Annotated in this window: 102 protein-coding genes, 2 pseudogenes and 1 riboswitch (1 of these 105 only partly in view); of the genes and pseudogenes, 68 read left to right on the top strand and 36 right to left on the bottom strand. The window is 72.4% G+C overall.

From position 1 onward, the window contains the following. A protein-coding gene (gene pcrA, locus AB0924_RS13265) for a DNA helicase PcrA (protein ID WP_366911427.1) crosses the window boundary here: on the top strand, positions 1 to 223 show its 3' end. Its footprint begins 2,264 nt before the window's first position; the window shows 223 of its 2,487 coding nt (coding positions 2,265–2,487); its start codon lies beyond the left edge, outside the window; its stop codon occupies positions 221 to 223. Between the two features lie 93 nt (positions 224 to 316). On the opposite strand, the gene AB0924_RS13260 is transcribed toward pcrA, so the two are convergent. Beyond that, positions 317 to 1,876, bottom strand: coding sequence for a M23 family metallopeptidase (locus tag AB0924_RS13260; RefSeq protein ID WP_366911426.1), 1,560 nt, complete (start codon positions 1,874 to 1,876; stop codon positions 317 to 319). Positions 1,877 to 2,132: 256 nt separating this feature from the next. Continuing rightward, entirely contained in the window at positions 2,133 to 2,990 is an 858-nt protein-coding gene (locus tag AB0924_RS13255; RefSeq protein WP_358935324.1) for an alpha/beta fold hydrolase, read from the bottom strand. Positions 2,991 to 3,214: 224 nt separating this feature from the next. Between AB0924_RS13255 and AB0924_RS13250 the strand changes: the two genes are divergently transcribed. After that, positions 3,215 to 3,631: a cobalamin B12-binding domain-containing protein gene (locus AB0924_RS13250; protein WP_358935494.1), complete on the top strand. Its 417-nt coding sequence runs from the start codon at positions 3,215 to 3,217 to the stop codon at positions 3,629 to 3,631. 82 nt (positions 3,632 to 3,713) lie between these two features. Here AB0924_RS13250 and AB0924_RS13245 read toward each other — a convergent pair whose 3' ends face one another. After that, positions 3,714 to 5,351 carry a DUF5691 domain-containing protein gene (locus tag AB0924_RS13245; protein ID WP_358935322.1) on the bottom strand — a complete coding sequence of 546 codons (1,638 nt, stop codon included), beginning with the start codon at positions 5,349 to 5,351 and terminating at the stop codon, positions 3,714 to 3,716. A 65-nt stretch (positions 5,352 to 5,416) separates the two neighbouring features. Further along, positions 5,417 to 6,781: an SWIM zinc finger family protein gene (locus AB0924_RS13240; RefSeq protein ID WP_366911425.1), complete on the bottom strand. Its 1,365-nt coding sequence runs from the start codon at positions 6,779 to 6,781 to the stop codon at positions 5,417 to 5,419. 132 nt (positions 6,782 to 6,913) lie between these two features. Here AB0924_RS13240 and AB0924_RS13235 point away from each other — a divergent pair, with 132 nt between their 5' ends. The 7 genes from AB0924_RS13235 (at position 6,914) to sucD (ending at position 17,277) form a co-directional block, all read left to right on the top strand. After that, the gene (locus tag AB0924_RS13235) at positions 6,914 to 8,044 is read left to right on the top strand and encodes an AAA family ATPase (RefSeq protein WP_358935318.1); all 1,131 of its coding nucleotides are present in this window, start codon (positions 6,914 to 6,916) and stop codon (positions 8,042 to 8,044) included. Then, positions 8,041 to 10,413 carry a DUF5682 family protein gene (locus AB0924_RS13230; protein ID WP_366911424.1) on the top strand — a complete coding sequence of 791 codons (2,373 nt, stop codon included), beginning with the start codon at positions 8,041 to 8,043 and terminating at the stop codon, positions 10,411 to 10,413. The genes AB0924_RS13235 and AB0924_RS13230 overlap by 4 nt, the downstream gene beginning before the upstream one ends. Beyond that, positions 10,410 to 11,588 carry a VWA domain-containing protein gene (locus AB0924_RS13225; protein WP_358935314.1) on the top strand — a complete coding sequence of 393 codons (1,179 nt, stop codon included), beginning with the start codon at positions 10,410 to 10,412 and terminating at the stop codon, positions 11,586 to 11,588. The genes AB0924_RS13230 and AB0924_RS13225 overlap by 4 nt, the downstream gene beginning before the upstream one ends. Positions 11,589 to 11,708: 120 nt before the next feature. Continuing rightward, positions 11,709 to 12,761 carry a hypothetical protein gene (locus AB0924_RS13220; RefSeq protein ID WP_366911423.1) on the top strand — a complete coding sequence of 351 codons (1,053 nt, stop codon included), beginning with the start codon at positions 11,709 to 11,711 and terminating at the stop codon, positions 12,759 to 12,761. Between the two features lie 140 nt (positions 12,762 to 12,901). Continuing rightward, positions 12,902 to 14,761, top strand: a complete 1,860-nt coding sequence (locus AB0924_RS13215; protein WP_366911422.1) for a hypothetical protein — start codon at positions 12,902 to 12,904, stop codon at positions 14,759 to 14,761. 422 nt (positions 14,762 to 15,183) lie between these two features. Continuing rightward, positions 15,184 to 16,365 (top strand): ADP-forming succinate--CoA ligase subunit beta, encoded by a 1,182-nt coding sequence (sucC, locus tag AB0924_RS13210; RefSeq protein ID WP_358935308.1) that lies wholly within the window; start codon positions 15,184 to 15,186, stop codon positions 16,363 to 16,365. A gap of 27 nt (positions 16,366 to 16,392) precedes the next feature. Further along, a complete protein-coding gene (gene sucD / locus AB0924_RS13205; RefSeq protein WP_358935306.1) occupies positions 16,393 to 17,277 on the top strand; it encodes a succinate--CoA ligase subunit alpha in 885 nt (294 codons plus the stop codon). An 89-nt stretch (positions 17,278 to 17,366) separates the two neighbouring features. Here sucD and AB0924_RS13200 read toward each other — a convergent pair whose 3' ends face one another. Next, a complete protein-coding gene (locus tag AB0924_RS13200) occupies positions 17,367 to 18,410 on the bottom strand; it encodes a helix-turn-helix domain-containing protein (protein ID WP_366911421.1) in 1,044 nt (347 codons plus the stop codon). Positions 18,411 to 18,524: 114 nt separating this feature from the next. On the opposite strand from AB0924_RS13200, the gene AB0924_RS13195 reads away from it, so the two are divergent. Next, complete coding sequence (locus tag AB0924_RS13195; RefSeq protein WP_366911481.1) at positions 18,525 to 20,345, top strand: DUF6350 family protein; 1,821 nt, start codon at positions 18,525 to 18,527, stop codon at positions 20,343 to 20,345. A 34-nt stretch (positions 20,346 to 20,379) separates the two neighbouring features. Here the strand turns inward: AB0924_RS13195 and AB0924_RS13190 are convergent, their stop codons facing one another. Next, on the bottom strand, positions 20,380 to 21,168 hold the full coding sequence (locus AB0924_RS13190; RefSeq protein WP_358935300.1) for a hypothetical protein: 789 nt from the start codon (positions 21,166 to 21,168) through the stop codon (positions 20,380 to 20,382). A 282-nt stretch (positions 21,169 to 21,450) separates the two neighbouring features. Between AB0924_RS13190 and purN the strand changes: the two genes are divergently transcribed. Both purN and purH read left to right on the top strand, forming a co-directional pair. Then, positions 21,451 to 22,089, top strand: coding sequence for a phosphoribosylglycinamide formyltransferase (gene purN, locus AB0924_RS13185; protein ID WP_358935298.1), 639 nt, complete (start codon positions 21,451 to 21,453; stop codon positions 22,087 to 22,089). Beyond that, positions 22,086 to 23,657 (top strand): bifunctional phosphoribosylaminoimidazolecarboxamide formyltransferase/IMP cyclohydrolase, encoded by a 1,572-nt coding sequence (purH, locus tag AB0924_RS13180; protein WP_366911420.1) that lies wholly within the window; start codon positions 22,086 to 22,088, stop codon positions 23,655 to 23,657. Before purN ends, purH begins: the two co-directional genes overlap by 4 nt. 78 nt (positions 23,658 to 23,735) lie before the next feature. On the opposite strand, the gene AB0924_RS13175 is transcribed toward purH, so the two are convergent. Beyond that, positions 23,736 to 24,374, bottom strand: coding sequence for an RDD family protein (locus AB0924_RS13175; protein ID WP_358938062.1), 639 nt, complete (start codon positions 24,372 to 24,374; stop codon positions 23,736 to 23,738). 275 nt (positions 24,375 to 24,649) lie between these two features. Between AB0924_RS13175 and AB0924_RS13170 the strand changes: the two genes are divergently transcribed. The 12 genes from AB0924_RS13170 (at position 24,650) to AB0924_RS13115 (ending at position 39,851) form a co-directional block, all read left to right on the top strand. Continuing rightward, complete coding sequence (locus AB0924_RS13170) at positions 24,650 to 25,504, top strand: bifunctional methylenetetrahydrofolate dehydrogenase/methenyltetrahydrofolate cyclohydrolase (protein WP_358938060.1); 855 nt, start codon at positions 24,650 to 24,652, stop codon at positions 25,502 to 25,504. Then, positions 25,494 to 25,967, top strand: coding sequence for a DUF3017 domain-containing protein (locus tag AB0924_RS13165; RefSeq protein WP_358938058.1), 474 nt, complete (start codon positions 25,494 to 25,496; stop codon positions 25,965 to 25,967). Before AB0924_RS13170 ends, AB0924_RS13165 begins: the two co-directional genes overlap by 11 nt. A gap of 446 nt (positions 25,968 to 26,413) precedes the next feature. Continuing rightward, positions 26,414 to 27,595 (top strand): DUF2690 domain-containing protein, encoded by a 1,182-nt coding sequence (locus AB0924_RS13160; RefSeq protein ID WP_366911419.1) that lies wholly within the window; start codon positions 26,414 to 26,416, stop codon positions 27,593 to 27,595. Positions 27,596 to 28,041: 446 nt separating this feature from the next. Next, on the top strand, positions 28,042 to 29,031 hold the full coding sequence (locus tag AB0924_RS13155; RefSeq protein WP_358938054.1) for a malate dehydrogenase: 990 nt from the start codon (positions 28,042 to 28,044) through the stop codon (positions 29,029 to 29,031). 173 nt (positions 29,032 to 29,204) lie between these two features. Further along, complete coding sequence (locus AB0924_RS13150; protein ID WP_358938052.1) at positions 29,205 to 30,980, top strand: hypothetical protein; 1,776 nt, start codon at positions 29,205 to 29,207, stop codon at positions 30,978 to 30,980. Continuing rightward, positions 30,967 to 31,320, top strand: coding sequence for a hypothetical protein (locus AB0924_RS13145; RefSeq protein WP_358938050.1), 354 nt, complete (start codon positions 30,967 to 30,969; stop codon positions 31,318 to 31,320). The genes AB0924_RS13150 and AB0924_RS13145 overlap by 14 nt, the downstream gene beginning before the upstream one ends. Before the next feature lie 499 nt (positions 31,321 to 31,819). Continuing rightward, on the top strand, positions 31,820 to 32,482 hold the full coding sequence (locus AB0924_RS13140) for a hypothetical protein (RefSeq protein ID WP_366911418.1): 663 nt from the start codon (positions 31,820 to 31,822) through the stop codon (positions 32,480 to 32,482). Between the two features lie 180 nt (positions 32,483 to 32,662). Further along, positions 32,663 to 34,183, top strand: coding sequence for an aldehyde dehydrogenase family protein (locus AB0924_RS13135; RefSeq protein WP_366911417.1), 1,521 nt, complete (start codon positions 32,663 to 32,665; stop codon positions 34,181 to 34,183). Positions 34,184 to 34,257: 74 nt separating this feature from the next. Next, the gene (locus AB0924_RS13130; protein ID WP_366911416.1) at positions 34,258 to 35,790 is read left to right on the top strand and encodes a GMC oxidoreductase; all 1,533 of its coding nucleotides are present in this window, start codon (positions 34,258 to 34,260) and stop codon (positions 35,788 to 35,790) included. Continuing rightward, positions 35,787 to 36,944, top strand: a complete 1,158-nt coding sequence (locus AB0924_RS13125; RefSeq protein WP_358938042.1) for a glycine betaine/L-proline ABC transporter ATP-binding protein — start codon at positions 35,787 to 35,789, stop codon at positions 36,942 to 36,944. The genes AB0924_RS13130 and AB0924_RS13125 overlap by 4 nt, the downstream gene beginning before the upstream one ends. Further along, positions 36,944 to 38,890: an ABC transporter permease subunit gene (locus tag AB0924_RS13120; protein ID WP_358938040.1), complete on the top strand. Its 1,947-nt coding sequence runs from the start codon at positions 36,944 to 36,946 to the stop codon at positions 38,888 to 38,890. The genes AB0924_RS13125 and AB0924_RS13120 overlap by 1 nt, the downstream gene beginning before the upstream one ends. Before the next feature lies 1 nt (position 38,891). Next, positions 38,892 to 39,851, top strand: a complete 960-nt coding sequence (locus AB0924_RS13115; protein ID WP_358938038.1) for an ABC transporter substrate-binding protein — start codon at positions 38,892 to 38,894, stop codon at positions 39,849 to 39,851. A 6-nt stretch (positions 39,852 to 39,857) separates the two neighbouring features. Here the strand turns inward: AB0924_RS13115 and AB0924_RS13110 are convergent, their stop codons facing one another. Both AB0924_RS13110 and AB0924_RS13105 read right to left on the bottom strand, forming a co-directional pair. After that, complete coding sequence (locus tag AB0924_RS13110; RefSeq protein WP_366911415.1) at positions 39,858 to 40,580, bottom strand: isocitrate lyase/phosphoenolpyruvate mutase family protein; 723 nt, start codon at positions 40,578 to 40,580, stop codon at positions 39,858 to 39,860. Between the two features lie 26 nt (positions 40,581 to 40,606). Further along, entirely contained in the window at positions 40,607 to 41,107 is a 501-nt protein-coding gene (locus tag AB0924_RS13105) for a carboxymuconolactone decarboxylase family protein (RefSeq protein WP_358938033.1), read from the bottom strand. A gap of 46 nt (positions 41,108 to 41,153) precedes the next feature. Between AB0924_RS13105 and AB0924_RS13100 the strand changes: the two genes are divergently transcribed. Next, on the top strand, positions 41,154 to 42,542 hold the full coding sequence (locus AB0924_RS13100) for a PLP-dependent aminotransferase family protein (RefSeq protein WP_366911414.1): 1,389 nt from the start codon (positions 41,154 to 41,156) through the stop codon (positions 42,540 to 42,542). 68 nt (positions 42,543 to 42,610) lie between these two features. Here the strand turns inward: AB0924_RS13100 and AB0924_RS13095 are convergent, their stop codons facing one another. Continuing rightward, positions 42,611 to 43,474 (bottom strand): DMT family transporter, encoded by an 864-nt coding sequence (locus tag AB0924_RS13095; RefSeq protein ID WP_366911480.1) that lies wholly within the window; start codon positions 43,472 to 43,474, stop codon positions 42,611 to 42,613. Between the two features lie 126 nt (positions 43,475 to 43,600). Here AB0924_RS13095 and AB0924_RS13090 point away from each other — a divergent pair, with 126 nt between their 5' ends. Further along, positions 43,601 to 43,942, top strand: a complete 342-nt coding sequence (locus AB0924_RS13090) for a hypothetical protein (protein ID WP_358938029.1) — start codon at positions 43,601 to 43,603, stop codon at positions 43,940 to 43,942. Between the two features lie 12 nt (positions 43,943 to 43,954). After that, complete coding sequence (locus AB0924_RS13085; RefSeq protein WP_366911413.1) at positions 43,955 to 45,190, top strand: glutathionylspermidine synthase family protein; 1,236 nt, start codon at positions 43,955 to 43,957, stop codon at positions 45,188 to 45,190. Here the strand turns inward: AB0924_RS13085 and rocD are convergent. After that, entirely contained in the window at positions 45,187 to 46,392 is a 1,206-nt protein-coding gene (rocD, locus tag AB0924_RS13080; protein WP_358938025.1) for an ornithine--oxo-acid transaminase, read from the bottom strand. The genes AB0924_RS13085 and rocD overlap by 4 nt on opposite strands. Positions 46,393 to 46,506: 114 nt before the next feature. Next, positions 46,507 to 46,595: riboswitch (ZMP/ZTP riboswitch) on the top strand. Between the two features lie 32 nt (positions 46,596 to 46,627). Between rocD and AB0924_RS13075 the strand changes: the two genes are divergently transcribed. After that, the gene (locus AB0924_RS13075; protein WP_366911412.1) at positions 46,628 to 48,079 is read left to right on the top strand and encodes a glycine hydroxymethyltransferase; all 1,452 of its coding nucleotides are present in this window, start codon (positions 46,628 to 46,630) and stop codon (positions 48,077 to 48,079) included. 3 nt (positions 48,080 to 48,082) lie between these two features. On the opposite strand, the gene AB0924_RS13070 is transcribed toward AB0924_RS13075, so the two are convergent. Then, positions 48,083 to 48,637 (bottom strand): hypothetical protein, encoded by a 555-nt coding sequence (locus tag AB0924_RS13070; RefSeq protein ID WP_366911411.1) that lies wholly within the window; start codon positions 48,635 to 48,637, stop codon positions 48,083 to 48,085. Positions 48,638 to 48,877: 240 nt separating this feature from the next. Between AB0924_RS13070 and trpS the strand changes: the two genes are divergently transcribed. Together trpS and AB0924_RS13060 are read left to right on the top strand one after the other, a co-directional pair. Continuing rightward, positions 48,878 to 49,891, top strand: coding sequence for a tryptophan--tRNA ligase (trpS, locus tag AB0924_RS13065; RefSeq protein ID WP_358938019.1), 1,014 nt, complete (start codon positions 48,878 to 48,880; stop codon positions 49,889 to 49,891). 146 nt (positions 49,892 to 50,037) lie between these two features. Beyond that, a complete protein-coding gene (locus AB0924_RS13060; RefSeq protein ID WP_358938017.1) occupies positions 50,038 to 50,616 on the top strand; it encodes a 2'-5' RNA ligase family protein in 579 nt (192 codons plus the stop codon). An 11-nt stretch (positions 50,617 to 50,627) separates the two neighbouring features. Here AB0924_RS13060 and AB0924_RS13055 read toward each other — a convergent pair whose 3' ends face one another. Further along, a complete protein-coding gene (locus AB0924_RS13055) occupies positions 50,628 to 51,383 on the bottom strand; it encodes a decaprenylphospho-beta-D-erythro-pentofuranosid-2-ulose 2-reductase (RefSeq protein ID WP_366911410.1) in 756 nt (251 codons plus the stop codon). Between the two features lie 142 nt (positions 51,384 to 51,525). On the opposite strand from AB0924_RS13055, the gene AB0924_RS13050 reads away from it, so the two are divergent. Next, positions 51,526 to 52,434 (top strand): YihY/virulence factor BrkB family protein, encoded by a 909-nt coding sequence (locus AB0924_RS13050; protein ID WP_366911409.1) that lies wholly within the window; start codon positions 51,526 to 51,528, stop codon positions 52,432 to 52,434. Here AB0924_RS13050 and AB0924_RS13045 read toward each other — a convergent pair. Continuing rightward, entirely contained in the window at positions 52,382 to 53,614 is a 1,233-nt protein-coding gene (locus tag AB0924_RS13045) for a D-alanyl-D-alanine carboxypeptidase (protein ID WP_366911408.1), read from the bottom strand. The two genes, AB0924_RS13050 and AB0924_RS13045, sit on opposite strands and share 53 nt — an antisense overlap. 172 nt (positions 53,615 to 53,786) lie before the next feature. On the opposite strand from AB0924_RS13045, the gene AB0924_RS13040 reads away from it, so the two are divergent. The 3 genes and pseudogenes from AB0924_RS13040 to AB0924_RS13030 all read left to right on the top strand — a co-directional run. Next, the gene (locus AB0924_RS13040; protein ID WP_358938009.1) at positions 53,787 to 54,026 is read left to right on the top strand and encodes a hypothetical protein; all 240 of its coding nucleotides are present in this window, start codon (positions 53,787 to 53,789) and stop codon (positions 54,024 to 54,026) included. 16 nt (positions 54,027 to 54,042) lie between these two features. After that, a complete protein-coding gene (locus tag AB0924_RS13035; protein ID WP_366911407.1) occupies positions 54,043 to 55,323 on the top strand; it encodes a metallophosphoesterase in 1,281 nt (426 codons plus the stop codon). 124 nt (positions 55,324 to 55,447) lie between these two features. Next, positions 55,448 to 56,062, top strand: a pseudogene (locus AB0924_RS13030) (ABC transporter substrate-binding protein); the annotation flags it as partial. An 18-nt stretch (positions 56,063 to 56,080) separates the two neighbouring features. Here the strand turns inward: AB0924_RS13030 and AB0924_RS13025 are convergent. The 9 genes from AB0924_RS13025 to AB0924_RS12985 form a co-directional block, all read right to left on the bottom strand. Further along, positions 56,081 to 56,854, bottom strand: a complete 774-nt coding sequence (locus AB0924_RS13025) for a TetR family transcriptional regulator (RefSeq protein ID WP_366911406.1) — start codon at positions 56,852 to 56,854, stop codon at positions 56,081 to 56,083. A 9-nt stretch (positions 56,855 to 56,863) separates the two neighbouring features. Beyond that, the gene (locus tag AB0924_RS13020; protein ID WP_358938005.1) at positions 56,864 to 57,358 is read right to left on the bottom strand and encodes a DCC1-like thiol-disulfide oxidoreductase family protein; all 495 of its coding nucleotides are present in this window, start codon (positions 57,356 to 57,358) and stop codon (positions 56,864 to 56,866) included. Next, positions 57,355 to 57,762, bottom strand: a complete 408-nt coding sequence (locus AB0924_RS13015; RefSeq protein WP_358938003.1) for a hypothetical protein — start codon at positions 57,760 to 57,762, stop codon at positions 57,355 to 57,357. The genes AB0924_RS13020 and AB0924_RS13015 overlap by 4 nt, the downstream gene beginning before the upstream one ends. Positions 57,763 to 57,869: 107 nt before the next feature. Beyond that, positions 57,870 to 58,280, bottom strand: coding sequence for a VOC family protein (locus tag AB0924_RS13010; protein WP_358938001.1), 411 nt, complete (start codon positions 58,278 to 58,280; stop codon positions 57,870 to 57,872). 137 nt (positions 58,281 to 58,417) lie between these two features. Next, on the bottom strand, positions 58,418 to 59,197 hold the full coding sequence (locus tag AB0924_RS13005) for a succinate dehydrogenase iron-sulfur subunit (RefSeq protein WP_358937999.1): 780 nt from the start codon (positions 59,195 to 59,197) through the stop codon (positions 58,418 to 58,420). After that, positions 59,197 to 60,951 (bottom strand): succinate dehydrogenase flavoprotein subunit, encoded by a 1,755-nt coding sequence (gene sdhA / locus AB0924_RS13000; protein WP_358937997.1) that lies wholly within the window; start codon positions 60,949 to 60,951, stop codon positions 59,197 to 59,199. The genes AB0924_RS13005 and sdhA overlap by 1 nt, the downstream gene beginning before the upstream one ends. A 19-nt stretch (positions 60,952 to 60,970) precedes the next feature. Beyond that, on the bottom strand, positions 60,971 to 61,453 hold the full coding sequence (locus tag AB0924_RS12995; protein ID WP_358937995.1) for a succinate dehydrogenase hydrophobic membrane anchor subunit: 483 nt from the start codon (positions 61,451 to 61,453) through the stop codon (positions 60,971 to 60,973). 5 nt (positions 61,454 to 61,458) lie between these two features. Beyond that, positions 61,459 to 61,839, bottom strand: coding sequence for a succinate dehydrogenase, cytochrome b556 subunit (gene sdhC, locus AB0924_RS12990; protein ID WP_358937993.1), 381 nt, complete (start codon positions 61,837 to 61,839; stop codon positions 61,459 to 61,461). 188 nt (positions 61,840 to 62,027) lie between these two features. Beyond that, the gene (locus AB0924_RS12985) at positions 62,028 to 62,588 is read right to left on the bottom strand and encodes a 2-oxo-4-hydroxy-4-carboxy-5-ureidoimidazoline decarboxylase (protein ID WP_366911405.1); all 561 of its coding nucleotides are present in this window, start codon (positions 62,586 to 62,588) and stop codon (positions 62,028 to 62,030) included. A 154-nt stretch (positions 62,589 to 62,742) separates the two neighbouring features. Here AB0924_RS12985 and AB0924_RS12980 point away from each other — a divergent pair, with 154 nt between their 5' ends. From AB0924_RS12980 to AB0924_RS12965, 4 genes are all read left to right on the top strand, one after another. Continuing rightward, the gene (locus AB0924_RS12980; protein ID WP_366911404.1) at positions 62,743 to 64,368 is read left to right on the top strand and encodes a glycoside hydrolase family 20 protein; all 1,626 of its coding nucleotides are present in this window, start codon (positions 62,743 to 62,745) and stop codon (positions 64,366 to 64,368) included. Positions 64,369 to 64,430: 62 nt separating this feature from the next. After that, positions 64,431 to 65,099 (top strand): DUF4328 domain-containing protein, encoded by a 669-nt coding sequence (locus tag AB0924_RS12975; protein WP_366911403.1) that lies wholly within the window; start codon positions 64,431 to 64,433, stop codon positions 65,097 to 65,099. Between the two features lie 91 nt (positions 65,100 to 65,190). After that, positions 65,191 to 65,748, top strand: coding sequence for a hypothetical protein (locus AB0924_RS12970; RefSeq protein ID WP_366911402.1), 558 nt, complete (start codon positions 65,191 to 65,193; stop codon positions 65,746 to 65,748). A gap of 204 nt (positions 65,749 to 65,952) precedes the next feature. Further along, positions 65,953 to 66,345 (top strand): hypothetical protein, encoded by a 393-nt coding sequence (locus AB0924_RS12965; protein WP_366911401.1) that lies wholly within the window; start codon positions 65,953 to 65,955, stop codon positions 66,343 to 66,345. A 91-nt stretch (positions 66,346 to 66,436) separates the two neighbouring features. On the opposite strand, the gene AB0924_RS12960 is transcribed toward AB0924_RS12965, so the two are convergent. Then, a complete protein-coding gene (locus tag AB0924_RS12960; protein ID WP_366911479.1) occupies positions 66,437 to 69,043 on the bottom strand; it encodes an FG-GAP-like repeat-containing protein in 2,607 nt (868 codons plus the stop codon). A 311-nt stretch (positions 69,044 to 69,354) separates the two neighbouring features. Here AB0924_RS12960 and AB0924_RS12955 point away from each other — a divergent pair, with 311 nt between their 5' ends. From AB0924_RS12955 to AB0924_RS12930, 6 genes are all read left to right on the top strand, one after another. Next, positions 69,355 to 69,849, top strand: a complete 495-nt coding sequence (locus tag AB0924_RS12955; protein WP_358937981.1) for a hypothetical protein — start codon at positions 69,355 to 69,357, stop codon at positions 69,847 to 69,849. A gap of 186 nt (positions 69,850 to 70,035) precedes the next feature. After that, positions 70,036 to 70,467, top strand: coding sequence for a hypothetical protein (locus tag AB0924_RS12950; protein WP_358937979.1), 432 nt, complete (start codon positions 70,036 to 70,038; stop codon positions 70,465 to 70,467). A 107-nt stretch (positions 70,468 to 70,574) separates the two neighbouring features. After that, entirely contained in the window at positions 70,575 to 71,210 is a 636-nt protein-coding gene (locus tag AB0924_RS12945; protein ID WP_366911400.1) for an RNA polymerase sigma factor, read from the top strand. 121 nt (positions 71,211 to 71,331) lie between these two features. Beyond that, positions 71,332 to 72,156, top strand: a complete 825-nt coding sequence (locus AB0924_RS12940; protein ID WP_366911399.1) for a hypothetical protein — start codon at positions 71,332 to 71,334, stop codon at positions 72,154 to 72,156. Positions 72,157 to 72,417: 261 nt separating this feature from the next. Further along, positions 72,418 to 73,080 (top strand): RNA polymerase sigma factor, encoded by a 663-nt coding sequence (locus AB0924_RS12935; RefSeq protein WP_358937973.1) that lies wholly within the window; start codon positions 72,418 to 72,420, stop codon positions 73,078 to 73,080. Next, entirely contained in the window at positions 73,080 to 74,225 is a 1,146-nt protein-coding gene (locus tag AB0924_RS12930; RefSeq protein ID WP_366911398.1) for a hypothetical protein, read from the top strand. The genes AB0924_RS12935 and AB0924_RS12930 overlap by 1 nt, the downstream gene beginning before the upstream one ends. 222 nt (positions 74,226 to 74,447) lie before the next feature. Here AB0924_RS12930 and AB0924_RS12925 read toward each other — a convergent pair whose 3' ends face one another. After that, a complete protein-coding gene (locus AB0924_RS12925; RefSeq protein ID WP_366911397.1) occupies positions 74,448 to 75,323 on the bottom strand; it encodes a L,D-transpeptidase family protein in 876 nt (291 codons plus the stop codon). Positions 75,324 to 75,404: 81 nt separating this feature from the next. On the opposite strand from AB0924_RS12925, the gene AB0924_RS12920 reads away from it, so the two are divergent. Continuing rightward, a complete protein-coding gene (locus AB0924_RS12920; protein WP_366911396.1) occupies positions 75,405 to 76,985 on the top strand; it encodes a methylmalonyl-CoA mutase family protein in 1,581 nt (526 codons plus the stop codon). Between the two features lie 68 nt (positions 76,986 to 77,053). Continuing rightward, positions 77,054 to 77,704 (top strand): leucine efflux protein LeuE, encoded by a 651-nt coding sequence (gene leuE / locus AB0924_RS12915; protein ID WP_358937965.1) that lies wholly within the window; start codon positions 77,054 to 77,056, stop codon positions 77,702 to 77,704. Between the two features lie 63 nt (positions 77,705 to 77,767). Here leuE and AB0924_RS12910 read toward each other — a convergent pair whose 3' ends face one another. Together AB0924_RS12910 and AB0924_RS12905 are read right to left on the bottom strand one after the other, a co-directional pair. Beyond that, positions 77,768 to 78,679, bottom strand: coding sequence for a class I SAM-dependent methyltransferase (locus AB0924_RS12910; RefSeq protein WP_366911395.1), 912 nt, complete (start codon positions 78,677 to 78,679; stop codon positions 77,768 to 77,770). A 166-nt stretch (positions 78,680 to 78,845) separates the two neighbouring features. Further along, positions 78,846 to 80,018 carry an acyltransferase gene (locus AB0924_RS12905; RefSeq protein WP_358937961.1) on the bottom strand — a complete coding sequence of 391 codons (1,173 nt, stop codon included), beginning with the start codon at positions 80,016 to 80,018 and terminating at the stop codon, positions 78,846 to 78,848. A 264-nt stretch (positions 80,019 to 80,282) separates the two neighbouring features. On the opposite strand from AB0924_RS12905, the gene AB0924_RS12900 reads away from it, so the two are divergent. After that, positions 80,283 to 81,740, top strand: a complete 1,458-nt coding sequence (locus tag AB0924_RS12900; RefSeq protein WP_358937959.1) for a hypothetical protein — start codon at positions 80,283 to 80,285, stop codon at positions 81,738 to 81,740. After that, positions 81,737 to 84,052: a glycosyltransferase gene (locus AB0924_RS12895; RefSeq protein ID WP_366911394.1), complete on the top strand. Its 2,316-nt coding sequence runs from the start codon at positions 81,737 to 81,739 to the stop codon at positions 84,050 to 84,052. The genes AB0924_RS12900 and AB0924_RS12895 overlap by 4 nt, the downstream gene beginning before the upstream one ends. A 53-nt stretch (positions 84,053 to 84,105) precedes the next feature. Here AB0924_RS12895 and AB0924_RS12890 read toward each other — a convergent pair whose 3' ends face one another. After that, on the bottom strand, positions 84,106 to 85,440 hold the full coding sequence (locus AB0924_RS12890) for a polysialyltransferase family glycosyltransferase (protein ID WP_366911393.1): 1,335 nt from the start codon (positions 85,438 to 85,440) through the stop codon (positions 84,106 to 84,108). Beyond that, positions 85,437 to 86,414: a glycosyltransferase family 2 protein gene (locus tag AB0924_RS12885; protein WP_359545871.1), complete on the bottom strand. Its 978-nt coding sequence runs from the start codon at positions 86,412 to 86,414 to the stop codon at positions 85,437 to 85,439. Before AB0924_RS12885 ends, AB0924_RS12890 begins: the two co-directional genes overlap by 4 nt. Positions 86,415 to 86,612: 198 nt before the next feature. Here AB0924_RS12885 and AB0924_RS12880 point away from each other — a divergent pair, with 198 nt between their 5' ends. From AB0924_RS12880 to AB0924_RS12855, 6 genes are all read left to right on the top strand, one after another. Further along, complete coding sequence (locus tag AB0924_RS12880) at positions 86,613 to 87,932, top strand: DUF6716 putative glycosyltransferase (protein ID WP_366911392.1); 1,320 nt, start codon at positions 86,613 to 86,615, stop codon at positions 87,930 to 87,932. A gap of 32 nt (positions 87,933 to 87,964) precedes the next feature. Next, positions 87,965 to 89,281 carry an N-acylneuraminate cytidylyltransferase gene (locus AB0924_RS12875; protein WP_366911391.1) on the top strand — a complete coding sequence of 439 codons (1,317 nt, stop codon included), beginning with the start codon at positions 87,965 to 87,967 and terminating at the stop codon, positions 89,279 to 89,281. Between the two features lie 14 nt (positions 89,282 to 89,295). Beyond that, a complete protein-coding gene (locus AB0924_RS12870) occupies positions 89,296 to 90,234 on the top strand; it encodes an N-acetylneuraminate synthase family protein (protein ID WP_366911390.1) in 939 nt (312 codons plus the stop codon). Between the two features lie 49 nt (positions 90,235 to 90,283). Then, positions 90,284 to 91,432, top strand: coding sequence for a hypothetical protein (locus tag AB0924_RS12865; protein WP_358937945.1), 1,149 nt, complete (start codon positions 90,284 to 90,286; stop codon positions 91,430 to 91,432). Between the two features lie 162 nt (positions 91,433 to 91,594). After that, on the top strand, positions 91,595 to 93,655 hold the full coding sequence (locus AB0924_RS12860; RefSeq protein ID WP_366911389.1) for a restriction endonuclease: 2,061 nt from the start codon (positions 91,595 to 91,597) through the stop codon (positions 93,653 to 93,655). Positions 93,656 to 93,773: 118 nt separating this feature from the next. Continuing rightward, positions 93,774 to 94,556 carry a hypothetical protein gene (locus AB0924_RS12855; protein WP_366911388.1) on the top strand — a complete coding sequence of 261 codons (783 nt, stop codon included), beginning with the start codon at positions 93,774 to 93,776 and terminating at the stop codon, positions 94,554 to 94,556. Here AB0924_RS12855 and AB0924_RS12850 read toward each other — a convergent pair. After that, positions 94,553 to 94,747 (bottom strand): DUF397 domain-containing protein, encoded by a 195-nt coding sequence (locus AB0924_RS12850; protein WP_366911387.1) that lies wholly within the window; start codon positions 94,745 to 94,747, stop codon positions 94,553 to 94,555. The two genes, AB0924_RS12855 and AB0924_RS12850, sit on opposite strands and share 4 nt — an antisense overlap. 8 nt (positions 94,748 to 94,755) lie before the next feature. After that, positions 94,756 to 95,598, bottom strand: a complete 843-nt coding sequence (locus AB0924_RS12845; RefSeq protein ID WP_358937937.1) for a helix-turn-helix transcriptional regulator — start codon at positions 95,596 to 95,598, stop codon at positions 94,756 to 94,758. Between the two features lie 204 nt (positions 95,599 to 95,802). Here AB0924_RS12845 and AB0924_RS12840 point away from each other — a divergent pair, with 204 nt between their 5' ends. From AB0924_RS12840 to AB0924_RS12830, 3 genes and pseudogenes are all read left to right on the top strand, one after another. Beyond that, entirely contained in the window at positions 95,803 to 96,210 is a 408-nt protein-coding gene (locus AB0924_RS12840; RefSeq protein WP_366911386.1) for an ATP-binding protein, read from the top strand. Between the two features lie 4 nt (positions 96,211 to 96,214). Then, positions 96,215 to 96,440, top strand: a pseudogene (locus AB0924_RS12835) (hypothetical protein); the annotation flags it as partial. A gap of 33 nt (positions 96,441 to 96,473) precedes the next feature. Continuing rightward, complete coding sequence (locus tag AB0924_RS12830) at positions 96,474 to 96,800, top strand: antibiotic biosynthesis monooxygenase (protein ID WP_358936267.1); 327 nt, start codon at positions 96,474 to 96,476, stop codon at positions 96,798 to 96,800. A 13-nt stretch (positions 96,801 to 96,813) separates the two neighbouring features. Here AB0924_RS12830 and AB0924_RS12825 read toward each other — a convergent pair whose 3' ends face one another. Then, complete coding sequence (locus AB0924_RS12825) at positions 96,814 to 97,326, bottom strand: hypothetical protein (protein WP_366911385.1); 513 nt, start codon at positions 97,324 to 97,326, stop codon at positions 96,814 to 96,816. Between the two features lie 596 nt (positions 97,327 to 97,922). Here AB0924_RS12825 and AB0924_RS12820 point away from each other — a divergent pair. The 7 genes from AB0924_RS12820 to AB0924_RS12790 all read left to right on the top strand — a co-directional run bounded on the left by AB0924_RS12820 (position 97,923) and on the right by AB0924_RS12790 (position 106,390). Beyond that, positions 97,923 to 99,146 (top strand): amidohydrolase, encoded by a 1,224-nt coding sequence (locus AB0924_RS12820; protein WP_366911384.1) that lies wholly within the window; start codon positions 97,923 to 97,925, stop codon positions 99,144 to 99,146. Between the two features lie 289 nt (positions 99,147 to 99,435). Then, entirely contained in the window at positions 99,436 to 100,491 is a 1,056-nt protein-coding gene (locus AB0924_RS12815) for a BMP family ABC transporter substrate-binding protein (RefSeq protein WP_358936273.1), read from the top strand. Between the two features lie 199 nt (positions 100,492 to 100,690). Further along, a complete protein-coding gene (locus AB0924_RS12810) occupies positions 100,691 to 102,217 on the top strand; it encodes an ABC transporter ATP-binding protein (protein ID WP_358936442.1) in 1,527 nt (508 codons plus the stop codon). Continuing rightward, complete coding sequence (locus AB0924_RS12805) at positions 102,214 to 103,341, top strand: ABC transporter permease (RefSeq protein ID WP_359545269.1); 1,128 nt, start codon at positions 102,214 to 102,216, stop codon at positions 103,339 to 103,341. The genes AB0924_RS12810 and AB0924_RS12805 overlap by 4 nt, the downstream gene beginning before the upstream one ends. Beyond that, the gene (locus AB0924_RS12800; protein WP_358936277.1) at positions 103,341 to 104,630 is read left to right on the top strand and encodes an ABC transporter permease; all 1,290 of its coding nucleotides are present in this window, start codon (positions 103,341 to 103,343) and stop codon (positions 104,628 to 104,630) included. The genes AB0924_RS12805 and AB0924_RS12800 overlap by 1 nt, the downstream gene beginning before the upstream one ends. Then, positions 104,627 to 105,034: a cytidine deaminase gene (locus AB0924_RS12795; protein ID WP_358936279.1), complete on the top strand. Its 408-nt coding sequence runs from the start codon at positions 104,627 to 104,629 to the stop codon at positions 105,032 to 105,034. Before AB0924_RS12800 ends, AB0924_RS12795 begins: the two co-directional genes overlap by 4 nt. 72 nt (positions 105,035 to 105,106) lie before the next feature. After that, positions 105,107 to 106,390 carry a thymidine phosphorylase gene (locus tag AB0924_RS12790; protein ID WP_358936281.1) on the top strand — a complete coding sequence of 428 codons (1,284 nt, stop codon included), beginning with the start codon at positions 105,107 to 105,109 and terminating at the stop codon, positions 106,388 to 106,390. Between the two features lie 60 nt (positions 106,391 to 106,450). Here AB0924_RS12790 and AB0924_RS12785 read toward each other — a convergent pair whose 3' ends face one another. Continuing rightward, positions 106,451 to 107,371, bottom strand: a complete 921-nt coding sequence (locus AB0924_RS12785) for an AEC family transporter (RefSeq protein WP_358936283.1) — start codon at positions 107,369 to 107,371, stop codon at positions 106,451 to 106,453. A gap of 76 nt (positions 107,372 to 107,447) precedes the next feature. Between AB0924_RS12785 and AB0924_RS12780 the strand changes: the two genes are divergently transcribed. Further along, a complete protein-coding gene (locus AB0924_RS12780) occupies positions 107,448 to 107,834 on the top strand; it encodes an STAS domain-containing protein (RefSeq protein WP_358936285.1) in 387 nt (128 codons plus the stop codon). Here the strand turns inward: AB0924_RS12780 and AB0924_RS12775 are convergent. Together AB0924_RS12775 and AB0924_RS12770 are read right to left on the bottom strand one after the other, a co-directional pair. Next, positions 107,718 to 108,731 (bottom strand): sigma-70 family RNA polymerase sigma factor, encoded by a 1,014-nt coding sequence (locus tag AB0924_RS12775; protein ID WP_358936287.1) that lies wholly within the window; start codon positions 108,729 to 108,731, stop codon positions 107,718 to 107,720. The two genes, AB0924_RS12780 and AB0924_RS12775, sit on opposite strands and share 117 nt — an antisense overlap. A gap of 178 nt (positions 108,732 to 108,909) precedes the next feature. Beyond that, positions 108,910 to 110,199: an MFS transporter gene (locus tag AB0924_RS12770; protein WP_366911383.1), complete on the bottom strand. Its 1,290-nt coding sequence runs from the start codon at positions 110,197 to 110,199 to the stop codon at positions 108,910 to 108,912. Positions 110,200 to 110,318: 119 nt separating this feature from the next. Here AB0924_RS12770 and AB0924_RS12765 point away from each other — a divergent pair, with 119 nt between their 5' ends. Beyond that, on the top strand, positions 110,319 to 111,212 hold the full coding sequence (locus tag AB0924_RS12765) for a LysR family transcriptional regulator (RefSeq protein WP_366911478.1): 894 nt from the start codon (positions 110,319 to 110,321) through the stop codon (positions 111,210 to 111,212). 83 nt (positions 111,213 to 111,295) lie between these two features. Here AB0924_RS12765 and AB0924_RS12760 read toward each other — a convergent pair whose 3' ends face one another. Further along, positions 111,296 to 112,057, bottom strand: a complete 762-nt coding sequence (locus tag AB0924_RS12760) for an alpha/beta hydrolase (RefSeq protein ID WP_358936291.1) — start codon at positions 112,055 to 112,057, stop codon at positions 111,296 to 111,298. A gap of 131 nt (positions 112,058 to 112,188) precedes the next feature. Here AB0924_RS12760 and AB0924_RS12755 point away from each other — a divergent pair, with 131 nt between their 5' ends. Both AB0924_RS12755 and AB0924_RS12750 read left to right on the top strand, forming a co-directional pair. Continuing rightward, positions 112,189 to 113,364, top strand: a complete 1,176-nt coding sequence (locus AB0924_RS12755) for an adenosine deaminase (protein WP_366911382.1) — start codon at positions 112,189 to 112,191, stop codon at positions 113,362 to 113,364. A 150-nt stretch (positions 113,365 to 113,514) separates the two neighbouring features. Then, positions 113,515 to 113,847: an ATP-binding protein gene (locus AB0924_RS12750; RefSeq protein ID WP_358936295.1), complete on the top strand. Its 333-nt coding sequence runs from the start codon at positions 113,515 to 113,517 to the stop codon at positions 113,845 to 113,847. Positions 113,848 to 113,985: the final 138 nt, after the last annotated feature.

The raw sequence follows: 113,985 nt of genomic DNA, 5'->3' as shown, positions 1-113,985 counted from the left end.
CCGCTCCGCGGCGTCGGGCGCGTCCGGGTTCGCCACCCGGCGCTCGGCCGAGAAGCCGGTGGTCGCACTGGCCGTCGGGGACCGGGTCACGCACGATCAGTTCGGTCTCGGCACGGTCGTCGCGGTCAAGGGCACCGGCGGCAACGCCGAGGCGACGATCGACTTCGGGGACACCAAGCCGAAGCGGCTGCTGCTGCGGTACGCGCCCGTCGAGAAGCTCTAGACGCAGCTCTGGACGACCCGCCGGGCAGCCCCCGGACGACAGGAGCCCCGCCGGTCGGGCGGGGCTCCTGTCGTTCGTCCGTCTCTTCGAGTCTCAGCTCGGGTCCAGCCCGTGGCTTCGCAGCCACGGCAGTGGGTCTATGGCCGCCCCGCCGGCCGGCCGGACCTCGAAGTGCAGGTGCGGGCCGGTTGAGTTGCCGGAGTTGCCGGAGTAGGCGACCGGCTGGCCGGCCTTGACGGCCGTACCGGAGGCGACGCGGTAGCTGGAGAGGTGGCAGTACCAGGTCTCCGTGCCGTCCTTCGCCGTCACGATCATCATGTTGCCGTAGGCGCTGTTCCACTTGGTGGAGACGACGCCGTCGGTCGCGGCCACCACCGTGGTGCCGTACGAGACCGGGAAGTCGATGCCCGTGTGCACGGACATCCAGTTCACACCGGCCTGACCGAAGTAGGCGCTGAGCCCTTTCTGCATGACCGGGATCGCGAACTTGGGCCGCAGCCGCTCCTTGAGCGCGGCCTCGGCGGCGGCCTTCTTCTTCTGCAGTTCCTGCTGGTTCTTGAGGTCGATGCGTTCCTGCGTACGGCTGGCCCGGTCGGCGAAGTCGTCGGCGCCGGCGGAGAGGGTCCGGAGCTGGGAGTCCAGCTTGCTGTTGGCGACGGACGGCTTCACCGACTGCGCGTCCGACGCGGTGGCGGAGGTCTCCTTGCCGTCGTCGGTCAGGCCGCCGACGGAGGCGGCGGCGATGCCGGCGACCCCCATCACACAGGCCGACGGCACGGCGATGGTCAGCAGCGCGGAGCGCTTGGGGGGAGTACGACGCCGGGAACGCGCCGCGCCGCGGGAGCCCGAGCGGGGGGCCGGGACCGGAACGGACTCCTCCTGGTCGTCGAGCAGAACCCCTACGGCGGGCAGCTCGCCCGTGTCGCCGGTCCCGTGCTCCTCGGCGGCGGCGTCCCCGGTCTCGCCGGGATCGGCGTACTCACCGAAGTCGGCGGCACCGCCGTATTCGCCGGTGTCCGCGTACTCGCCGGCCTCGGTGTAGTCGACGCCCTCGCTGTACTCGCCGAACTCGCTCGTCCCGGAGACCTGGTCGAAGGACTCGGCCGGCTGGTCGTGCGGTGCCGCGAGCGGGTCGTGCCGCACGGGCGTGCCGTCGGAGTTCCACTGCGTGGCGTCGTACACGCCGGTGTCGTAGGTCTGGGTGCCCCACTGCCACTGCTGGGTGGGGTCGGCGCCGGCGGACTGGTCGTGCTGCAGCCAGGTGGTCGCGTCCCACTGACCGCTGACGTCGTTGCCCGTGGCCTGCGCCGGGACCGTCCAGGCCGTGGTGTCGTACCCGCCCGTGTCGTAGGCCGTGTGGTGCTGGGCCGCGTACGGGTCGTACTGCGTGAACTGGCCCGTACCGGTCTGCCACTGCGTGCTGTCGTAGGCGCCGGTGTGCTGCTCGTCGCCCGGGAGGCTGCCGAAGAGCGGGTCGGCGGCGAAGGCGCCGGTCTCGCCGGTACCGACCGTGAAACCGGTGGCGTCGTAGCCGCCGTACGTGGTGAGGTCGTCGTACTGGGCTTCCTGCGTTCCGTACGCGTAGTGCCCGGTGGAGGCGCCGGAAGCCGGGGCCGGGGTGGTCATGGTCCCCGACGGGTGACGGTCGTTCACCAACTTCTCTTTCGCCTCGACAACGGTGGCTGCCAGAGCAGTGCGGTGACTGTACCCGGCGGTACGCGGGCGCGACAATCGTCGGCCGGTTTCGCGTGGGCCGGAAACGGGCATTCGGCCGTGATTCGGGGGACCGTGGACGCGAGTTTGGCTTTGTGTTCGAGAAATGTTCGATGTCGGATGACGCTGCGTCACCTGTGGAGCGGCTGTGTCACGCCCGTGCGCGGCCCCGGACCGCCCCTCCGGGCGGCCTCCCTCACGCCACCGTCACGCCGTCGGTGAGCGGGTTCCCGACGGGCGTGGCCTCGAGGGCCTCGCGTATCCCGGACGCCACGGCGGGGTGCACCGGCAGCGCGAGATGCCCGATGCCCGTCACCCGGACATTACGGACCTCCAGGTCGGGGTGGTCGATACAGGCGGATTCCAGGGGGTCCATCACGGAGTCCAGGTCGCTCCAGAAGCTGACGAACCGGGTGCGGCAGCCGGGTGCCGGCCTGGTCAGCTCCTCGATCACCTCGGAGCCGGGCCGCATCTGCCGCACGATCGGGTGCGCGCTCGCCAGGGGTACGGCCCGGGTCCCGGAGTGCGGGGTGCCGAGGGTGACGAGCGTTCGCACCCTGATGTCACCACCCAGGCACTGGGCGTAGTAGCGCGCGATGAGGCCGCCGAGGCTGTGGCCCACGATGTCGACCTGGGTGCTGCCGGTGCGCTCGCAGATCTCCTCGACATGCCGGCCCAGCAGTTCGGCGGCGATGCGTATGTCGCAGGTCAACGGAGAGTAGTTGAGTGACTCCACGCGCTGCCGGCCGCTGCGTGCGAGGCTGCGGCGCAGCAGGACGAAGACGGAGCGGTTGTCGATGAAGCCGTGCAGCAGCACGACCGGCGGTCCGGGCCTGCCCGGCAGCCGGGCGGTGCCGTCCTGGTCGTGGGCGGAGGGTGCGGGGCCGCGGCGCTCCTGGGTGAGGCCGGTCGGGTACAGCAGCAGATGCCCGGCCAGGATGGCCGCTTCCAGCGCGGTCGCCTTGAGCAAGGTTATGGAGAGATCGACCAGTCTGCCGGGCCACAGGCGCCGGTAGAGCGGGAGGACGAGCGGCAGTACCCCGGTGACCTTCATTGGCCGACCTCCAGTCGGCACGTGGGGGGCGGCTCGGTCCCCCGCGTGCCCTCATGTCCCACCATGTGATTTCCCCCTCCCCGCGCGCCGTGAAACTGCCGGTTGCGGGATGCTGGGGATAACGTTCGTTCACTTCGCGACGGGTGGCGGAACGCGCCAAAAGTGCGGTACTTGTCGTTACGGACGGAAGCGATCGCTTCCGGGGTCGTCTGATGGAGGCAGTGATGGGTGTGGCAGCCGGTCCGATCCGCGTGGTTGTGGCCAAGCCGGGGCTCGACGGCCACGATCGCGGGGCCAAGGTCATCGCGCGTGCGCTGCGCGACGCCGGCATGGAGGTCATCTACACCGGACTCCACCAGACGCCGGAGCAGATCGTCGACACCGCGATCCAGGAGGACGCCGACGCGATCGGCCTGTCGATCCTCTCGGGTGCCCACAACACCCTCTTCGCCGCCGTCATCGATCTCCTCAAGGAGCGCGACGCCGAGGACATCCTCGTCTTCGGCGGCGGCATCATCCCGGAGGAGGACATCGCGCCGCTGAAGGAGAAGGGCGTCGCGGGGATCTTCACGCCGGGAGCGACGACCGGGGCGATCGTGGAGTGGGTGCGGGAGAACGTGCGACAGCCGGCCGCTTCCTGAGCCGGAGCTGCCGCGGACGCGGGTGCCATACGGCTCCGGGGTGTCGCCCCCGGAGCCTTTCGCATGTGAACGGCTCCTGGTCTCAGACCCCGGGCGGGCCCGGCGTTCCGGCCGGCGCCAGTTCCCCGGCCATCGCCGCCCGCAGCCGCAGTGTGGTGACGAGCCGCTGGAACGCCTCCGCCCAGTACCCGCCGGCCCCCGGTGCGGCGTCCTCCCGCTCGTCGGGTATCGCCAGCAGGCCGTCGAGGCGGGCGGCCTCCGCCGGATCCAGGCACCGCTCGGCCAGTCCCATCACCCCGCTGAAGCTCCAGGGATAGCTGCCCGCGTCCCGCGCGATATCGAGGGCGTCCACCACGGCCCGGCCGAGCGGGGCGGCCCAGGGCACCGCACACACCCCGAGCAACTGGAACGCCTCCGACAGGCCGTGTGTCGCGATGAATCCCGCCACCCACTCGGCCCGTTCAGCGGCGTCGAGCGCGGCCAGCAGCTTCGCCCGCTCGGCGAGGGACACCGCCCCGGGCCCGCCGGCCTCGGGCGCCGACGGTGAGCCGAGCAGCACCCTCGACCACTCGGCGTCCCGCTGCCGTACCGCAGCCCGGCACCACGCGGCGTGCAGCTCGCCCTGCCAGCCGTCGGCCACCGGCAGCGCCACGATCTGCTCCGGAGTGCGGCCGCCGAGCCGCCCCGGCCAGGTCCCCAGCGGGGCCGCCTCCACCAACTGGGCCAGCCACCAGGACCGCTCCCCCCTACCGGTGGGGGGCTTGGCCGCCACACCGTCCCGCTCCATGCCCGGGTCGCACTCGTGCGGCGCCTCCACGACGAGCGTGGGCGAGTCAGCCGTGCGGTCCACGGCCACACATGCCGCGGCCCGCCCCGCCATGCGCCCGGCGAGCGCCGAACCGGGCAGCGACGACAGCAGTTCCGCCGCCGTCGCCCGGACATTGCGGCTGCGGTCGCCCAGCGCCCGCTCGAGGAACGGCTCGTCCTCGGCCGACAGGCCCGCGCGCAGCGAGTCGAGGAACATCAGACGGTCCTCGGCCCGCTCCGTCGACCAGGTCCCCTCCAGCAGTTCCCGTGCGACGGCGGGCTTACCGGCCCGCAGCGCGCCCAGCAGCGCGACCCGCTCGGCGAACAGACCCTCCTGCCAGAGCCGTCGCACCGCCTCACCGTCCCCGGCGTCGGGCAGCGCCGCCCCGCCGCCCGGCGCCGCGCGCAGGGCGAACCGCCAGTCGGGGTTGAACCGGGCCAGCCACAGCGCCCGCGGCCCGGCGAACGCCAGCGCCGCCGGACGCAGGTCGGTGCGGCCCCGGGCGGCGTCCAGCAGCGCGGGCAGCGCATGGGCCGGGGCCGCGTAGCCGTGGGCGCCCGCCGCCGCCAGCCACTGCGGGAGCAGTTCCATGAGGTCCGGCGAGCTGCCCCGCCGGCCGCCGCCCGCGCCGCCGGAGCGGTCGGCCAGCAGCGTGGCGAGCCTGCGGGCCGCGGCCGCCGGCAGCGCCGGACGCGGGTCGTCGGGGGCGGGCTCCGGCCGCCGCGCGGCCCGCCCGGGCCGCAGACCCGCCCGGCGCCGCACGGTCGCCACGGCGGCGGCGTCCAGCAGTGCCATCGGGGCCTCCCGTCCGGCGGCGGCCGCCGGGGGCCGCCGGTCGGTGCCCAGCAGGGCGGTGGTGACCAGTTCCTCCCAGGGCAGCTCGGCGTTCCGCGTGGTCGGTGTTCCGTCCATGACGTCCCCTTCCCCTTCCATCACTGAGGGCGCCGCCCCGGTCTTTCCTGGACCGTCGGGTCCGGTCAGCACAGCGTCACCGGCTCGCCCGGGCCCTCGGGCCACGCCGTCAGCGGGGTGAAGCCGCGGTGGCCGCACTCGCCGAAGACCCGCACGGGGGCGCCGCCGGACAGGGCGACCAGGCGCCACAGGCCCGGGCGGGTGCGGAACGCCTCGGTGAGCGGCAGCGCCGAGTCGTCCTCCGCGTCGGCCAGTTGCCAGGCGCCGCCCGACTCCGGGTCCTGGACGGGTACGACCCGGTCCAGCGTGACCGGGACCGAATCCAGCCAGGGGTCCCCGCGCAGGGCCTCGCCGTAGTGCGCCGCGGCCTCGGCGGTGGTCCCACCGGGCGGGCGCAGCGCTGTGGGGGCGGGCGGGGCGTACTGCTCGCCCAGGGCCGCCCGTACCTGACCGGCGCCGGGGAATCGGGACAGGTCCGCGTCCAGCGCGAGACCGACCGGCAGCGACAGCTCCGGTGCCCGGCCGGCCGCGCCGTAGGAGAGCAACAGCCGGGTCAGGCCCGAGTCGGCGCCGTGCAGCCATATCCGGCGCGTCGTCAGTTTCGCGTCGGAGGTGTCGTACTGCGCCAGAACCAGCCAGCGGTCGCGCAGCGGCGGCCCGTCCGGTGCCGCGGGCAGACCGAGCCGGGCACGGACCGTGGCCGCGAGGGCGTCCGGCAGCCGGTCACGGCGCAGCCAGCCCTGGTCGAGGAGGTGCAGCAGGGCACTCTCCTCCAGCAACCGCGCCGGCCAGCCCGGACCGGAGGCCGGTATCGCCCCCAACTCCCGTACACGCGCCGCGAGTCCCGGCGCCTGTGCGTCGACCATGCGGGCCGCCGTCTCGTCCCACAGGCCGTACCCCGCCTGCTCGGCCGCGGCCAGACCGCCGCGCAGCAGGTCCGCCAGGCGCTGTTCCAGCTCCGTCGCGCCCGCCGTGACCCGCTCGGCGCGGCGCTCCGCCCGCCGCCGCGCCGCCTCGGGATCGGCGGACCCGGACGCGGCACCGCCGTCGCCCCCGGCGCGTCTGTCCTCCGCGCGCTCGCGCCGGCCCGAGAGCCACTGCCCGGCCCAGTCCGGCGGCTCGGTCGCCACCGGTACCGAGCCGTCCCCCTCCGCCCACAGCAGGAGCAGGCCGAGGGCGTGCTTGCACGGGAACTTACGGCTCGGGCAACTGCACTTGTATCCGGGGCCGGTGGCGTCCGCGAGGTCCACCACCGTCTGGTACGGCCTGCTGCCACTGCCTTTGCACAGCCCCCACACCGTCCCCTCTCCGCTCCCCGCACCGGACCACGGTCCGGCCGTGCCCAGTCTGCTTCCCGCCTTGCGTGACGCGGCGTCAGGCGCCAGAGCCAGCACCTGGTCCGCGGTCCAGCGCACCCCCTGCTCAGTCATGGAAACGACGGTAGGTCCCCCCACTGACAATCAGTCCCGCGAGCACGTTCGTGCAGGTCAGAGCGATTGTCAGTGGCGTGGTGCACGGTTGGTTCCAGATCCGAACCGGCCGAGCTGGAGGGGGCCTCAGCCATGTCTGTGTCCGTGGAACCGATGTCCGTCGACGCGAGCGGAGACCAGGACGAGCAGGCGTTGCGACCGCATGCCGAGCACGCCTTCGCCGCCGAACTCGCCGCGCTCGCCGCCCAGGACGACCGCCCGCGCCCGGCCCGCTGGAAACTGTCGCCGTGGGCGGTGGCGACCTACCTGCTCGGCGGCACCCTGCCGGACGGCACCGTGATCACGCCGAAGTACGTGGGCCCGCGCCGCATCGTCGAGGTCGCCGTCACCACCCTCGCCACCGACCGCGCCCTGCTCCTGCTCGGCGTGCCCGGCACGGCCAAGACCTGGGTGTCGGAGCATCTGGCGGCGGCCGTGAGCGGCGACTCGACCCTGCTGGTGCAGGGCACGGCGGGCACGCCCGAGGAGGCCATCCGCTACGGCTGGAACTACGCGCGGCTCCTGGCCCACGGCCCCAGCCGGGACGCCCTCGTGCCCAGCCCCGTCATGCGGGCGATGGCCGAGGGGACGACGGCCCGGGTGGAGGAGCTGACCCGTATCCCGGCCGACGTCCAGGACACCCTGATCACGATCCTGTCCGAGAAGACGCTGCCGATCCCGGAGCTGGGCCAGGAGGTGCAGGCGGTCCGCGGCTTCAACCTCATCGCCACCGCCAACGACCGCGACCGCGGCGTCAACGACCTCTCCAGCGCCCTGCGCCGCCGCTTCAACACCGTGGTGCTGCCGCTGCCGGAGAGCGCCGACGCCGAGGTCGACATCGTCAGCCGGCGCGTGGACCAGATCGGCCGCTCCCTCGACCTGCCCGCCGCGCCCGACGGCATCGACGAGATCCGCCGGGTGGTGACCGTCTTCCGTGAGCTGCGCGACGGCGTGACCGCCGACGGCCGCACGAAACTGAAGTCGCCGAGCGGCACGCTGTCCACGGCCGAGGCGATCTCCGTCGTGACCAACGGCCTGGCTCTTGCGGCCCATTTCGGTGACGGTGTGCTGCGCGCGGGCGATGTCGCCGCCGGCATCCTCGGCGCCGTCGTCCGCGACCCGGCGGCCGACCGGGTGATCTGGCAGGAGTACCTGGAGACGGTCGTGCGCGAGCGCGACGGCTGGAAGGACTTCTACCGGGCCTGCCGGGAGGTGAGCGCGTGAGCGACACCGCCGACCGGGACGGCGCGTACGGCTCCGGGCCGCTGCTGCTGGGCGTGCGGCACCACGGGCCCGGCTCGGCGCGCGCGGTGCGGGCCGCCCTGGACGCCGCCCGGCCCGGCGCGGTACTCGTCGAGGGGCCGCCCGAGGCCGACCCGCTGATCGAGCTGGCCGCCGATCCGGACCTGCGGCCCCCGGTCGCCCTGCTCGCCCACGCCGTGGACGAGCCCGGCCGCTCGGCGTTCTGGCCCATGGCGGAGTTCAGCCCCGAGTGGGTGGCGATCCGCTGGGCCCTCGAGCACGACGTCCCGGCCCGCTTCATCGACCTGCCGGCCGCGCACACGCTGGCCTGGGACACCGAGGCGGACGCCCTGGCCGGCGCCGGGGGCGTGGAGGGCGCGGAGCCCGACCCGCGCGTCGACCCGCTCGCGGCGCTCGCCGGGGCCGCCGGTCACGACGATCCCGAGCGCTGGTGGGAGGACGTCGTCGAGCACCGGGGCGCCGGGCCCCGCGACCCCTTCGCGCCGTTCGCCGCACTGGAGGAGGCCATGGCCGCGCTGCGGGAGCGGTACGGCGTCGGGGGCAGACCGCGTGACGTGGTGCGGGAGGCCCACATGCGGCTTCGGATGCGGGCCGCGCGCAAGGAGTTCGGCCCCGCGGTGGCCGTCGTGTGCGGCGCGTGGCACGTGCCCGCGCTACGGGAGCGGACCACCGTCGCTGCCGACCGGGCACTGCTCAAAGGCCTGCCCAAGGTCAGGGCCGACCTGACCTGGGTGCCGTGGACGCACCGCCGGCTGGCCCGGTCGAGCGGCTATGGCGCCGGAATCGACTCGCCGGGCTGGTACGGGCATCTGTTCCGGGCACCGGACCGGCCGGTCGAGCGCTGGCTGACCAAGGTGGCGGGGCTGCTGCGCGAGGAGGACCGGATGGTGTCCTCCGCGCACGTCATCGAGGCGGTACGGCTGGCCGGCGCCCTCGCGGCGATGCGCGGCCGCCCGCTGCCCGGCCTGAGCGAGACCACCGACGCCGTCCGCGCGGTGATGTGCGACGGGTCCGACGTACCGCTGGCGCTGGTGCACGACCGGCTGGTGGTCGGCGACCTGCTGGGCGAGGTGCCGGATGCGGCGCCCGCGGTGCCCCTGCAGCGCGACCTCGCCCGGGAGCAGCGCAGGCTGCGGCTGAAGCCGGAGGCGCTGGAGCGGGAGCTGGAGCTCGACCTGCGCAAGGACACCGACGCCGACCGCGGCAGGCTGCTGCACCGGTTGCGCCTGCTCGGGGTCGGCTGGGGCGAGCCGGCCGAGTCCCGGGGCAGCACCGGAACCTTCCGGGAGACCTGGCGGCTGCGCTGGGAGCCGGAGCTGTCGGTCCGGGTTGCCGAGGCGGGGGTGTGGGGCACGACCGTGCTCGCCGCGGCCACGGCGAAGGCGGAGGCCGACGCGCTCGCCGCCCGGGCCCTCGCCGACGTCACCGCCCTCGCCGGGCACTGCCTGCTCGCCGGACTGCCGGACGCGCTGCCCGTGGTGATGCGGGCGCTCGCCGACCGCGCGGCCCTCGACACGGACGTCGGCCACCTCGCCCAGGCCCTGCCCGCCCTGGTCCGCTCCCTGCGCTACGGCGACGTGCGCGGCACCGACACCGGAGCCCTGGCCGGCGTCGCCGCGGGCCTCGCGGAGCGGGTGTTCGTCGGGCTGCCGCCGGCCTGCACCGCCCTGGACGCGGACGCGGCTCAGGAGATGCGCGGCCATGTGGACGCCGTGCACACGGCCGTGGGCCTCCTCGTGGAGACCCTGGCCGGCACCCCGGACGCCGGACACGGGGACCTGCGCGGCCGGTGGCGCGCCGTGCTGCGGACGCTGGCCACGCGGGACACCGTGCCCGGCGTCGTCCGCGGGCGGGCCGTGCGGCTGCTGCTGGACGACGGCGAGCTTGAGCCCGGGGAGGCGGCCCGGCTGATGGGCCTGGTGCTCTCCCCGGGCACCCCGCCCGCCGACGCGGCGGCCTGGATCGAGGGCTTCGCCGGGGGCGGCGGAGGCATGCTGCTGGTCCACGACGAACGGCTGCTCGGCCTGGTCGACACCTGGCTGACCGGGGTCCCCGCGGACGCCTTCACCGACGTACTCCCGCTGCTGCGGCGCACGTTCTCGGCGTACGAGCCCGGCGTGCGCAGAACCCTCGGGGAACTGGTGCGCCGTGGACCCGGAGCGGACACCGCCCGCACTGCCCGGACCGCGGCCGTCCCCGGCTTCACCGCCGAGCCGGACACCGCGCGTGCCGACGCCGTGCTGCCGGTGCTGCGGCTGCTGCTCGGCCCGGACCCGGACAGCGGCACCACGAGGACCGACGACGACTGCCTGACGGGAGTGGGCGCATGACCGGCGAACCCCTGCTGACGGAATCCGCCGACCCGGCGCGGGAGCGGCTGCGGCGCTGGCGGCTGGTGCTCGGCGGCGACCAGGCCGACGGCACCGGGTGCGCGCTGTCCGGCCGGGACGCGGCGATGGACGGGGCGCTCGCCGCGCTGTACGGCAAGGGCGACAGACCGCGGGGAGGGCGGGACCGTTCGGCGGGCCTGGGTGCCTCGGCGCCGTCCGTGGCCCGCTGGCTCGGCGACATCCGCACCTACTTCCCCTCCTCCGTCGTCCAGGTCATGCAGCGCGACGCCATCGACCGGCTGGGGCTCGCGTCGCTGCTGCTGGAGCCGGAGATGCTGGAGGCGGTCGAGGCCGACGTGCATCTGGTCGGCACCCTGCTCTCGCTCAACAAGGCCATGCCGGAGACGACGAAGGAGACAGCGCGGGCGGTGGTGCGCAAGGTGGTCGAGGACCTGGAGAAGCGGCTCGCCGCCCGCACCCGGGCCACCCTCACCGGCGCGCTCGACCGCAGCGCGCGCGTCAGCCGGCCGCGCCACCACGACATCGACTGGAACCGCACCATCGCGGCCAACCTCAAGCACTACCTGCCCGAGTACCGCACGATCGTGCCGGAACGGCTCATCGGATACGGGCGGGCCGCGCAGTCCGTGAAGAAGGAGGTCGTCCTCTGCATCGACCAGTCGGGCTCGATGGCGGCGTCCGTGGTCTACGCGTCCGTCTTCGGGGCGGTGCTGGCCTCGATGCGGTCGATCGACACCCGGCTGGTCGTCTTCGACACGGCGGTCGTGGACCTCACCGACCAGCTGGACGACCCGGTCGACGTGCTCTTCGGCACCCAGCTCGGCGGCGGCACGGACATCAACCGGGCGCTCGCCTACTGCCAGGAGCGGATCACCCGGCCCGCCGAGACGGTGGTCGTGCTGATCAGCGACCTGTACGAGGGCGGCATACGCGACGAGATGCTCAAGCGGGTCGCCGCGATGAAGGCGTCCGGGGTCCAGTTCGTCACCCTGCTCGCACTGTCGGACGAAGGAGCACCGGCGTACGACCGGGACCACGCGGCGGCGCTCGCGGCGCTCGGCGCACCGGCGTTCGCCTGCACACCCGATCTGTTCCCGGAGGTGATGGCGGCGGCGATCGAGAAGCGGCCGCTGCCGATACCGGACACCGCCTGATGTGGCGCGACAAAAGGGACTTGGCTACTCATTGGTAACAGGGGGCTTGCGCTACCTCGGGCCGCGCGTGCGAGTATCTACGCCGCCTTCACCCCGCCGACCCGAGGAAGCTCTCGCCTCTTGACCCTGACAGCAGCTCCGTTCGGGATCGCTGTGCGCACGCTGCGTACCGCGGCCGGGCGGCGTGCGCTCCAACTGGTGCTGCTGCTGGGCGGACTGCTCGTACTCGGCTTCCTCTGCGGGGAGCAGGCCCACGCGGCCGAGGGCACGCCCGCGACCCCGGTGAGTTCGGTACTGCCGCGGACCGGGCACGAGGGCGCGCCGACCGCCGAGGCGGGGGCCGTCGCCGCACCGACCGCGACGGCAAAGCACCTCACGGCAGCGACCGCCACGGCAGCGACCGCCACGGCACCGACCGCCAAGGCGGCGACCGCCACGGCAGGAACCGTCACGGCACCGACTGCCGAGGCGAGTTCCGTCACGGCGAGGTCCCTCACGGCGGGAAGCGTCACCGAACGGGTCGTCACCTCCGTGCGAGGGGTCACCGACGGGACCGTCGTCGGACAGGCCGTCACCTCGGTGGAGGCGGTCACCGAACGCGTCGTCGCGCCCGTGCGCACCGTCGTGCGCGAGACGGCGGGCACCCTCGACGAGGCGCGGGCCACGGCGCTGCCCGGATCGTCCTCGCTGCCCGTGCCCGAAATCCCCGGAGTCTCCGAGCGGCTGCCCGTGCACCAGCCGCCCGCGCCGGTCACCCCCGAACCCGGGCCGGACCGGCACGGCGGCGCGGCACCGGCCGCCGGACAGGCCGACCGGCCCGGCGCCGAGAGCGCCAAGAGCCCCGGCCACCGCGCCGCGGCCCCCGCGCGCCCTGAGGCCGCAACCCACGGACCGGACGCCGGGCCCGCCACCGCGCAGGCCCCGGCGCACACTCCGGCCCGCCATGCCACCGCCCCGTCCGGCGCCCCGGCCCAGCAGCCCACGGCGCCCGGAGACCCGGACGGCGCCCTCGGCAAGCAGGCGGCCGACGGCACCGCGTCCCGGCACGGCGACGCGCACGCCATCGCCCTCGACGGCCGGGCGCCCCTGCGGCTCCTGCCCGGCGCCACCGCGCGCGTCGACGCGCCTGGGACCCGGGAACGGCGCCGGGACATCCCTCTCTTCCCCGGCTAGGCCCCAGGGCCGACCTCCCCGCCACCGACCTGTCGCGCGGGGCGCGACAGGTCTGCCCGCCCGTCCGGGCCCCCTTTCCCGATCCTTTCGGCGATCCCCGGACGGAAACCCCTAGCCGTTTCCGAAGGACTGACGCACGCATGAACAAGAACATCCGCCGCTCCATCGTGATCGCCGCCGGTGTCACCGGCGCCTGGGCGCTGGGCTCGGCCGCCGCCAGTGCCGACGAGCTGTCCTCCCCGTCGGTCTCCGTACCGGACACCGACGGCGGCACCGGCATCCTGACCGGCACGCTCACCGACACGGTCGACGGAGTCCTCACCGACGTCACCGATGTCGCCGGCGCCACCGGTGTCACCGGCACCGTCTCCCGGCTGACGAACACGGCCACCGACACCGTTACCGACACCGTTACCGACACCGTCACCGACACGGCGGCCGGGGCGCGCGAGACGGTCGGGGCCGCCACCGGCACGGCCGACCGGGCCCGCCACCAGGCCGGCACCGGCCCCAGCACCCCGGCCGCCAAGCGGATCAGGGGCGACCAGGCCGTCAGGGGCGCGCAGGCCGCCCGCGCCGGCCAGGACCGGGCCGAGGCGCACGCACGGACCGAACAGCACGCCCAGAACCTCCGGGAGGCGGGCGACGGGCTCCTCGGCGGGACCACCGCCAGGGCCGCCCGGACGGCCGAGGTGGTCACCCCGCTCTCGGCCCCCACCCCCCAGGGCGGGATCGACTACCTCTTCGGCCCGCTCTCCTCCTTCGCCCCCGAGCTGGAGGAGGCGCTGGCCGCCGCGCAGACCGGGCTCCGGACCACCACGACGGACGCCCGCCTCAGGGCCGGGACCACCGCCTCCGGCGTACGGGCGCACGTCACCGGCACGGTCGCCGGTGCCCAGCGCCGTGTCGTGGGCACCGTGCGGGCGGTGCCGGGCACGGCCGCGCCGGTCGTGGACGAGACGACCGCCGCCGCGGTCCCGCCGGTGGCCTCCGCCGCGGTGGACGGCGTGCTGCCGGTCGCCGGGCAGGCCGTGGCGGGACTCGTACCGGCCGCCGGGCACGCGGTCGGGGGCGTGCACGGCACCGCCGCGGGCGCGGTGACGGGCGTCCAGGGCACCGCGACGGGCGCCGTGTCGGGCGTACTGCCCACCGCCGGCTACGCGGTCGCGGGCGTCGGCGGCACCGCCGCGGACGCCGTGGCACATGTGCGCGGGCTCGCCGCGGACGCCACGGCCGACGTGCGCGGCGTCACGGGCGGAGCCGTGACCGGCGTCGACGGCACCGCGACGGGCGCGGTGGGCGGCGTGCACGGTGCCGCCGGGTCCGCCGTGGCCGGAGTGGACGGCACCGCCGGCGGTGCCCTGGCCGACGTGCTTCCCGTCGCCGGCGGGGCCGTCGCCGGCGTGCCGCCGTACGCCACCGGGCTTGCCGGCCAGGTCGTCCACGGCACCACGGACGCCGTGCTGCCGCCGGTCGCCGGGGCCGTCGTGCACGAGATCGTGCCGGTCGCCGGGCAGGCCGTCACGGACGCGGGGACGCTCGCGTACGGCGTGACCGGTGCCGTGGCGCCCTTCGCGGCCGGTGTCGTGGGCGCCGTGCCGCCGGCCGTCCAGGAGGTGACCGGTCAGGCCGGCGCCTTCGCGCAGGGCGTGACCGGGCAGGTGCCGCCGTTCGCGGCCGGTGTCACCGGTGCCGTGCGGCCGGTCGTGGACCAGGTCACCGGGACGGTGCGGCCGGTCGTGGACGGCGCCGGCGGCAGCGCGAGCGGGCTGGCGTACGGCGTGGCCGGTGAGGCGGTGCCGTTCGCGGACGGCGTCGTCGGCGCGACCGGGCCCGTCACGCGGCAGGTGGGCCCGTTCGCCCAGGACCTCGGGTGGACCGCGCGGGTCACCGCCGGGCCCCTGGCCGCCCATGCCGTGGACGGCGCCACGCGGGCCGCTGAGACCGCCGCTCCGGGGTATGCGCACGGCCTGACGGAGCACTACGAGGTGCGGGCCTGACGGTCCGCGACCGACTCCGTGGGGGGACCGGACCCGGACGGCCGAATCCCGTCGGCCCGTCCGGCCGGACCTCCGCGGCACGGGGCGGGTGGTTCCCATTGGGGTGGGGGCCACCCGTCCAGGGCCACAACGGCCCGTTCGGGGGCCTCACCGGGCCCACCCCAGCCCGGTGAGGCCGCGCACATCCCTCCATGGTCGGCACGCCGTGCCAGCAAAACCGGCATCATGTGACAGGTATCACCGCTCAGGTGTGACCCTCGATTTAGGGACCCCCGGCAAGCGGCGATAACCTGCGAGACGGACATGCCGCGCGCTCGGCCACCGTGTGCGCTTCCCTTGTGACACAGCGGACGTCACGTTGCCCTTCGCGGCACGCCCACGCATCCAACGAACCGCGAGATCACTGATAGGGACGGAAGCGCGTGGACCTGTTCGAGTACCAGGCGAGGGACCTCTTCGCCAAGCACGATGTACCGGTGCTGGCCGGTGAAGTCATCGACACGCCTGAGGCGGCGCGCGAGATCACCGAGCGGCTGGGCGGCAAGTCCGTCGTCAAGGCGCAGGTGAAGGTCGGTGGTCGTGGCAAGGCCGGTGGCGTCAAGCTGGCCGCCTCCGCGGACGAGGCCGTCGCCCGGGCGACGGACATTCTCGGCATGGACATCAAGGGCCACACGGTCCACAAGGTCATGATCGCCGAGACCGCTCCGGAGATCGTCGAGGAGTACTACGTCTCCTTCCTCCTCGACCGTGCCAACCGCACCTTCCTCTCCATCGCCTCCGTCGAGGGCGGCATGGAGATCGAGGAGGTCGCGGCCACCCGCCCGGAGGCCGTCGCCAAGATCGCGATCGACGCGATCGACGGCGTGGACGAGGCCAAGGCCCGCGAGATCGTCGAGGCCGCCAAGTTCCCGGCCGAGGTCGCGGACAAGGTCGTCAACGTCCTGATCAAGCTGTGGGACACCTTCATCAAGTCGGACGCCCTCCTGGTCGAGGTCAACCCGCTGGCGAAGGTCGCCTCCGGCGAGGTCATCGCCCTCGACGGCAAGGTGTCGCTCGACGAGAACGCCGAGTTCCGTCACCCCGAGTACGAGGAGCTCCACGACAAGGCCGCGGCCAACCCGCTGGAGGCCGCCGCCAAGGAGAAGAACCTCAACTACGTCAAGCTCGACGGCGAGGTCGGCATCATCGGCAACGGCGCGGGTCTCGTCATGAGCACCCTGGACGTCGTCGCGTACGCCGGTGAGAAGCACGGCAACGTCAAGCCCGCCAACTTCCTGGACATCGGCGGTGGCGCCTCCGCCCAGGTGATGGCGAACGGCCTGGAGATCATCCTCGGCGACCCCGACGTCAAGTCGGTCTTCGTCAACGTCTTCGGCGGCATCACCGCCTGCGACGAGGTCGCCAACGGCATCGTGCAGGCCCTGAAGCTCCTCGAGGACCGCGGCGAGAACGTCAGCAAGCCGCTGGTCGTCCGTCTGGACGGCAACAACGCCGAGCTGGGCCGACAGATCCTCACCGACGCCAACCACCCGCTGGTCCAGCGCGTCGACACCATGGACGGCGCGGCCGACAAGGCCGCCGAGCTGGCCCACGCCGCCAAGTAAGCACTCAGGACGAGGACACAACACACCATGGCTATCTGGCTCAACAAGGACAGCAAGGTCATCGTCCAGGGCATGACCGGCTCCACGGGCATGAAGCACACCAAGCTCATGCTCGGTGACGGCACCAACGTCGTGGGCGGCGTGAACCCGCGCAAGGCGGGTCAGACCGTGGACTTCGAAGGCACCGAGGTACCGGTCTTCGGCACCGTCAAGGAGGCCATCGAGAAGACCGGCGCCAACGTCTCCGTCATCTTCGTGCCGGAGAAGTTCACCAAGGACGCGGTCGTCGAGGCCATCGACGCCGAGATCCCGCTGGCCGTCGTGATCACCGAGGGCATCGCCGTGCACGACACGGCCGCCTTCTGGGCGTACGCCGGCAAGAAGGGCAACAAGACCCGGATCATCGGCCCGAACTGCCCCGGCATCATCACCCCGGGCCAGTCGAACGTCGGCATCATCCCGGGCGACATCACCAAGCCGGGCCGCATCGGCCTGGTCTCCAAGTCCGGCACGCTGACGTACCAGATGATGTACGAGCTGCGTGACATCGGCTTCTCGACGGCCGTCGGCATCGGTGGCGACCCGATCATCGGTACCACCCACATCGACGCCCTGGCCGCGTTCCAGGACGACCCCGACACCGACCTGATCGTGATGATCGGTGAGATCGGTGGCGACGCCGAGGAGCGCGCGGCCGCGTTCATCGCGGAGAACGTGACCAAGCCGGTCGTCGGCTACGTCGCGGGCTTCACCGCGCCCGAGGGCAAGACCATGGGCCACGCCGGCGCCATCGTCTCCGGTTCGTCCGGCACCGCCCAGGCGAAGAAGGAGGCCCTCGAGGCCGCCGGCGTCAAGGTCGGCAAGACGCCGACCGAGACGGCGAAGCTGGCGCGGGAGATCCTGAGCGCCTGATTTTCCCAGCTGAGCGCCGGCAGGCCCGTCCCCGCAGGGGGACGGGCCTGCCGGCTTTTCCGCCCGCCGCGCCGGTGGGCGCGGCGGTGTCACCCGGCCACGGGCGTCAGACGTTCAGGGCCGCTCGTCTGCGAGTGGCGGAGTTTGTCGCGCAGTGCCTGTTCCCCGCGGGACAGGGGGCCCATGGCGGCCGGTGGCGGCACCCCCTGCACCGCCCGGGCCGGGGCGATGGGTGGTTCGTAGTGGGTCGGCGCCGTGCGCAGGGTCAGTGCCGTGGAGCCGATGATCGCGACCGTGAAGGCGATGGCCGCGCGCGTCCAGAACACGTTCCGGCGTTCGCCGGTCGTCCGTACCGTCGTCGGTCCGGGCGGCTGCAGCCGTTCCGTGGAGGCGAGCTCGACCAGCCGCCGGTGCAGTTCTGCGGGGTCGGCGAGGTGCGGGACCTGCGCGGCCACGGCCTCCCGGGCGCGGGTCAGCCTGCCGGCCGCCGCGGGTGTGCTGGCCTCCGTCTCCGCCGCCGTCTCGGGCAGGTCGAGGCCGACGCCGTCGTACAGCACGAGGGTGCGCCGGTAGGAGGGCGGCAGTTCGAGCAGGGCGTTCAGCAGCGCGCGGTCGGCGGGGTCGGCCGGCGGGGGCTCGGGGGAGCGGTGGCGGGGGCGGAAGCGGTGCCAGGGGGAGAGGGCCCACTCGTACGCCACCGCCCGCACCCAGCCCGCCGGGTCCCGGTCCTGGGCCACCTCCGGCCAGCGCTGCCAGGCGAGCTGGAAGGCGTGCTCCACGGCCTCCCGGGCCAGCTCGCGGCGCCCGGTGAGCAGGTAGGTCTGCCGGGCGAGGGCGGGGGCGCAGAACGCGTACAGCGCGTCGAAGGCCTGAGCGGGCGTCAGCGCGGACGACCCCGTCCGGCCGTTCGCGTCCGTTCGGCCGGCCGAGGGTTCGGCGAGGGCGGCCAGCAGGCGGGCGTACGCCTCGCCCTCCTGGCCGCTCGGAGTGCTGTGGCCGCGCTCCCAGGCGCGGACCGTGGCACGGCCGACGCCGACGCGCGCGGCGACCTGAGCCTGTGTCAGCGACCCGGACTCCCGCAGGCGTCGGCGTTCCTTCGGTGGTGGCAACTGGCTGGCCGGGCTTTCCGTCACAGAACACTCCTTCAGCCGAAAAAGTACATAAACATATATTGAGCGACACATCGGGAGTTCTGCTGTTACGACGGGAAAGCGCGTGTCGTTGGGAGCATGGCGGGCGTGACGCTGATGACCGATCGCCGACCGTCGTTGCCGCCGCTGCTGCACGGAATGCGCGACCGATCGCCCGGACTGGGCGCCGGCCTGCTGGGCGGCGCGGTCGCCGCCGCGCTCGGGCTCGGCTCGCTCGCCGTCCTCGTGCTGGCGCTGTGGATCAGCTCGCCGTACCCCGACAGCGGACCCGACGGCGCACTCCACGTCGCCGCCGCGCTGTGGCTGCTGGGACACGGCGTCGAACTGGTCCGCACCGAGACGCTGTCCGGCGCGCCCCAGCCGGTGGGCGTGACCCCGCTGCTCCTCCTCGCGCTGCCGGTGTGGCTGGTGTACCGGGCGGCGCGGGACGCCACGGACGCCTCCCCCGAGCCCGACGGCCCGCCCCCCGTCCCGGCGCGTACGGCGTGGACGGGCGTGGTCCTCGGCTACCTCGGCGTCGGCGTCGCCGCCGCGCTGTACTGCTCCGGCGGCGCCCTGCGGCCCCAGTGGGGCTGGGTGGCGGTGTGCCTGCCGCTGGTCGCCGCGGTGCCCGCGGCAGCCGGGGTGTGGACGGCGCACGGCTGCCCGCGCGGGCCTCTGCGCGCCCTGCTGCCGCTGCTGCCCGGGCCGGTGCGACGGCTGCTGACCGGGGCGGACGCCTGGGCCCGGCTGGACGCGGCGGTACGGGCCGCCGCGGGCGGGACGGCGGTGCTCGTCGGGGGCGGGGCGCTGCTGGTCGGGGTGTCGCTGGTGCTGCACGGCGATGTGGCGCGCGCGTCGTTCCTCCAGCTCACGGCGGGCTGGACCGGCCGGTTCGCCGTGCTGCTGCTCGGCGTCGCGCTCGTCCCGAACGCGGCGGTGTGGTCGGCGTCCTACGCCCTCGGGCCCGGTTTCGTCCTCGGCACCGGACATCTGGTGCACCCCTTCGTGTCCGACCCCGCCCCGCTGCTGCCCCCGTTCCCGCTGCTCGCGGCGGTGCCGGACGCGGGGCCCGGGACCCGGCTGAGCTGGGGCGCGGGTCTGGTGCCGGTGGCGGCCGGGGTGACGGTGGCCTGGTTCCTGGCGCGCGCGGCCGCGGGCCTGCGGGGACGGACGGGGGCCGGGGAGGCCGGGCAGCGGGCGGCGCCCTGGTCCGCCGTGCGGACGGCCGGGGCGCTGGTCGTGGCGGCGCTGCTGTGCGGGGCGGCCGTGGCGCTCCTCGCCGCGCTGTCCGGCGGCCGCCTGGGCGCGGCCGCGCTGGCGGACTTCGGCCCGGTGTGGTGGCAGGGCGGTCCGGTGGCCGCGCTGTGGATCACGGTGACCGGTCTGCCGGTGACGCTGACCTCACGGGCCTGGCGGCTGTGGAGAGGCCGGGCCCGGGACGCCGAGCCGGCCGGGCCGGCGGCGAAGGACACGGGGGCCGGGCAGGCCGCACCCAGGGCCGCCGCCGAGGAGCCCGCGAGGGACGCGGCGCCGAAGCCGGCGAAGACCGGGAAGGCCGGGCAGACGACCAAGACGCCGGATGAGGGACAGCTCGAGGACGAGCTGTACGACTTCCTGCCCACCGACGGCCCCTACCCCCCGGCCTGGCAGCACGACGAGCTCGCCCGGGCCTCCCGCTGGGAAGCCCTGCGCGCGGCCGCCACGCCCCCGCGGAACCCGGAATGGCCACCCCTGCAGCCCCCGTCCCCGGCGACGGACGCGCCTCGGCCCGCCGGTGGTCCAACTCCCGGCGACCCACCCGGTCAGGTCGACGGACCCGGCGCGTCATCGGCACCGGCCGTGGAGACACCCTCCCAGCCCGCCCGGCCGCCCCTGCCGCACCCGGCGAGCCCGACGGACACACCCGGTCCGCCCGAGCCGGCGGCCGACGAGTAGCCGCGTGGCCGCTCACCGGCCCGCGACGGACGCCTCAGCCGTCGCCGACCCCCAGCACCCCGCGCAGCTCCTTCGGCAGGTGCTGGTCGCAGGACTGTTTGGCCTGCTGGGTCAGGGCGTCGCTGACGCAGGTGTAGTAGTCGCTGTAGACGAGCTGGACCGTGAAGGTCATGCCCACCAGCAGCAGGGCCAGGCCGGCCGTGACCAGGCCGCTGATCGCCGCCGTGGTCTGCGGGCGGGCGCCCGGCGCCGGAGCGGGGGCCTGGGCGGCGGCGGGGGCGTCCGGGCCGGGATCGCGGGGCTTGGCGCGCAGGGCGCTGATGCCCCAGTACAGGGCCAGCGCGCCCAGCAGCAGCGCCACGTACGGCCAGCTGAACAGGGCGAAGAAGACGGCCCACATGCCGGACAGCAGGGCGTAGCGCGCGCGGCGCTGGGCCGGGTCCGTCGGGTCCCACCGCATGCCGGGGCCGGACGGGCCGCCCGGTCCGGGGCCTTCGGGCCGGCTGCCGGGACGCTCACCGAAGCCGCCGGGGGAGCGGCCGGGCTGGCGGTCGCTCCACTGGCTGCCCCACGGGGCCCCGCCCTCGGGGCCCGCGGACCCCTCGGGACGGCGGGGCCGCCACGGCTGGTCCGGGGTGCCCTCCGGCGGTGGCGCGAACGGGTTGTCGTCCTGCCGCTCGCCACTGTGCCCGTCGCCGTCCCGGCCGTCCGACGGCGCCTCGGGCGGCGAGGCCGGACGCTCCCGGAGCAGCACGCCGGCACGCTCGCCTCGCTGGGCCCGAAGCGGCGGGAACGTGAGGAGTCGCAGGCTGCGATCGGGCATCAAAAGAGCGTCTTCCCCTAGGTGAGCGCGGATGTCCGCGTTGAGCTTCCACCCCGTGAACGCACCGCACGGCGACCGCGTTCCCGGGGTTGCTCCTTCGTGATTCCCTCCGAACGCTACCTTCCGGCCACGCCCCCGTCCCGAGGGGGCCTTCCGGAGTGCCGGTATCGTTGCTGACGGTCGGCCGCTTCGTAGACTTCCCCGTATCCCGGGGCGCGAAGCATTGGTGCGAACGCACAAACCGCCGGCCGGACATGTCGCTCACCGAGAAAGGGCCCCGCCGTGGCCGCCACCCCCGCTGGCCGAGCGGTCAAGCGACTCGTCGTGCTGGTCTCCGGATCCGGCACCAATCTCCAGGCGCTCCTGGACGAGATCGAGCGCACCGGCGCGGAGGAGTACGGCGCGCGGATCGTGGCCGTCGGGGCCGACCGCGCCGGTGTCGAGGGGCTCGCCCGCGCCGAACGGGCCGGACTGCCGACCTTCGTGTGCCGGGTGAAGGACCACGGGACCAGGGAGGAGTGGGACGCGGCCCTCGCCGGGGCCGTGGCCGCGCACCAGCCCGACCTCGTGGTCTCCGCCGGCTTCATGAAGATCGTCGGCAAGGAGTTCCTCGCGCGGTTCGGCGGGCGGTTCGTCAACACCCACCCGGCCCTGCTGCCCAGTTTTCCCGGGGCCCACGGCGTGCGCGACGCGCTCGCCTACGGCGCCAGGGTCACCGGCTGCACCGTCCACTTCGTCGACGACGGCGTCGACACCGGGCCGATCATCGCCCAGGGCGTGGTCGAGGTCCGGGACGAGGACGACGAGAACGCGCTGCACGAGCGCATCAAGGAAGTCGAGCGAAGGCTGCTCGTCGAGGTCGTGGGGCGGCTCGCCCGCAACGGCTATCGCATTGAGGGACGAAAGGTAGTTATCCAGTGACCGCCACCGCCGAGAGCACCAAGCGGCCCATTCGCCGGGCGCTCGTCAGCGTCTACGACAAGACCGGCCTGGAAGACCTCGCGCGCGGCCTGCACGAGGCCGGCGTCGAGCTGGTCTCCACCGGTTCCACGGCCGGCCGTATCGCCGCCGCCGGTGTCCCCGTCACCAAGGTCGAGGAGCTGACCGGCTTCCCCGAGTGCCTGGACGGCCGGGTCAAGACGCTGCACCCCAAGGTGCACGCGGGCATCCTCGCCGACCTGCGTCTCGACAGCCACCGCGAGCAGCTCGCCGAGCTGGGCGTGGAGCCGTTCGACCTGGTCGTCGTCAACCTCTACCCGTTCCGCGAGACCGTCGCCTCCGGCGCCTCCGAGGACGAGTGCGTGGAGCAGATCGACATCGGCGGCCCGTCGATGGTCCGCGCCGCCGCCAAGAACCACCCGTCGGTGGCCGTGGTGACCAGCCCGGAGCGGTACGCCGACGTCCTCGCCGCCGCGGCGGCCGGCGGCTTCGACCTCGCCACCCGCAAGCGGCTCGCCGCCGAGGCCTTCCAGCACACGGCCGCCTACGACGTGGCCGTCGCCTCCTGGTTCGCCTCCTTCTACGCCCCCGTCGACGAGTCGTCGTTCCCCGACTTCCTCGGCGCCACCTGGGAGCGCGCGCACACCCTGCGCTACGGCGAGAACCCGCACCAGCCGGCCGCCCTCTACGTCGAGGCCGGCGGCGCCGGCCTCGCGCAGGCCGAGCAGCTGCACGGCAAGGAGATGTCGTACAACAACTACACGGACACGGACGCCGCCCGCCGTGCCGCGTACGACCACGACGAGCCCTGCGTCGCGATCATCAAGCACGCCAACCCCTGCGGCATCGCGGTCGGCGCGGACGTCGCCGAGGCGCACCGCAAGGCGCACGCCTGCGACCCGGTCTCCGCGTACGGCGGCGTCATCGCCGTGAACCGGCCGGTCAGCAAGGAGATGGCCGAGCAGGTCGCGGAGATCTTCACCGAGGTCATCGTCGCGCCCGGCTACGAGGAGGGGGCCCTGGAGGCCCTCGCCAAGAAGAAGAACATCCGGGTCCTGAAGGCCCCGAACGGCCCGGCCGGCCCGGTCGAGGTCAAGGCGGTCGACGGCGGTGTGCTGCTGCAGGTGACCGACCGGCTGCAGGCCGAGGGCGACGACCCGGCCAACTGGACGCTCGCCAGCGGCGAGGCCCTGGGCGAGACCGAGCTGGCCGAGCTCGCCTTCGCCTGGAAGGCCTGCCGCGCGGTGAAGTCCAACGCGATCCTGCTCGCCAAGGGCGGCGCCTCGGTCGGCGTCGGCATGGGCCAGGTCAACCGCGTCGACTCCTGCAAGCTGGCCGTCGAGCGGGCCGGGGAGGAGCGCGCCCGTGGCGCCTACGCGGCCTCCGACGCCTTCTTCCCCTTCCCCGACGGCCCCGAGATCCTCATCGGCGCCGGGGTCCGGGCGATTGTCCAGCCGGGCGGCTCGATCCGTGACGAGCAGGTCGTGGAGGCGGCCAAGAAGGCGGGCGTGACCATGTACTTCACCGGTACGCGCCACTTCTTCCACTGAGCCCGCGGGGCGACGAGAAGCGGCCTCCGGCCCCCCTTCGCGGGGGCCGGAGGCCGCTTCGTCGTGCGGGTGCTCAGCTCACGGGTTGCGGATCACGATCGAGCCGCAGATCTTGTCGGCGAACGTCTGGCGCTTGGAGTCCCACGCGGGCCAGAGGTAACCGAGGTAGCAGGGCAGCCCGTCGATGATGTGGGCGAGCTGGCGCACGAACGCCATGCCGCCGCCGAGCGGCTGACCGGTGTCCTCCTTGAGCGTGCGGATGCCGAGCGCCTTCTTGCCGACGGTCTGGCCGGTCTTGCCCTCCTGGACCACCTGCCAGACGAGGACGCCGATGCCGAGCAGGAAACCGACCAGCGTCAGCAGCGGGGTGCCCGCCTTGGCGCCGATGACGGCGAGGGGGACGTAGGCGACCATGTAGATGATCGTGTCGATCAGCTTGCTGAGGAACCGCTGACCCCAGTTCGCGTACTGCGGCTGCATCCCGTACCCGCCCTGCTGCGGGTAACCCGGGTAACCCGGCTGCTGGGGGTAGCCGTAGCCCTGCTGCGGCGGCACGCCCTGCGGGGCCTGCGGGTAGCCGGGCTGCTGGGGGTAGCCGTAGCCCTGCTGCGGCGGCACGCCCTGCGGAGCCTGCGGGTAACCCGGCTGCTGCGGTTGACCGTAACCCTGCTGCGGCTCCTGCGGCTGACCATAGGGGTTGGGCGAGCCGAAACTCATGGCGGAATTCCTCCGTTTGATCTGCGGGGACGACGCGGAAGGAACGGAGGTACGTCAGGATCTGAGCGGTTTGCCCCCCAACCGGACCGCGATACTGCGCCGTTCATCGTCGTCGGGGAGGCGAGTTCTTGTCCAGCCGGATTCGCGATGCGTTGTGCAAGTGCAACATCGTCGATCATGTCCGGACATCCAGGCCCACCGCCGGGGCGTCCCAGGTGCTGGACGGCGGGGACCCGGATTGGAACCGGGGGCCGGTCATCCGCGAGGATGGGGGCATGACCGCCCAGATTCTCGATGGCAAGGCCACCGCAGCCGCGATCAAGTCCGATCTGACCGCCCGCGTGGCGGCGCTGAAGGAGAGGGGCGTCACGCCCGGCCTCGGCACGATCCTGGTCGGGGAGGACCCCGGCAGCCAGAAGTACGTCGCCGGCAAGCACCGTGACTGCGCCCAGGTCGGCATCGCCTCCATCCAGCGCGAGCTGCCCGCCACCGCCACCCAGGAGGAGATCGAGGCGGTCGTCCGGGAGCTGAACGACGACCCGGCCTGCACCGGCTACATCGTGCAGCTCCCGCTGCCCAAGGGCATCGACGAGAACCGCATCCTGGAGCTGATGGACCCGGCCAAGGACGCCGACGGCCTGCACCCGATGAACCTCGGCCGGCTCGTGCTGAACGAGCCGGCGCCGCTGCCCTGCACCCCCAACGGCATCATCAGCCTGCTGCGGGCCCACGGCGTCGAGATCAAGGGCGCCGAGGTCGTGGTCGTCGGCCGCGGTGTGACCATCGGCCGCCCGATGCCGCTGCTGCTCACCCGCCGCAGCGAGAACGCCACCGTGACCCAGTGCCACACCGGCACCCGTGATCTGTCCGCCCACCTCAAGCGGGCCGACATCATCATCGCGGCGGCCGGCTTCCCGCACCTGATCCGCGCCGAGGACGTCAAGCCGGGCGTGGCCGTGCTGGACGTCGGTGTCTCCCGCAACGCCGAGGGCAAGATCGTCGGCGACGTCCACCCGGACGTGATGGAGGTGGCCGGCTGGATCTCCCCGAACCCGGGCGGTGTGGGCCCCATGACCCGGGCGCAGCTGCTGGTCAACGTGGTCGAGGCGGCGGAGCGCAGTGCCGGCTGAGGACGACCGTACGGCGACCGGACCGACGGCCCGCGACGCGATCAGCGCCCCCGACGCGCAGGGGCGCCCGCGACGTGTCACGCGCCGCTTCCCGCTGTTCACCAGGGACACCGCCCGCCCGGAGGGCGGCGGCCGGGCCGCCCCGGGTGACGCTCCGGCGCCCGCCCGGCAGTGGCCGATGCTCGTCGTGCTGTCCGCCGTCGCGCTCGGCCTGCTGCTGACCGCGCTCGACGTGTTCCGCTACGGCACCCTGCTGATCGGCGCCGCGCTGCTGGCCGGCGCGGCCCTGCGCTGGGCGCTGCCGGGCGTCGGCATGCTCGCCGTCCGTTCGCGGTTCACGGACATCGTCACCTACGGCGTCCTGGGTCTCGCCATCGTGCTGCTGGCGATGACGGTCCAGCCCAACCCCTGGCTGAGCATTCCGTTCCTGAAAGACGTACTGCACTTCACGCTGGCCAAGTAGCGCCACCGGCACGGCTCCTGACGGGCCGTTCGGTGGCCGTGCCGTGAACGGCGGCCCGTCCCCTCCCCCGAGCAAGGACGGACCGCCGTCAGGACGTAAGCCTTCCCTGCCGTGAACGGCCAGTTCAACGGCTGTCCGCGCGCTGTGGCACGGAAGTGACCGTTCCGCTACGGTGTCCGCGCACTGCCACATGTGTGCGGGCCATGTCGCTGTCCCGGTGAATCGGCGCTACGTTACGAAAGCTCCGTGGAGGCGGGTGCGCGACCGGTGGAACCGGTGCTCCCGTGCGCCCCCGCTCCGGGAACTGGGATCCTTGGTCGGCACATCCCTGTGGGTAGGCCAGAACGATGTCGCGCCGGGAACGGACCGGACCGGCGCGAGGGTCACGCGCGGGGAACGGCGCGGGGAACCAACAGCACCAACCGGGGGGAAGAGGGGGAAGCACGATGCCTCGATGGAAAGCCTTGCCGGACGAGCTGGATCCGCAGATCAAGGAGTTCACGAGCCAGTTGCGGGCGCTCGTGGACCGCAGCGGCCTGAGCATCGCGGCGCTGGCGGACCGGACCGGCTACAGCAAGACGTCCTGGGAGCGTTACCTGGGCGGCCGGCTCCTCGCGCCCAAGGGCGCGATCGTGGCGCTCGCCGAGGTCACCGGTACCCACCCGGTCCACCTCACCACGATGTGGGAGCTGGCCGAGCGGGCCTGGAGCCGTGCGGAGATGCGGCACGACCGGACCATGGAGCAGATTCGTATCTCCCAGGCGCGCGCCGCGCTCGGGGAGTTCGGGGCGGCCGAGGCCGAGGCCCAGGGGACGGGCGGTACGCGGACGGCCCACCGGGGCACCGGCACCACCGCGGCCCCGGGTGCCGGCCTCGCCGGCGCCCCGCCCCGGGTGCCGGCCCAGCCGACGGCGTCCGACGCCGACGACCGCGAGCGGGCGGGCCACGGCCCGGCCCCCGAGGTCAACTCCTGGGGTCTCGCGGGCTACGAGGGCCCGTCGCGGGCGAGCGGCCGCACGGGCACGCGTTCCGTGCCCGTGCCGGACGGCGCGGGCCACCCGCCGGTTCCGCCGCCTCCGTACGGCGGGCCGCAGCAGCCGGCGGGCGCCGCGGGCAGCCGTTCCGCCAAGGGGCCGGGCGGCAAGCGGCGGCTGACGATGTTCCTCGCGGGTGCCGGCGCCGTCCTCGTCGTCGTCGCGGCCGTCTTCCTGCTCACGAACCGGGGCGGCGGCAAGAACGAGGGCGCCACGAAGTCGCCCTCCCCGTCCGCCAGTACCCGCCCCAGCCTGCCCGCCGGGGTCAAGTGCGCCGGCTCGGCCTGCACCGGCAAGGACGCGGAGACGATGGGCTGCAGCGGCAGCCTGGTGAGCACCGCGAAGACCGCCACCGTCGGCGCGGCCACCCTCGAAGTGCGCTACAGCCGAACCTGCGGCGCGGCCTGGGGACGGATAACCGGCGGCGTCCAGGGCGACCAGGTCCAGGTCTCGGCCGGCAAGGCGCGCCAGCGGGGCGACATCACCACCGCCGGGGACACCATCGCCTACACGCCGATGGTCGCCGTGAAGGACGCGGCCGAGGCCGAGGCGTGCGCGACCCTCGCCTCCGGGCAGACGGGCTGCACGAAGTAGCGGACCGCGCGAAGCGGCGGGCCGACGGGGCGCGCTGGGCAGTGGACCGACGGGTCGCGCGAAGCGGCGGGCCGGCGGCGGGGCGAAAGAGGCGGCCGCGGGCGGGACGGCAAGTGGAAGGGCCCGTTCGGGTGGATTTCCGGTACGGGGCGCATGGGCCCCGGGAACCTGGGCACGCGAACCGTACCCCCACGGGAGTCCGGCAGTCCGGTACCCCCACCGGCGGCCGTCTCCGTCCCCCTCTCCCGGACGGGCGGCCGCCTCACCCGTACTCCCGTCGACCCGCCCCCACGACCCGGCAGCACGACTTGTGGGCTGGGCCACAGGGCCCCGGACGTCTCGCATGGCGGATGCGCGATAGCCTGACCGCTGGATTCTCTTGATGCCAAGAGATCGATCATCCGGGGCCGTGCCGCCCCACCGCCAGCTGTCATACGGAGAACGCCATGACCCGCACTCCCGTGAACGTCACCGTCACCGGCGCGGCCGGCCAGATCGGTTACGCCCTGCTCTTCCGCATCGCCTCCGGCCAGCTGCTCGGCGCGGACGTGCCGGTCAAGCTGCGCCTCCTGGAGATCACGCCCGCGCTGAAGGCCGCCGAGGGCACGGCCATGGAGCTGGACGACTGCGCCTTCCCGCTCCTTCAGGGCATCGAGATCAGCGACGACCCGAACGTCGCCTTCGACGGCGCCAACGTGGCCCTGCTCGTCGGCGCCCGCCCCCGCACCAAGGGCATGGAGCGCGGCGACCTGCTCGAGGCCAACGGCGGCATCTTCAAGCCGCAGGGCAAGGCCATCAACGACCACGCCGCGGACGACATCAAGGTCCTGGTCGTCGGCAACCCGGCCAACACCAACGCGCTGATCGCCCAGGCCGCCGCGCCGGACGTACCGGCCGAGCGCTTCACCGCGATGACCCGCCTCGACCACAACCGCGCGCTGACCCAGCTCGCGAAGAAGACGGGCTCGACGGTCGCCGACATCAAGCGCCTGACCATCTGGGGCAACCACTCCGCCACCCAGTACCCGGACATCTTCCACGCCACGGTCGCCGGCAAGAACGCCGCCGAGGTCGTGAACGACGAGAAGTGGCTGGCCGAGGACTTCATCCCGACCGTCGCCAAGCGCGGTGCCGCGATCATCGAGGCCCGTGGCGCCTCGTCCGCCGCCTCCGCCGCCAACGCCGCCATCGACCACGTGTACACGTGGGTCAACGGCACCGCCGAGGGCAACTGGACCTCCATGGGCATCCCGTCGGACGGCTCCTACGGCGTCCCGGAGGGCCTGATCTCCTCCTTCCCGGTCACCACCAAGGACGGCAAGTACGAGATCGTCCAGGGCCTGGACATCAACGAGTTCTCCCGCGCTCGCATCGACGCCTCCGTCAAGGAGCTCGAGGAGGAGCGCGAGGCGGTCCGCGGCCTCGGCCTCATCTGAGACACCCGCGGCGGTGACGCCGTGCGCATGAGCGGGCCCCGCTCCGGAGCAACCGGAGCGGGGCCCGCTCGCATGCGGGCGCGGGCCCGCCCCGTGTCACACCGTTGCCCTATGCTGATGGTTCGTCAACTCACCTCTTCAACGAGTGACTCACCACGCCTCGGGGGAATCGCGTGAACACCGCATTCGTGCCGCAGCAACCGCAGCCGACGCCCGCGGCGGCACCATCCGCAGCGCCGCCCACCCCACCGCACGCCAGCGAGGCCACCCGGCTGCTGTGCGCGGGCACGTACCTGGATCCCGGTTACCGGGACCGGGTGATAGACGAACTGCACCTCAACGAGCAGCGGTTCGTGGCGCCCTCGCTCGGTCTCGACGCCGCCCGCGTCCTCGCGCACGCACTGCGCGCCCGCCGGCGGGAGCTCCAGTGGGCCGGGGCGGTCATCGGCCTGTGGCTGGTGGGAGCGGCGCTGACCCGGGGTCTGCTGGCCCTCTACCTGCTGCCCAGCCTGTACCTCGCGATCGGCGTCCGGATCAGGGGCCGCTCGCCGGTGGCCCCTCTGTACCGCGTGGTGCCCGCCTTCCTGTTCCGCTGGTGGGGCCGCATCCTGCTCGCGCTGATGCTGGGGTTCACCCTGGTCGCCGCGTTCGGCGGCGGGGACGACGGCGGCACCTCGTACGACTCCTACGGCAGCTCGTACGACTCGTACGACTCGTACGGAAGCTCCGACTCGCCGAGCCTGAGCGACGTCTTCCTGCCGGGCTCCGGTGATTCCGGGGCCCATTTCAAGGCCTGGCAGGCCTGGGCCGCCCTGGTCGTCCTCGTGCTCGTCGCCGTGTGCCTGGCGGCCCAGCGCGGCCAGTTCGCCCGCGTCATGACCGCCGAGCTGTCCCCGCAGAGCTTCCCCGACGCCGCCAACGACCCCGCCGAGCAGGGCGAGAACCGTCGGTTCCAGTGGCTCAAGCACCGCATCCGCACGGAGCAGCACGCGCCGCTGATCATGTACCACGAGGCGCGTCCGTTCTGCGGGGCCGGTGTGGCACAGGAGGACTGGGTGCTGGCCGTCGAGCTGAAGCCCGACGCGCTGAAGAAGCAGCAGCCGATCAGCAACCGGCTGGTGCTGGAGAAGATCCGGCCGCTGGTGGAGCGGCTCCGGCTGCCCGCGGAGTACGCGGGGCCCGGGGTGCGCGACCGGCTGCGCTGGCTGGAGATCGACGAGTGCGTGTTCCTGCCCGCGGAGGGCCTGCTGCGCCGCGACGACGCGCCGTATCTGCCGCAGGCCTTCGAGGAGCACCGGGCGCACGCGGTCGAGGAGGGTGCCGAGAAGCGCCGGCACTTCCTGCGCGTCCGCGTCGGCGGCTGGGAGGAGGAACTGGTCGTCACGGTCTTCGTGCGCGTCCACACCCAGGGCCGGATGCTCATGCTGGAGATCGCCCCGCACGTGCTGCCGCCGGTGCGCCCGGTCTTCAAGGAGGCCGACCGTACGGCCCACCGGTACCAGCACAACAACGCGCTGGGCAAGGCGGTCTGGGCCGTCACCCGGGTGCCGGGCTCCGCGGCCGGATCCCTGATCGTCCTCGGCAGGGCCGTGGCGTACGGCTGGCGGCAGCTGACGGGCGGGTACGCGAACGCGTTGCCGGACGGGCCCGCGCTCTCCGTCCGTGAACTGGGCTCGGCCGAGACCGGTTCGCAGTTCCAGGGGATGGACGCCTCCCGCTACCTGAAGAGCATCCAGGACCGGGTGGCGAACGGGGTGCGCGCCGCGCTCACCGAAGCCGGCTACCAGACCGGCGAGTTCGTCCAGCAGATCAACAACATCAGCAACGGGGGCGTGCACATCGGCAGGGTCGAGGGCAGCACCTTCGCCGTCGGCGACAACGCCTCCGCCTCCTCGACGCACGGCGGCGGCGAGCCGCAGAAGGGAGCCGACGCAGATGGCAACGGATGAGCCGAGGGTCAGCATCGGCGATGTCTCGCACAGCACCTTCGCCATCGGCGAGCGCGCGCACGCCGAGAGCCACCACGGCACGGCCGCGCCGCGCGACGCGGCGGCAGAGGAGCTGCTGCTGGCCGTGCGCGAGCTGCGCGCCGATCTGGCACGGGTACGGGCCGACGACCGGACGGCGGAACTCGACGCCGCCCTCGCGGACACGGAGGACGAGATCACCCGCACCGGCCAGGCCGCCCCGTCCCGCCGCGAGCGCCTGCGCCGGCTGCTCGACGACTCCCAGGCGCTGGTCGGCCTGCTCGCCTCGGCGGGCACGCTGGCCGGCCTGGTGGGGCTGTGAGGCGGAGGCCATGAGCGGGGGAGCGCGGTACTGGAACGAGGAGACCCAACGCTGGGAGGACAGCGAGACGGGGCAGGCCGGCGCGCCGGTGACATCGCCACCGCCGGCCATGCCGGACCGGGCGCCCGTGTGGCCCCCGGCCGGGCCACCGACGGCCGCCGAGGGCGCGTCCGTCCCGCCGGATTCCGTCCACCCGGAATCCGTTCCCCCGGTGCCCGAGCCGACGCCGTCGGTGCCGTCCGTGCCTGCGGCGCCCACGGTGCCCCGGCAGGCACCGCCCGCGCAGCCGTGGCCTGACTCGTCCGCCGTCGGGCAAGGCCCCTGGCCGGGCGCCTCCGTCGGCACGCCGGGCGGACCGAGCGGCACTGAAGCGGGTGGGGCGGGCTGGTCCTCGCCCGAGTGGCCCGTGCCGCCCGGGCCGGCGCCGGCGCGCACCGGCGGGCCCAGCCGGAGAACGGTCTGGACCGTCGTTGTGGGCGCCGCCGTGTTCGGTGTCGCCGTGAGCCTCGTCCTGACCTTCCTGGTCGGGTCCGATGACCACGACCGGTCCGCACCGGCGGCCGGCTCGCCGAGCGCCTCCGCGGTCACGGACTCCCCGGTGCCGTCCGACGGCCCGTCCGGCTCCGCCTCCGCCACGGAGGACGTCACCACGCCCTCCCCCTCGGCGAGCCCGCTGCCCGCGGACTGGGAGTCGTACGACGACGGCGAGGGCTTCCGGATCGCGCGTCCCAAGGGCTGGTCGCGGTCGACGCTCCCCTCCTCCTACGGCATCAGGATCGTCAACTACCGCAGCCCGGACCAGAAGCACCGGCTGCAGATCTACCAGGTGGCGGAGGGGTCCCCGGACGAGTCGTTCGAGACGTACCTGTCCGACACGACCGCCAAGCCGCCGGGATTCCAGAAGCTCTCCCTGCTCAACCTCGACGAGGGCGACTTCGTCGGCTCACGCATGGAATACCTGGCCGACAGCATCAAGGGCGAACCGGACGTCGGCGTCTGGCACGTCTACGACGAGCGCTTCATCGCCGTGGACGGGCGGATCTACGCCATCGCCGCCTACGGCTCCGACAAGAACGGCGGCGACGACGAGCTGAAGCTGCTCGACACCGCGCTGAGCCGCTTCTGCCCGCCCGACACGGGCTGTGACCCGCCGATGGACTGAGCGCCGCGCCGTAGATAACCCGTTTCTGTCTGTTTTCGCACGAATTTTCAGTGACGCCGCGCACTGTGGGCCACTGATTCGGCATGCAGGCCCGCAGTCGTGGGCAGGCGGCGACGGTCCCTGAGCACGCCCCCTGCGTGACACACGGGCACCGAACAGGAACGGAAGGCAATACCGATCATGGCGGACAGAACGGAACGACAGGACCAGGCGACGATCCACGCGGGAGGGGAATGGCTGGCAGCGGCCTCCGGCGCGACGCGCGAGATCCTCGACCCCGCGGACGCCCGGCGGTTCGCCCTGGTCGCGGAGGGTGACGAGAAGGACGCGGAACGGGCGGTGGCCGCCGCCAGGCAGGCGTTCGACCGCGGACCCTGGCCCGGCACGCCGGTCGCCGAGCGCGCAGCGCTGCTGCGCCGCGTCGCCGGCCTCCTCGTGCGCGACCGCGAGGAACTCGGCCTGCTGGAGAGCCGGGACGCGGGCAAGACCGTCGAGGAGGGCCGCGTCGACATCGACTGCGTCGCCGACGCCTTCCGCTACTTCGCCGACCTGGTCGCGGGCGAGGCTCCCGGCCGGGTGGTCGACGCGGGCTCACCCGACATCCACAGCGTCGTCGTCCACGAACCGGTCGGCGTCTGCGCCCTGATCACCCCCTGGAACTACCCGCTGCTCCAGGCGAGCTGGAAGATCGCCCCCGCGCTCGCGGCCGGCAACACCTTCGTGATCAAGCCCAGCGAGATCACCCCTATGACGACCATCGCGCTGATCGACCTGCTCCGTGAGGCCGGTCTGCCCCCCGGTGTCGCCAACCTGGTCACCGGCCCCGGCCACACCGTGGGCGCCCGGCTCGCCGAGCACCCCGACGTCGACCTGGTCTCCTTCACCGGCGGCCTGGTCAGCGGCACCAAGGTCGCCCAGGCCGCCGCCCCCACCGTCAAGAAGGTCGCCCTCGAACTCGGCGGCAAGAACCCCAACGTGGTCTTCGCCGACGCCTGCGCCACCGAGGAGGGCTTCGACACCGCAGTCGACCAGGCCCTCAACGCCGCCTTCATCCACAGCGGCCAGGTGTGCTCGGCGGGCGGCCGGCTGATCGTCGAGGAGTCGGTCCGGGACCGCTTCGTCACCGAACTCGCCCGCCGCGCCCAGCGGATCAGGCTCGGCCGGGGCACCGAGGACGGTGTCGAGTGCGGCCCGCTCGTCTCCGCCCAGCAGCGCGCCAAGGTCGAGTCGTACGTCGCCTCCGCGCTCGAGGAGGGCGCGGTGCTGCGCTGCGGCGGCAAGCGTCCCGAGCCGTCCGAAACCCGTCCGGAGAGCGGCTACTTCTACGAGCCGACCGTCCTCGACGCCTGTCACCGCGAGATGCGGGTCGTACGCGAGGAGGTCTTCGGCCCGGTCCTCACCGTCGAGACCTTCCGCACCGAGGAGGAGGCGGTGTTCCTCGCCAACGACACCGAGTACGGCCTCGCGGGCGCCGTCTGGACCGCCGACGCGGGCCGCGCCCGGCGCGTCGCGGGACGGCTGCGCCACGGCACCGTCTGGATCAACGACTTCCACCCCTACCTGCCGCAGGCGGAGTGGGGCGGCTTCGGCAAGAGCGGCACCGGGCGTGAACTCGGCCCCGCCGGCCTCGCCGAGTACCGCGAGACCAAGCACGTCTACCAGAACCTGGCGCCGAAGCCGGTGCGCTGGTTCGCCGGCTGAGCCCCCACCAGCCCCGCCGGCGAACCGCTTCTCGCACCCTGAACTTCCTCCCACCCTCCAGGAGTAACCACCCGATGCCCGATCACACCCACGAATTCGACTACGTCGTCATCGGCGGCGGAACGGCCGGTTCCGTCATCGCCTCGCGGCTGACGGAGAACCCGGACGTGACCGTCGCCGTCATCGAGGGCGGTCCCAGCGACGTCGGCCGCGACGACGTGCTGACGCTGCGCCGCTGGATGGGCCTGCTCGGCGGTGAACTCGACTACGACTACCCGACCACCGAACAGCCCCGCGGCAACTCGCACATCCGGCACAGCCGGGCCCGGGTGCTGGGCGGCTGCTCCTCCCACAACACCCTCATCTCCTTCAAGCCGCTCCCGTCCGACTGGGACGAGTGGGAGGAGGCCGGCGCCAAGGGCTGGGGCGCCGTGCCCATGGAGGCCTACTTCGCCCGCCTGAAGAACAACATCGTCTCCGTCGACGAGAAGGACCGCAACGCCATCGCACGCGACTTCGTCGACGCCGCGCAGACCGCGCTCGACGTCCCGCGCGTCGAGGGCTTCAACAAGCAGCCGTTCACCGAGGGCGTCGGCTTCTTCGACCTCGCCTACCACCCCGAGAACAACAAGCGCTCCTCCGCGTCGGTGGCCTATCTGCACCCCGTCATGGACCAACGCCCCAACCTCCACGTCCTGCTGGAGACCTGGGCGTACAAGCTGGAGCTGGACGGCACCCGCGCCGAGGGCGTGCACGTGCGCACCAAGGACGGCGAGGAACTGCTGATACGGGCCCGCAACGAGGTCGTGCTGTGCGCGGGCGCCGTCGACTCGCCCCGCCTGCTCATGCACTCCGGCATCGGCCCGCGCGAGGACCTGGAGGCGCTCGGCATCCCCGTCGCGCACGACCTGCCCGGCGTCGGCGAGAACCTGCTGGACCACCCCGAGTCGGTGATCGTCTGGGAGACGAACGGGCCGATCCCGGAGAACTCCGCGATGGACTCCGACGCGGGCCTCTTCGTGCGCCGCGACCCCGAACACCCGGGCCCGGACCTGATGTTCCACTTCTACCAGATCCCGTTCACCGACAACCCGGAGCGACTGGGCTACCAGCGGCCGGAGTTCGGCGTCTCGATGACCCCGAACATCCCCAAGCCGAAGAGCCGCGGCCGCCTCTACCTCACCAGCGCCGACCCGTCCGTGAAGCCCGCACTGGACTTCCGCTACTTCACCGACGAGGACGACTACGACGCGCGGACGCTCGTCGACGGCATCCGCATCGCCCGCGAGATCGCCAAGGCCGAGCCGCTGGCCGGCTGGCTCAAGCGCGAGGTCTGCCCCGGCCCGGAGGTCCAGGACGACGCCGAACTGAGCGAGTACGCCCGCAAGGTCGCGCACACCGTCTACCACCCGGCCGGCACCTGCCGGATGGGCGCCGCCGACGACCCGCTCGCCGTCGTCGACCCCGAGCTGCGCGTGCGCGGCCTCGACGGCATCCGTATCGCCGACGCCTCCGTCTTCCCGACCATGACGGCGGTCAACCCCATGATCGGGGTGCTCATGGTCGGGGAGAAAGCCGTCGATCTGATCGGAGGTGACGCGCGATGACGCTCACCGTTCCCACCCGTAAGCCGCCCACCACCGACGCCCCCGTCTTCTCGGTCGACGGACTGTGGAAGGTGTTCGGCCCCAAGGCCGGCCGCGTCCCGGGCGACCCGGAGCTGAGCACCCTGGGCCCCGCCGAGCTGCGCTCCCGCACCGGCTGCACGGCCGCCGTCCGGGACGTCTCCTTCGACGTGCGCAAGGGCGAGGTCTTCGTGGTGATGGGCCTGTCCGGGTCCGGCAAATCCACCCTCGTGCGCTGTCTGACCCGGCTCATCGAGCCCACCGCCGGAACCATCGCCATCGACGGCGAGGACGTGCGCGCCATGGACCGCACCCGCCTGCGCGAACTGCGCCGCCACCGGGCCGCGATGGTCTTCCAGCACTTCGGTCTGCTCCCGCACCGCACGGTCCTCGACAACGTCGCCTACGGCCTGGAGATCCAGGGCGTCGGCCGGTCCGAGCGGCGCGAGCGGGCCGCCGAAGTGGTCGCCAAGGTCGGCCTCGAAGGCATGGAGAAGCGCCGCCCCGCCCAGCTCTCCGGCGGCCAGCGCCAGCGCGTCGGACTCGCCCGCGCACTCGCCGTCGACCCCGAGGTCCTCCTCTTCGACGAGCCGTTCAGCGCCCTCGACCCGCTGATCCGGCGCGACATGCAGGAAGAGGTGGCCCGCCTGCACAGCGAGGAGGGCCGCACCATGGTCTTCATCACCCACGACCTCTCCGAGGCGCTGAAGCTCGGCGACCGCATCGCCCTGATGCGCGACGGCCGCGTCGTCCAGCTCGGCACACCCGAGGAGATCGTCTCCGCCCCGGCCGACGACTACGTCCGCGAGTTCGTCCGGGACGTGCCGCGCGAGCAGGTGGTGACCTGCCGCAGCGCCATGCGCCCCGCGTCCCTGGAGGAGGCCGGCAACGGCCCCGCCGTCCGCCCGGAGGCCACCGTCGCCGAGGCCATCGAGGCAGTGGCCCGCGCCGGCGCCCCGGCCCGCGTGATGAACGAGGGCAAGTGCGTCGGAGTGGTCGGCCACGAGCAGCTGCTGAACGTGGTCGCCGGCACCGGCCCCTCGCCGGCCGCCGGCGACGGCGCGGACGCCGCCGTACCCGCCCAGGGCCGCGAGGCGACCCCGCCCGCCCTCAGCACCGGCACGGAGGGCGTCTGATGGCAACGGTCACCGCGACAGCCCCCCGCACGCACCTCCCCGGCGTCCTGAGACACCGCGCCGCGGCCAAGCTCCTCCTGCTGGCCGTGGCCGCCGCGGTCATCGTGCCCCTGGTCCACACCCGCTGGGGCAGCGCGTCCTGGCCCGGCGCCCTCACCGTCGACCTCTCCAAGCCCCTGGCCGGCGCCAGCGACTGGGTGATCGACAACCGCGACAGCCACCCGCTGTTCCTCTACTTCTTCGGCTACATCAGCAACGCGGTCGTCCTGTCCGTACGCGGCGTCTACCTCACCCTGCTCGCCGCGGGCTGGGCGGGCGTCACCGCCTTCGGAGCCCTGGTCGCCTGGCGCGTCGCCGGGATCCGGCTGGCCGCCGGCACGGCCGCCGCCCTGCTGGCCTGCGGAGTGCTCGGCATGTGGGTGCCGACCATGCAGACCCTGGCCCTCATGGTGGTCGCGGTCCTCGCCTCCGTGGCCGTGGGCGCCCTGCTCGGTCTGGCCGCCGGCCTCTCCGACCGCCTGAACCGCGCGCTGCGCCCGGTGCTGGACACCATGCAGGTGCTCCCGGCGTTCGCCTACCTCCTCCCCGTCGTCCTGGTCTTCGGCATCGGCGTGCCCGCGGCCGTGCTCGCCACCGTCGTCTACGCCGCCCCGCCGATGGCCCGGCTCACCGCGCTCGGTCTGCGCGGTGCCGACCCCGAGGTCCTGGAGGCCGTGGAGTCGCTCGGCGCCACCGCCCGCCAGCGGCTGCTGACGGCCCGTATCCCGCTGGCCCGCAAGGAACTCCTGCTCGGCCTCAACCAGACGATCATGATGGCCCTGTCCATGGCCGTCATCGCCTCCGTCATCGGCGCCGGCGGCCTCGGCGACCGCGTCTACCAGGCCCTCGCCTCCGTCGACGTGGGCGCGGCCCTCGCCGCGGGCATCCCGATCGTGCTGCTCGCCGTCGTCCTGGACCGCGTCACCGCGGCGGCCGGCGACGGCACGCCGGCGGCCGGCCGCCCCCGCACCATCGGCTGGCCCTACGCCCTCGCCGTCACCGTGGCCGTCGCCCTGGCCACCCGCCTCCTCGGCGCCCTCGACTGGCCCGGCGGCTGGACCCTGCCGATCGCCGAGCCGGTCAACCGCGCCGTCGACTGGATGACGGCCCACCTGTACTCCGGTGTCCCGGTGGTCGGCGGCACCGCCGACTGGGCGGGCCACTTCACCACCTGGGTGCTCGACCCGGTCCGTGACGGACTGCAGTGGCTGCCCTGGTGGGCGGTGCTGCTGGTCGTCGCCGCGCTGGCCTGGCTGATCGGCACCTGGCGCACCGCCCTGACCGCCGTCCTCGCCATGGCCGCGATCGGTGTGCTCGGGGTGTGGAAGCCCTCCCTCGACACCCTCTCCCAGGTGCTCGCCGCCGTCGCCGTCACCCTCGTCCTGGGCTTCGCCACCGGCATCGCCGCGGCCCGCAGCGACCGCGTCGAACGCGCTCTGCGTCCCGTGCTCGACGTCTTCCAGACGATGCCGCAGTTCGTGTACCTCATCCCGGTAGTCGCCCTGTTCGGCGTCGGCCGCGCCCCGGCCGTCGCCGCGGCCGTCGTGTACGCGCTGCCGGCCGTCGTCCGGATCACCGCCCAGGGCCTGCGCCAGGTCGATCCGGCCGCCCTGGAGTCCGCGCGCTCGCTCGGCGCGACCGGCCGCCAGCAGCTCTGGCAGGTGCAGCTCCCGCTGGCCCGCCGTTCGCTGCTGCTCGCCGTCAACCAGGGCGTGGTCCTGGTCCTCGCCGTCGTCATCATCGGCGGCCTGGTCGGCGGTGGCGCCCTCGGCTACGACGTCGCCTTCGGCCTCGCCCAGGGCGACCTGGCGACCGGCCTGGTGGCCGGCGCGGCCATCGTCTGCCTCGGCCTGATGCTCGACCGGGTGACCCAGCCCACCGAACGACGCGCGAAGAAGGGAGCGTGACATGCGATTCCGTACGACTCTCACGGTGGCCGCGGGTGTGTCCGCCCTCGCGCTGCTCACCGGCTGCGGCGCCGCCGACATGACCAAGCAGGCCAGCCCCTTCGCCAACGCGCGGGGCTCGAAGACCGTCACCCTGTCCGTGCAGTCCTGGGTGGGCGCCCAGTCCAACGTGGCCGTCGCCCAGTACCTGCTGGAGCACAAGCTGGGCTACCGCGTCGACACCGTCCAGGTCGACGAGGTCCCCGCCTGGGACGCGCTCAGCCAGGGCCGGGTCGACGCCATCCTGGAGGACTGGGGCCACCCGGACCAGGAGAAGCGGTACGTCGAGGACAAGAGGACGATCGCGCCCGGCGGCGGCCTCGGGGTGACCGGGCACATCGGCTGGTACGTCCCCACGTACCTGGTCAAGCAGCACCCGGACATCACCGACTGGCACAACCTGAACAAGTACACCTCCCTCTTCCGCACCGCGGAGAGCGGCGGCAAGGGCCAGCTCATGGACGGCTCCCCGTCCTACGTCACCAACGACAAGGCGCTGGTGAAGAATCTGAAGCTCGACTACCAGGTCGTCTTCGCCGGTTCCGAGGCGGCGCAGATCACCCAGATGAAGCAGTTCGCCAAGGAGAAGAAGCCCTTCCTGACGTACTGGTACGCGCCGCAGTGGCTGTTCAAGAAGGTCCCCATGACGGAGGTGAAGCTGCCGCCGTACAAGGAGGGCTGCGACGCGGACACGGCCAAGATCACCTGCGCCTATCCGCACACCCCGCTGCAGAAGTACCTCAACTCCGGCTTCGCGAAGTCCGGTGGCGAGGCGGCGGCCTTCCTGAAGAAGTTCAAGTGGACGACCGAGGACCAGAACGAGGTCTCCCTGATGATCGCCGACCAGAAGCTGAGCCCGCAGGACGCGGCGAAGAAGTGGGTGGACAGCCACCCGTCCGTCTGGAAGAAGTGGTTGTCCTGAGCCGGCTCAGCGCAGTCCGGCGACGATCTCGCCCAGCGCGGCCGCGGCCCGTCGCTGGAGTCCCGGACCGAACGTGACGCGAGTGGCCCCGAGTTCGCCGAGCACGGCGGGCGAGGGGCCCTCGCCGTCCAGCCGGGCCACCATGTTGAGCGGGCCCTGGATGCCCGACCGCAGCAGGGGCAGCACATCCGGCGGCGCGAGGATCGGGTACACGCAGTCCGCGCCCGCCGCCACGTACAGCGCGGCACGTGCGATGGCCTGTTCCGGGTCGCCGTCGCCGTGGACGAAGGTGTCGACGCGGGCGTTGACGAACAGCCGGTCGGCGGCGGCCGAGCGGACCTCGGCGAGGTACTCGGCGTGCTCCTGCGGGTCCTTGAGGACACCCCCCGCTCCCGAGTCCTCGAGGTTGCAGCCCACCACACCCGCTTCCAGCAGCCGCTCCACCAGCTCCTCCGGCGCGAGCCCGTAGCCGCCCTCGACGTCCGCCGACACCGGCACGTCCACTGCCCGGGCGATCCGGGCCACCGCCGCGAACATCTCGTCGGCGGGGGTCTCGCCGTCCTCGTGGCCGAGGGAGGCGGCGACCCCGGCGCTGGGAGTGGCCAGCGCCGGGAACCCGGCATCCACGCACGCCCGGGCGCTCGCCGCGTCCCACGGGCCGGGCAGCACCAGAGGATCGCCCTGGGGGCGCCGTCGGTGCAGCGCGCGGAACAGGTCCGCCCCGCTCACGGCCGGCGACTCCCCGGCGGGGCGGTTCACCCGTGGTGCCCCGGCTGGTAGTGGCCGGGTGTCATCCGGGTCGTCACACCGAAGCGGTTCCACGCGTTGATCACCGTGATCGCGGCGATCAGCTGCGCCAGCTCGGCCTCCTCGAACCGCTTGGCGGCCCGGTCGTACACCTCGTCCGGTACGAAGCCCTCGGTCAGCACGGTGACCGCCTCGGTCAGCTCGATCGCCGCCAGCTCCTTCTCCGTGTAGAAGTGCCGGGACTCCTCCCAGGCGCTGAGCTGCACGATCCGCTCCACGCTCTCGCCCGCGGCGAGCGCGTCCTTGGTGTGCATGTCGAGGCAGAAGGCGCAGTGGTTGAGCTGGGAGGCGCGGATCTTCACCAGCTCGTACAGCTTGGGGTCAAGGCCCTGCCTGGCGGCGGTGTCCAGGCGGACCATCGCCTTGTAGACCTCGGGCGCGTGCCGGGCCCACTCCAGGCGCGGGGCGTGTTCGGTGGCGTACTCGACAGTTTCCTGTGCGTTGCTCATGGTTCGACCCTAGGAGCCGGGCAGCCCAGGAGTATGGTCCATTTCCATGGCGAATCCCTGGGCCAATCTGGGCGTGGACCTCCATCTGGAACCGGCCGGGACCGGTGGCCTGCGCCGCGGCCTGACCGACGCGCTGCGGGACGCGGTCCGCACCGGCCGCCTCGCCCCCGGCACCCGGCTGCCGTCCTCCCGCTCCCTCGCCGGTGACCTCGGCATCGCCCGCAACACCGTCGCCGAGGCCTACGCCGACCTGGTCGCCGAGGGCTGGCTCACCGCCCGCCAGGGCTCCGGCACCCGGGTGGCGGAGCGTGCGGTGATCCCGCCCGCGGTGGACGCGCCCCGCCGCCGGCCGCCGGGCCGCCCGGCGTACAGCCTCGTCCCCGGGACCCCCGACCTCGCCGCCTTCCCGCGCACCGAGTGGCTCAAGGCCGCCCGCCGCGCCCTGGCCACCGCCCCCTTCGACGCCCTCGGCTACGGCGACCCGCGCGGCCGTCCCGAACTGCGCACCGCCCTCGCCGGCTACCTCGCCCGTGTCCGGGGCGTCCGCGCCGACCCCGAGACGATCCTGATCACCGCCGGCTTCTCGCACGCCCTGCGCGTCCTCGGCGCGCTGCTGCGGGCCCGCGGGGTGCGCTCGGTGGCGGTGGAGTCCTACGGGCTCGACACCCACTGGGAGCTGCTGCGCGACGCGGGCCTCGCCACGCCCGCCCTGCCGTACGACGAACTCGGCACCGACACAGGCGCGCTGACCGGCGAGGGGGCCGTACTCCTCACGCCCGCCCACCAGTTCCCCATGGGCACCGCCCTGCACCCCGACCGGCGGGCGGCGGTGGTGGAGTGGGCGCGGCGCACCGGCGCCCTGGTCCTGGAGGACGACTACGACGGCGAGTTCCGCTACGACCGCCAGCCCGTCGGGGCCCTCCAGGGCCTGGACCCCGGCCGGGTCGTCCACCTCGGCACCACCAGCAAGTCCCTCGCCCCCGGTCTCAGGCTGGGCTGGATGGTCCTGCCGCCCTCGCTGGTGGAGGAGGCGGCCGCGGCCAAGGGCCGGATCGACACCGTGGGCGTGCTGGACCAGCTCACCCTGGCCGAGTTCCTCACCTCCGGCGCCTACGACCGGCACGTCCGCTCCGCCCGGCTGCGCTACCGGCGCCGCCGTGACGCCCTCGCCGCCGCCGTGGCCGAGCGCGCGCCCGGTGTCCGGGTCACCGGGATCGCGGCCGGCCTGCACGCGGTGCTGCGGCTGCCGCCCGGCAGCGAACAGACGGTGGTGCAGGCCGCGACCTGGCAGGGCCTGGCCCTGCACGGCCTGTCCTACCACCGGCACCCCGAAGCCCTCGCCGAACCCGCCGACGCCCTGGTCGTCGGCTACGGCACCCCACCGGACAGCGCCTGGGCGGGCGCGCTGGAGGCACTGTGCCGGGCGCTGCCGTGAAGCGAGGGCTTCCTCGTCCGGAGCGGGCTCACTCCGCTTCTGCTCCCGGTCCCGGTCCGGAGCGGGGTTCACTCCGGTCCCGGTTCTGGTCCGCAGCGGGCTCCCCCCTCCTCCACCGCCACGGCCGGCGCCTCCCCGAACCGCGCCAGGGCCAGCGCACCCGCCACCGCCACCGCGAACCCGAGCGCGGCCAGCCAGCCCAGGCCCTCCCGGGTGCGGTCGCCGAGCCAGACGACGCCCACCGCCGCCGGGCCGATCGTCTCGCCGATCACCATGCCGGCCGTCGCCGTCGTCACCGAGCCGCGTTGCAGGGCCGAGGTCAGCAGCACGAAGGCGGCGCCGCCGCCGATCAGGAGGGCGTAGGAAGCCGGATTCGCGAGCAGATGGGCCGGCCGCAGCGAGTCGATCAGCCGGACCGCCACCTCCACCACCCCGAACCCGAAACCCGCGCCGAGACCCAGCACGAGGGCCCGCATCCGCCCCGACAGCCGCCCGCCCAGCAGAGCGAGCACCGCCATACCGGCCGCCGTAGCCAGCATCGCCCACTTCAGCGTGGCCGAACCGCCCTCCTCGCCCTCCGGCCCCGACGCCAGGCCGAGCATCGCGAGGCCGGCGCACACCACGCCCACCGCGCCCCACTCCGTGCCGCTGAGCCGCACCCGCAGCAGGCGCGCCGCGACCACCGCCGTCACCGCCAGGCTGGAGGCCAGCGCCGCGCTCACCGCGTAGATCGGGATCGAGCGCAGCGCCGCGATCTGGAACAGGAAGCCCAGTCCGTCCAGCGCGAGACCGGCCAGGTACCGCCACTGCCGCAGGGCCCGCAGCAGCAGGGCGACCTCGCCGCCCCCACCCGTACCGGCCTCCCGCGCGGCCATCGCCTGCAACACCGTCGCGGTACCGAAGCAGACCGCCGCGCCGAGCGCGCACACCATTCCGAACAGCACGAACCGACTCTAGGTGAGGGCGGGATCACGGGGCCCCTTGCGGTAAGCCGGGCACGCCCGCCTAGGCTGACCGCCGCACACCGCACACCGCACAGCAGACGGGGGAGACACCACATGGCGAACACGCGCGCGCAACTGCGCTCCACCACGGTCGTCCTGGGCGGCATGGGCCTGCTCGCCGCCGCCCTGACCGCCTGCTCCTCCGACCCGGACAAGCGCTGCGTCGACCGGGACAGCTACCGCCTCGCCAAGGGCTACCAGGTCGTCTCCGACAAGAACTGCAAGTCCGCCAAGACCGCGGTGAACGGCTCCTGGTACTACGGCGGCAAGAAGAAGGGCTCCTGGGTCACCGGCGGTTCCTTCACCAGGCCGAGCAAGGGTTCGGGCGGGTCCTCGGGCGGCAGCGGAGTGCACCGCGGCGGGTTCGGCGGCGGCAAGGGCGGCTCCGGCGGCTGACCGCCACACACCATGGAACGCCGAACCATCACCCCCCGCCCCGGCTGGCAGCGGACCGTGGAGGAGCAGGGGCTCATCTACCCGCTCACCCGCCACCCCGACGGCGCCCTGCGCCCGTACTGGGACGAGAGCGCCTGCTACGTCTTCACCCTGGACGAGGTCGAGGCGCTGGAGGAGACCGTCGGGGAACTGCACCGCATGTGCCTGGCGGCCGCCGGTCACATCGTGGCGAAGGATCGTTTCGCCGACCTCGGCATCACCGACCCGCGGGTCGTCGCCGCCGTCACCGAGGCCTGGCACCGCCGCGCCGAACTACCCTCCGTCTACGGCAGGTTCGACCTCCGCTACGACGGCACCGGCCCGGCGAAACTGCTGGAGTACAACGCCGACACCCCCACCTCGCTGGTCGAGGCCGCGTCCCCCCAGTGGTTCTGGATGGAGGAGCGCTTCCCCGGCGCCGACCAGTGGAACTCCCTGCACGAGCGCCTGGTCGACGCCTGGCGCGAGCAGGCCGCGCTGCTCCCGCCGGGCAGCCCGCTGCACTTCGCGCACTCCTCGGCCGACGAACTCGGCGAGGACCTGATGACGGTCGCCTATCTGAAGGAGACCGCCGAGCAGGCCGGGCTCACCACCGACTGGATCTCCATGGAGGAGATCGGCTGGGACACCCTCTCCGGCCGGTTCGTGGACAACGGACTCCGGTTCATCCGCGCCGTCTTCAAGCTCTACCCGTGGGAGTGGCTCACCACCGACGCGTTCGCCGGGCACGTCCTCGACACCCTCGACAACGGCGGCGGCAGCGGCACCACCCTGTGGATCGAGCCCGCCTGGAAGATGCTGCTGAGCAACAAGGCCCTGCTGGCCGTCCTCTGGGAGCTGTACCCCGGCCATCCGAACCTGCTCCCCGCCTACCTCGACGGCCCACGGGAACTGGCCCGGTCCACCGGCTACGTGGCCAAGCCCCTGCTGGGCCGCGAGGGCGAGGGCGTCACCGTGCACGAGCCGGGCGCGCCCGCGGCCGTACGCGACGAACCCTGCTGCTACCAGCAGTTGGCCCCACTGCCCGCCTTCGACGGCAACCATGTCGTCCTCGGCGCCTGGACCGTCCGGGACGAACCGGCCGGCCTCGGCATCCGCGAGTCCTCGGGCCTGGTCACGGACGGATACGCCCGCTTCCTGCCGCACGTGATCCTCCAGGGGCCGCCCTGGAACGGGGCCGCACCGGAGGATCCGCCGGACGGCCCCTAGCCGCCCAGTACGGCCTCCAGCTGCTCGACCCCCCAGTCCAAGTCCTCCTCGCCGATGACCAGCGGCGGCGCGATCCGGACGGTCGAGCCGTGGGTGTCCTTCACCAGCACACCCCGTTCCATCAGCCGCTCCGACACCTGACGCGCGGTGCCGGCCCGCGGCGCGATGTCCACGCCCGCCCACAGCCCGCGCCCCCGCACGGCCGTCACCGGGCCCGCGCCGAGCAGCCCGCGCAGCCGCCCGTGCAGCCGCTCGCCCAGCTCGGCCGCCCGCGCCTGGTACTCGCCGGTCCGCAGCATCGCGATCACCTCCAGCGCCACCGCGCAGGCCAGCGGGTTCCCGCCGAACGTCGACCCGTGCTCGCCCGGCCGGAAGACACCGAGCACCTCCGCGCTCGACACCACCGCCGACACCGGCAGGATCCCGCCGCCCAGCGCCTTGCCCAGCACGTACACGTCCGGCACCACCCCCTCGTGCTCGCACGCGAAGGTCCGCCCGGTCCGCCCGAGACCCGACTGGATCTCGTCGGCGACGAAGAGCACGTTCCGCTCCCGGGTCAGCTCCCGCACCCCGGCCAGATAACCGGCCGGCGGCACGATCACACCCGACTCGCCCTGGATCGGCTCCAGCAGCACGGCGACCGTGTTCTCGGTGAGCGCCCGCCGCATCGCGGTCAGATCGCCGTACGGCACGATCTCGAACCCCGGTGTGTACGGCCCGAAGTCCGCCCGGGCCTCCGGATCGGTCGAGAAGCTGATCACCGTCGTCGTACGTCCGTGGAAGTTGCCGCCCGCGACCACCACCTTTGCCATCTCCGCGGGCACCCCCTTCACCCGGTAGCCCCACTTCCGGGCCGTCTTCACCGCGCTCTCCACGGCCTCCGTGCCGGTGTTCATGGGCAGGACCATCTCCATGCCGCACAGCTCGGCCAGCTCGGTGCAGAAGGCCGCGAAGCGGTCGTGGTGGAAGGCGCGGGACGTCAGCGTCACCCGCTCGAGCTGCCGCCGGGCCGCCTCGACGAGCCGAGGGTTGCCGTGCCCGAAGTTCAGCGCCGAATACCCGGCCAGCATGTCCAGATACCGGCGCCCCGCCACGTCCGTCAGCCACGCGCCCTCGGCCGTGGCCACGACGACCGGCAGCGGATGGTAGGTGGGCGCGCTGTGCGCGTCGGTGGCGGCGATGAGGTCTTCAGCAGTGGGCACGGCCTCTCCCGGATGACGACGGTGACTCTCCCGGACACGACGATGGCCCCCTTCCTATCCTCGCTCGCATGGTGGACGCGGGACCTCCCCGTCACGGCGCGCCCGGTAGGCTGATCAACGGGTCGTGACTGGCGCGCAGGGATGGGACGGACCATCGGGGAGCGGCCCGACGGAAGACAGTGCCGTGCGCCTGGGCCGAACGTGAACGCTGAACGCACGCCGTCCGGAGGTCCCCATGCCAGAGCAGAAGTCCCTCTCCACCGAGTCCACCGCCTTCCGCGCCGCACTCGACGTCATCCGCACGGTCGAACCGCGGGTCGCCGACGCCATCGGTCAGGAGGTCACCGACCAGCGCGCGATGCTCAAGTTGATCGCCTCCGAGAACTACGCCTCCCCGGCGACCCTGCTGGCGATGGGCAACTGGTTCAGCGACAAGTACGCCGAGGGCACCGTCGGCCGCCGCTTCTACGCCGGCTGCCGCAACGTCGACACCGTCGAGTCGCTGGCCGCCGAGCACGCTCGCGAGCTGTTCGGCGCCCGGCACGCCTACGTCCAGCCGCACTCCGGCATCGACGCCAACCTCGTCGCCTTCTGGGCCGTCCTCGCCGACCGTGTCGAGGTGCCGTTCCTGGAGAAGACCGGCGCCCGCCAGGTCAACGACCTCACCGAGGCCGACTGGGCCGAGCTGCGCCAGGCCTTCGGCAACCAGCGCATGCTCGGCATGTCCCTGGACGCCGGCGGCCACCTCACCCACGGCTTCCGCCCGAACATCTCCGGCAAGATGTTCGACCAGCGCTCCTACGGCACCGACCCGGCCACCGGCCTCATCGACTACGAGGCGCTGCGCGCCCAGGCCCGCGAGTTCAAGCCGCTGATCATCGTGGCCGGCTACTCCGCCTACCCGCGCCTGGTGAACTTCCGGATCATGCGCGAGATCGCCGACGAGGTCGGGGCGACCCTGATGGTCGACATGGCCCACTTCGCGGGCCTGGTCGCCGGCAAGGTCCTGACCGGCGACTTCGACCCGGTCCCGCACGCCCAGATCGTCACCACGACCACCCACAAGTCCCTGCGCGGCCCGCGCGGCGGCATGGTCCTGTGCGACGACTCCCTGAAGGACCAGGTCGACCGCGGCTGCCCGATGGTGCTCGGCGGCCCGCTGCCGCACGTGATGGCCGCCAAGGCCGTCGCCCTCGCCGAGGCCCGGCAGCCCTCCTTCCAGGACTACGCCCGGCGCATCGTCGACAACTCCCGCGCCCTGGCCGAGGGCCTGACGCGCCGCGGCGCCACCCTGGTCACCGGCGGCACGGACAACCACCTCAACCTGATCGACGTGGCCAACTCCTACGGCCTCACCGGCCGCCAGGCCGAGGCGGCCCTGCTGGACTCCGGCATCGTCACCAACCGCAACGCCATCCCGGCCGACCCGAACGGCGCCTGGTACACCTCCGGCATCCGCGTCGGCACCCCCGCCCTGACCACCCGGGGCCTGGGCACCGCCGAGATGGACGAGGTGGCCGGCCTCATCGACCGCGTCCTCACCGCCACCGAGCCCGGCACCACCAAGTCCGGCGCCCCCTCCAAGGCCCAGCACGTCCTCGACCCCAAGATCGCGGACGAGATCTCCCACCGGGCGACCGACCTGGTCGCGGGCTTCCCGCTGTACCCCGAGGTCGACCTCGGCTGATCCTCAGAGGTCGATCAGCTCCTGACGAGGCTCTCCGCGCGGCGGCCCGGTACGACGCCGGTCCGCCGCGCGGCAGGCCAGGAAGGTGGCGGCGGCCCCGGCGGCGAGCCCGCCGGCGGCCGCCCACCACAGCGGGACGGCGGACCGGGACCCGCTCCGGTCCGAAGCGGCGGACACCGGCGCGCCGAGGAGCCCCGCGCGGTCCAGCCGGTCGTAGAGGTCCCGCGGCGCCCGGTGCCACCGGATGTCGTCGTCCTCCACGTCCGGCGCGGGGTCCGTGCGCACCCAGGGTGTGCCGTCCCCGGCGAGGAAGAGCTGGTCCACCCGCTCGACGGCCGTGTCCCCGCCCGGCGCCCGGCTGGTCTGCGGCCAGCCGCCCACGCCCGTCAGGCCCCACACCACGGTGACCCGCACCCGCGGGTACCGCCCCCGGGTCCAGGCCCGGGGCACCGGCCGGGTCCCGGTGTACTCCGGCCGCAGCAGCTCCCGGAGCCGGTCGAAGGACGGCTCGCCGGACGCCACCGCCCTCGGCGTGCCGCCGCCGTTCGGAATGATCATCACCACATCGGGTGGATCGGCGTCCGCCGCCCGCGCGACCCCCGGCGCCCCGCCCAGGGCGAGCGCTCCCGCGACCGCCGTCGTCCAAGCGGCCCGCGCCCGCCGCGGCCATGTCCCCCGCGCGCCCATGAACTCCCCCTCCGGTGTGTCCCTCCTTGTTACATCCTGCGGACCGGATCGCGCCCCGCCTGTGCCCCACCCGTTCGGGATCCCCACCCGTTACCTGAGAGAATGGTGAACATGGCCAACGACCGACCCCGTGTGCTCTCCGGAATCCAGCCCACCGCAGGCTCGTTCCACCTCGGCAACTACCTCGGCGCCGTCCGCCAGTGGGTGGCCCTGCAGGAGTCCCACGACGCGTTCTACATGGTCGTCGACCTGCACGCGATCACCATTCCGCAGGAACCGGCGCAGCTCCGGGCCAACACCCGGCTGGCCGCCGCGCAGTTGCTGGCCGCGGGTCTCGACCCGGACCGGTGCACCCTCTTCGTGCAGAGCCACGTCCCCGAGCACGCCCAGCTCGCCTGGGTCATGAACTGCCTCACCGGCTTCGGCGAGGCCTCCCGCATGACCCAGTTCAAGGACAAGTCCGCCAAGCAGGGGGCCGACCGGGCCTCTGTCGGCCTGTTCACGTATCCGGTCCTGCAGGTCGCGGACATCCTGCTGTACCAGGCCAACGAGGTGCCGGTCGGCGAGGACCAGCGTCAGCACATCGAGCTGACCCGCGACCTCGCCGAGCGGTTCAACGGGCGGTTCGGCCAGACCTTCACCGTCCCGAAGCCGTACATCCTCAAGGAGACGGCGAAGATCTACGACCTGCAGGACCCGACGGTCAAGATGAGCAAGTCGGCGTCCACCCCCAAGGGCCTGATCAACCTGCTGGACGAGCCGAAGGCGACGGCGAAGAAGGTCAAGAGCGCGGTCACCGACACCGACACGGTGATCCGCTACGACACCGAGAACAAGCCGGGCGTCTCCAACCTGCTCACCATCTTCTCCACCCTCACCGGCCGCTCGATCGAGGAGCTGGAGAAGGACTACGAGGGCAAGATGTACGGCGCGCTCAAGACGGACCTCGCCGACGTCATGGTGGAGTTCGTGACGCCGTTCCGGGAGCGCACGCAGCAGTACCTGGAGGACCCCGAGACGCTCGACTCGGTCCTGGCCAAGGGCGCGGAGAAGGCGCGGGCCGTGGCCGCGGAGACGCTCGCGCAGGCGTACGACCGGGTGGGCTTCCTGCCGGCGAAGCACTGAGCGGCACCGGGCGTACGGCCGCACGCGCACCCGAGCGGGCGGAGCGCTGCACATCACGGCCGCCGCGCCTGCCCACGGGACACCCGTGGCCGTACAGTCGATAACCGACGGGTGAGAAGAAAACAGACACGACGAGGGGAGACGACGTGGGGACCGTAACGATCGGCGTGTCGATCGCGGTCCCGGAGCCTCACGGCAGCCTGCTCCAGGAGCGGCGCGCGGGCTTCGGCGACGCCGCGGCTCACGGCATCCCCTCGCATGTCACCCTGCTGCCGCCGACCGAGGTGGACGAGGCCGACCTGCCGGCGGTGGACGCCCATCTGAGAGGGGTCGCGGCGGCCGGGCGGCCGTTCCCGATGCGGCTGTCCGGGACCGGTACCTTCCGGCCGCTGTCGCCGGTCGTCTACGTGTGCGTCGTCCAAGGTGCCGAGGACTGCTCCTGGCTGCAGCAGCGGGTCCGCGACTCCTCCGGGCCGGTGCCGCGGGAGCTGCAGTTCCCGTACCACCCGCACGTCACGGTCGCGCACGGCATCGACGAGGCGGCGATGGACCGCGCCTTCGCGGAGCTGGCCGGGTTTGAGGCCGAGTGGCCGTGCACCGGGTTCGCGCTGCACGAGCAGGGCGCCGACGGTGTGTGGCGCAAGCTCCGGGAGTACCCGTTCGGTGGATCCGTGGTGCCGCCGCAGGCGGGCCACATGGACCGCGGCACGATCGCCCGCCGGTAGCGGCCGCCTCCTCAGAGGGGCAGTCTGCGGAACACCGTCCGCGGCGCGTGCCGCAGCACCGCCATCACCAGGCGCAGGAAGCCCGGCACCCACACCGTCTCCGAGCGGCGGCGCAGGCCCAGTTCGACGGCCGTGGCGACCGCCTCGGGGGTGGTGGCGAAGGGTGCCCGGGGCAGGCCCGCCGTCCTGGGCGTGACGACGAAGCCGGGGCGTACGACCATGACGTGCACGCCGGTGCCGTACAGCGCGTCGCCGAGGCCCTGCGCGAAGGTGTCGAGTCCGGCCTTGCTGGAGCCGTAGATGAAGTCCACCCGGCGGGCGCGCTCGCCGGCGATCGAGGAGAGGACCACCAGCGAGCCGTGGCCCTGGGTCTGCAGCGCGCGGGCCGCCACCAGGCCCGCCGACACGGCTCCGGTGTAGTTGGTCTGCGCGACCTGGACGGCGCGCAGCGGGTCGCGCTCGTCGTGGGCCTGGTCGCCGAGGATGCCGAAGGCCAGCAGCACCAGATCGATGTCGCCCTCGGCGAACACCTTGCCGAGGACCGGCTCGTGGGACTCGGGGTCGAGGGCGTCGAAGGCGACGGTGCGGACGTCGGCGCCGAGCACGCGCAGGCTCTCGGCCGCCTGCTCAAGACCGGGCGAGGGGCGGCCCGCCAGCCGGACGGTCCGGGCGCCGCGGGCGATCAGGCGGCGCACGGTGGCGAGCGCGATCTCGGAGGTGCCGCCGAGGACGAGCAGGGACCGGGGGAGGGGTTGGAGGTCGGCCATGCCGGTGACCGTATCGTCCCTTTATGGGCGATTGACCGGAGAACATGACTCCGTTCGGCGGAACGGGTGATTAATGGGATGTCACTCAATAGTGTCGCCGTCACCCGCACATCGGTCTCGGTGGCGCGGGCAGAGACGCAGCATGGACTGGCTGAAGAAGCTCCCCGGGATCGGGCCGATCGTCACCCGGCTGATGACCACGCACGCCTGGCGTTCCTACGAGCGCCTGGACCGGGTGAAGTGGACGAGGCTGGCCGCCGCGATGACCTTCGTCAGCTTCGTCGCACTGTTCCCGCTGCTGACGCTGGCCGCCACCGTCGCCGCCGCCACGCTCAGCCAGTCGCAGCAGCGGAACCTGCAGAACAAGATCGCCGAGCAGATCCCCGGCATCTCCGACCAGCTCGACATCAACTCCCTGGTGGAGAACGCCGGCACCGTCGGGGTGATCGCCGGTGCCCTGCTGCTGTTCACCGGCATGGGCTGGGTCGGCCAGGTGCGCGACTGCCTGCGCGCGGTGTGGGAGCTGCCCGACAGCGAGGAGAACCCGTTCCTCGCCAAGGCCAAGGACGCGGGCATCCTGGTCGGTCTCGGCGGCGCGGTCGTCGCCACCCTCGCCATCTCCACCGTGGCCTCGGCGATGGTGGGCCGGCTCAGCGACGGCCTCGGCCTCGACCGGGCCGGCTGGGGGCATGTGCTGCTGCAGGTCATCGCGTTCGCCGTGGCCGTGCTCGCCGACTTCCTGCTGCTGCTCTACGTGCTGACCCTGCTGCCCGGCACCGAACCCCCGCGCCGCCGGCTGCTGGTGGCCGCGCTGACCGGGGCGGTCGGCTTCGAACTGCTGAAACTGCTGCTCAGCGGCTACATCCAGGGAGTCGCCTCGAAGAGCATGTACGGCGCGTTCGGCGTGCCCGTGGCCCTGCTGCTGTGGATCAACTTCACCGCGAAACTCGTCCTGTTCTGCGCCGCCTGGACCGCGACGCCGAGCAAGGACGCCGAGATCACGAACGCGTCCGACGGCGCATCAGATCCGGCAGCGGCCAACGGCGATTGATCAGGAACACCCCGCCCCCGAGCAGCACCAGCAGCCCGCCGGCGACGGCCAGGGCGGTTCCGACGCCGGTGGAGCCGATCCTCCCCGAGGCGCTCGCCACCGGCCGCGTGCCGGACCCGCCGGTCCGGTGCGCCGGACCGGCGGAGGAGGTGGCGCCCGGCTGGGACGTGGACTGCGCGCCCTTCGGCGGCACCAGTTCGCCCACCGGCTCCACCTTGCCGGCCGCCCGGAAGCCCCAGTCGAACAGCTTCGCGGCCTCCTTGTAGACCTCGTTGTGCTCGTGCTTCTCCGGGTTCATCACCGTGACCAGCAGCACCCTGCCGTCGCGTTCGGCGACACCGGTGAAGGTGGCGCCCGCGTCGGTGGTGTTGCCGTTCTTCACCCCGGCGATGCCCTGGTAGACGGGCACGTCCGTGTCGCCGCTCAGCAGCCGGTTGGTGTTGCGGATCTCGCCGGACTCGAACTTCGCCGACACGGTGGAGCAGTACTCGCGGAAGTCCTTCTTCTGCAGCCCGGAGCGGGCGAACAGCGTCAGGTCGTACGCCGACGAACGCTGCCTGGGCGCGTCGTACCCGTCCGGGCTGACCACGTGCGTGTCCAGGGCCTGCAGCTCGTCGGCGTGGTCCTGCATGTCCTGGACGGTCCGGTCCACCCCGCCGTTCATCGCGGACAGCACGTGCACGGCGTCGTTGCCCGAGCGCAGGAAGACCCCGAGCCACAGATCGTGCACGGAGTAGGTGTGGCTCTCCTTTATCCCGACCACGCTCGAACCGGCGCCCATGCCCGCGAGGTCGGACGGGACCACCTTGTGTTCCATCGTCTTCGGGAACCGGGGCAGCAGGGTGTCCGCGAACAGCATCTTCAGGGTGCTCGCCGGGGGCAGCGGCCAGTGCGCGTCGTGCGCGGCGAGGATCTCGCCGGACTCCGCGTCGGAGACGATCCAGGACCGTGCGGTGAGGTCCTTGGGGAGCACGGGCACCCCGGCCGCCAGGTTCACCTGGGTCCCGGGCTGCCCGAGCCGGGCGCCGCCCACCTGCGACATGACCGCCGGGGGAGTGGCCGACGGGCTCGTGGAGGGCGTCGGGGCCGCGAGCGCCGCGGGCGCGGTGGCGGAAAGGGACAGCAGCGTGGCGGAGGTGACCAGCAGGGATCGCCTGAAGGTCTTCTTCGGTGCGGGCACGGTCGGAAACGTACCTGCCATGGACACCGAAGTCCCGCCCGGCATCCCACCCCGGCCACGGAACGCGAGCCCGAACAGCGATACTGAAGGCATGCCGTGCTCGTCCGGGGGAGAACCCCCGGACCCCCGGGCGGCCGCCCGGGCCCGGCATTGTGTCGAAAGGTCAGCCGCCGTGAAACTCAGCCGCCCGGTCTCCTGGTTCCTGCTCGCCTTCGGGGTGTGGAGCTGGGTCATCTGGATCACTTTCGTCAAGAACCTGGTCGAGGACGGCAGCGGACTCGCCTTCGACGACGGCCACCCGACCGCGTACTTCTGGGTGCATCTGCTGCTGGCGATCGTCTCCTTCGTATTGGGGACGGTCATCGGGGTCATCGGGTTGCGCGGACTGCGCGCACTGCGCCGGACTTCATAGCGGGAGACACTGCAGCGTGGTCATCGTCCTCGTCCTCCTCGCGGCGGCCGTCCTGGCCGTGCTGGTGCTCGGGCACTGGTACGTGTGGCGCCGTCTGGTCCGCGACACCACCCGCGGCCCGGGCCCGGCCCGCCGCGCCGGCACGGCGGTGTTCGTCGCCGGCCCGCTGCTGATGGTCGGCGCCCTGGTCGCCGAACGCTCCGGCGCCCCCTTCTGGCTCCAGCGCACCCTCGCCTGGCCCGGCTACCTGTGGATGGCGCTGGCGCTGTACCTGCTGCTGGGGGTGGTGGCCGGCGAGGTCGTACGGCCGCTGCTGGGACGGCTCCTGGCGCGCCGGGCGCGGACCGCCGAGACCCCCGCACGGGAGCCGGAGACCGTGCCGGCGGCAGCGCGGCCGGCGCCGGACGGGCCGGAGCCCGCCCGCCGGGACGAGCCGGAGCCCGCCGGGCAGGCGCCGCGCGGCACGAGCGCCCCCTCCCGGCGGCTGTTCGTCTCCCGGGTCGTGGGCGGGGCCGCCGTGGCCGCCGCCGTCGGAACCGTCGGTCACGGCACCCACGGTGTGCTGCGCGGGCCGCGGGTCAAGCGCGTCACCGTGCCGCTCGCCCGGCTGCCGCGCGCCGCGCACGGGTTCCGGATCGCCGTCGTCAGCGACATCCACCTCGGGCCCGTCCTCGGCCGCGGCTTCGCGCAGCGGGTCGTCGACACCGTGAACGCCACCCGGCCCGACCTGATCGCGGTCGTCGGCGACCTGGTGGACGGCAGCGTGAAGGACCTCGGCCCGGCCGCCGCGCCGCTGGCCCGGCTCAGCGCGCGGCACGGGGCGTACTTCGTCACCGGCAACCACGAGTACTTCTCCGGCGCCGAGCAGTGGGTCGCCGAGGTGCGCACCCTCGGCCTGCACCCGCTGGAGAACGCCCGCACCGAACTCCCGTACTTCGACCTGGCCGGGGTGAACGACCTCCAGGGCGAGAGCGAGGGCCGGGGCCCGGACTTCGAGAAGGCGCTCGGGGACCGGGACCCGGCCCGCGCCTGTGTGCTGCTCGCCCACCAGCCGGTGCAGATCCACGAGGCGGTCCGGCACGGCGTGGACCTCCAGCTCTCCGGCCACACCCACGGCGGCCAGCTCTGGCCCGGCAATCTGATCGCGGCCGCCGCCAACCCCACCGTGGCCGGTCTCGAACGCTACGGCGACACGCAGTTGTACGTCAGCAGGGGCGCCGGCGCCTGGGGACCGCCCACCCGGGTCGACGCGCCGTCGGACGTGACGGTGATCGAGCTGGCCGCCACGCGCGCCTGACCGGGCCGCGGTCGCCCTTGGCGGAAACCGCTTCCACTCCCCTGTGAAGGGGCTGTGTAATTCGGCCGAAACAACGCCTCGGTAAGTTCTCCCTCATTCGGGCCGAAAGCCCTTCCCCGCGCTGCTGGCCGCCAAGGTGTACGACGGCACCGTCCCGACCGGCATCATCGGCCACACCACGTCCTTCTTCGACACCTACCCGACGCAGAGCACCGCGAAGGCGCGGGAGCTGCTCACCCAGGCCGGGGTGACCCTGCCGGTGCGCTTCACCTTCGGCTACGGCAGGGGCCGGGGCGAGGGCGCGGAGGAGGCGGCGGAGCTGAAGCAGCAGCTCGAGAAGGGCGGCCTGTTCAAGGTGGACGTCCAGGGCTACGAGTGGACCGACTTCCAGAAGCGCTGGGCCGCCGGGAAGATGGACGCCTGGGCGGTCGGCTGGGTGGCCGACTACCCCGACCCGGACACCTTCGGCTCCCCGCTGGTCGGCACCGGCTCCACCATGAGCACCGGCTACAGCAGCAAGGCCGTCGACGCGCTCATCCGGAACAGCCAGCAGTACGCCGACCGCGCGCGGGCCTCGAACGACTTCCGAGACATCCAGGGGGACGTGGCGGCCGACGTACCGCTGATCCCGCTGTGGCAGCGCAAGGAGTACGTGGTCAGCACCGAGGACGTCGGCGGCGGCCAGTACCTCTCGGACGGCACGGGCGTGTTCCGCCTGTGGCGCCTGCAGTGGATCTGACGCCCCGCGGGTGAGGGGTCACTCCCCGGCCTTGTCCTCGTCCGCGCCGGTGCCCTCGCGGGCGGCCCTGGCCGCCGGGTCCGGCAGTGCCCTCGTCATCCCCGGCAGGAAGTCGGTGAACAGCTCGTGGACCTCCAGCACCAGCGGGCGCAGTACCCGGAACCTGGCCAGGGCCACCCCGCGGGCGGTCAGCCGTGCGCCGCGCCGCGCCAGCCGGTAGCTGCGCTCGCGGCCCTCGGTCCGGTCGAAGACCCAGTACAGGACGAGACCCATCTGGGACAGCCACATCAGCTCCGGCAGCACGTCCCGCAGTTCGGGCGCCACCTTGGACTTCGAGCCGGCCAGCAGCTCCCGGTGGACGCTGATGGCCTGCTCCCGCGCGTGCTCGCTCTCCGGGGAGAACGGGCTGAGCGGGCTGTCGGGGTCGGCGGCGTTCTTGAAGAACTGGACCGCGAACTCGTGGTAGGGCCTGGCGATGTCCAGCCACGCGGTCAGCACGCCCGCGAGCCGGGCCTCCAGATCGGTCTCCCGGTCCAGGACCTCCCGGACCGCCACCTGGTGCTCGGCGGCGATCCGGTCGTAGAAGCCCTGGATCAGGTGCTCCTTGCCCTCGAAGTAGTAGTAGGCGTTGCCGACGGAGACGCCGGCCTCCTTGGCGATGGCCCGCATGGTCGTCTTGTCGTAGCCGCGCTCCTGGAAGAGCCGCATCGCGGTCTCCAGGATGAGCGCGCGGGTCTGCTCGGACTTGGTCTGGGGGCCGGCCGCTTCGGGGCCTTCGTTCTTCGCGGGCACGGCATGAGCCTAACCAGTGGGGCAGGTGCCGCCGGAACAGGTCGGCGGGTTGTAGGTCCAGCCCGCGCGCGGGTCGTACGACCATCCGTCGGCCCGCGGGTAGGCCTGCCCGCCCCACTGCGCGCCCCGCCACTTGGCGGCCGCCAGCACCGCGCCCCGGGCCAGCCGGGCCCCGGCCGGGGTGCTCAGCCGGTGGGCGAGCGGGCGGTGTTCGCGCAGGGCCCACAGGACGACGATCCAGGCGCGGGAGGCCTGGTACACCTGTCCGGAGTCGCCGATCACGGTGACCTCCTCCAGGGTGGCGGCGTGGTCGAGCACCGGGTAGCGCCGGCGGGCCTCGTCCGAGCCGGCCGGGACCAGCTCCAGCGGCACCAGCTTCGGCTGCCGTACGAGCCAGTCGCGCAGGTGGGTGCACAGGGCGCACTCGGCGTCGTAGAGGACGGTGAGCCCGCGGACCGGGACGGACGTGGCGTCCCGGTCCCGCGCGGAGGTCACCGCGCTCACGCCCCCGCCGTCGGCGGGATCCAGGCCTGCGGGGTCACCGGGGGCTGCTGCTCCCGCTCCATCAGCCCGCGCCGCCGGATCCTGTTGAGCACGTACACGTTGCCCAGGTGCATCACACCGAGCACCAGCAGTACCACGCCGAGCTTGGCCGACAGGGCCTCGAAGATGCCCCGGGTGTCGTCTATGTCGCCGCTGTCGTTCAGGTACAGCGCCACGAAGCCCAGGTTGACGAGGTAGAAGCCGACCACCAGGAGGTGGTTGACGGCGTCGGCGAGCTTCTCGTTGCCGCGCAGCACGTCGGACAGGAAGACCCGGCCGTTGCGGCTGAGCGTGCGGGCCACCCAGACGGTCAGCGCGATGCTGACCACCAGGTAGATGACGTAGGCGATGACGGTGCGGTCCATGCCCCACCCCTTCTTGAACGCGTTCAAAACGCTGACAGGGATGACTCTAGCCCTGCTTTTGAACATGTTCAACTCAACGCCCCGGCGGATCGCGCCGGCTGCGCGCGTCAGCTCCGGCGGCCCAGCTCCGGGCGCTTGCTGTAGTCGGTGAACCCGAGGACGTTCCCCCAGGGGTCGGCGATCTCGACGGTCCAGCCGGTGGCTCCCGGGAAGGGCTCGTCCAGCGACACGATCCCCGTACCGGCCAGCTCCCGCGCCGCCGCCCGCGCGTCCGGCACCTCGAGCCACAGCCGCGGCGAGGGCCACGGCGGCGGCCGGTGCCCCAGCGCCTCCTCGGCACGAAGGAGGATCCCGGGCACCTCGCCGCCGACCTTCAGCAGGGCGATCCCGGCCTCGTCGAGCCGGAACCCGACGGTGAACCCGGCCCGCTCGTAGAAGTCGACGGCCTCGCCGAGGTCGCCGACGGGAAACAGCGCGTTGTCGAACCCGAGCAGTTCGTACGACCCTTTGTCTGACATGTCGTCACATTAGGGCTCAAACCCGACCATACGCGAGAAGCCCCACCGGAGCGGATCCGGCGGGGCTCGTTCTTCGCACGCCCGAGGGCCCCGCTCCCAGTGGGAACGGGGCCCTCGGAAGGGTACTGCGGACGACCTCAGTAGCGGCGCGTGATCAGCGCGCGCTTGACTTCCTGGATCGCCTTGGTGACCTCGATACCGCGCGGGCAGGCGTCCGTGCAGTTGAAGGTCGTGCGGCAGCGCCACACGCCGTCGCGGTCGTTGAGGATCTCCAGGCGCTGCTCGCCCGCCTCGTCACGGCTGTCGAAGATGAAGCGGTGGGCGTTCACGATCGCGGCCGGGCCGAAGTACTGGCCGTCGTTCCAGAACACCGGGCAGGACGACGTGCACGCGGCGCACAGGATGCACTTCGTGGTGTCGTCGAACCGCTCGCGGTCCTCGGGGGACTGCAGACGCTCGCGCGTGGGCTCGTTCGTGTCCTTCGTGATCAGGAACGGCATGACGTCCCGGTACGCCTGGAAGAACGGCTCCATGTCCACGACCAGGTCCTTCAGGACCGTCAGGCCCTTTATGGGCTCGACCGTGATCGGCTTCTCGGGGTTGAGGTCCTTGATCAGCGTCTTGCAGGCAAGGCGGTTCTTGCCGTTGATCCGCATCGCGTCCGAGCCGCAGATGCCGTGCGCACACGAGCGGCGGAAGGTGAGGGTGCCGTCGATGTCCCACTTGATCTTGTGGAGGCCGTCGAGGACCCGCTCCTTGGGGTCGATCTCCAGCTGGAAGTCTTCCCAGGCGGCCTCCGCCGAGACCTCCGGGTTGAACCGGCGGATCCGGAAGGTGACCGTGATGTAGGGGGAGTCGGCGAAGCCGGGCTCGGGCTGGCCGGCCGCGTCCGCCTTGTCCAGAACAGGGGTAGCCATCAGTACTTACGCTCCATCGGCTGGTAGCGGGTCTGGACGACCGGCTTGTAGTCGAGACGGACGGTTTCCGAGCCGTCGGCGCCGACCTCGCGGTACGCCATGGTGTGGCGCATGAAGTTGACGTCGTCGCGGTTCGGGTAGTCCTCGCGGTAGTGACCGCCGCGGGACTCCTTGCGGGCGAGGGCGGACACCGCCATGACCTCGGCCAGCTCGAGCAGGTTGCCCAGCTCGATCGCCTCGAGGAGGTCCGTGTTGAACCGCTTGCCCTTGTCCTGGATCGACACGTTCTTGTAGCGCTCGCGCAGCTCGGCGATCTTCTCGACGGCCGTCTTGATCGTCTGCTCGGTGCGGAACACCATGACGTTGGCGTCCATGGTCTCCTGCAGCTCACGGCGGATGGTGGCCACCCGCTCGCTGCCGGTGGAGGTGCGCAGCCGCTCGATCTGCTCGACGACCAGGGACTCCGGGGCCTCGGGCAGCTCGACGAAGTCCGCCTTCGCCGAGTACTCGGCGGCGGCGATGCCGGCGCGGCGGCCGAAGACGTTGATGTCCAGCAGCGAGTTGGTGCCGAGGCGGTTGGCACCGTGCACCGACACGCAGGCGACCTCCCCGGCCGCGTACAGGCCCGGGACGACGGTGGTGTTGTCCGCCAGGACCTCGCCCTGGACGTTCGTCGGGATGCCGCCCATGGCGTAGTGCGCCGTCGGCTGGATCGGGATCGGGTCCGTGTAGGGCTCGATGCCGAGGTACGTCCGCGCGAACTCGGTGATGTCCGGGAGCTTGGCGTCGAGCTGCTCCGGCGGCAGGTGGGTGAGGTCCAGGTAGACGTGGTCGCCCTCGGGACCGCAGCCGCGGCCCTCGCGGATCTCCGTGTAGATGGAGCGGGAGACGACGTCACGGGACGCGAGGTCCTTCATGACCGGCGCGTACTTCTCCATGAAGCGCTCGCCGTCCTTGTTGCGCAGGATGCCGCCCTCACCGCGGGCGCCCTCGGTGAGCAGGATGCCCATGCGCCAGATGCCGGTCGGGTGGAACTGGAAGAACTCCATGTCCTCCAGCGGCAGCCCCCGGCGGTAGACGGCGGCCTGGCCGTCACCGGTGAGGGTGTGCGCGTTGGAGGTCACCTTGAAGAACTTGCCGGTACCGCCGGAGGCATAGATCACGGCCTTCGCCTGGAAGATGTGGATCTCGCCGGTGGCCAGCTCGTACGCCACCACACCGGCCGACCGCTTCACGCCGTCGACCTCGGTGATGAGCTGGTCCAGGACGTAGAACTCGTTGAAGAACTCCACGCCCTCCTTGACGCAGTTCTGGTAAAGCGTCTGGAGGATCATGTGGCCGGTGCGGTCCGCGGCGTAGCAGGACCGGCGGACCGGGGCCTCGCCGTGGTTGCGGGAGTGACCGCCGAAGCGGCGCTGGTCGATCGTCCCGTCGGGCGTCCGGTTGAACGGCAGGCCCATCTTCTCCAGGTCGAGGACGGCGTCGATGGCCTCCTTCGCCAGGATCTCCGCGGCGTCCTGGTCGACCAGGTAGTCACCGCCCTTGACCGTGTCGAAGGTGTGCCACTCCCAGTTGTCCTCCTCCACGTTGGCCAGCGCGGCGGCCATGCCGCCCTGCGCGGCGCCCGTGTGGGAGCGGGTGGGGTAGAGCTTGGTCAGGACCGCGGTGCGGCTGCGCTTCGTCGACTCGATGGCCGCGCGCATGCCGGCGCCGCCGGCGCCGACGATGACTGTGTCGTACTTGTGGATCTTCATGATTCTCGCAGCCCCGTGCCTAGCGGATGTTCGGGTCGAAGGTGAAGATCACCAGCGTGCCGAGCAGGATGGTGAACACCGTGGCGGTGTAGAGCAGAGCCTTCAGCCACAGCCGGGTGTTCGCGCGCTCGGCGTAGTCGTTGATGACCGTGCGCAGTCCGTTGGCGCCGTGCAGCATCGCGAGCCACAGCATCAGCAGGTCCCAGACCTGCCAGAACGGGGACGCCCAGCGGCCGGCCACGAAGGCGAAGCCGATCTTGGAGACGCCGCCGTCCAGGACGAGCTGGATCAGCAGGTGGCCGATGACCAGGACGACCAGCACGATGCCGGACAAGCGCATGAACAGCCAGGCGGCCAGCTCGAAGTTGCCCCGGGTGGACTTGGGGCTCTTCTTGGTCCGCCTGCGCGGCGCCTCGATCAGCGGGGCCGGGTTGTCGACGGAGTACACCGGGGCGCCCTCGACGGGGCCGACTCCGGACGCGGGGGTTTCAGTCGTGGACATGAGTGTCAGCTCCCGAACAGGGCACGAACGGCGTGGCCGAGGACCGGGTAGAGCGCGCCGATCATCAGGACGATCCAGACGCCCATCACGGTCCAGAACATCTGCTTCTGGTAGCGCGGGCCCTTCGACCAGAAGTCGACGGCGATGACACGCAGGCCGTTGAGCGCGTGGAAGAGGATGGCGGCGACGAGGCCGTACTCCAGCAGCGCGACGATCGGCGTCTTGTAGGTCGCCACGACCTTGTCGTAGGCCTCGGGGGAGACACGGACGAGTGCGGTGTCCAGCACATGCACGAACAGGAAGAAGAAGATGAGGACGCCGGTGACTCGGTGAGCCACCCAGGACCACATTCCTTCCCGTCCGCGGTACAGCGTTCCAGCCGGCACGGAAGAACCCTCCGGGAGCGGGGACTAGGGCCGCGCCGGCTTCACGGTCGGTCGGGCCCGGCCGGGTACGGTCCACCGGCCCTCAGCATCGTATCCATGCGGCGCGGCGTGGCTTACGGGGGGCCTACTTGTGTGATCAAAGTGGCACCGGACGGGCTAGGGGTGCGGCATTCGGGTGGTGGTTGCGGTCATATCCCGGAAGCGGGCGTGTTGTGGCTGGTCGCGCCGCTCGGCGGGCGGGGCGCCGGGCCCGCCAGGTACGTCGCCAGCCGGTGCTTCGCCAGGCGCCGCAGCTCCTCCGCGGCCATGACCCGCTCCTCCTCCGGATCGTTCGCCAATCGTGACCGGATGCCCTCCAGAATGCGGTCGATGACCTCGTACGCCGGGGTCTCGCCCAGATAGATGACGAACGTGTGTCCGAATTTCGCCTCGTAGGCCGCGTGTGCCGCGCTCAGCGCCATGTGCGCCGCCTGGTAGGTGTCCTCCGGCAGCTCGGGCAGCGGCTCGCCCGCCAGGGCCCTGGCGAGATCGGCGGCGGGCAGGTCGTACGTCGCCTCGTCCGCCGCCGCCAGCAGGGCGTCCAGGTCGGGGTAGGGGCGGTGCTCGGCGATGCGCCCCGACCAGCGCGGATTGCGCAGGCAGCGCAGCAGCATCGCGTCCGCCTCGTCGGCGGGGGCGGCGTTGAAGGCGTCCAGCGGCGTGGGGAGGTACGGGAGACGATGCGCAGGCAGCGTGGGTCCTCGCGTCACATGTGGTGTGGCAGGGGATCTTGTGAAGGCTGTGCCGCTACGTTATCGAGAGTGGTCACAGTGTGTCCGACGGGTATCTGAATTTCACCCGTACGGAAGAGTTTCGGAACACCTCGATGACGGGGGACGGGCCGATCGGTCGTACGTTGGCTGAGTGACCCAGCACAGGCGCCGGGCGTCGGCGCAGCAGGTGAGGCGGAAGCGGGCGGTGGTTACCGCGGCTTTCGCGGGGACCGTCGCGCTCGGTGTGGGCGTGGGCGTGTGGGCGTCGGCGGACAGCGGCGGAAGACCGGCCGAGGATGTGGCGCAGGCCCCGTCGGGCCGGGCGCCGGCCAGTCCGTCGCCCAGCCGCTCCTATCCGCTCTCCCAGGCGCCGCGCACCATACCGGCGGTCAGCTCCCACACCGCGGCGCACGGCCCCGGCTGGCGCCCGGAGAAGGGCGAGCGGGTGGTCGTGAGCGATCCGTCGCTGGCCGACGAGGGCCGGCTGACGGCCGGTGAGCTGGGACTGACCTACGCCGGGGAGAAGAACGACAAGCGGGCCGGGGACGTCCGGCTCACGCTGGGCAAGCGCGGCGGCAACCCGGAGTCGTACACCATGACCGTCCGTGACGGCCGGGTCGACATCAGCGGGCCGGCCGAGAGCGGCGTGTTCTACGGCACCCGCACCCTCAAGCAGGAGGTCCACGGCGGCGGCACGGCACCGGAGGGCGTCGTGCGCGACCAGCCCGCGAAGCCGGTGCGCGGCTTCAACCTGGACATCGCCCGCAAGCCGTACAGCGCGTCCTGGATCGAGGACCGGATACGCGAGCTGGGCGACCTGAAGTTCAACGAGCTGGGACTGCACTTCTCCGACGACCAGGCCTTCCGGATCGAGTCCAGCAGCCATCCCGAGATCGTCTCCACGGACCATCTGACCAAGGCACAGGTCAAGCGGATCGTGGACCTGGCGAAGAGCCGGCACGTCACGGTCGTGCCCGAGATCGACTCGCCGGGCCACCTCGGCGCGGTCATCGCCGCCCACCCCGACCTGCAACTGCGCAATGCCAACGGGGTCGCCACGCGGGGTGCGATCGACATCTCCAAGGCCGGCTCCGCGAAGATCGTCGACGACCTGCTGAACGAGTACGCCGGGGTCTTCCCGGGCAACCAGTGGCACCTCGGCGGCGACGAGTACCAGGCGCTGACGGTGTCGGACCCGCAGGCCTCCTACCCGCAGCTCGCGGCCGCCGCCCGGCAGAAGTACGGCTCCGGCGCCACCGTCGCCGACCTCGCCACCGGCTGGCTCAACGACCGCGCCACCACCGTCCGCGCCCACCACCGGACCATGCGGGCCTGGAACGACGGCTTCTTCCGGAACACCTCCGTGCGGCCCGCGAAGGACCTCCAGGTCGCCTACTGGACCGGCAAGGAGATCGGCGCCCGGCAGCCGGTGGAGTACCTGCGCGACGGCCGCAAGGTCCTGAACTACAACGACGAGTTCATGTACTACGTCCTCGGCCAGCCGCAGACCTTCGTCTACCCGACCGGGCAGCGGATCTACGAGCAGTGGAACCCGCGTGTGCTGCGCGGCACCACCGCCGTCCCGTCGAGCTACGACGGGCAGATCCCGGGCGGCTCGTTCGCCGTGTGGAGCGACATCCCGAGCGCCCAGACCGAGGCGCAGGTCGCCAGCGGCATCCGGATGCCGCTCAGGGCCACCGTGCAGAAGCTGTGGGACCCGGGGAAGCCGGCGCTGTCCTGGGCCGAGTTCAAGGCGCTGGCGGACCGGCTGGGCTGAGCGCCCGCCGGGCGCGGTATCTTCCGCGTGCCGCATCACAGGGGACACGGGGGGTCTCGATCATGTCCGAAGCACGCCTGCGCTCACCACTGGGCCTCGGCCGTGCCGCCGTCATACTGCTCGGACTGGTGATCGCCGCCGACCTGTTCGACATCTGGGCCGGAGTGCTCGAGATCCGCGTCGCCGGCGAGATCCTCGACGGGATCAACGACGACGCCGCGCTCCGCCGCGGCGAGCTGGCCGACGCCCTCCACGACTGGTCCCGCGCCGCCCAGACCCTCACGCTGTTCGCGACGGCGGTCGTGTTCCTGCGCTGGTTCCACCGCGTCCGGGTCAACGCGGAGGTCTTCGACCCCGCCAGGCACACCAAGTCGCGCGGCTGGGCGGTCTGGGGCTGGTTCTGCCCGGTCGTGAACCTGTGGTTCCCGCGCCGCGTCGCCCTCGACGTCTGGGACGCCGGCGCCCGCTGGGCCGACCGGCCCGGCCACGGCCTGGTCAACTCCTGGTGGACGCTGTGGATCGTCTCGCTCCTCGCCGACCGGGCGACGGAGTGGCGGTACGACACCGCCCGGGGCGCGGTGGGCTGGCGCGAGGCCCTCCGTCTGATGCTGGTCGCCGACGCCCTCGACATCGCGGCCGCCGTGCTCGCCGTGCTGGTCGTCCTCAGGCTGACCCGCATGCAGCGGGAGAGGGCCCTCGCCGGTTCCGGGTTCGTCACGGCTCTTGGCTGAAAAGCTTCGGCTGTGACACCCTCGGCCCGTTGCACGCAGTAAGGGGAAGTGCGGGCTCCGTAAAGGCGGCGCCCTGGCGAGGGAGGCTTCCATGAGCCTGGTGGAACTGATCGCGCAAGCCGGCGAACGGGGGCTGGCCGTGAGCGGGCTGGCTTGTTTGGACCGGTGCGTTCCCTTGCTGGGCGGTGACGACGAGGTGCTGCGCCCGCTGTGGGCGAGCGTCGCCGAGGGCTCGGACTGGGCCGGCGGCCTGGAGAAGGCGCGCGGCGCGCTCGGCCCGGAGGACTCCGACGAGGACGAGGCCGCGCGGCTCGCCCACCGCATGCTGGACGAGGCCCCGGCCGAGCGCACCCCCGAGGCGGTACGGGCCTGGGCGGACGCCTGCTCCGTCGCCTCCCTGCGGATCCACCGGCTCCTCGACCCGGCCGCCGACGGCCCGGACGACACCGGCGACGTGGAGGCCGGCCGCACCGGCGACGCCGAGGGGCTGCCCCCGCTCGTCGCCGCCGAACTGCGCCGCCAGACCGTCGTCCTGGAACTCCTCGCCGAGCACGGCACGAACGGCCTGCGCCGGGCCCTGGACGTGTCGGTCGAGGGCCGCCGGGTCCTGAGCGCCGTGGTGTCCCGCCGGGCCCGCGGCCGCGGCTGACCGGCCCGCACGGACCGGCGCCCGCCGGTCTCCGGCCGAACCGCCGCATAGGGGACGGGCGCACGGTAAACCCCGCCGCTGGGCGAGTCCTGTGTCCGTCCTGCGGTGGCGGTGGGGCGTTCCTGCGCCGTTTGCGGGAACCCGCCGGATCGCTGTGACGGATGCCCCGCGGGGCCCGCTCTTCCCTATGTGACAGCGCACTACGTGACAGCACAGCAGGAGACCCGGCCGCACGCCGCGGCCAAGCCCGCACGCTGGGCCGCGGACACGGTGGCGGCCATGCGCGAGGGCGCGCGGCTCAGGCTCGACTACTCGGTGCAGAGCCTGTGGCGGGTGGACCGGATGATCGACGGCATCCGCCGCGAGGGGCCGCCGTACGCGGCGGTCGAGCAGGCGTTGCGCGGCTTCGGCGCCTACGCCGGCGAGGTCGTCGTCCGCCGGACCGGCGCCGAGTGGTGGTCGTCCGGCGGTGAGCACTGGATCCGCACGCCCGACGGCCGCCTGTGGGACCCCCTCGACGAGGCCCGCCGCGCCTACACCGGCCACGGCTCACTGCGTCTGTTGTGCCGGGACGCCACGAGCGGGCCGGCCGGCTGACACCGGAGCAGGGGGCCGCGGACCGGCCCCGGACGCGCAGCGGCCGGGACCCGCCGCGAGGCGGAATCCCGGCCGCTGCGCCGCACGGGTGCTACGGCGTCAGCGTCACGCCCAGTCCGGCGCCCGCCGGGGTGCCGAGCATCGTCCTGCTCAGCACGGCCGTCTGGCTGTAGCCGAGACCCGAGCTGTTGCTCGGCAGGTACATCAGGATGCCGTTGCCGCTGTCCTCGCCCGCCACGCCGAGCGTCAGGTCGGCGCGGCCGTACCCGGAGAGGTCGGTCAGGGAGACCGACGAGCCGGCCTTGTCACCGCTCTCGGTGTTGCCCGGCACGCCCGAGGTGTCCTGCGAGACCGCGACCGCGCCGGAGCCGGTGAGGCCCGAGGCGCCGCCCTTGATGAGGAGCGCCGAGCCCGCGTCGGCCTGGTTGACGCCGCCGCGTGTGATGTCCTCGCCGGGCAGACCGGTCAGGACGTCCGGGTAGCCGTCGCCGTTGTAGTCGCCGACCGAGACGGAGGCGCCCATCGCGTCACCGGACTCGTTGCCGCCGGGGACGCCCGTGGTGTCCTGGTGGACGGTGACCATGCCAGTGGTGGTGAAACCGGTCGAGGAGCCCGGCACCAGGGTGACCTGGCCGCCCGACTTGCCCCCGGACTCGCTCGTGTACGGCTGGCCGATGACGATGTCGTCGTAGCCGTTGCCGTTCACGTCACCGGCGGCGATCGACCGGCCGCCCTTGACCGAGATGACGCCCGCCTTGGTCAGGCCCGTCGCCGAGCCGGCGAACCGCAGGACACGGCCGATGCCGCCCGTGTCCCGGTAGTTGAGGGCGACGTCGGCGTATCCGTCCCGGTTGAAGTCGCCGGTCGCGGCGTCCAGGTAGGCGACGGAGCCGGTGGCGGTGGTCAGCGTGCCGGAGGTGGTGGCGCCGCCGGTCAGCCGGACGTTCCAGTTACCGCCCGTGCCGGTGCCTGCCGAGAAGACGTCCGCCTTGCCGTCGGCGTTGAAGTCGCCGACCGCGACGGCGGAGCCGAGCTTGGCGCCGGTCGCCGTGACGCTGCCCGACGTGGCGTAGGAGAAACCGGTGTCGAGAGCGGGGCCGTACATGACGGTGACCGCGCCCCGGTCGGCGTGGCCGGTGGTGTCGTCCTCGCCGGGCGCGCCGATCGCGAGGTCGGCGAAGCCGTCGCCGTTGACGTCACCCCAGGCGGTGGCGGCGCCGAAGCTGTCACCGGACTCGGAGGAGCCGGGGACGCCCGGGCTGCTCTGGGTGAGCGTGAGCTTCTTCGCGGGGACCGGACCGTCCACCCCGCCCGGCACGACCGTCACCGAGTTCGCCTTCGGGGTGCCCGCCACCAGGTCGGCCAGACCGTCCCGGTCGCGGTCGGAGGTCGGCAGCGCGTGCGAGATGCCCGGGGTCTTCGCCAGGGCGGCGATCAGGGACAGCTTGCTGTAGAGGTTGTCGCCGGGGCAGGCGGTGGCGTTGGTGTCACGGTGCCCGAAGACCCGGGGCAGGGTGATGTCCTGGCCCTTGTCGATCAGGTTGCCGTCCTGGCCCTTGGGGCTGCCGGAGGTCAGCGTGACCTTGCCGGTCGGGTCGATGCCGTACATCCCGAACTTCCACGCCACGATCCGGGCGATCGAGTCGAGCGCGGCCCGGGACGGCTTCGCCGACACGTAGTTGCCGATGTAGGAGATGCCGACCGTGTTCGTGTTGAACCCGATGTCGTGCGCGCCCACCACCGGCAGGTCCATGCCGCCGCTGCGGCCCTCGAAGATCTGGCCGCAGCGGTCGACGACGAAGTTGTAGCCGATGTCGAAGTAGCCGCGGGAGAAGTGCTCCTGCTGGATCGTGCGCATCCGGGCCCGCGAGTCGGCGCAGGACACCGTGTTGTCGCTGTCGACGCCGGTGTGGTGGATGACGGCGGCCTTGATCTCCGTGCCGTAGCTCGGCGTGCCGTCGTAGTCCGTGGAGGCGCCCCACTCGGCCTGCGTGATCACCGGCGGCTTGACGACCGTGGAGGGCCGCGGCTCCGGGACGGTGCTCGACGGGGACGGGGAGACCGAGTCGGACACCGACGGCGAGGCGGACGCGCCGGTGGAGTCGGACACCGACGGCGAGGGGGCCGACGTGTCCGGGGCCGACACCGAGTCACTGGGCGCCGGGGAATCCGTCGGTGACGACGGGTCGGACGGTGCCGGTGACGTGGTGTCCGCGGCGAACGCGGCTGGCTGCGGGCTGCCCGCCGGGTCCGTGCCCGGGTCGAGCAGCTTGACGTCCATCCCCGCCGGGAGCCCGGCCGTCGTGGTGCCGTCGGCGTTCACCACCCGGACCGCGACGCCGTCCGCGTCGCCCGTCCACATGGACCCCGTGCCGCCGCGTGCCTCGGCCCGCGTGCCCTCGGCGCCGTCGGCGGAGAACGGGTCGTCGGGCAGCTTCGCCCAGTCCGACCACTTCCCGGTCTCCTTCGAGCGGTAGCGGAGCTCGGGTGTGCCCTTCAGCCCGGCCCGCTCGTTGTCCCAGGTGAGCAGCGCGGCGCTGAACCGCTCGGTGTCCCTCTTGGCCAGCCCGCGGCGGCCCCCGCCCTGGTCCGCCAGCTTCACTGTGTGCACGGAGGCTTTGCGGCCCGCCCCCTTGCCGTCGTTGTGCGCACCCGGGTCCGCGACCGCGTAGGTGACGGCCCCGGCACCGCCCAGCACCACGGCGCCGAGCGTCAGCCACGCCCGTCGCTTGAGACTGAGCGGTCTGTACGCATGGGTCCTGCGAGGACTCAACTGTCCCACCCCTAGAGAATGAACACGGAGACATCACCTGCCACACAGGTGACACCTGTTCAGCGCACGGCCCCCGCGGAACGTCACCCGGTCCGGCCCTGGCCTCCGGCCCCGGTCGCGCGCCCGAACGGCGGCTCCCCGAGACGGCAGGCCGCGGTACGGTCGGTCCGGACGGTCGCCCGGACACCCGGTGACACCAGGGGTCCGGCACGGACGAGCGGAGCGGGCGGTCGGCAGTGGGACACATACGCGAACTCGTGGTGGGAGTCGTGGTGTTCGCCTCGCTCACCCCGATCACCGCGTGCGCCGCGCCGGACGACGGCGGGGACGGACAGGGCCGGTGTTCCGTGCGCTCCGACCCGGCGCCGATCGAGAAGCGCTTCCCCGTCTTCGGAACGCCCGAGCGGGCGCGCTGGTGCGGTGTGGTCCTGAACGCCGGCGACGCACGCTTGCCCGGGCCGACGGACGTGCGGCTCGTCGGTGTCGTCGAACTCACGCCCGCGGCCTTCGCCGGGATCGTCGAGGACCTGGGGGCGGACCCGGTCGCGGAGGCTCCGGAGGGGCTGCCCGACGAGATCGTGAAGTTCCTTCCCCGCGGCGCTCGTTGGCGACACAGCGACCGGCTCGACCGGTCCGTCACCCAGGGGCGCTACACCGGTTCGTTCCACGTCGACACGGCACACCGCGCGGTGATCGTGGACTGCGTCGATCCCGTCCCGCCGAAGCACTGAACGCCGCGCTCCGGTCGCCGGGCACGATGCGCGAACGGCTTCGAAGGTTGTACGCCACCCGTGACTTTCCTGTGTGGTGATCGACACCTCCGCAACCCGTGATGTTCGCGGGGGTGCCTCCGCTTGAGCAACTGGGGGAATCCGGACCGGTGTTCTCCCACTGCCGAGCCGAGGGGGAACCGTCCCATGCGTGAAGTGTGCGAACGCCTTCCGCGTGCCGAGGAGATGCGGGCGTGCGCGGCCGCCTTCGTCACGCGGGTCACCGCCCGCAACCGACTGCCGCTGGACTACTCCGAGCGCAGCCTGCGGCTCGTCGACTTCCTGATCGACGGACTGCGCAAGGGCGGCGCCGACCGGGAACGGGTCCACGGGACGCTGCTCGGGCTCGGGGCGTACGTCGGTGAGGTGCTGGTGCGCCGCGCGGGGGCGGTGTGGGTGGACTTCGACGCCGGCCAGCGGGCGTACTTCGGGCAGCCGGCCGGCGTCCGCATGGGGGACGGCCGGGTCTGGAACCCGCTCGGCAAGGTCGTCAACCGCTTCGAGGCCGGCGGCCCCGAGGAGTCCTTGCAGACCTTCTACCTGACCCTGCACGGCCGGGTGCGCAGGGTGGCCGCCTGACGGCTTTCGGTGAAGGCGCCGTGGGGCTGTGACAAATCTGTGAGCCGCGGCGCTGATGACCTTGGGGCTCGGGGACGGCCCGTGCCCGGTACGGACGAGGACGGTTCTTGGGCCAGCGAGGCGAACCCCGCCGCGTACAGGCGTACGACGGGGAACTGGGCGCCGCCGTCGCGCGGGCCCAGGACGGGGACGAGACCGCGTTCGCGGTGGCGTACCGGATGGTGCAGCCGGGTCTGCTCGGCTACCTGCGCGGTCTGGTCGGCGAGGACGCGGAGGACGTGGCCTCCGACGCCTGGCTGGAGATAGCCCGCGACCTCGGACGGTTCAAGGGCGACGGCGCCGGGTTCCGCGGCTGGACCGCGACCATCGCCCGCCACCGGGCACTGGACCACCTGCGCAGACAGCGGGTACGGCCCCGGGCGGCGGCGGTGCTCGAACAGGACGTACTGGACCTCCCCGGACCGCACTGCACGTATGACCAGGCACTGGAGTCCCTCTCCACCCAGCGGGCCCTCGAACTGGTCCGCGCCCTGCCCCGCGACCAGGCCGAGGCCGTCCTGCTCCGGGTGGTCGTCGGCCTCGACGGCCCCTCCGTGGCGCGGGTCCTCGGCAAGCGCCCCGGTGCGGTCCGCACCGCCGCGTACCGCGGACTCAAGCGGCTCGCCCGTCAGCTCGGCGGCCCGGGCGCGGCGGACGAGGGTGTGACGGATGGCGGCCCCCGGACGCTGGGGGAGTCGAAGTGAACGCCGACGGCCGACGGCCGTATAGATCAGGCAGAAGCGGCATCGGCAGCGGAGCCGGCAGAGGCAGTGGCACGACGCTCCCCGGGCGATCCGGCGGACCGGACCAGGGACGGGAACAGGCATGGGTGAACGGCTGAGCGGCGAGGGGCTGCCCGCCCGCCGGCGCGGGCACCCCGGCGGTACCGTCCTGGGCTCCGCGCCGGCCGGTCCCGACGCCGGGTTCGAGGCCCGCATCGCCGCCGCGCTTCGCGCGGACGGCACGGACGGCGTCGACCCCGAGGCCGAGCGGCGCGCCGTGGCCGCCTTCCGCACCGCCCGGGACTCCGGGCAGCGGCCGGCGCGGACCCGGCGCCGGGACGACTGGCGGCCCGGGCGGCCGCGCCGCGCGAGGCTCTCGGTGCGGACCACGCTCTCCGTGTTCCTCGCGAGCCTCACGCTGGGCGGCGTCGCCTTCGCGGCGATGGGTTCCCCCGGCCTCGCCGGCCCCGACGACGGCGGCACCGGCCCGCGCCGTACGCGGCCGCTGGTGAGCACCGCGCCCGGGCAGCGTGCCGCCGAGCCGGCCGGCACCGCGTCCGCGGCCCCCTCGGCCCGCCCGCACCACCCCGCCACCGCCCAGGACCTGCGCGCGCACTGCCGCGCCTACGAGCAGGTCCGGGGCCGGGGCAAGGCGCTGGACTCGACGGCCTGGCAGCGGCTCGTCGTCGCCGCTGGCGGCGAGGACGACGTCGCCGACTACTGCGCCGCGCAGCTGGCGCGCCCGGCGCGGACGACGTCACCCGCGCAGCCGAGTCACCCGGACAACGGCACGGGCGGCGGTTCGGGCAACGGTTCGGGCAATGGGACCGGCAACGGCTCGGCCGACGGCACGGGCAACAACACGCGCAACAGCGGCGGTTCCGGCCAGAACGCGGCCGGCTCGAAGCGGGCCGGCGAGTCGAAGTGACCCCGCTCCGGGCGTGAGTCCGGGGCCAGGGCAACGGCCGGGGCCGCCACCCCCCACAGGAGAGGCCCCGGCCGTCGCGCTTCACGGGCCGCGCGGCGGCCCGTACTTTCTTCAGCGCCAAGAGTGCGTTTTCTGTCACACCCCGTCGCGCACTGACGTGTCACGAGTTAGTTGCATCTTCTACAGACATGGACGTGGGCGGGTTTCTCGCCGTAACGTGCCTTTCGCGCCGGACCGAAGACATGGCGTAAAGGGAGTGCGGTGCTGGGGGACGACGCGGAGCTGACCACCGCGGTGCGTGCGGCACAGGACGGGGACGAGACCGCGTTCCGGACGGTGTACCGCGCGGTGCAGCCGAGACTGCTGGGATACGTGCGCACGCTGGTCGGAGACCCGGACGCGGAGGACGTCGCGTCCGAGGCATGGCTCCAGATCGCCCGGGACCTCGACCGGTTCAGCGGCGACGCCGACCGCTTCCGCGGCTGGGCCGCCCGGATCGCCCGCAACCGCGCGCTGGACCACATACGGATGCGCGGCCGCCGACCCGCCATCGGCGGCGACGAAACGGAACTGACCGGCCGGGCCGCCGACTCCGACACGGCCGGTGAGGCCATCGAGGCCCTGGCCACCGACAGCACCCTCTCGCTCATCGCGCGGCTTCCGCAGGACCAGGCCGAAGCGGTCGTGCTGCGCGTGGTGATGGGCCTCGACGCCAAGTCCGCCGCCGAGACGCTCGGCAAACGCGCGGGCGCCGTACGCACCGCCGCCCACCGGGGCCTGAAACGGCTCGCGGAACTGCTCGGCGGCGATCCGGAATCGGCGGGGGTGCTCGACGCGCTGCCGCCCCAGCGAGAACCGCGTGGCCGCGCGGTGACGTCCGCCACTGTGACGCATACGCGTCCGCGGACGCAGAAGGACATGTGATGGCCGACGAGCGCTGTGATTCTCCGGGGGACGGCCCCCGGGCCCCTGGCGAGTGGCTCACCGGGGAAACGGCGGAACGTCTGCTGCGCGGCGAGTCGCTCGAATTCCTCGACCCCGCGGTCCGTGACCAGGCCGAACGGCTCGCCGAAACACTGAGCGCACTCTCCGTCCCGGCGGCCGACGCGAACGGCGAGCTGCGCGGTGAGGAAGCCGCGCTGGCCGCGTTCCGCAAGGCCCGCGAGGCGGCCGAGGCCGAGCGTACCGCCGCGGCCTTCGCCGACGGCGCCCCCGGCGGGAAAGCCGCACCCCTCGCGGGCGGCACCGGCGAGGGCCTGGTCCGCATCGGTGCCCCGGCCCGTTCCGGAAGCCGCTCCCGCCGCCCGCGCTGGGCCCGGCCGGTCCGCCTGACGCTCGCCGCCGCGGTGGCCGCCGGCACGCTCGGCGGGGTCGCCATGGCGGCCGGCAGCGGGGTGCTGCCCCTCCCGTTCCAGGAGGACCGCCCGGCTCCCGCCGCCTCCGTCTCCGCGGACGAGACGCACGGACGGCCACGCGTCTCACCCTCCGCCCGGATCCCGCAGGGCCCCGGCAACGGCACCGGCACCCCGGGCGGCGGCACCGGCGCGTCCGCCGGCGGCGCCCCCTCGGGCGGGTCCACCACCGGTACCGACAAGGGCGGCACGCCTGGCCCCGGCGCGTCCGGCGGGACCACCGGCAACTGGTGGCGGGAGGCCACCACGGCCTGCCGTGACATCCGGAACGGCAAGGGTCTGGGCAACAGCCGCAAGCGGGCGCTGGAAGGCCTGGCGGGTGGCGCCGCCCGGGTCGGCAAGTACTGCGACTCCGTCCTGGCGGGCCGGCTCTCCACCGGCGGGGACGACAACGCCGACGACGACTCGGGCGACGACTCGGGCAAGGGCGAGAACGGCGGCAAGGGCAGGGGCGAAGGCAAGGACAAGGGCGGCACCGGCAAGGGTGACGAGAACGGCCAGGGCGGCGACGAGGACGGCCGAGGGCGCGGTCATCACGGCGGCCGGCACCGGGGCGCTGTCGTGTCCCCCTCCCCGTCGGCCCGCACGCCCCTGGCCCCCGGCCGGAGCAGCACCGCTCCGCTCCCCTCGCCGAGCCCCACGTACTCCGCCCTCTGACCGCTCGCCCTCGGCGCTCTTCGCCTCTGTGACCTGCGGTTTTATCGATCGCGAAATTTTTTTCGCGAGAGGTGTGACGTTTCCGGACCGCCCGACGCAGTAATGAGTGAGCCGACTGGTCATCGGCCGTCGCACTGAGCCGGGGTTCCCCCCGTACCTACGGCTCGTGCATATGGCGCGGGCGGGACACGTTCCCCCGGTCCCGCCCGCGCCCCGAATCCCTCACCAGTGGACGACGACCTTGTCGCCCACCCGCACCTGGGCGAACAGCGCGGCGATCGCCGCCTCGTCCCGTACGTTGACGCATCCGTGCGAGCCGCCCGCGTAGCCCCGGGCCGCGAAGTCGTACGAGTAGTGCACCGCCTGGCCGCCGCTGAAGAACAGCGCGTACGGCATGGGGGAGTCGTAGAGCGTCGACACATGGTGCCGTGACTTCCAGTAGACGTGGAACACACCCTCGCGGGTCGGTGTGTACTGGCTGCCGAAGCGGACCGACATCGTCTCGAGCGTGCGCCCGTCGACCATCCAGCGCAGGGTCCGGCTGTTCTTGCTGACGCACAGCACCCGCCCGGTCAGACAGCGCGGGTCGGGCGCGTCGGCCGGCTGACCGCCCATCAGGTACAGCTCCCACTTGCCGGGGCGGTGGGTCATGCCCAGCAGCCGCTGCCAGGTGACGGTGTCCAGTTCCCCGGTCCGCGGCAGCCCGCGCTTGCCCTGGAAGCCGCTGACGGCCCGCTGGGTCAGATCGTCGTACGTCCCGGTCGGCCCGTCGAACAGCCAGTCGGCCTGGCGCAGCCGCGCCTGCAGTTCGCGCACGCCCGTACCGCTGTCGCCGCGCGACCACAGCACCCGGGGCGCGGGCCCGGCGGTCCTGGCGGCGGGGGTCGGGGCGGCACGCCCGCCGGACCCGGCCGTCCCGCCGGACTCGGCCGACCGGGTGGCAGCGGGAGCGCGGCTGGACGGCAGCTCGATGCGCACGGGCAGGTGGTGCTTGCCGTCGGCGTCGGCCTGCTGCACGGTGCAGCCGCTGAGCGCGGCGAGGCCGGCGGCCGAGACGAGTGCGGCGAGTACGGCGGCAGATCTCCCCGGGATCCTCATGCCGGAGATGCTTCCCCGCGTGACCGCCGCCGAACTACGGGGCATGGTGAGGAGGTGTCGGAACGTACTGCGGAGGCATCCATGGCACGTGAGTCGGAGTCGGGGCTGCCGATCGAGCCGGTCTACGGACCCGGCGACCTGACCGGCTGGGACGCGGCCGGAGAACTCGGTGAACCGGGCGAATACCCGTACACGCGCGGGGTGTACCCGACGATGTACACCGGCCGCCCCTGGACCATGCGCCAGTACGCGGGCTTCGGCACGGCGGCGGAGTCCAACGCCCGCTACCGGCAGCTCATCGCCCACGGCACCACCGGCCTCTCCGTCGCCTTCGACCTGCCCACCCAGATGGGCCACGACTCCGACGCGCCCCTCGCGCACGGCGAGGTCGGCAAGGTCGGCGTGGCCATCGACTCGATCGAGGACATGCGGGTGCTGTTCGACGGCATCCCGCTGGACCAGGTCTCCACGTCGATGACGATCAACGCCCCGGCGGCCCTGCTGCTGCTCCTCTACCAACTGGTGGCGGAGGAGCAGGGCGTACCGGCTGACCGGCTGACCGGCACCATCCAGAACGACGTCCTGAAGGAGTACATCGCGCGCGGGACGTACATCTTCCCGCCGAAGCCATCGCTGCGCCTGACGGCGGACATCTTCAAGTACTGCGGCGCCGAGATCCCCAGGTGGAACACCATCTCCATCTCCGGCTACCACATGGCCGAGGCGGGCGCCTCGCCCGCGCAGGAGATCGCCTTCACCCTCGCCGACGGCATCGAGTACGTCCGCACGGCCGTGGCGGCGGGCATGGACGTGGACGACTTCGCGCCCCGCCTGTCCTTCTTCTTCGTGGCCCGCACGACGCTGCTGGAGGAGGTCGCCAAGTTCCGCGCGGCGCGCCGGATCTGGGCGCGGGTGATGAGGGAGGAGTTCGGCGCGCGGAACCCCAAGTCCCTGATGCTGCGCTTCCACACCCAGACGGCGGGCGTCCAGCTGACCGCGCAGCAGCCGGAGGTGAACCTGGTCCGGGTCGCGGTGCAGGCCCTCGGGGCCGTCCTCGGCGGCACGCAGTCCCTGCACACCAACTCCTTCGACGAGGCGATCGCCCTGCCGACGGACAAGAGCGCCCGGCTGGCCCTGCGCACCCAGCAGGTGCTGGCGCACGAGACGGACGTGACGGCGACGGTCGACCCCTTCGCCGGCTCCTACGCGGTGGAGCGGCTGACCGACGACGTGGAGGCGGCCGCGCTGGACCTGATGCGCTGGGTCGAGGACCTGGGCGGCGCGGAGGCGGCGATCGAACAGGGCTTCCAGAAGGCCGAGATCGAGCGGAACGCGTACCGCATCGCGCAGGAGACCGACTCCGGTGAGCGCGTGGTGGTCGGAGTCAACCGCTTCCGGCTCGACGAGGAGGAGCCCTACGAGCCGCTGCGCGTGGACCCGGCCATCGAGGCCCGGCAGGCGGAGCGGCTGGCCCGGCTGCGGGCCGAGCGGGACGGGGGCGCGGTGGACGCGGCGCTGACCGAGCTCAAGAAGGCCGCGGCGGGCGAGGACAACGTCCTGTACCCGATGCGGGAGGCGCTGCGGGCGCGGGCGACGGTGGGCGAGGTGTGCGACGCCCTCCGGTCGGTCTGGGGCAGTTACGTGCCCTCGGACGCCTTCTGAGCCCGGGCACGTCTCGCCCTCCGAAATCCCCGGCCGCACTGTCGTACCCCCGTGCGACACTCCTTTCCATGTTCGGCGTCATCGATCTCCCCACCTATCTGGCAGGGCTCGTCCTCATCGTCCTGCTGCCCGGTCCCAACTCGCTCTACGTGCTCTCCGTCGCCGCCCGGCGCGGCGTCCGGTCCGGCTACACCGCCGCCGCCGGGGTCTGGTGCGGGGACACCGTGCTGATGACGCTGTCCGCCGCGGGGGTCGCCTCCCTGCTGCAGGCCAACGCCGTGCTGTTCGGCATCGTGAAGTACGCCGGCGCGGGCTATCTGACCTGGCTGGCGATCGGGATGATGCGGTCCGCGTGGCAGATGTGGCGGACCCGGCGGGAGAAGGCCGTCGAGGAGACCGCGGCCGTCGTCGCGGCCGAGGAGCGGCCGTTCCGCCGCGCCCTCGTCGTCAGCCTCTTCAACCCCAAGGCGATCCTGTTCTTCGTCGCCTTCTTCGTGCAGTTCGTCGACCCGGGCTACGCCTACCCGGCCCTCTCGTTCGTCGTCCTCGGCGCCTTCGCGCAGGCGGCCAGCTTCCTGTACCTGAGCGCGCTGATATTCGGCGGCACCCGGCTCGCCGCCGCCTTCCGCCGCCGCAAGCGGCTGTCGGCCACGGCCACCTCGGCGGCGGGCGCCCTGTTCCTCGGTTTCGCGGTCAAGCTGTCGCTGGCGAGCGCGTAGGACGCGGGCCCGCCGGGCCGCCCGTCCGGGCGGCCCGGCGGGACACCGGGGCCGTGCGGCCGGTCAGCCCCTGGCGGCGCGCGCGTTGCGTATCGCCCGCGTGACGACGGGCGGGAGCAGGTCGACCGCGACCCGCCGGGCCCGGCCGCCGTGGCGGGCGGCCGGCACCGCGGGGGCCGGCGCCGGCCGTCCGGGTGCCCCTGGGGCGGCCGCCCTCGCGTGCCTGGAGGGCGGGAACTCCGGCGCCTTCATACCCCTGGACTTCAGCCGGACGATCCGGTGCCCGGCGGCCTCCTGGACGCTCAGGTGGCAGTCGGACCGCTCCCGCGCCATGGCGATGAGCCGTTCCTGGACCGGCTCCGGATCCCCCCAGGTGCCGTAGAGCTTCTGTGTGCTCAGACAGATGGGGCGCAGGCCCCGGTTGAGCACGGCCTCCCAGGTGGCCACGGACACGCCCGGGGTGTGCTCGGAGCGGAAGTCGTCGAGGACGACGGTGCCGCCGGGCAGCAGCAGGTCGTGGGCCGCGCCTATGTCGTCGCGCACGTGCTCGTACAGATGCGAGGCGTCGATGTGCGCGAACCGGCAGGAGCGCGGCGCGACCTCCGCGCGCACCAGGGAACTGGGCCCCTGGAGCACACGGGGCAGTTCGTCGTGGAAGGAGCGGTAGTTCGCCTCGAACGCGTGCCGGGTCAGCGCGCCGTAGGACTTGGCCGACTCGGCCCGGTTGGCGTTGTCCGGGGCGTCGCCCTCGAAGAGGTCGCACACCGTGTACCGCTCGCCGGGCTGCCGGTGCCGGCCGGTGAAGATCGCGCTCTTGCCCAGGTAGACGCCGACCTCCAGGAGGTCGCCGCGGGTTCCGGAGGCCTCCTGGAGGTTCAGGAACCAGTCGAAGAGCAGTTGGTCGAGCACCGGGAACCAGCCGGGCACGTCGTCGAGGCGGTGGGGCGGTCGCGTCGTTTCCTGGGTGGTGGCCATGGGGCGGATGCACTCCCTCGATAGGCAGTCTGTGAGATCCCTGCGAAAGCCTGTGGGGGGCGGCAAGGCATCACGGTGTCTGCCCCGAGGGGCGGTGCGGAAGCCAAGAAAAGGTGAACGGATGAACAACGTCCGGACCGTGCGCCGGGCCGGCCGTTTCCTTTCCCTATTTCGGCAAGGTGAACGACACCGGAATTCCAGGTGTACGGGTTTTCTTCAGTGCCCTTTTCAGTCGCGGGCCGAATGGCTTCTCCACGAACCGGTGCATCAGCCACGCCAGCAGCAGCATGCCCAGCACGGTCGCGGCGAGCGTCGCGTACGCGGGCAGCCCGAGGCCGCGGCGCAGCACCCGGATGACGAACCAGCCCAGGTGCTCGTGGACCAGGTAGAACGGGTAGGTCAGCGCGCCGGCCGTGGCCAGCCAGGGCCAGTTCGCCCGACTGGTCCAGCCCAGCGCCACGGCCGCCACGGCGGCGAAGGCGAGGGTGACGATCAGCACGATCACGAGCGGGCTGCGGACGAAGTCCCCGTGCGCCCCCGGATGCCAGAGCCCGGTCGTGGCGGTGCTCTGCCCGAGCAGCCAGGAGACGGCCACGATGCCCCACAGCAGCAGGTCGCTGCCGAAGCGGTGGATCAGGTAGAGGGCGAGGCCGCCGACGAAGAAGGGCGCGTACTCCGGCATGACGATCTGGTCCGTCAGCGCGTTGCCGCTGGTGCGGCACACCACCGCAGCCAGCGTCCACACGGAGGCGAAGAGCACCACCCGGCGGTAGGTGACCCCGCGCACGACGACGAACAGGGCGAACAGCGCGTAGAAGCGCACCTCGACCCAGAGCGTCCAGCACACGCCCAGCACCCGCGGTGCTCCCATGGGCTGCTGCAGCATCGTCAGGTTGACCAGGAACTCGTCCGGCCGGACCGCGCGCACCACGGCCGGCAGCACCAGGGCGGCGCCGGTGACCAGCACCAGCGCCACCCAGTAGGCGGGGTAGAGACGGGCGACCCGGGACCGGAAGAAGTCGCCGAGACTGCGGCCCCAACTGCTCATGCAGATGACGAAACCGCTGATGACGAAGAAGAACTGGACGCCCAGACAGCCGTACGTCGCCACCTGGGACAGGGTCGGGAAGACACGTGACGGGCTCTGGTGCCAGGACTCCGAGACCGTGCCGCCGCGTCCGGCGTAGTGGTAGAGGCAGACCATCAGCGCGGCCACGAGCCGCAGGCCGTCGAGGGCGTGCAGCCGGCCCCGCCGTCCGGTGCGGGCGGCGGGGGACGGGCCCGCCTCGGGCACCGGGGGAGCGGGAACGGCGGCGAGGGAAGGCGAAGAAGCAGGCATGGTGCCCCAGAACCTAGTCGATAAACCGCTGATAATGCCGATCCCTTTTGTGAAAGTCCCCGGTGCGGAGGTACTGGATCACCGGTACCTGGGCGAATCACAGAAATGACTTGGTTGACAGCCCAACCATTCGCCGTGTCGTCCGAATTCGTTCACCTGGGCGTCGTTTTGGCTTCCTAGTTTCTCCATCAACCCCCACGTTTCGGCAAACCCATGGCATGCCGCCGTATACACAGTCTTTGCTTGGCACACATCAGGAGAGCTATGACGAGGGTCCAGAACCGGCGGACGCCCGCTCGTGGAGGGGGACTGGAGGACTGCCTGCACGCCTGTGCCGTTCACAGCGGCAAACTCGTGGGCAGCCTCGACCGCCGGCGCACGGAACTGGCCGAGCAGCTGCGCAGGCTGCTCGTGGTGGTGAGCACCACCGGCACCGCCACCCCCGCGCCCGCCCCGGCCGGCGGCGCGACCGCGCTGCTCAAGCGGGCCGTCAAAGGGCCCGCCGCACCCGCCGGAGGTCTGAGCAACGACCTGCTGGACGCCCTGCTGGCCGTCGCGGGCAAGGCCCTGGAATGCGGCTACGACGACGAACTGCACCTCGCCCTGCGGATCAGCGACACCGTCCTCGACCGGCGCCGCAACTCCCGGGCCGGGTGGCGGCTGCGCGCCCGCGTCCTGGAGACGCTCGGCGAGGAGCGGGAGGCCGTCGAGGCGTACGAGCGCTATCTGGAGCTGACCGAGGAGGACGGCTTCGGCGTGGCCGCCCGGATCACCGGGCTGCGCCGGGCCGCCGAGCGCGAGCGCGACCTGCTCGCCCTGCTGGAGCGCCAGTGCCCGCGCGCCGCCGGCTTCGCCGACGCACCCGCCACCGACGTCTGGGCCGAGGGCCTCGCCCTGCACGCCCGCGGCGACTGGGAGGCGGCCGAACCCCGCCTGGTCGGCGCCCTGCTGGCGCTCGCCGCCGAGCAGGCCCCGGTCGCCGACCGGCAGGAACTGCTCGGCCAGTACCTCGAACTGCGCACCGGCGTCCCCGGCGACGACCTCACCGAGGCCGTCGCCCTCTACGCCGAACAGCGCCGGGTCCGGATGCGCGGCCCGGTCGCCGACCCCACCGTCGGCGGCGTGCACTGGATCGGCCTCGGCGAGTTCCGCAACCTGATCGCCGGCAAGTCCGTGTGCCTGATCGCCAACTCCGGCCGTGTGGGCGAGAGCGGCCTCGGCGGCCGGATCGACGACTACGACCTCGTCGTGCGCTTCAACTCCTACCGGATCGACCCGAAGCACACCGGCGGCCGCACCGACATCCACGCCACCATCCACAAGCACGGCTTCAACTGGGACAAGCCGGTGACCACCCGGCTCGTCTTCGGCGGCGTCTCCGGCGACTGGAAGCACTCGCTGCGCAACCGCCTGGTGCCCGGCGCCCAGCGGTACCTCGGGGACGAGTCGCTGCGCTGGCCCGTCCGCAACATCGGCCGGCTCGGCAACGACGTCTGGTCCGGCATCCCCACCACCGGCTTCAACATGCTGTGGCTGCTGGACTTCCTGGACGTCAGCCCCACCCTCGACCTGATCGGCTTCGACTTCTACGAGTCCGGCGCCTACCGCGTGCCGGAGGCCATGAAGCTCGCGATCACGTCCGTGCACGAGTACACCAGCGAGAAGGCATGGGTCATGGAGCGGGCCCAGAGCGTGACCGACCTGAGGATATCCCTGCGATGACCACCGCCATCCCGGTAACACCGGAGACCTCCGCGCACGCCCTGACCAAGAAGCGGCGCATCGCCTTCGCGAGCTTCGTCGACGAGAACTACCTGCCCGGGTTCCTCGTCCTGCTGCGCAGCCTCGCCCTGTCCAACCCGGGCGTCTGCGAGGACTTCGTCGTCCTCCACGACGACCTCAAGCCCTCCTCCGTCGCCCGCATCCGCGCCCTGCACCCGAGGATCGTGCTGCGCCGCGTCGACGCCGCCCACTACGACTCCTACGTCAAGGGCGACCAGGACAACTACCTGGTGCGCAAGGCGTACTTCATCCTCGACGTCTTCCGGCTGCGCGACTACGACACGGTCATCACCCTGGACACCGACATGGTCGTCCTCGGCGACCTCGGCGAACTGCTCGCACTGCGCGAGGGGCTCGCGGCCGTCCCGCAGTTCTTCTACGGGCAGCACAAGCTCAACTCCGGGCTGCTGGTCATCCAGCGCGAGTACCTCTCCGACGCGTTCTGCGCGCGGCTCGACGCGGTCGGGCGCGGCGGCGGCTACGAACTCGACAAGCACGACCAGGGCATCCTCAACGCCGTCCTCGACGGCGACTTCGTCCGCCTGGACACCCGCTACAACTTCGTCAAGCGGCGCCTGTCCGGCGACCTGCCGGTTCCGGACGACACCGCGATCCTGCACTTCACCGGCCGGCACAAGCCCTGGCAGGGCGGCGAGGCCGGATACCAGCGGGCCGAGGAGCGCTGGCGGGAGTTCGAGCTGTCCGACGCCGAGTTCCACGCGGCCTACCTGGGCGGCGGCGGCACCCTCCACCACGACCTGCTGGTGCACTACGGCACCCCGCACGTGCGGCGCACCGGGGACGTGGAGGCCGCCCGCAAGGTCGCCGCCGCGCACATCGGGGCCGGCGACTACCAGGACGCCGTCGACATCCTGAGCGGTGTGCGCATCCCGCTGGACGAGGCCTGGACGCACGAGGTGTTCGGGCACGCCCTGATGAGCGTCTCCCGCTACGCGGAGGCGAAGACCCAGCTCCTGCTGGCCACCGCCGCCCCCAACCGGGCCGCCACCGCCTACGCCCGCCTCGCCCAGATGGCCTGGGTGCGCGGCGACAACGCCGAGGCGCTGCGGCACGCCACCGCCGGCCTCACCGTCGACCCCACCCACCGCTCCAGCCGGCTGTGGGCCCAGCGCGCGGCCGCCGTCCCGGCCCAGGAGCAGGGCGCCGCCGAGGACCAGCTCGCCCACGTCGCCTTCTACATGGACCGGCAGGGCAACGCGGGCGACAAGCTGCTGCCCGAGACCGTCCGGCTCGCCTTCGGCCCCGACACCACCTCCCGCCGCTGGACCTCCGTCCACGCCCACCGGCTGTTCGACAAGGCCGCCCTGGAACGGGTCAACGCCCGGCGCGGCCTGGTCATCGGCGGCGGCGGACTGTTCATCCCCGACACCATGCCCAACGGCAACAGCGCCTGGCAGTGGAACGTCCCGGACGAGCACCTGCGCGCCGTCGACGTGCCGATCATGGTGTTCGCGGTCGGCTTCAACGCCTTCGACGGGCAGTCTTACCGCGCCCGGCGGTTCAACGAGAGCCTGCGGCTGCTGGTGGAGAAGTCCGCCTTCTTCGGACTGCGCAACCACGGCTCCATCGCCAGGGTCCGCTCCCTGCTCCCGCCCGAGCTGCACGACCGGATCGTCTTCCAGCCCTGCCCGACCACGGTCATGCGCCAGTTGGTGGCCGGCTGGACCGACCCGGCGAACCGCGAGGACACCGTCCTGCTGAACGCCGCCTACGACCGGGCGGGCCTGCGCTTCGGGCACGACTACGGGCACTTCCTCGCCGAGATGGCGAAGGCCGTGCGCGCGATCGGTGCCCACACCGAGGTCCGCTGCGTCGCCCACTCCCTGGACGACGAGCGGATCGCCTTCGACCTGCGCCGCGAACACGGGATCTCGCTGCCGGTGATCCCGATGTACGACTTCGACAACGACACCATCCGCGAGACGTACGCGAAGACGAAGCTGGTCATCGGCATGCGCGGACACGCCGGGATGATCCCCTTCGGGGTCGGCACGCCCATCGTCAGTCTGATCTCGCACCCGAAGATGGCGTACTTCCTCAGCGACATCGAGCGCCCCGAGTGGGGTGTCTCGGTGCACGAGCGGAACCTGGGCGAGGTGCTCACCGAGCGGGCCCTCGACATCCTGGACCACCACGACCGGACCGTCGCCGACGTGCACGACCGGCAGGAACTGCTCTGGAAGGTCACCCAGGAGAACGCGGCCCGGATCCGCACGATCCTCGGCCGCTGAACACCGCGAAGGGCGGGCCCGCGAAGGGCCCGCCCTGGCGGAGAGGAGGGGGATCAGCGCCGTACGGCCCGGCGCAGACCGCGCGCCTTGCGCGCCATCCGGCGGACCGTGGCGTTGCGCGGGATGAACGCGAGCTGGGACGGCACCCCACCGGGCAGCGCGAGGGAGGTCAGCCGCTTGCGCTTGAAGTAGCGCAGGGTGCGCTCGTCCAGACGGCCCGCGAGGTACCGCTCGGTCTCGCCGCGCAGCCCGGGCAGGATCTTCGGCTGCATCGCGAAGCCCACCGCGCGGACCAGCGCGCCGAGCGCCGCCACGTCCATGCCGGGCTTCCGCTCGCGGACCGCGGCCTGGTCGTCCAGGTCCGGCAGCAGCGCGTCCACCACGGTGACCGGGATCCGGTTGCTGTTCTCGAACGGCGTCAGCCGCTCCAGCAGCATCCCGGTGCCGACCCGGGCCACCGGCAGGCCGTACAGCGCGGACGCGGTGAGCAGGGCGGTGGAGAAGCAGCCGACCACCAGCGCCGGACGCATCCGCTGGTACAGCACCTCGGCGAGGACCGGCGTGTCCAGCACGGTGAGGTCCACCCCGAGCCGCTCCGCCTCCTCCTCCAGCGTGCGGGTGAAGCGCGCGGGGGCGGTGGGGTGCGGCTTGAACACCACCGTGCCGTGCCCGAGCCGATGGGCACCCCGCAGCATCCGCACATGCAGGTCCTCCTCCTGCTCGGCGGTGAGGATGCCCAGCGCGGACAGGTACTGGCCGAGCAGCAGCGCCGGCTCCTCCACCTTCGGCAGATCCCCGGTGGGCGGCGCCAGCTCGGCCAGGACCTCGGTGAAGGCGGGCGTCGGCACGATCTCGGCCGGGACACCGAACTCGGTGAGCAGCAGCGGCTCCAGGCCCGGCACCAGGTCGAGGTGGAGCACCCGGTCCACCCGGGTGCCGACCAGCGGGTCGATCTTGTTCCGGGTGGGGCCGTAGCTCATCAGGCCGTCGGCGTAGACGGTGACCGGGGCGCCGGTGAAGATCTGGGCGAGCGAGAGCGACGGGTTGACCTGGATCGACTCCACGGCCAGCTCCACGTCCTCGTCCCCGAGCCGCCACTCGTGGCGCAGATACCGCTCCCAGAGCGGCAGGTCCTCCGGCCGGGGAGCCCAGCCGCCGGGGTGGAAGGGGAAGATCGCCTCGTTGTACGACAGCACCTCGTCGAAGCGCTCGCGCAGCCGCTCGAAGCCGGGCATCAGCTCCGGTCCCGGCGTGGTCTCGGGCGTGGCCGCGTTGTTGCAGACCAGCAGGATCCGCCGGTCGGCGGGGCGGAAGCAGCCGGAGTCCAGTGCGGCGGCCAGGGTGGCCGTGCCGTACAGCGTCGACGCCTGGAGGATCTGGGTGGTCACGCGGCGGCTCCCGCGGCGACGGGGCGGCGGCGCAGCCGGCGCAGCTTGGTGGCGCGCTGCAGGTCCATGGAGTCCAGCGCGTCGTCCAGGACGTCCTGCGGCATGCGCCGCAGCGCGGCGGAACTCATGGATTTCAGTTTTCTCGCCACCGCCGGCTCGAACCTTTCGATGGATCCCAGGTGATGGGAAATGATGGCGCAATACGTTCGCACGGCCTTCGGCAGCAGCGCACCGGCTTCCGGGTCCTCGGCGGTTTCCGCGACGACCTGGTCGAAAGCGCGAATGAAATCGAGCTGACGGACATCACCGATCTGGGTGAGTGAGGAGGCGACCCCGCGCCGGTAGAACACGCCGAGCAGACCGACCGCGGCGAACGACTGCGCCTCCCGGTGCAGCTTCCAGATCCACGGCCGGTCCTCGGCCGTGCGCAGCCCGTCGGTGAAGTGCAGCAGCCCCTTGTCCACCAGCCGGCGGTGGTAGACGCCCGCCCAGGCGTAGGCGTAGTCCACGGAGGTCGACCGGTCGGCGGGCAGGATCGCCTCGCGCGGGTCCAGCACCACGTTCCGCCGCCCGACCGGCACCCGGTGCACGGCGCGGGCCCGCGCCGTGCACTGCACATGGTCGGTGCGCAGGAAGTCGCAGCCCAGTTCCTCGATGGCGGCGACCAGCTTCGGGTAGTAGCCGGGGGCGAGCCAGTCGTCCCCGTCCAGGAAGGTCAGATACTCGCCGCGCGCCCGGTCGATGCCGGTGTTGCGGGCGGTCGCCAGCCCCCCGTTCCGCTCGTGCCGGACGAGGACCGCGCCCGGCAGCTCGCGCTCCGCGCGCGCGAGGATCTCTGGTGTCCCGTCGCGGGAACAGTCGTCGACGAGAATGAATTCGAAGTCCTCACGCGCGTTCGCACCGAGGCTCCTCAGGGTGTCGGGCGCGTATTGCTGCACGTTGTAGAACGGCACGATGACGGAGAGCTTGACCACGTCACGGACGTTAGGGCGAAGCCCGTCATTCGTCTTGACCGCCGGCTTGATGCAGGGTGAACGACGCGTGGCGAAGCTGTGAACCGGGTCTTTTTCCACGCCGATCACGGCCCGATTCGCCATTCGGCGATGTGCTGTTAACCGTTTGTTGCATTCGGGTTGGGCGGAACCTCTCAATGCCTTCCTAGCGTCTTCGACGTGCCAGCAAGTGCAACGAAGTCCCTGCGGATCGCCGTCCTGGCGGACTCCGACACCCGGTGGAAATGGGGCGCGCTCACCGCGCAGCGACTCACCCCCACCGGTGCCGACGTCCGGCTCGACGGCTACCTCCTGCGCGGACGAGCCACCCCCACCGCCCGCCAGCTCCGGGAGGTCGGCGTCCGCGCCGACTCCCTCAGCGAGGTCACCGGCGTCCAGTTCCTGCGCGCGATGAGCGACAGCGCCGAGGAGCCGTACGACATCCTCGTCCTCGCCCTGGTCGGCGGCGGTGTGCAGGCGATGCTGCACGGGCTGCGCAACGCCTGGGCCTCAGGCAGGCGCCCCGTGGTCGTCACCGGATACGTCGGTGTCGTCTACGAGAAGCTCGCCGACGGCCTGCTGCTGCGCCACGGAGCCGACCTCGTCCTCGCCAACTCGGCCCACGACGCGGACCGCTTCCGGGCCGTCTACGAAGGGGTCGGCGCCGACGCCTCCGCGGTCACCGAGGTCGCGCTGCCCTTCCTCGGCGGAGCGGCCTACACCGGCGAACACGAGCCGTACACCGTGGTGTTCGCGGCCCAGCCCTCCGTCCCGGACAGCCGCCGGGACCGCACCTACCTGCTGAACCGGCTCATCGAGCACGCCCGCCGGCACCCCGAGCGCGAGGTGCTGCTGAAGCTGCGCTCCAAGCCCGGCGAACACACCACCCACATCGAGGAACTGCCGTACCAGAAGCTGGTGCAGGGCATGGCGCCGCCCGCCAACTTCCGCCTGGTGTACGGGCACATGGGCGAGGTGCTGGACCGCACCGACCTGCTGGTCACGATCAGCTCCACAGCCGCCCTCGAAGCCCTGCACCGGCGCATCCCCACGGTCGTCCTGACCGACCTGGGCGTGCGCGAGGTGCTCGGCAACCACCACTTCACCGGCTCCGGCTGCCTCGCATCCTGGGACCAGCTCGACGCCGGCCACCGCCCGGCCGTCGACCCGCAGTGGCTGGCCCGGCAGGGCGTCTCGGCCGACGGCTCCTACGGGACCGCCTTCGACACCGCCCGCGAACGCATCACCAAGCTGCTGGACCGGTCCGGCGGCCTGCCGCCCCTGAACCCCTACTACACACCCGAGACCGCGCCCGGCTACCTGCCCGGCATCCTCGCCCGCCACCACCTCGGCCCCGACGGCGCCCCGCTGCCCGGCGCGCCCGCCGCCGACAAGGAGCCCGGACCCGTCCGCCAGATCGTGCGCCGGGCCGCACGTGGCGCCTACCGCCACGGCGTGCAGCGAGTGGCCCCCGTGATCCGACGGATGGGGGAGCTGTGAGCGGCCGGATCCCACGTCAAGGAGAGAACCCCATGCCCCACACGGAAGCGGAACCGGGCGCCTCGGTGCCCCGGGTGCTCGCGGTGATCCCCGCCCGCGGCGGCTCCAAGGGCGTGCCCGCGAAGAACCTCGCCCCGGTCGGCGGCATCCCGCTGGTCACCCGCGCGGTGCGCGAGTGCCGGGCGACCCGGCTGGTCACCGACGTCGTGGTCTCCACCGACGACCAGGCCATCGCCGCCGCGGCCCGCCAGGCCGGCGCCGAGGTCGTACTCCGCCCCGCCGCCATAGCCGGGGACACGGCGACCTCGGAGGCCGCCGTCCTGCACGCCATGGACGCGCACGAGGCCCTGCACGGCGCGGCGGTCGACGTCGTCCTGCTGGTGCAGTGCACCAGCCCGTTCCTGGTCCGCGAGGACGTGGACGCGGTCGCCGCCGCCGTCGTGGAGAACGGCGCCGACACCGCCGTGACCGTCGCCGCCTTCCACGGCTTCGTCTGGCGGGACGCGGCCGACGACCCGGTCACGGCCGGCACCGGCCCGGCCGCCGCCGTCGGCGCCGCCCTGACGGCGGTCGACACCACGACGGTCCCCGGCACCACGACGGTCGGCGGCGGTTACGGCGTCAACCACGACAAGTCCTTCCGCCCCCGCCGCCAGGACCGCCCCCAGGACCTGCTGGAGACCGGCGCCGCCTACGCGATGGCCGCGACCGGCTTCCGCGAGCACCGGCACCGCTTCTTCGGCCACACCGAGCTGGTCCGCACCGACCCGGCCCGGGTGCTGGAGATCGACGACCCGCACGACCTGGCCCGCGCCCGCGCCCTCGCCCCGCTCTTCGACGCGGACCGGCCCGGCGCCCTCCCCACCTACGACGACATCGACGCCGTAGTCCTCGACTTCGACGGCACCCAGACCGACGACCGGGTGCTGATCGACTCCGACGGACGGGAGTTCGTCTCCGTGCACCGCGGCGACGGACTCGGCATCGCGGCCCTCCGCCGGAGCGGCCTGAAGATGCTGATCCTGTCCACGGAACAGAACCCGGTGGTCGGCGCCCGCGCCCGGAAGCTCAAGCTCCCGGTGCTGCACGGCATCGACCGCAAGGACCTCGCCCTCAAGCAGTGGTGCGAGGAGCAGGGCATCGCGCCGGAGCGCGTGCTCTACGTCGGCAACGACGTCAACGACCTCCCGTGCTTCGCCCTCGTCGGCTGGCCCGTGGCGGTCGCGAGCGCCCACGACGTCGTACGCGGCGCCGCACGCGCGGTCACCACCGTCCCCGGCGGTGACGGCGCGATCCGAGAGATCGCCAGCTGGATCCTCGGCCCCTCTCTCGATTCCCTCCCCAAGTAAGGACATCTCCTGCCATGAGCACCAACTCCCGCATCCGCACCTTCGGTACGCGCGAGGCCGGCCCGGGCCGCCCCGTCTACATCTGCGGTGAGATCGGCATCAACCACAACGGTGAGCTGGAGAACGCCTTCAAGCTCATCGACGTGGCCGCCGAGGCCGGCTGCGACGCCGTGAAGTTCCAGAAGCGCACCCCGGAGATCTGCACCCCGCGCGACCAGTGGGACATCGAGCGCGACACCCCCTGGGGCCGGATGACCTACATCGACTACCGCCACCGGGTCGAGTTCGGCGAGGACGAGTACCGCCAGATCGACGAGTACTGCAAGAGCAGGAACATCGACTGGTTCGCCTCCCCGTGGGACACCGAGGCCGTCGCCTTCCTGGAGAAGTTCGACGTCCCCGCCCACAAGGTGGCCTCCGCCTCCCTCACCGACGACGAGCTGCTCCGCGCACTGCGCGCCACCGGCCGCACGGTCATCCTGTCCTCCGGCATGTCGACCCCGAAGCAGATCCGCCACGCGGTCGAGGTCCTGGGCAGCGAGAACATCCTGCTCTGCCACGCCACCTCGACGTACCCGGCGAAGGCCGAGGAGCTCAACCTCCGCGTCATCAACACCCTGCAGGACGAGTACCCGAACGTCCCGATCGGCTACTCCGGCCACGAGACCGGCCTGCAGACCACGCTGGCCGCCGTCGCCCTCGGCGCCACCTTCGTCGAGCGCCACATCACCCTCGACCGCGCCATGTGGGGCTCCGACCAGGCCGCCTCCGTCGAGCCGCAGGGCCTGACGCGCCTGGTCCGCGACATCCGCACCATCGAGGCCTCCCTCGGTGACGGCGTCAAGAAGGTCTACGACTCCGAGCTGGGCCCGATGAAGAAGCTGCGCCGCGTCACCGGCGTCGTCGCCGAGGCGGAGATCGCGGCGGCCGCGGGCGAGCCGGTCGCGGTCTGAGCACCCCGATCGCCCAACGGTTGCCCTGAGACGGGACGGTCGTACGCCGATGAGCCCCCGCGCCGGTCACACCGGCCAATCTGCCCGCACGCTCGCCTTCGTGGAGAGCCCGGTACAGCTGCTGAACGTACTGGAGTGGGCGCACCTGCACGGCCTGCAGGGCGCGCCACCGGACGCCCTGCCGTCCGTGCCCGCGCAGATACGCCGGTCACCGGCCGGTGCTTCACCAGCGGCCGGCGCGGAGCTCACCCTCGTCGTGCTGTCCCCGACCGACCCCATGACCCGGGGCCAGCTCCGCCGCATGGCCGACCTGGCCCGGGACGAGGGGTACCGGGTGCGCTGGGAGGAGGCGCGGGGCGGCACGACCGCGCCCTTCCACACCATCGGCGGCCTGGCCGGCCCGCTGCGCCGCGCCGACCGCATCGTCATGGGAGACCCCTTCTCCCGCTACGTGCAACTGCTCCTGACCATCACCCGGGCCCGCGATCTGGTCGTCGTCGACGACGGCACCGCGACCATGGAGTTCGTCGCCCAACTGGCCCGCGGCGAGCGCCTGGTCCGCTGGCACCGCAAGGGCGGCCGCCCCGGCCCCCGCGACCTGCTCTTCGCCCCGGTCTCCTCCTCGGCCCGCCGCCGCCTCACCCCGAGCGAGCACCGCCGGGTCGAGGTCTTCTCCTCCATGCCGGTGACCGAGACCCCGGACGGCGTCACGGTCACCGCCAACGACTTCGCCTGGACCCGCGCCCGTTTCGGCCCCCCGCGCATCACCACGAGCGCCGACATGGTCGGCACGTCCCTGGTAGAGACCGGCGTGGTCGACGGCGACCGCTACCTGGCCGCCGTCCAGTCCCTGGCCGGGGCCCACGGAGCCACCCGCTACTTCGCCCACCGCCGCGAGAGCACCGACAAACTCCACCGCCTCGCCACGGAGACGGGCCTGGAGATCGTCCGCCCCGACCTCCCCCTGGAACTCATCGCCCGCCGGGGCCCCATCGGCCGCACCATCCTCAGCTTCCCCTCCACCGTCGTCCACACCCTCCCGCTGGCCCTGGCCGGCACCGGCGTCCGCGTGGCGGTCTGCGACATCGACCCCACCTGGCTCACGGAGACCGCCTCGCCGCGCGCACAGGGGTTCCTGTCGGGGGTCACGGGCACGGCGCGGGACGTGCACCGGCTGGCGGCGGTGGGGCCGGCCTGAGAACGGGGCGTGCCTCTCCCCGCCGTGCGGTCGCTGTCACCGATCGATCACGGTGGGATGAACGCCGACTGATGCGGCACTAAAGTCTTCCCGTTACAACTGGTTGTGGGGGCAACCAGAGTGCCTTTCGGCTGCCGACGTCCTGGGGAGGGTTTGCAGCGCATGAGTCGTCGCTCTACTGGTTTTGTCGGTGCCTGGGCCGAAATGCAACGGCAGCAGCAGCGCCAACTGGAAGCAGAAGCCCGACGGCGCAGACAGCAGGAACAGCAGGCACGGGCCTACCAGCGGCGAGCCGCCCAGAGCCACCGCGAGTACCGGCAGGCGGAGGCCCTCCGGCGTACGGAGGAACTGGACGCACAGGTCGCCTCGCTGCAGGGGCTTCTCGCCTCGGGCTGTCGGGCACCGGCCTTCCGGGCCTCCTCGCTCATGCGGCCCGAGGAGGTTCAGCCCTTCTCCCCGGGACCGCTGGCGCAGCCTGTGCCGATGCCGGACTTCAGCCGGTACGAGACGCAGAGCGGCTGGACGGCGGGCCGCCGGGCCCAGGCGCAGGCCGAAGCCCGAGCGCGCTTCGAACGCGATTGGCACGCCGCCCAGGCAGCGGAGACGCACCGGCAGCGACAGCTGGCGGCGTACCAGCGGCAGTACCAGCAGTGGGCTGACGCCCAGCTCGAAGAGGTCCGGAGGCACAACGCCGGCGTCCTCGCGCTGACCGAGGGGGTGAGACGCCACGATCCCGACGCCGTGAACGAGTACTTCTCCGCCGCCCTCTACGCCTCCACGGCATGGCCGGAGGAGCTCCCGCGCCAGGTGGCGGCGGCCTACGACCCGGCGGCGCGGCAGCTCGTGCTGGACTGGGAACTGCCCGCCTACGGCATCGTGCCGGAGGCCAAGGCCGTTCGGTACGTCTCCGGGACCGACCAGGACAAGGAGACGCCCCGCCCCGTGGGTCAGCGCCGTGCCCTGTACCGGGAGGTGCTCGCACAGTGCATGCTGCTCGTATTGCACGAGCTGTTCGCCGCCGACGAGTTGGGCGCGCTCGAGTCGGTGGCCCTGAACGGCTTCGTCGACGGGCACGACCCCACGACGGGCAGGCCGGGCCAGATCTTCCTCGCGACGGTCATGGCTTCCCGCTCCTCGTTCCGCGATCTGCACCTGGCACAGGTGGACGCGTGCAGTTGCCTGGCCGACGCACTGCGCGGGCAGCTCTCGGCCCGGCCGGACCAGCTCACGCCGGTACGGCCGGGCAGGCGGCCGCAGGATGTCGGGAACCGTGTGGTCGCCCACGGCGGCGACGAGGAGCCCGACCTGTTCACCATGGACCCCATCGCCTTCGAGAACCTCGTCGCGGATCTCTTCCGGGCCATGGGGATGCAGGCGGTCACCACCCAGCGTTCCAACGACGGCGGCGTCGACGTCGACGCACTGGATCCGGCACCGATCCGCGGCGGCAAGATCGTCGTGCAGGTGAAGCGCTACCGGAACACGGTGCCGCCCACCGCCGTGCGCGACCTGTACGGGACCGTGCAGGACGTCGGCGCCAACAAGGGCGTCCTGGTCACGACGTCGAAGTTCGGCCCCGGCTCGCACACCTTCGCCAACGGCAAGCCTCTGGAACTCGTCTCCGGACCCGAACTCGTCGACCTGCTGCACCGCCACGGGCTGAACGGGCGGCTCGGCGAGGGCGGCCGGCAGACTGCGGGACAGCCGGCTTCCGACGGGCCGGACACCCGGCTGCCCGACGACTACAACGTCCTGGGCATGTCGTGGACCGGAAGTGTCGCCCTGGACGTGTGCGCTCTCGTCTGCCGGGGCAACACCGTCCTCGGCGACGACCACTTCGTCTTCTACAACAACCCCCGGACGCCGGACGGCACGGTGCGCGCCCTTCCCGCCACCGCACCCGACAAGGCCGCGATCTGCGTCTCCTTCGACGCGCTGCCGACCGAGGCCGACCGGTTCGTACTCGTGGCCGCCGTCGACCCGGAGGTGAACCCGGCGGCCGATCTCTCCGGCTTCACAGACGCCCGCATCAGGCTTCTCGACCCCGGGATGGCCGAGCTGGGGTGCCTGGACGTCTCGGACGGCCGGCCGCACGAGACCGCCCTGGTCCTCGGTTCGTTCCGCCGCAGGACCAGCGGTGACTGGGACTTCGTCCTGGGCGGCAAGGGCTACACCGGGGGCCTGGAGGAACTCGTGCGGGATTTCGGCATCGACGTGGAGTAGACCGATGCCCGTACGCTCCCGGGCCAGGGGCGGTGCGGCGAGGGGCATGGGCAGGAAGGGGGGGCCTCGACCGGTGACGCGGATTCCCCGAGCCGATCCGGTCGTGGCCCTCTTACCCTTGAACCAAGGCGCAGGCCGCAACCTGGCCGGGGTGATGGAGATGCTCGACCTTTCCTCCGCGCTGTCCGATGTCCCGCCCCGCCGGGGCCGGGCTTCATGGCCCCATCACGAGTACGTCAAGGGCTGGGGCGTCTTCGGACTGCCCTTCGACTCCGGGCACGTCCTCGCCCTGCGCGTCTTCCCGGAGAACTGCTTCGGCCCGTACCGCACGCTGTGGCACCGCGACCCGAGCGGCAGTTGGTCGATCCATGTCGACGGGCCACGGCTGGACACCGCGTGCCCCAGGTACTACGGCGCCGCCTGCGACCACACCGGGTACGCCCGGATCGCGATGGCGTGGACGGGCCCCGCCTCCTTGCGGGTGACGATGGATTCCCCCGCCGTGGACTGGACCCTCACCGCCTCGGCGACACGGCTCCTCGGTCTCCTCAATGGCATCAGCGGGGCGCTGCCACTCGCCACCTGGCGCCCTCGGACTCTGGTGCGGGCTCGCGAGCGCCTGGCCCACGCGCTCGGACTGGGGGACATCAGACTGTCCGGCCGGATGCCGAGCGGCCACATCGGAACGCTCATGCCCCAGCGGATGTACTTCGTCGACGACTCACACGCCGTGGTCGACGGTGTCGACCTCGGCCGCCCAACCCGGCTCACGGAGAACCCGCGCATCGGTGACGTACCCCTCCCGGCCCGCGGCGTGCTGGCCGTCGGCCAGGCGGCATGGGAGATCCTCGACCCGGCGGAGTACGAACGCACCCGCAGGGAGACCGCGCGGGATCTCTAGCGGGGCCGTTGACCCTTCACGGCCTCGATGAAGGGGCTGAAGGCTTCGGGAGTGAAGGTGAGGGTGCCTGCGGAGGAGTCCTTGGAGTCGCGGATGGCTATCCGGGTGGGGGAGTCCGCTATTTCGACGCAGGAGTCCCCGTCACCGGGCCCTGAGTACGACGACTTCCGCCAGTTGTCCGGGGTCTCCATGGAGTGCCTCACAGCTCATTCGCCAGTCGGTGGATGAGGTCGCGCGAGCGCTTGGGGTCCAGCGCCGCAGCCTCCACTTTATGAAAGAGCGTTCGACAAGCGGTCAGCTGGGCCTCGGAGTCGATGAACTCCGCTCCATGTGGGCCGTCACGGACGACGGTGTCAAGTTTGGGTACCGCCCCATCCGCGTACGTCATGGCGCTCGCGGCACCGGCGAAGCTCTCCAGGTGCATGGGGATGACGCGTACGGTGACGTGCTGATCTGCCGAGAACTCCAGAATGTGTGTGAGCTGGGCCCGCGCGGAGGCACGGTCGCCGACCATGATGCGCAATGCCGCTTCGTGCACGACCGCTTCGTAGGGAGTTCTCGCGACGGTTGCCGCGCGTCGCATCCGGTGACGCACGCGCAGTTCGATGTCCTCGGCTGGCAACTCGGGGACTCGGTAGGAGAAGACGGCGCGTGCGTAGTCCGCTGTCTGGAGAGGCCCAGGAACAAAGAGGCACTGGACCTCCCGGAGGGAGGTGGCGTGATGTTCCAGCTCGGCGAGATCGAGGAACGGAGTGGGGAGCAGTGCCCGGTATTCCTCCCACCAGCCACGTGAGCGATCGGTCGCCATGGCTACCAGGCCCTCGATCAACGCGGCATCCGTGCATGAGTAGTTTGCGACGAGGCGACGCAGCCGTTTCTCGCTCACGCCCGCGAGTCCCGACTCGATCTGGCTGATCTGCGGAGCGCTCACGCCGAGCAGTGTTGCCGCCTCCCTGGCGGTCAGGCCCGCCGCATTGCGCAGCCTGCGCAATTCGGTCGCCAAGCGCATCTGACGTGCTGTCGCCTCGGCCCTCAGCGCCATCGACCGGTCCTCCCAACGCTGCGGTGAGCGTGACTCGTTCGGGTGTCAGAGTACGTGATCGGCTTGCGGACCTTAAACGTTAATACCTACCGTCAGTGATGCGACGACTGCTCAGCGGAAGTGCACCGCATCGTCCTGTCATGACGCCTGCGGCAATGCCACCGCACGCCCTTGAACCCCTCACCCCACCGGAGTCGATGAGTCATGCCCGAAACCTGGGACTACACGCTCTACATCCCCAACGACCTCAGAGCGGTGATGATCTCCCGCCGGACCTTGCGTCTGATCCTGACGATGCACGGTCTGATCGGCTTGGTCGACACGGCTGAACTGCTGGCGACGGAGCTGGTGTCGAACGCGGTGCGGCACACGAAGGGGCCGGCCGCGTTGAGGGTGCGTCGCTCGGTGGAGGGGGTGGTGTGGATCGGAGCGTGGGACACGGACCCCGGGCCGCCGGAGCCGTTCCGGCCGCTGGAGGAGGTGGCCGAGTTGGGGGAGGAGGGCCGGGGCCTGGCCCTGGTCAGGGCGTGCGCGGACTTCTGGGGCTGGCAGCCGTCGGCGAGGTTCGGGAACCGGGGGAAGTACGTGTGGTGCGAACTCGCGGCGGCCTAGCGTTGACCCCCAGGTGAAGCTGTGGAGGGACCTGATGACAGCGACTCAGTACTTCTGGCGACACCCGCTGGCCGAGCAGGTACGCGAAGAAGGCCGGATGGAAGCCAAGGCCGGTGCCTGAGGCCGTACGCGAGCGGGTGAACGCCTGCACCGACCTGAACCAGCTCGAAGTGTGGGCCCAGCGGGCGATGCATGCCGAGGACGCGGCGGAGCTGTTCGCCGGGGAGTGAGCGAGCGGTGCCGGCGCGGGGCAGTATGGGCTCATGAGCGTAGTGAAGATCAACGTGCTGTCCGTGCCGGCCGAGCAGCGGGAGACGCTGGAGAAGCGGTTCGCGTCGCGGGCCCACGCCGTGGAGAACTCCGACGGGTTCGAGTGGTTCGAGCTGCTGCGGCCGGTCGAGGGCACCGACCAGTACCTCGTCTACACCCGCTGGCGGGACGAGGAGTCGTTCCAGGCCTGGATGGAGGGGCCGATGAAGTCCGCCCACCAGGGCGGCGGCGAGGGCGGCGAGCGGCCGAAGCCCGCCGCCTCCGGGTCCACCCTGTGGTCCTTCGAGGTCGTCCAGCAGGCCGAGCCCAAGGGCGCCTGACCGCCGCAGCCGGTCAGAGCGACTCGTTCGTCGCCGTAGGGGGCTCCTCCTGCGGCGGCGCGCCTCTGGCGATGGTCATCGACCAGTGCACGGACGGCGGAGCCTCGACCGAGGCGACGCCGCCGGCTCGCGCGGCGGTGACGTTCACCTGGTTGTAGATGGTGCTGGGCCGGTCGGCGCGGCACTTCAGGGGGAAGGTGACGTGGACGGGGCGCACGGCGATCCTCATGCGGCCCGTGCCCTGACAGCGCACCGCGATGATCAGGGCGTCACCCTTGCGGCCCTTGCCGAAGGCGATGCTCGCGTTCCCCGTGGTCACCCCCTGGCGGCCGGCCAGGGTCTCGTCGGCGTCCAGTTCCGGGGGTCCCTCGGACGTCGGCACCGTGCTGCTGTGCGGTGCCGGCGCCGATGCTGCCGTTGCGAGGCCCTGTCTCGGCGCGTGGCCGTGGTCCGCGGTGCAGCCCGTCAGCGGGACGAGCAGCGCGGTGCACACCACGGTCAGGCCCGCGAGGGTCCGGAGGGGCATGTCGGTTCTCCCGGGTAGCGGCACGATCGCGGCCGGTGGACGACCGGATCATGGCAGCGCGGGCGGGCGGACCGTGGGCCTCCGGGGGTTCTCTGAGCAAGATGTGAGCTTCGTCGGGGCCGGCCCGCCCCGATGAACCCGATCAGTCCAGCGGGGCTCACTCCGGCCGGCGCGCCAGCAGGAAGGCGCGCGGGCGCGGGTCTCCTCGTCCTGGGGCTCGTGGACCACCGTTGCCACCAGGTCCAGGCCCGCGCCCGTGAGAGCCAGAGGGTGGGACAGGCCGTGCGGACAGCGGGACGCGTAGTCCTTGGCCGATCGCGTCGTAGGAAGAGCCTGTGGCCTGCGAGAAGTCCGCGTTCGAGTCGCTCACGGCGCCGCACCCTGCCGACCGGGACCGCGTCCGCTCGGCGGACTGGGGGAGCGTGAGGATGGTGATGCGTGGTATGCGTGGAGGAAGGAAACAGAGGTTTTACCCATCGAAGTCCGCCGCCATGCGTCCGCCGGTCCGATTTTCTTCCCCTAACGGGCTGAACTTTTGTTGATCCGGCGTCAGTTGGCCGGTCGGGCGTCCTACCCTTCAGAGGGTGAAGCAATTGATGTCCCGAGAGTCCGAGGCCAAACTGCCCGAGGGCGTGCTCCCCGGCGTGCTCAGCGAGTCCCTGCACGCCGAGCTGGTCGCATTCCGCCGTGACCTGCACATGCACCCTGAGCTGGGCAACCAGGAGTTCCGTACGACCGCCGCGATCAAGGAGCGGCTGGAGCAGGCCGGGCTCAGGCCCCGCGTCCTCGCCACCGGAACCGGACTCATCTGTGACATCGGTCTGCCCGAGGGGCAGCGGCCCACCGTGCCGATGCTCGCCCTGCGCGCGGACATCGACGCCCTGCCCATCCCGGACACCAAGGCCGACTGCCCGTACCGGTCCACCGTGCCCGACCGGGCCCACGCCTGCGGCCACGACGTGCACACCACCGTGGTGCTCGGCGCCGGTCTCGTCCTCGCCGACCTGGAGGCCAAGGGGCTGCTGTCCCGCCCGGTGCGGCTGGTCTTCCAGCCCGCCGAGGAGGTGCTGCCCGGCGGCGCGCTCGTCGCGATCGGGGACGGGGCGCTGGACAACGTCGGCCGGATCCTCGCCGTGCACTGCGACCCCAAGGTCGAGGCCGGCCGGATCGGGCTGCGGCACGGGCCCATCACCAGCGCCTGCGACCGGCTGGAAGTCGCCCTCGACGGGCCCGGCGGGCACACCGCCCGCCCGCATCTGACCACCGACCTGGTCACGGCGGTCGCCCGCGTCGCGATCGACGTGCCCGCGCTGGTCGCCCGCCGTGTCGACACCCGCGCCGGTCTCGCCGTCACCTGGGGCCGGATCGAGTCGGGCCATGCCCCGAACGTCGTACCGCAGCACGCCGAGCTGTCCGGCACCGTGCGCTGCCTGGACCTGGACGCCTGGCGGGACGCGCCGGACATCGTGCACGCGGCCATCGACGAGATCGCCACGCTGCACCGCGCCAAGTCGGAGATCAACTACGTGCGGGGCGTGCCGCCGGTGGTCAACGACCGGGAGTCCGCCGAGCTGCTGCGCCGGTCGATGGTGGCCCGGTGCGGCATGGAGTCGGTCGAGAGCACGGAGCAGAGCCTCGGTGGCGAGGACTTCTCCTGGTACCTGGAGAACGTGCCCGGCGCCATGGCCCGCCTGGGTGTGCGCACCCCCGGCGACCGGATGGTCCGGGACCTGCACCAGGGGGACTTCGACGCCGACGAGCACGCCATCACGGTCGGCGTGGAGCTGTTCACGGCCGCCGCGCTGCTCGACGACATGTAGCCGGCCGAGGTGGCGAAGGGCGGCCCGGGGCGGCCGGGCCGCCCCGGGGGCAACACACTCGTAAGCCAACCGTGCACTGTGCGCAACAACCGCGTGAGAGGTCCGGTACGCCGAGTTCAGGCGGTGTTTGCCTCGAATAGATAACGGCTTCGCGAGGGGGTTTTTTGCGACATCTACGCGCGTTACGATGCCGCGAAGCCGACGCCGTCGGGGCGTCTCGGCTCGAGCACCGATCCGGTGCTCACATCAAGCGCCGACAGGCGCTCAGGTCAGGTGAAGGAGCCTTCCCGTGCGCCGGGTAGCCAAGCTTTCCGCTGCGTGTGCCGCCACCGCAGCTCTCGCCCTCACTGCCACCGCGTGTGGCAGCACCTCCTCCGACAACGACAACTCGTCGTCCTCCTCCGGCGACGGCAAGGGCGTCAAGATCGGTCTCGCCTTCGACGTCGGCGGCCGTGGCGACCGCTCCTTCAACGACTCCGCCGCGCGCGGTGCCGACAAGGCGAAGAAGGAGTTCGGCGGCGAGATCAAGGAACTGACCGCGAAGACCTCGGACACCGAGGCCGACCGCGAGCAGCGCCTGTCGGACATGGCCGAGGCCGGGTACAGCCCGATCATCGGTGTCGGTTACGCGTACGCCGCCTCGATGACCAAGGTCGCGGCGAAGTACCCCAAGACGAGCTTCGGCATCGTCGACTCGGTGGTGGACGCCAAGAACGTCGACAGCATCACGTTCACCGAGGAGCAGGGCTCCTACCTGGCCGGTGTCGCCGCCGCGCTGAAGACGAAGAAGGACCACGTCGGCTTCATCGGTGGTGTCGACGTCCCGCTGATCAAGAAGTTCGAGGCGGGTTACGTCCAGGGCGTCAAGGACACCAACTCCAAGATCAAGGTCGACACCCAGTACCTGAGCCACGGCTCGGACACCTCGGGCTTCGCCAGCCCCGACAAGGGCAAGGAAGCCGCGCAGGGCATGCTGGACAACGGCGCCGACGTGGTCTACTCGGCGGCCGGCTCCTCCGGCAACGGCGCGATCGAGGCCGTCAACGGCGTCAAGGGCGCCTGGGCGATCGGCGTGGACTCGGACCAGTACAGCATCCCGGGTCTGGCCAAGTACAAGAACTCGATCCTGACCTCGATGGTCAAGAACGTCGACCTCGGTGTCTACGACTTCGTCAAGTCCGTCCACGGCGGCAAGCCGCTGACGGGCACCAACACCTACTCGCTGAGCAAGGACGGCGTCTCGCTGTCCACCAGCGGTGGCTTCATCGACGACATCCAGGCGAAGCTGGACGAGGCGAAGAAGAAGATCGTCGACGGCTCCGTCAAGGTCAAGACCACCCCGTGACCTGACGGGTCCCGTGGGACCTGGGCTCGGCGCGGGGGCGGCTTCCACAGCCCCCCGCCGAGCCATAACAATGTGTCAACTCTACGCGTGTAGCATTGAGTTGCCGCGCTAGCGTCGCCGACGCCTGCCCTCCCCCCGCAGCCCCTTTCCCCGAGGAGAGTGCGCCATCAACGCGTCCAGCCCTCCCGCTGCCGTCGAACTGCGCGGCATCACCAAGCGTTTCCCCGGCGTCGTCGCCAACCGCGACATCGACATCACGGTCCGCACGGGCACCGTACACGCCCTCTGCGGTGAGAACGGCGCCGGCAAGTCCACCCTGATGAAGATCCTCTACGGCATGCAGCAGCCGGACGAGGGCACCATCAAGGTCAACGGCGAACCGGTCACCTTCGGCAACCCCGGCGACGCCATCGCCCGCGGCATCGGCATGGTGCACCAGCACTTCATGCTCGCCGACAACCTCACCGTCCTCGAGAACGTCGTCCTCGGCGCGGAGAAGCTGTACGGCATCGGCGGCAAGGCGCGTACGAAGATCAAAAAGATCTCCGACGCGTACGGCCTGGGCGTACGGCCCGACGTCCTGGTGGAGGCGCTCGGCGTCGCCGACCGCCAGCGCGTGGAGATCCTCAAGGTCCTCTACCGCGGCGCCCGGACCCTCATCCTGGACGAGCCGACCGCCGTGCTCGTGCCGCAGGAGGTCGACGCCCTCTTCGACAACCTCCGCGAGCTGAAGGCCGAGGGCCTCACGGTCATCTTCATCTCCCACAAGCTGGGCGAGGTGCTCTCCGTCGCCGACGAGATCACCGTCATCCGGCGCGGCACCACGGTCGGCACGGCCGAGCCGCGCAGCACCACCTCCAAGCAGCTCGCCGAGATGATGGTCGGCAGCGAGCTGCCGACGCCGGAGACGGAGGAGTCCACCGTCACGGACGTCCCCATGCTCACGGTGGACAAGCTGCACCTGGCCCAGACCGACCTCGACGGCGTCGAGCGGATCATCCTCGACGAGATCTCCTTCACCATCCACAAGGGCGAGGTCCTCGGCATCGCCGGTGTGGAGGGCAACGGCCAGTCCGAGCTGGTCGAGGCGATCATGGGCATGCGCAACCCGGACGCCGGCGTCGTCACGCTGGACGGCGACGACATCTCCCAGACCCCCACCCGCCGCCGCCGCGAGGCCGGCGTCGGCTACATCCCCGAGGACCGCCACCGCCACGGCCTCCTCCTCGAGGCGCCGCTGTGGGAGAACCGCATCCTCGGCCACGTCACGGAGAAGCCCAACTCGCGCGGCGGACTGCTCGACATCAAGGCCGCCCGGACCGACACCGGGCGGATCGTCCGCGACTACGACGTCCGCACGCCCGGTATCGAGGTGACCGCGGCCTCGCTGTCCGGCGGCAACCAGCAGAAGCTGATCGTCGGCCGCGAGATGAGCCACGCCCCCAAGCTGCTCATCGCCGCCCACCCCACCCGCGGTGTGGACGTCGGCGCGCAGGCGGCCATCTGGGACCACATCCGGCAGGCCCGTCGCGCGGGCCTGGCCGTGCTGCTGATCTCCGCCGACCTGGACGAGCTCATCGGGCTCTCCGACACCCTGCGGGTGATGTACCGGGGCCGTCTGGTCGCCGACGCCGACCCCGCCACCATCACCCCCGAGGAGCTGGGCTCCGCCATGACGGGTGCGGCCTCCGGCCACCTGGAGCACACAGAGGACGACGAGCGATGAAGAAGCTGACCTCACGGATCGACAAGGAGCGGCTGCTCCTCGGGATCGCGGCGCCGCTGCTGGCGATCGTCGCCGCGCTCGTCGTCACCACCCTGGTGATCCTCGCAACCGGCAAGAACCCGGGCGACGCCTTCAGCGACATGGTGACCTACGGCTTCGCCAGCGACAGCCAGGTCTACATCCTGAACAAGGCGACGACCTACTACCTCGCGGGTGTCGCGGTGGCCATCGGCTTCCGCATGAACCTGTTCAACATCGGTGTCGACGGCCAGTACCGGCTCGCCGCGTTCATCGCGGCCGTCCTCGGCGGCGCGCTGACCGTGCCCGGCTGGATCGCCATTCCCCTGATCATCATCTGCGCGATGGCGACCGGCGCCCTGTGGGCGGCCATCGCCGGCGTGCTCAAGGTGACCCGCGGCGTCAGCGAGGTCATCTCGACGATCATGCTCAACTCGATCGCCACCGCGATCATCGCCTACCTGCTGCAGCCCGGGAAGCTCGGCCAGCTCGACCAGGCGGGCACGCTCGTCTCCACCAAGCCGCTGCCGTCGTCCTCGTACTTCTTCAGCATCGACACCGGCCCGGCCGGCGTCCTGTGGGGCTTCGTCGTCATCGCCGTGGTCGTCGGAATCGGCTACTGGTTCGTGCTCGGCCGCACCCGGTTCGGCTTCGACCTGCGCACCGTCGGCCAGTCCGACACCGCCGCCGCCGCGAGCGGCGTCGGGGTGAAGAAGATGGTCGCGACCAGCATGATCATCTCGGGTGCGGTGGCCGGTCTGATCGGCATGCCGACCCTGCTCAACGACAGCCACCAGTTCAGCAACGACTTCCCGGCGGGCATCGGCTTCACCGGCATCGCCATCGCGCTGCTCGGCCGCAACAGCCCGATCGGCATCGCGCTCGGCGCCCTCCTGTGGGGCTTCCTGGAGCGCACCACCAACCACCTGGAGTTCCAGGGCTACGACAAGGAGATCCTCGGCGTGATCCAGGGCGTCATCGTCCTGTGCGTCGTGATCGCCTACGAGGTCGTCCGCCGCTACGGCCTCAAGCGCCAGCAGCAGCGGGTCGGCGCAGAACTCGCCGCCCAGGCCGCCGCTCCGACGAAGAAGCAGGAGGTGGCGTGATGACTGCCACGATGACCGACGCGCCGCCGCCCGCGGCGCCCAAGGCGGAGGGCGCGGCCGGCAAGCGCTCGGGCCGGTCGCTCGGCCAGATCCTCATGATCGTCGCGGGTGCGCTGCTCCTCGTGGCCGCGGTCCGCGTCATCACCGGCGCCGACCAACTCACCTCCGAAGGACAGGTCGGTGCCGCCCTCGGCCTCGCCGTGCCCATCGGCCTCGCCGGTCTGGCCGGTCTGTGGTCCGAGCGGGCCGGTGTGGTCAACATCGGCCTCGAGGGCATGATGATCCTCGGCACCTTCGGCGCCGGCTGGGTCGGCTGGCAGACCAACCCCTGGCTGGGGCTGCTGTGCGGCATCGGCTTCGGTGTGCTCGGCGGCCTGGTGCACGCCGTCGCCACCATCACCTTCGGCGTCGACCACATCGTCTCCGGTGTCGCGGTCAACCTGCTCGCGCTCGGCGCCACCCAGTACCTCGCCAAGCTCTTCTTCGCCGAGGGCAAGCCGGCCGAGGCGGGCGGCAACCCCAAGCAGTCCCCGCCCGTGGACTCGCTGCCCCACGTCACCGTGCCGGGCCTGTCCGACGCCCTGCAGACGGTCCAGAACCACCACTGGTTCCTCGTCTCCGACCTCGCGGGCATCGTCGGCGGTCTGATCACCGACCTGTCGGTGGTGACGATCCTGGCCGTGGTGCTGTTCGTCGGCAGCTGGTGGCTGCTGTGGCGGACCTCGTTCGGCCTGCGGCTGCGCTCCTGCGGCGAGAACCCGATCGCCGCCGAGTCGCTCGGCGTCAACGTCTACCAGTACAAGTACATGGCCGTGGCCGTCTCCGGCGGTCTCGCCGGCCTCGGCGGCGCGTTCCTCGCCCTGGTCACCTCCCACACCTACCTGGAGGGCCAGACCGGCGGGCGCGGCTACATCGGCCTCGCGGCGATGATCTTCGGCAACTGGCGGCCGGGCGGTCTGGCCATGGGCGCGGGCCTGTTCGGCTACTCCGACGCGCTGCAGCTGCGCAACGGCGGCACGACCGTGCACGCGCTGCTGCTCCTGCTGGTCGTCCTCCTCGTGGTCCTGGCCGGCTGGAAGCTGTACCGCTCCGCCGTCTGGCAGGGCGCCATCAGCCTCATCGTGGGCGGACTCGTCCTGGCCTGGTACCTGCTCACCGACGAGGTCCCGAGCGACTTCGTGGGCGCCACGCCGTACGTCGTGACGCTGCTGGTGCTCTCACTCTCCGCCCAGCGGCTGCGCATGCCCAAGGCGGACGGCATGCGGTACCGGAAGGGACAGGGCAAGTGACGGCCGCGCCGGACGCCGGCTTCGACTGGGAGCCGCTGCGCGCCGAGGCGCGGGAGGCCATGACCCACGCCTACGTCCCCTACTCGGGCTACCCGGTCGGCGTGGCCGCCCTGGTCGACGACGGGCGCACGGTCACCGGCTGCAACGTCGAGAACGCCTCCTACGGCCTCGGCCTGTGCGCCGAGTGCGGGCTCGTCTCGCAGCTCCAGCGCACGGGCGGCGGCCGCCTCACGCACTTCACCTGCGTGGACGGCGAGGGCGCCCCGCTGGTGCCGTGCGGCCGCTGCCGCCAGCTCCTCTACGAGTTCGGCGGCCCCGGCCTGCTGCTGGACACTCCCGAGGGCGTCCTCCCGCTCTCCGAGATGCTGCCCCAGGCCTTCGGCCCGGGCCATCTCTCCAAGTAACTCCCCGTACGGCCCCCCTGAACCGATCAGGGGGGCCGTGCACTTCGCACCTCCCGGAAGGAAGCCATAGCCATGGCCATGGACGCCATCTCCGTCATCCGCGCCAAGCGGGACCGCGGTGAGCTGACCGACGAGCAGATCGACTGGGTCATCGACGCGTACACCCGCGGCGAGGTCGCCGACGAGCAGATGTCGTCCCTCGCGATGGCGATCCTGCTCAACGGGATGAACCGCCGGGAGATCGCCCGCTGGACCGCGGCCATGATCGCCTCCGGCGAGCGCATGGACTTCTCCTCGCTGTCCCGCCCGACCGCCGACAAGCACTCCACCGGCGGCGTCGGCGACAAGATCACGCTCCCGCTGGCCCCGCTGGTGGCGGCCTGCGGCGCGGCCGTCCCGCAGCTCTCCGGCCGGGGCCTCGGCCACACCGGCGGCACGCTGGACAAGCTGGAGTCGATCCCCGGCTGGCGCGCGCTGCTGTCCAACGAGGAGATGCTGCACGTCCTCGACACCACCGGCGCGGTGATCTGCGCGGCCGGCGACGGCCTGGCCCCGGCCGACAAGAAGCTGTACGCCCTGCGGGACGTGACCGGGACGGTCGAGGCGATCCCGCTGATCGCGTCCTCCATCATGTCCAAGAAGATCGCCGAGGGCACCGGCTCCCTGGTCCTGGACGTGAAGGTCGGCTCCGGCGCCTTCATGAAGACGATCGAGGACGCCCGTGAGCTGGCCTCCACGATGGTCGGCCTCGGCACCGACCACGGGGTGAGGACGGTCGCCCTGCTGACCGACATGTCCACCCCGCTCGGCCTCACCGCCGGCAACGCGCTCGAGGTCCGCGAGTCGGTCGAGGTCCTGGCGGGCGGCGGCCCGGCGGACGTGGTCGAGCTGACGGTCGCCCTGGCCCGCGAGATGCTCGACGCGGCCGGCATCAAGGACGCCGACCCGGCGAAGGCGCTGGCCGACGGCTCGGCGATGGACGTGTGGCGCCGGATGATCGCCGCCCAGGGCGGCGACCCGGACGCCGTACTGCCCACGTCCAAGGAGCAGCACGTCATCAAGGCGTCCGCAACGGGCGTCCTGACCCGGCTGGACGCCTACGGCATCGGCGTCGCCGCCTGGCGGCTCGGCGCGGGCCGCGCCCGCAAGGAGGACCCGGTGCAGGCGGCGGCGGGCGTGGAGATGCACGCCAAGCCGGGCGACACGGTGACCGAGGGCCAGCCGCTGCTGACCCTGCACACGGACACCCCCGAGCGCTTCGAGTACGCGCTCCAGGCGGTCGAGGGCGCGTACGACATCGCGGCCCCGGGCACGGCCTTCACGGCGTCGCCGGTGGTGCTGGAGCGCATCGCCTGAGCAGCCCTGCGGGCGAACGGGACCGGCGCCTCGGCGCCGGTCCCGTTCGGTGTCCGGCCCTCACCCCAGCACCGTCGCCACTCCCACCAGTACCGGCACCGAGACCACCGTCGACAGCAGCACCGACTCGCGGGCCAGGGTCTCGGCGACCCGGTAGCGGCTGGCGTAGGTGAACAGGTTCTGGGCGGCCGGCAGGGCCGAGGTGACGACCACGTCCAGCAGGGGCGCGCCGTGCAGGCCGAAGACGCCGCGGGCCAGTACCCAGGCCACCAGCGGCTGGCCCAGTGACTTCAGCGCCACCGACAGCAGGACCAGCCGGCGGTCGAGCCCGCGGCCGGGAGCCGCACTGCCGCGCAGGGACATGCCGAAGACCAGCAGGGCCGCCGGGACCGACATGTTGCCGATCATGGTGAGCGGCTCCATGACGGGGCCCGGGACCTTCCAGCCCCCCGCCGACACCACCACACCGGTGAGCGAGCCCACCGCGATCGGATTGCGCAGCGGGGTCAGCAGCCGCTGCCACACCGTGCCCTTCTCACCCGTGCCGGTCAGGTCCAGGACGGTCAGGGCGACGGGCGTGACGATGACGACCTGGAACAGCAGGACCGGGGCCACCAGAGACGCGTCGCCCAGGACGTAGGCGGCGATCGGGATGCCGAGGTTGCCCGAGTTGACGTATCCCGCGCACAGCGCGCCGATCGTCGTGCGGCCCACGCCCCAGTGCCGCACCGCGCCGACCACCACGAAGGCCGCCGACACCGCGGCCGTGCTCAGCGCCGTCACCAGCAGACGGCTGGAGAACAGCACGGAGAGGTCGGCCCGGGCCAGCGTGCGGAACAGCAGGGCCGGCCCGGCCACCGAGAAGGCGAGCCGGGTCAGCACGTCACGGCCCGGCTCACCGAGGGTGCCGCGCCGGCCGAGCACATAGCCCACCCCGATGACGACCGCGATCACCGCGAACCCGCTCAGCACCCCCGTCACGGCCCCCACCCTCCGCCGGGGCGCCGCAGCGGGTCAATGTGATCTCCGCCCGGGAGTGTCCGGCGGGCGGCCCGCGATGAGTTGTGCCCCCGCCGCCGGTCTACCGCACGTGGAAGCCAATACACCCGCCGTGCTCGTACTGCCCGGACCCGTCACCCGTGCCGAGGTGGCCGGGCTCTGCGCCGATGTGCGGGCGCTGCTGGAGAGCGGCGGGGCCGCGGTCGTGGTGTGCGACGTGGCCGGGCTCGGGCCGCCGGGGCTCCGGACCGTGGACCTGCTGGCCCGGCTGGAGCTCGCCGCCCGCCGGGCCGGCGGGCGGATACGGCTGCGCGACCCCGACCCCGCGCTACACGCCCTCCTCGACATGGTCGGACTCCGCTTCCAGGTGGAGGGGCAGACCGAAGAGCGGGAACCAGCGCGCGGTGTCGAGGAAGCAGTGGAAACCGGTGATCCGGCCGTCTGACACCTCCAGTACCTGCACCGCCCAGGGAGTGAACCCGCCCTTCTCCTCGTCCGGCTTGTAGTGCGCGAACCCCGGCAGGCCGTTCGCCCGCACCGGCAGCAGCCGGGAGCCGGCGCAGGACGCGCCCATGGTGGTCATGAAGCCGGTGATGTCGGCCGGGCCGCGCAGCCACAGGTCGAACGGCGGCATCGTCATGACGGCGTCCTCGTGCAGCAGCGCCGTGAGCGCCGTCATGTCGTAGCCCTCGAAGGCCTTCACATAGCGTTCGAGCAGTCTCTGCTGCTCCTCGTCCAGCGGGTCGGACACCGCTCCCGCCGAGGCCCCGGAGTCCCGCTCGGCGAGCGTGGCCCGGGCCCGCTGCAGGGCGCTGTTGACGGAGGCGACCGTGGTGCCCAGCAGCTCGGCGACCTCGCTCGCCCGCCAGGCCAGCACCTCGCGCAGGATCAGCACCGCCCGCTGCTTGGGCGGAAGCTGCTGCAGGGCCGCCATGAACGCCAGCCGGACCGACTCCTTGGCGACGGCCGCCTCCGCCGGGTCCTCCACCGTCGGCAGCACACGCGCGTCCGGCATCGGCTCCAGCCAGGTGTTGTCCGGCCGGGGGGAGAGCGCCGCCTGCGCGAGCGGCGTCGAAACGGTCAGGTCCATCGGCCGGGCCCGCTTGTTGCCCGCCGTCAGCATGTCCAGGCACACGTTCGTCGCGATCCGGTACAGCCAGGAGCGCAGGGAGGAGCGGCCCTCGAACTTGTCGTAGCTCCGCCAGGCCCGCACCAGCGTGTCCTGCACCGCGTCCTCGGCCTCGAAGGAGGACCCGAGCATCCGGTAGCAGTACCCGGTCAGCTCGGTCCGGTGCTTCTCCAGTGCTGTGTCGAGGTCCGTCGTCGCCGTTCCGCTGCCCATCGTGCACCCACCCCTGTGGCCGTCCCCGTCGCGCGTCTTCGCGCCCCAGCACTTCGGAAGCTACCGCAGCCCACTGACAATGGCGCCCGGAGCACGAAAAAGCCCGGCCGGGACCGGCTCCCTCACACGACGGGGCGGACACCGCGGCCGGTGCCCGCCCCGCCGTACGCGCGTCGCCTCAGTGCGCCGGCACCGGCTCCCGCCGGGCGGCCACCCGGGCCGCCCGGGACCCGAGGACGGTGATGGCCACGACGCCCAGGACCGCGAGGACACCCACGCCGACCGTGCCCGCCCAGCCGCCGGCGTGGAACGCCGTCGCGCCCACCGTGCTGCCCGCGCTGGAGCCGATGTAGTACGCGGACTGGTACAGGGCCGAGGCCTGGGCGCGGCCGTGCTGGGCCGTCCTGCTGACCGCCGAGGAGGCGACCGCGTGGCCCGCGAAGAAGCCCGCCGTGATGAGCACCAGACCCAGCAGGACCAGCGGAAGGGAGGGCGCCAGGGACAGCAGCAGGCCCGCCGCCGTCGTACCGCCCGCCAGGTACAGCGCGCCCCGGCGGCCGAGCCGGCCCACCAGACGGCCCGCCGTCGACGCCGACACCGTACCGACGAGGTACACCAGGAAGACCGAGCCGACGATGCCCTGCGGCAGGGAGAACGGCGCCTCCGTCAGCCGGTAGCCGATCACCGTGTACACGCCGCCGAACACCGTCATGAACAGCGCGCCGATCGCGTACAGCCGGCGCAGCAGCGGGTCGGCGAGGTGTCCGCGCACCGTACCCAGCAGCACCCGCGGGCGCAGCGATCCGGCCGAGAAGTGCCTCGGGGCCGGCAGCAGCAGCCGGAACGCCACGGCGCAGGCCACCGCGACCGCGCCGATCACACCGACGGCGACCCGCCAGCCCCACTCCTGCGCGACCCAGCCGGTGATCACCCGGCCGCTCATCCCGCCGACGCTGTTGCCCGCCACGAACAGGCCGATCGCCGTGACCAGCGCCTTCGGCCGGACCTCCTCGGCCAGGTACGCCGTCGCCGAGGCGGGCAGACCCGCCAGCGCCGCGCCCTGCACCGCCCGCAGCACCACCAGCGCGCCGATCGACGGCGCGAAGGGCACCAGCACGCCGACGCCCACCGCGACCGCCAGCGAGGCCGTCATCACCGTACGGCGGCCGAAGCGCTCCGACAGGGCGCTCATCGGCAGCACGAACAGCGCCAGACCGCCGGTCGCGGCCGCCACCGTCCAGCTCGCCTCGCTCGCCGCCACCCCGAACTCGCCGGAGATCAGCGGCAGCAGGGCCTGGGTGGAGTAGAGCAGGGCGAAGGTCGCGACCCCGGCGAGGAAGAGGGCGAGGCTCATCCGGCGGTAGCCGGGGCCGCCCGGAGCCATCCGGGAGTCGGTCGCGGAGTCGGAGGAGGGGACGGGCGTGACGGCGTCCAGGGTGGCGGACGCCCCGGTACTGGCGGGAGACATGCTTCGACGCTATGCACGGCCCACTGATCCGTCCAATGCATGGAATCGCCATAATCGTTCCTGTGAAGCATGAGCAGAGGTCACCGGGTCAGCTGTCATCGTTCAGTGACATGGAAGACATGGCGCTGTTGCTCGTGCCGCGCCTCGCGTACTTCGCGGGAGTCGCCCGCACCGAGCACGTCACCCGGGCCGCGCAGGAGATGAACGTCCCTCAGTCCACGCTCTCGCGGGCCATGGTCCGGCTGGAGCAGGACCTCGGCGTCGGCCTGTTCGCCCGCCACGGCCGCACGGTCTCCCTCACCACCGCGGGCCGCACCTTCCTCGCCTCCGTCGAGCGCGCCCTCGCCGAGGTCGAGCGCGCCGCCGAGGAGGTCCGCGCCGACGCCGACCCGGCCACCGGCAAGGTCGCCTTCGGCTTCCTGCACACCATGGGCGCCGAGACCGTGCCCGGCCTGCTGCACGCCTTCCGCGCCGACCACCCGCGCGTCCGCTTCAGCCTGTTCCAGAACTACGGAGAGGCGATGCTGGGGCGGCTGCGCGCGGGCGAGCTGGACCTCTGCCTGACCTCACCGGTGCCGGACGCTCCCGACCTGGTCGCCCGCCGCCTGGACGAGCAGAAGCTGCGCCTGGTCGTGCCGGCCGACCACCGCCTGGCCGGCCGCCGCCGCATCCGGCTGGCCGAGGCGGCCGAGGAAACCTTCGTCACCCTGGAGCCGGGCTACGGCCTGCGCCGCATCACCGACGACCTGTGCCGCGAGGCCGGTTTCAAACCGCGCATCGCCTTCGAGGGCGAGGAGGCGGAAACCCTCAGGGGCCTGGTGGCGGCCGGCCTCGGGGTCGCCCTGCTGCCGCCCCCGACGGTGCCGCGCCCGGGAGTGGTGGAACTGACGGTCACGGCGCCGCGGGCGGCCCGGGAGATCGGCGTCGCCTGGCTGGCCGACCGCCCGGACACCCCACCCGTGGCGGCCTTCAAGAAGTTCCTGCTCTCCAGGAGGGGCAGTCTGCTCCCCTAGGGGAGCCACGGAACGCCGGTCCCCCAGGGGAGCTACGGAACGCCGGTCCCTCAGGGGAGTCAGGAACTTCGGAGAGCCCGGCCCTACCGCCGCAGCGACTTGCCGAACCCCGCGGCCAGCGGCATCCGCAGCCCGATCGGCGGTGGGGCGGCCAGCGCGTCCTCCACCGGCCGTGACACCGGGTGCCCGAACAGCGCGCCCATGACGAAGTCCACCGCCAGCGAGCGCACTTCGTCGCGGTACTGGTGCAACGTGTGGCCGTCGGTGTGCACTTCGAACCGGCACACGTTCCGGTTCGCCTTCTTCGCCCGCTCCGCCAGCCGGAACGACAGCTCCGGGTCGGTGCGTTCGTCGTTCGTGCCGTGCACGATCAGCACCCGCCGCCCCGCGAGCTGCTTCACCGGCTCGGCCGGCGCGGCCACGTCCTCCTCGGGCAGCCAGGGGGCGAGTGCGACGACGGAGTTCACCGCCTCGTGGCCGCCCGCCCGCAGCGCCGCCCGGCCGCCCATGTCCAGGCCCACCAGGCACACCGGCACATCCCCGTACCGGCGTACGACCTCGTCGGCGGCCCACTCCGCGTCCGCCGCCAGGTGCGCCTCGCTGCCGTTCCAGCCGCGGTACCGGTAGTGCACGGCGTGCACGGCCAGCCCCTCCTCCCGGCCCGCCCGGGCGAACCGGCGGCCCAGGGAACGTACGAAGGCCGTCGCCCGTACGGGGGACGGCCTGCGGTCGGAGATCTCCTCCCCGCCGGGGAGCAGCAGCACCGCTCCGCTCACCGCCGTCGGCTCCGGCCCGACCGCTTTCCCCAGTCCGGCCGTTCGGACCGGCGTCGCTTGCTGTCCCATGACAGAACAGTGTCAGAAGCCGTGGTGTCCGAAACCCGTCCGGGCGGTCACCGTTGCGTATCGGCGGAAAACCTGCTGTGTCTCCTTGCGTACCGGGGGTCCTCTACGCGCGTAGGAGTTAGAGTGCGGAAATGACGAGCCAGATTGCACCGACTGGGACCGTCCCGGCCCACGTTCCGACGCCGGACCAGATCCGACGGGCGCCCAAGGTTCTGCTGCACGACCATCTCGACGGCGGGCTGCGCCCCGGCACCGTCGTGGAACTCGCCCAGCAGACCGGGTACTCCGAGCTGCCCGAGACCGACCCCGACAAGCTGGGCCTCTGGTTCCGTGAGGCCGCCGACTCCGGCTCGCTGGAGCGGTACCTGGAGACCTTCTCGCACACCGTCGGCGTGATGCAGACCCGGGACGCGCTGGTCCGGGTCGCCCGCGAGTGCGCCGAGGACCTGGCCGAGGACGGGGTCGTCTACGCCGAGGTGCGCTACGCGCCCGAGCAGCACCTCGCCGCCGGACTGAGCCTCGAAGAGGTCGTCGAGGCGGTCAACGAGGGGTTCCGGCAGGGGGAGCGGCTGGCCCGGGAGAGCGGCCGCCGGATCCGGGTCGGCGCCCTGCTGACCGCCATGCGGCACGCCGCCCGAGCCCTGGAGATCGCCGAACTCGCCAACCGCTACCGGGACATGGGCGTCGTCGGCTTCGACATCGCCGGTGCCGAGGCCGGCTACCCGCCCACCCGGCACCTGGACGCCTTCGAGTACCTGAAGCGGGAGAACAACCACTTCACCATCCACGCCGGCGAGGCCTTCGGACTGCCCTCCATCTGGCAGGCGCTGCAGTGGTGCGGCGCCGACCGGCTCGGGCACGGGGTGCGGATCATCGACGACATCGAGGTGCGGGCGGACGGCTCGGTACGGCTCGGGCGACTGGCCTCCTACGTCCGCGACAAGCGCATCCCGCTGGAACTGTGCCCCAGCTCCAACCTGCAGACCGGGGCCGCGCCCTCCTACGCCGAGCACCCGATCGGGCTGCTGCGGCGCCTGCACTTCAGGGCGACGGTGAACACGGACAACCGGCTTATGTCGCACACCAGCATGAGCCGGGAATTCGAGCATCTCGTCGAGGTGTTCGGTTACACGCTCGACGACATCCAGTGGTTCTCCGTCAATGCGATGAAATCAGCGTTCATTCCTTTCGATGAACGACTCGCGATGATCAATGACGTGATCAAGCCTGGATATGCAGAGCTGAAGTCCGAATGGCTGTTCCAGCAGACCGCGTCCACCAGTGCTTCTTCCGGCTCGGAAGGCTGAGGGCAGGCAAATCGGCCGCCTAAATGCGAACGCCCCTTCACAAGCCGTACGCATTTCGGTGTTTGCGGCCGGCTACGCGGGATGTCTACGGTCGTGGGACCGCTCAGATCTATTGTGATCCCCGTCTCCGTATTCAAGGACGCATTTAACATGAAGCAGTCTGCTGCCAAGACCCTCGGTGTCGCCGCCCTCGGTGCCGCTTTCGCGGCCGTGGGTGCGGGTGCCGCCGAGGCGGCCCCGGCCGCTCCGGTCGCCCCGCAGGCCCTGGACTCCGTCACCACCACGCTGCCGGCCCAGAACGTCGGCCAGGCGCTCGCCCAGGGGCAGGGCGCTCTCGGCACCGGGGGCACCGCCGCGCAGCCGGTCGTCGGGAACGTCCTCGCCGGAGGGCCGACCGCGCCGCTCGCCGGGCTGCTCGGCGGACTGCCGCTCCAGAGCATGCCCACGCAGGGCGTCGCGGTGAACGGCCTGCCGATCGGCTGACAACCGCCTACGACGCCGTCGGCGCGCCCCGGAACCTTCCCGGGGCCGCCCACCGGCACGCCACCCTCCCCGACCTGGCCACGACGCTGGACCACAGCGTCACCCGTTACCTGGCCGACTTCGAGCCGACCGCGGAGG

The organism is Streptomyces sp. NPDC047869, assembly GCF_040704065.1.
GTDB lineage: Bacteria > Actinomycetota > Actinomycetes > Streptomycetales > Streptomycetaceae > Streptomyces.
Note: the sequence above shows the minus strand (reverse complement) of the source record. Positions and strands in the feature narration are given on the sequence as shown.

Excerpts from the sequence above, each read along its gene's own strand:
- AB0924_RS13255 (WP_358935324.1), bottom strand. The coding sequence starts at position 2,990 with ATGAAGGTCACCGGGGTACTGCCGCTCGTCCTCCCGCTCTACCGGCGC.
- AB0924_RS13250 (WP_358935494.1), top strand. The coding sequence starts at position 3,215 with ATGGGTGTGGCAGCCGGTCCGATCCGCGTGGTTGTGGCCAAGCCGGGG.
- AB0924_RS13245 (WP_358935322.1), bottom strand. The coding sequence starts at position 5,351 with ATGGACGGAACACCGACCACGCGGAACGCCGAGCTGCCCTGGGAGGAA.
- AB0924_RS13240 (WP_366911425.1), bottom strand. The coding sequence starts at position 6,781 with ATGACTGAGCAGGGGGTGCGCTGGACCGCGGACCAGGTGCTGGCTCTG.
- AB0924_RS13235 (WP_358935318.1), top strand. The coding sequence starts at position 6,914 with ATGTCTGTGTCCGTGGAACCGATGTCCGTCGACGCGAGCGGAGACCAG.
- AB0924_RS13225 (WP_358935314.1), top strand. The coding sequence starts at position 10,410 with ATGACCGGCGAACCCCTGCTGACGGAATCCGCCGACCCGGCGCGGGAG.
- AB0924_RS13215 (WP_366911422.1), top strand. The coding sequence starts at position 12,902 with ATGAACAAGAACATCCGCCGCTCCATCGTGATCGCCGCCGGTGTCACC.
- sucD (WP_358935306.1), top strand. The coding sequence starts at position 16,393 with ATGGCTATCTGGCTCAACAAGGACAGCAAGGTCATCGTCCAGGGCATG.
- AB0924_RS13195 (WP_366911481.1), top strand. The coding sequence starts at position 18,525 with ATGACCGATCGCCGACCGTCGTTGCCGCCGCTGCTGCACGGAATGCGC.
- AB0924_RS13190 (WP_358935300.1), bottom strand. The coding sequence starts at position 21,168 with ATGCCCGATCGCAGCCTGCGACTCCTCACGTTCCCGCCGCTTCGGGCC.
- AB0924_RS13175 (WP_358938062.1), bottom strand. The coding sequence starts at position 24,374 with ATGAGTTTCGGCTCGCCCAACCCCTATGGTCAGCCGCAGGAGCCGCAG.
- AB0924_RS13170 (WP_358938060.1), top strand. The coding sequence starts at position 24,650 with ATGACCGCCCAGATTCTCGATGGCAAGGCCACCGCAGCCGCGATCAAG.
- AB0924_RS13160 (WP_366911419.1), top strand. The coding sequence starts at position 26,414 with ATGCCTCGATGGAAAGCCTTGCCGGACGAGCTGGATCCGCAGATCAAG.
- AB0924_RS13155 (WP_358938054.1), top strand. The coding sequence starts at position 28,042 with ATGACCCGCACTCCCGTGAACGTCACCGTCACCGGCGCGGCCGGCCAG.
- AB0924_RS13145 (WP_358938050.1), top strand. The coding sequence starts at position 30,967 with ATGGCAACGGATGAGCCGAGGGTCAGCATCGGCGATGTCTCGCACAGC.
- AB0924_RS13135 (WP_366911417.1), top strand. The coding sequence starts at position 32,663 with ATGGCGGACAGAACGGAACGACAGGACCAGGCGACGATCCACGCGGGA.
- AB0924_RS13130 (WP_366911416.1), top strand. The coding sequence starts at position 34,258 with ATGCCCGATCACACCCACGAATTCGACTACGTCGTCATCGGCGGCGGA.
- AB0924_RS13125 (WP_358938042.1), top strand. The coding sequence starts at position 35,787 with ATGACGCTCACCGTTCCCACCCGTAAGCCGCCCACCACCGACGCCCCC.
- AB0924_RS13120 (WP_358938040.1), top strand. The coding sequence starts at position 36,944 with ATGGCAACGGTCACCGCGACAGCCCCCCGCACGCACCTCCCCGGCGTC.
- AB0924_RS13115 (WP_358938038.1), top strand. The coding sequence starts at position 38,892 with ATGCGATTCCGTACGACTCTCACGGTGGCCGCGGGTGTGTCCGCCCTC.
- AB0924_RS13105 (WP_358938033.1), bottom strand. The coding sequence starts at position 41,107 with ATGAGCAACGCACAGGAAACTGTCGAGTACGCCACCGAACACGCCCCG.
- AB0924_RS13100 (WP_366911414.1), top strand. The coding sequence starts at position 41,154 with ATGGCGAATCCCTGGGCCAATCTGGGCGTGGACCTCCATCTGGAACCG.
- AB0924_RS13095 (WP_366911480.1), bottom strand. The coding sequence starts at position 43,474 with ATGGTGTGCGCGCTCGGCGCGGCGGTCTGCTTCGGTACCGCGACGGTG.
- AB0924_RS13090 (WP_358938029.1), top strand. The coding sequence starts at position 43,601 with ATGGCGAACACGCGCGCGCAACTGCGCTCCACCACGGTCGTCCTGGGC.
- AB0924_RS13085 (WP_366911413.1), top strand. The coding sequence starts at position 43,955 with ATGGAACGCCGAACCATCACCCCCCGCCCCGGCTGGCAGCGGACCGTG.
- AB0924_RS13075 (WP_366911412.1), top strand. The coding sequence starts at position 46,628 with ATGCCAGAGCAGAAGTCCCTCTCCACCGAGTCCACCGCCTTCCGCGCC.
- AB0924_RS13070 (WP_366911411.1), bottom strand. The coding sequence starts at position 48,637 with ATGATCATTCCGAACGGCGGCGGCACGCCGAGGGCGGTGGCGTCCGGC.
- trpS (WP_358938019.1), top strand. The coding sequence starts at position 48,878 with ATGGCCAACGACCGACCCCGTGTGCTCTCCGGAATCCAGCCCACCGCA.
- AB0924_RS13055 (WP_366911410.1), bottom strand. The coding sequence starts at position 51,383 with ATGGCCGACCTCCAACCCCTCCCCCGGTCCCTGCTCGTCCTCGGCGGC.
- AB0924_RS13050 (WP_366911409.1), top strand. The coding sequence starts at position 51,526 with ATGGACTGGCTGAAGAAGCTCCCCGGGATCGGGCCGATCGTCACCCGG.
- AB0924_RS13015 (WP_358938003.1), bottom strand. The coding sequence starts at position 57,762 with ATGGACCGCACCGTCATCGCCTACGTCATCTACCTGGTGGTCAGCATC.
- AB0924_RS13010 (WP_358938001.1), bottom strand. The coding sequence starts at position 58,280 with ATGTCAGACAAAGGGTCGTACGAACTGCTCGGGTTCGACAACGCGCTG.
- AB0924_RS13005 (WP_358937999.1), bottom strand. The coding sequence starts at position 59,197 with ATGGCTACCCCTGTTCTGGACAAGGCGGACGCGGCCGGCCAGCCCGAG.
- sdhA (WP_358937997.1), bottom strand. The coding sequence starts at position 60,951 with ATGAAGATCCACAAGTACGACACAGTCATCGTCGGCGCCGGCGGCGCC.
- AB0924_RS12995 (WP_358937995.1), bottom strand. The coding sequence starts at position 61,453 with ATGTCCACGACTGAAACCCCCGCGTCCGGAGTCGGCCCCGTCGAGGGC.
- AB0924_RS12975 (WP_366911403.1), top strand. The coding sequence starts at position 64,431 with ATGTCCGAAGCACGCCTGCGCTCACCACTGGGCCTCGGCCGTGCCGCC.
- AB0924_RS12970 (WP_366911402.1), top strand. The coding sequence starts at position 65,191 with ATGAGCCTGGTGGAACTGATCGCGCAAGCCGGCGAACGGGGGCTGGCC.
- AB0924_RS12950 (WP_358937979.1), top strand. The coding sequence starts at position 70,036 with ATGCGTGAAGTGTGCGAACGCCTTCCGCGTGCCGAGGAGATGCGGGCG.
- AB0924_RS12940 (WP_366911399.1), top strand. The coding sequence starts at position 71,332 with ATGGGTGAACGGCTGAGCGGCGAGGGGCTGCCCGCCCGCCGGCGCGGG.
- AB0924_RS12930 (WP_366911398.1), top strand. The coding sequence starts at position 73,080 with ATGGCCGACGAGCGCTGTGATTCTCCGGGGGACGGCCCCCGGGCCCCT.
- AB0924_RS12925 (WP_366911397.1), bottom strand. The coding sequence starts at position 75,323 with ATGAGGATCCCGGGGAGATCTGCCGCCGTACTCGCCGCACTCGTCTCG.
- AB0924_RS12920 (WP_366911396.1), top strand. The coding sequence starts at position 75,405 with ATGGCACGTGAGTCGGAGTCGGGGCTGCCGATCGAGCCGGTCTACGGA.
- leuE (WP_358937965.1), top strand. The coding sequence starts at position 77,054 with ATGTTCGGCGTCATCGATCTCCCCACCTATCTGGCAGGGCTCGTCCTC.
- AB0924_RS12910 (WP_366911395.1), bottom strand. The coding sequence starts at position 78,679 with ATGGCCACCACCCAGGAAACGACGCGACCGCCCCACCGCCTCGACGAC.
- AB0924_RS12905 (WP_358937961.1), bottom strand. The coding sequence starts at position 80,018 with ATGCCTGCTTCTTCGCCTTCCCTCGCCGCCGTTCCCGCTCCCCCGGTG.
- AB0924_RS12900 (WP_358937959.1), top strand. The coding sequence starts at position 80,283 with ATGACGAGGGTCCAGAACCGGCGGACGCCCGCTCGTGGAGGGGGACTG.
- AB0924_RS12895 (WP_366911394.1), top strand. The coding sequence starts at position 81,737 with ATGACCACCGCCATCCCGGTAACACCGGAGACCTCCGCGCACGCCCTG.
- AB0924_RS12875 (WP_366911391.1), top strand. The coding sequence starts at position 87,965 with ATGCCCCACACGGAAGCGGAACCGGGCGCCTCGGTGCCCCGGGTGCTC.
- AB0924_RS12870 (WP_366911390.1), top strand. The coding sequence starts at position 89,296 with ATGAGCACCAACTCCCGCATCCGCACCTTCGGTACGCGCGAGGCCGGC.
- AB0924_RS12865 (WP_358937945.1), top strand. The coding sequence starts at position 90,284 with ATGAGCCCCCGCGCCGGTCACACCGGCCAATCTGCCCGCACGCTCGCC.
- AB0924_RS12860 (WP_366911389.1), top strand. The coding sequence starts at position 91,595 with ATGAGTCGTCGCTCTACTGGTTTTGTCGGTGCCTGGGCCGAAATGCAA.
- AB0924_RS12850 (WP_366911387.1), bottom strand. The coding sequence starts at position 94,747 with ATGGAGACCCCGGACAACTGGCGGAAGTCGTCGTACTCAGGGCCCGGT.
- AB0924_RS12845 (WP_358937937.1), bottom strand. The coding sequence starts at position 95,598 with ATGGCGCTGAGGGCCGAGGCGACAGCACGTCAGATGCGCTTGGCGACC.
- AB0924_RS12840 (WP_366911386.1), top strand. The coding sequence starts at position 95,803 with ATGCCCGAAACCTGGGACTACACGCTCTACATCCCCAACGACCTCAGA.
- AB0924_RS12830 (WP_358936267.1), top strand. The coding sequence starts at position 96,474 with ATGAGCGTAGTGAAGATCAACGTGCTGTCCGTGCCGGCCGAGCAGCGG.
- AB0924_RS12825 (WP_366911385.1), bottom strand. The coding sequence starts at position 97,326 with ATGCCCCTCCGGACCCTCGCGGGCCTGACCGTGGTGTGCACCGCGCTG.
- AB0924_RS12820 (WP_366911384.1), top strand. The coding sequence starts at position 97,923 with ATGTCCCGAGAGTCCGAGGCCAAACTGCCCGAGGGCGTGCTCCCCGGC.
- AB0924_RS12805 (WP_359545269.1), top strand. The coding sequence starts at position 102,214 with ATGAAGAAGCTGACCTCACGGATCGACAAGGAGCGGCTGCTCCTCGGG.
- AB0924_RS12800 (WP_358936277.1), top strand. The coding sequence starts at position 103,341 with ATGACTGCCACGATGACCGACGCGCCGCCGCCCGCGGCGCCCAAGGCG.
- AB0924_RS12790 (WP_358936281.1), top strand. The coding sequence starts at position 105,107 with ATGGCCATGGACGCCATCTCCGTCATCCGCGCCAAGCGGGACCGCGGT.
- AB0924_RS12780 (WP_358936285.1), top strand. The coding sequence starts at position 107,448 with ATGAGTTGTGCCCCCGCCGCCGGTCTACCGCACGTGGAAGCCAATACA.
- AB0924_RS12775 (WP_358936287.1), bottom strand. The coding sequence starts at position 108,731 with ATGGGCAGCGGAACGGCGACGACGGACCTCGACACAGCACTGGAGAAG.
- AB0924_RS12770 (WP_366911383.1), bottom strand. The coding sequence starts at position 110,199 with ATGTCTCCCGCCAGTACCGGGGCGTCCGCCACCCTGGACGCCGTCACG.
- AB0924_RS12765 (WP_366911478.1), top strand. The coding sequence starts at position 110,319 with ATGGCGCTGTTGCTCGTGCCGCGCCTCGCGTACTTCGCGGGAGTCGCC.
- AB0924_RS12760 (WP_358936291.1), bottom strand. The coding sequence starts at position 112,057 with ATGGGACAGCAAGCGACGCCGGTCCGAACGGCCGGACTGGGGAAAGCG.
- AB0924_RS12755 (WP_366911382.1), top strand. The coding sequence starts at position 112,189 with ATGACGAGCCAGATTGCACCGACTGGGACCGTCCCGGCCCACGTTCCG.
- AB0924_RS12750 (WP_358936295.1), top strand. The coding sequence starts at position 113,515 with ATGAAGCAGTCTGCTGCCAAGACCCTCGGTGTCGCCGCCCTCGGTGCC.